105 protein-coding genes, 1 tRNA gene and 1 other RNA gene (1 of these 107 only partly in view) are annotated in these 112,248 nt (G+C 66.6%); 51 read left to right on the forward strand and 56 right to left on the reverse strand.

The genetic code is table 11. The features are described 5' to 3' along the window. Nucleotides 1–950: transaldolase (tal, locus tag RT697_RS01800; RefSeq protein ID WP_313696729.1), on the forward strand; the 950-nt coding region annotated here is incomplete at its 5' end. Nucleotides 951–1,001: 51 nt separating this feature from the next. On the opposite strand, the gene RT697_RS01805 is transcribed toward tal, so the two are convergent. Further along, nucleotides 1,002–1,529 (reverse strand): carboxymuconolactone decarboxylase family protein, encoded by a 528-nt coding sequence (locus RT697_RS01805; RefSeq protein ID WP_313696730.1) that lies wholly within the window; start codon nt 1,527–1,529, stop codon nt 1,002–1,004. Nucleotides 1,530–1,627: 98 nt separating this feature from the next. Between RT697_RS01805 and RT697_RS01810 the strand changes: the two genes are divergently transcribed. From RT697_RS01810 to RT697_RS01825, 4 genes are read left to right on the forward strand one after another with little or no spacing between them, the layout of a single operon-like run. Next, nucleotides 1,628–3,817 carry an ATP-binding protein gene (locus tag RT697_RS01810; RefSeq protein WP_313696731.1) on the forward strand — a complete coding sequence of 730 codons (2,190 nt, stop codon included), beginning with the start codon at nt 1,628–1,630 and terminating at the stop codon, nt 3,815–3,817. A gap of 25 nt (nt 3,818–3,842) precedes the next feature. Then, nucleotides 3,843–4,199, forward strand: a complete 357-nt coding sequence (locus tag RT697_RS01815; protein WP_234015920.1) for a response regulator — start codon at nt 3,843–3,845, stop codon at nt 4,197–4,199. A 10-nt stretch (nt 4,200–4,209) separates the two neighbouring features. Next, nucleotides 4,210–4,842 (forward strand): hypothetical protein, encoded by a 633-nt coding sequence (locus tag RT697_RS01820; protein WP_313696732.1) that lies wholly within the window; start codon nt 4,210–4,212, stop codon nt 4,840–4,842. Between the two features lie 47 nt (nt 4,843–4,889). Beyond that, complete coding sequence (locus RT697_RS01825; RefSeq protein WP_313696733.1) at nt 4,890–5,465, forward strand: biliverdin-producing heme oxygenase; 576 nt, start codon at nt 4,890–4,892, stop codon at nt 5,463–5,465. A gap of 25 nt (nt 5,466–5,490) precedes the next feature. On the opposite strand, the gene RT697_RS01830 is transcribed toward RT697_RS01825, so the two are convergent. From RT697_RS01830 to RT697_RS01885, 12 genes are all read right to left on the reverse strand, one after another. After that, complete coding sequence (locus RT697_RS01830; protein WP_312435541.1) at nt 5,491–6,285, reverse strand: ABC transporter permease; 795 nt, start codon at nt 6,283–6,285, stop codon at nt 5,491–5,493. Nucleotides 6,286–6,288: 3 nt separating this feature from the next. Next, entirely contained in the window at nt 6,289–7,098 is an 810-nt protein-coding gene (locus RT697_RS01835; protein ID WP_313696734.1) for an ABC transporter ATP-binding protein, read from the reverse strand. Further along, entirely contained in the window at nt 7,091–8,131 is a 1,041-nt protein-coding gene (locus RT697_RS01840) for an ABC transporter substrate-binding protein (RefSeq protein WP_313696735.1), read from the reverse strand. The genes RT697_RS01835 and RT697_RS01840 overlap by 8 nt, the downstream gene beginning before the upstream one ends. Next, nucleotides 8,128–9,402: a CoA transferase gene (locus RT697_RS01845; RefSeq protein ID WP_313696736.1), complete on the reverse strand. Its 1,275-nt coding sequence runs from the start codon at nt 9,400–9,402 to the stop codon at nt 8,128–8,130. The genes RT697_RS01840 and RT697_RS01845 overlap by 4 nt, the downstream gene beginning before the upstream one ends. A 67-nt stretch (nt 9,403–9,469) precedes the next feature. Beyond that, nucleotides 9,470–10,078 carry a recombination mediator RecR gene (recR, locus tag RT697_RS01850; RefSeq protein WP_175126029.1) on the reverse strand — a complete coding sequence of 203 codons (609 nt, stop codon included), beginning with the start codon at nt 10,076–10,078 and terminating at the stop codon, nt 9,470–9,472. A gap of 21 nt (nt 10,079–10,099) precedes the next feature. Continuing rightward, the gene (locus RT697_RS01855; RefSeq protein WP_056326789.1) at nt 10,100–10,426 is read right to left on the reverse strand and encodes a YbaB/EbfC family nucleoid-associated protein; all 327 of its coding nucleotides are present in this window, start codon (nt 10,424–10,426) and stop codon (nt 10,100–10,102) included. Between the two features lie 44 nt (nt 10,427–10,470). Then, on the reverse strand, nt 10,471–12,909 hold the full coding sequence (gene dnaX / locus RT697_RS01860) for a DNA polymerase III subunit gamma/tau (protein WP_313696737.1): 2,439 nt from the start codon (nt 12,907–12,909) through the stop codon (nt 10,471–10,473). 150 nt (nt 12,910–13,059) lie between these two features. Continuing rightward, an RNA gene (ffs, locus tag RT697_RS01865) (signal recognition particle sRNA small type) lies at nt 13,060–13,157 on the reverse strand. A 355-nt stretch (nt 13,158–13,512) separates the two neighbouring features. Then, on the reverse strand, nt 13,513–16,971 hold the full coding sequence (locus tag RT697_RS01870) for a UvrD-helicase domain-containing protein (protein ID WP_313696738.1): 3,459 nt from the start codon (nt 16,969–16,971) through the stop codon (nt 13,513–13,515). A gap of 2 nt (nt 16,972–16,973) precedes the next feature. Continuing rightward, nucleotides 16,974–19,643 (reverse strand): PD-(D/E)XK nuclease family protein, encoded by a 2,670-nt coding sequence (locus RT697_RS01875; protein WP_409517391.1) that lies wholly within the window; start codon nt 19,641–19,643, stop codon nt 16,974–16,976. A gap of 122 nt (nt 19,644–19,765) precedes the next feature. Further along, a complete protein-coding gene (locus RT697_RS01880; protein WP_313696740.1) occupies nt 19,766–19,924 on the reverse strand; it encodes a hypothetical protein in 159 nt (52 codons plus the stop codon). Between the two features lie 23 nt (nt 19,925–19,947). Further along, nucleotides 19,948–21,153: an MFS transporter gene (locus RT697_RS01885; protein WP_313696741.1), complete on the reverse strand. Its 1,206-nt coding sequence runs from the start codon at nt 21,151–21,153 to the stop codon at nt 19,948–19,950. Nucleotides 21,154–21,503: 350 nt separating this feature from the next. Between RT697_RS01885 and RT697_RS01890 the strand changes: the two genes are divergently transcribed. Next, nucleotides 21,504–21,578 (forward strand) — tRNA-Arg (locus RT697_RS01890). 311 nt (nt 21,579–21,889) lie between these two features. Further along, on the forward strand, nt 21,890–23,092 hold the full coding sequence (gene pbpG, locus RT697_RS01895; protein ID WP_313696742.1) for a D-alanyl-D-alanine endopeptidase: 1,203 nt from the start codon (nt 21,890–21,892) through the stop codon (nt 23,090–23,092). 81 nt (nt 23,093–23,173) lie between these two features. Here pbpG and RT697_RS01900 read toward each other — a convergent pair whose 3' ends face one another. Beyond that, nucleotides 23,174–23,560, reverse strand: coding sequence for a ribbon-helix-helix domain-containing protein (locus RT697_RS01900; protein WP_175125912.1), 387 nt, complete (start codon nt 23,558–23,560; stop codon nt 23,174–23,176). A gap of 198 nt (nt 23,561–23,758) precedes the next feature. Between RT697_RS01900 and adhP the strand changes: the two genes are divergently transcribed. The 5 genes from adhP to RT697_RS01925 all read left to right on the forward strand — a co-directional run bounded on the left by adhP (nt 23,759) and on the right by RT697_RS01925 (nt 29,584). Beyond that, nucleotides 23,759–24,784, forward strand: coding sequence for an alcohol dehydrogenase AdhP (gene adhP, locus RT697_RS01905; RefSeq protein WP_175125911.1), 1,026 nt, complete (start codon nt 23,759–23,761; stop codon nt 24,782–24,784). Between the two features lie 166 nt (nt 24,785–24,950). Next, on the forward strand, nt 24,951–26,015 hold the full coding sequence (locus RT697_RS01910) for a LacI family DNA-binding transcriptional regulator (RefSeq protein WP_313696743.1): 1,065 nt from the start codon (nt 24,951–24,953) through the stop codon (nt 26,013–26,015). Nucleotides 26,016–26,163: 148 nt separating this feature from the next. Beyond that, nucleotides 26,164–27,069, forward strand: coding sequence for a dihydrodipicolinate synthase family protein (locus RT697_RS01915; protein WP_313696744.1), 906 nt, complete (start codon nt 26,164–26,166; stop codon nt 27,067–27,069). Between the two features lie 84 nt (nt 27,070–27,153). After that, on the forward strand, nt 27,154–28,137 hold the full coding sequence (locus RT697_RS01920) for a tripartite tricarboxylate transporter substrate binding protein (protein ID WP_313696745.1): 984 nt from the start codon (nt 27,154–27,156) through the stop codon (nt 28,135–28,137). A gap of 19 nt (nt 28,138–28,156) precedes the next feature. Next, nucleotides 28,157–29,584, forward strand: coding sequence for an FAD-binding oxidoreductase (locus tag RT697_RS01925; protein ID WP_313696746.1), 1,428 nt, complete (start codon nt 28,157–28,159; stop codon nt 29,582–29,584). Nucleotides 29,585–29,663: 79 nt separating this feature from the next. Here the strand turns inward: RT697_RS01925 and RT697_RS01930 are convergent, their stop codons facing one another. The 4 genes from RT697_RS01930 to RT697_RS01945 all read right to left on the reverse strand — a co-directional run bounded on the left by RT697_RS01930 (nt 29,664) and on the right by RT697_RS01945 (nt 32,838). Beyond that, nucleotides 29,664–30,242 (reverse strand): DJ-1/PfpI family protein, encoded by a 579-nt coding sequence (locus RT697_RS01930; RefSeq protein ID WP_313696747.1) that lies wholly within the window; start codon nt 30,240–30,242, stop codon nt 29,664–29,666. A 155-nt stretch (nt 30,243–30,397) separates the two neighbouring features. Continuing rightward, a complete protein-coding gene (ybaK, locus tag RT697_RS01935; protein WP_313696748.1) occupies nt 30,398–30,886 on the reverse strand; it encodes a Cys-tRNA(Pro) deacylase in 489 nt (162 codons plus the stop codon). Nucleotides 30,887–30,918: 32 nt separating this feature from the next. Continuing rightward, the gene (gene xerD, locus RT697_RS01940) at nt 30,919–31,902 is read right to left on the reverse strand and encodes a site-specific tyrosine recombinase XerD (protein ID WP_313696749.1); all 984 of its coding nucleotides are present in this window, start codon (nt 31,900–31,902) and stop codon (nt 30,919–30,921) included. A 9-nt stretch (nt 31,903–31,911) separates the two neighbouring features. Further along, nucleotides 31,912–32,838 carry a LysR substrate-binding domain-containing protein gene (locus tag RT697_RS01945; RefSeq protein WP_313696750.1) on the reverse strand — a complete coding sequence of 309 codons (927 nt, stop codon included), beginning with the start codon at nt 32,836–32,838 and terminating at the stop codon, nt 31,912–31,914. A 168-nt stretch (nt 32,839–33,006) separates the two neighbouring features. Here RT697_RS01945 and RT697_RS01950 point away from each other — a divergent pair, with 168 nt between their 5' ends. The 3 genes from RT697_RS01950 to RT697_RS01960 all read left to right on the forward strand — a co-directional run bounded on the left by RT697_RS01950 (nt 33,007) and on the right by RT697_RS01960 (nt 37,256). Further along, nucleotides 33,007–34,689 (forward strand): thiamine pyrophosphate-binding protein, encoded by a 1,683-nt coding sequence (locus RT697_RS01950; protein ID WP_313696751.1) that lies wholly within the window; start codon nt 33,007–33,009, stop codon nt 34,687–34,689. A 131-nt stretch (nt 34,690–34,820) separates the two neighbouring features. Continuing rightward, the gene (locus RT697_RS01955) at nt 34,821–36,014 is read left to right on the forward strand and encodes an acyl-CoA dehydrogenase (RefSeq protein WP_313696752.1); all 1,194 of its coding nucleotides are present in this window, start codon (nt 34,821–34,823) and stop codon (nt 36,012–36,014) included. 255 nt (nt 36,015–36,269) lie between these two features. Next, complete coding sequence (locus RT697_RS01960; RefSeq protein WP_313696753.1) at nt 36,270–37,256, forward strand: TRAP transporter substrate-binding protein; 987 nt, start codon at nt 36,270–36,272, stop codon at nt 37,254–37,256. A 13-nt stretch (nt 37,257–37,269) separates the two neighbouring features. On the opposite strand, the gene RT697_RS01965 is transcribed toward RT697_RS01960, so the two are convergent. The 5 genes from RT697_RS01965 to RT697_RS01985 all read right to left on the reverse strand — a co-directional run bounded on the left by RT697_RS01965 (nt 37,270) and on the right by RT697_RS01985 (nt 43,544). After that, nucleotides 37,270–37,713, reverse strand: a complete 444-nt coding sequence (locus RT697_RS01965) for a MaoC family dehydratase (protein WP_313696754.1) — start codon at nt 37,711–37,713, stop codon at nt 37,270–37,272. Between the two features lie 71 nt (nt 37,714–37,784). Further along, on the reverse strand, nt 37,785–39,035 hold the full coding sequence (boxA, locus tag RT697_RS01970) for a benzoyl-CoA 2,3-epoxidase subunit BoxA (RefSeq protein ID WP_313696755.1): 1,251 nt from the start codon (nt 39,033–39,035) through the stop codon (nt 37,785–37,787). Between the two features lie 42 nt (nt 39,036–39,077). Then, the gene (boxB, locus tag RT697_RS01975) at nt 39,078–40,505 is read right to left on the reverse strand and encodes a benzoyl-CoA 2,3-epoxidase subunit BoxB (protein ID WP_313696756.1); all 1,428 of its coding nucleotides are present in this window, start codon (nt 40,503–40,505) and stop codon (nt 39,078–39,080) included. A 113-nt stretch (nt 40,506–40,618) separates the two neighbouring features. Continuing rightward, nucleotides 40,619–42,289, reverse strand: coding sequence for a 2,3-epoxybenzoyl-CoA dihydrolase (gene boxC / locus RT697_RS01980; protein ID WP_313696757.1), 1,671 nt, complete (start codon nt 42,287–42,289; stop codon nt 40,619–40,621). Nucleotides 42,290–42,635: 346 nt separating this feature from the next. Then, on the reverse strand, nt 42,636–43,544 hold the full coding sequence (locus RT697_RS01985; RefSeq protein WP_056570871.1) for a helix-turn-helix transcriptional regulator: 909 nt from the start codon (nt 43,542–43,544) through the stop codon (nt 42,636–42,638). Nucleotides 43,545–43,717: 173 nt separating this feature from the next. Here RT697_RS01985 and RT697_RS01990 point away from each other — a divergent pair, with 173 nt between their 5' ends. From RT697_RS01990 to RT697_RS02025, 8 genes are all read left to right on the forward strand, one after another. Continuing rightward, complete coding sequence (locus RT697_RS01990) at nt 43,718–44,191, forward strand: DUF4863 family protein (RefSeq protein ID WP_313696758.1); 474 nt, start codon at nt 43,718–43,720, stop codon at nt 44,189–44,191. An 80-nt stretch (nt 44,192–44,271) separates the two neighbouring features. Beyond that, nucleotides 44,272–45,831 (forward strand): benzoate-CoA ligase family protein, encoded by a 1,560-nt coding sequence (locus RT697_RS01995; protein ID WP_313696759.1) that lies wholly within the window; start codon nt 44,272–44,274, stop codon nt 45,829–45,831. Next, nucleotides 45,828–46,667, forward strand: coding sequence for an alpha/beta hydrolase (locus tag RT697_RS02000; RefSeq protein ID WP_313696760.1), 840 nt, complete (start codon nt 45,828–45,830; stop codon nt 46,665–46,667). Before RT697_RS01995 ends, RT697_RS02000 begins: the two co-directional genes overlap by 4 nt. A gap of 55 nt (nt 46,668–46,722) precedes the next feature. After that, a complete protein-coding gene (locus RT697_RS02005) occupies nt 46,723–47,883 on the forward strand; it encodes an ABC transporter substrate-binding protein (RefSeq protein WP_105240169.1) in 1,161 nt (386 codons plus the stop codon). 33 nt (nt 47,884–47,916) lie between these two features. Then, the gene (locus RT697_RS02010; RefSeq protein WP_313696761.1) at nt 47,917–48,798 is read left to right on the forward strand and encodes a branched-chain amino acid ABC transporter permease; all 882 of its coding nucleotides are present in this window, start codon (nt 47,917–47,919) and stop codon (nt 48,796–48,798) included. Nucleotides 48,799–48,826: 28 nt separating this feature from the next. Beyond that, a complete protein-coding gene (locus RT697_RS02015) occupies nt 48,827–49,957 on the forward strand; it encodes a branched-chain amino acid ABC transporter permease (protein ID WP_313696762.1) in 1,131 nt (376 codons plus the stop codon). Then, nucleotides 49,950–50,708, forward strand: a complete 759-nt coding sequence (locus tag RT697_RS02020; protein WP_313696763.1) for an ABC transporter ATP-binding protein — start codon at nt 49,950–49,952, stop codon at nt 50,706–50,708. The genes RT697_RS02015 and RT697_RS02020 overlap by 8 nt, the downstream gene beginning before the upstream one ends. Continuing rightward, nucleotides 50,708–51,418, forward strand: a complete 711-nt coding sequence (locus tag RT697_RS02025) for an ABC transporter ATP-binding protein (RefSeq protein WP_175125886.1) — start codon at nt 50,708–50,710, stop codon at nt 51,416–51,418. The genes RT697_RS02020 and RT697_RS02025 overlap by 1 nt, the downstream gene beginning before the upstream one ends. A gap of 55 nt (nt 51,419–51,473) precedes the next feature. Here RT697_RS02025 and RT697_RS02030 read toward each other — a convergent pair whose 3' ends face one another. The 5 genes from RT697_RS02030 to RT697_RS02050 form a co-directional block, all read right to left on the reverse strand. Then, nucleotides 51,474–53,033, reverse strand: coding sequence for an acetolactate synthase large subunit (locus RT697_RS02030; protein ID WP_313696764.1), 1,560 nt, complete (start codon nt 53,031–53,033; stop codon nt 51,474–51,476). A 198-nt stretch (nt 53,034–53,231) separates the two neighbouring features. After that, on the reverse strand, nt 53,232–55,637 hold the full coding sequence (locus RT697_RS02035; protein ID WP_313696765.1) for a TonB-dependent siderophore receptor: 2,406 nt from the start codon (nt 55,635–55,637) through the stop codon (nt 53,232–53,234). A gap of 98 nt (nt 55,638–55,735) precedes the next feature. Beyond that, nucleotides 55,736–56,698: a FecR domain-containing protein gene (locus tag RT697_RS02040; RefSeq protein WP_313696766.1), complete on the reverse strand. Its 963-nt coding sequence runs from the start codon at nt 56,696–56,698 to the stop codon at nt 55,736–55,738. Then, complete coding sequence (locus RT697_RS02045) at nt 56,695–57,213, reverse strand: sigma-70 family RNA polymerase sigma factor (protein WP_313696767.1); 519 nt, start codon at nt 57,211–57,213, stop codon at nt 56,695–56,697. The genes RT697_RS02040 and RT697_RS02045 overlap by 4 nt, the downstream gene beginning before the upstream one ends. 197 nt (nt 57,214–57,410) lie before the next feature. Continuing rightward, nucleotides 57,411–58,433: an amino acid ABC transporter substrate-binding protein gene (locus RT697_RS02050; protein WP_063953202.1), complete on the reverse strand. Its 1,023-nt coding sequence runs from the start codon at nt 58,431–58,433 to the stop codon at nt 57,411–57,413. 356 nt (nt 58,434–58,789) lie between these two features. Between RT697_RS02050 and RT697_RS02055 the strand changes: the two genes are divergently transcribed. From RT697_RS02055 to RT697_RS02070, 4 genes are read left to right on the forward strand one after another with little or no spacing between them, the layout of a single operon-like run. Continuing rightward, nucleotides 58,790–59,809, forward strand: a complete 1,020-nt coding sequence (locus tag RT697_RS02055; protein WP_313696768.1) for a tripartite tricarboxylate transporter substrate binding protein — start codon at nt 58,790–58,792, stop codon at nt 59,807–59,809. Nucleotides 59,810–59,851: 42 nt separating this feature from the next. Then, on the forward strand, nt 59,852–60,532 hold the full coding sequence (locus RT697_RS02060) for a 3-oxoacid CoA-transferase subunit A (RefSeq protein WP_313696769.1): 681 nt from the start codon (nt 59,852–59,854) through the stop codon (nt 60,530–60,532). 26 nt (nt 60,533–60,558) lie between these two features. Beyond that, nucleotides 60,559–61,200, forward strand: a complete 642-nt coding sequence (locus tag RT697_RS02065) for a 3-oxoacid CoA-transferase subunit B (RefSeq protein WP_312434111.1) — start codon at nt 60,559–60,561, stop codon at nt 61,198–61,200. Then, nucleotides 61,200–62,027: an IclR family transcriptional regulator C-terminal domain-containing protein gene (locus RT697_RS02070; RefSeq protein WP_313696770.1), complete on the forward strand. Its 828-nt coding sequence runs from the start codon at nt 61,200–61,202 to the stop codon at nt 62,025–62,027. The genes RT697_RS02065 and RT697_RS02070 overlap by 1 nt, the downstream gene beginning before the upstream one ends. Nucleotides 62,028–62,036: 9 nt before the next feature. Here the strand turns inward: RT697_RS02070 and RT697_RS02075 are convergent, their stop codons facing one another. The 6 genes from RT697_RS02075 to RT697_RS02100 all read right to left on the reverse strand — a co-directional run bounded on the left by RT697_RS02075 (nt 62,037) and on the right by RT697_RS02100 (nt 67,006). Continuing rightward, on the reverse strand, nt 62,037–63,086 hold the full coding sequence (locus tag RT697_RS02075; protein ID WP_313696771.1) for an L-threonylcarbamoyladenylate synthase: 1,050 nt from the start codon (nt 63,084–63,086) through the stop codon (nt 62,037–62,039). Nucleotides 63,087–63,097: 11 nt separating this feature from the next. Continuing rightward, on the reverse strand, nt 63,098–64,288 hold the full coding sequence (locus RT697_RS02080) for a 5-(carboxyamino)imidazole ribonucleotide synthase (RefSeq protein WP_313696772.1): 1,191 nt from the start codon (nt 64,286–64,288) through the stop codon (nt 63,098–63,100). Between the two features lie 5 nt (nt 64,289–64,293). Next, the gene (gene purE, locus RT697_RS02085; protein WP_056570908.1) at nt 64,294–64,815 is read right to left on the reverse strand and encodes a 5-(carboxyamino)imidazole ribonucleotide mutase; all 522 of its coding nucleotides are present in this window, start codon (nt 64,813–64,815) and stop codon (nt 64,294–64,296) included. Nucleotides 64,816–64,918: 103 nt separating this feature from the next. Then, complete coding sequence (locus tag RT697_RS02090) at nt 64,919–65,491, reverse strand: disulfide bond formation protein B (protein ID WP_313696773.1); 573 nt, start codon at nt 65,489–65,491, stop codon at nt 64,919–64,921. 10 nt (nt 65,492–65,501) lie between these two features. Next, entirely contained in the window at nt 65,502–65,660 is a 159-nt protein-coding gene (locus tag RT697_RS02095; RefSeq protein WP_313696774.1) for a DUF5993 family protein, read from the reverse strand. Nucleotides 65,661–66,124: 464 nt separating this feature from the next. After that, entirely contained in the window at nt 66,125–67,006 is an 882-nt protein-coding gene (locus tag RT697_RS02100) for a phosphoribosylaminoimidazolesuccinocarboxamide synthase (protein WP_313696775.1), read from the reverse strand. A 243-nt stretch (nt 67,007–67,249) separates the two neighbouring features. Here RT697_RS02100 and RT697_RS02105 point away from each other — a divergent pair, with 243 nt between their 5' ends. Further along, nucleotides 67,250–67,702, forward strand: a complete 453-nt coding sequence (locus RT697_RS02105; RefSeq protein WP_313696776.1) for a GFA family protein — start codon at nt 67,250–67,252, stop codon at nt 67,700–67,702. A 112-nt stretch (nt 67,703–67,814) separates the two neighbouring features. On the opposite strand, the gene fba is transcribed toward RT697_RS02105, so the two are convergent. Both fba and RT697_RS02115 read right to left on the reverse strand, forming a co-directional pair. Then, nucleotides 67,815–68,879 carry a class II fructose-bisphosphate aldolase gene (gene fba, locus RT697_RS02110; RefSeq protein WP_056570916.1) on the reverse strand — a complete coding sequence of 355 codons (1,065 nt, stop codon included), beginning with the start codon at nt 68,877–68,879 and terminating at the stop codon, nt 67,815–67,817. Nucleotides 68,880–69,095: 216 nt separating this feature from the next. Then, nucleotides 69,096–69,995, reverse strand: coding sequence for an SMP-30/gluconolactonase/LRE family protein (locus tag RT697_RS02115; RefSeq protein ID WP_313696777.1), 900 nt, complete (start codon nt 69,993–69,995; stop codon nt 69,096–69,098). A 272-nt stretch (nt 69,996–70,267) separates the two neighbouring features. Between RT697_RS02115 and RT697_RS02120 the strand changes: the two genes are divergently transcribed. Together RT697_RS02120 and RT697_RS02125 are read left to right on the forward strand one after the other, a co-directional pair. After that, nucleotides 70,268–71,593, forward strand: coding sequence for a dicarboxylate/amino acid:cation symporter (locus RT697_RS02120; RefSeq protein WP_313696778.1), 1,326 nt, complete (start codon nt 70,268–70,270; stop codon nt 71,591–71,593). 137 nt (nt 71,594–71,730) lie between these two features. Further along, nucleotides 71,731–72,117 (forward strand): hypothetical protein, encoded by a 387-nt coding sequence (locus RT697_RS02125; RefSeq protein WP_313696779.1) that lies wholly within the window; start codon nt 71,731–71,733, stop codon nt 72,115–72,117. Nucleotides 72,118–72,145: 28 nt separating this feature from the next. On the opposite strand, the gene RT697_RS02130 is transcribed toward RT697_RS02125, so the two are convergent. The 3 genes from RT697_RS02130 to RT697_RS02140 form a co-directional block, all read right to left on the reverse strand. Further along, complete coding sequence (locus RT697_RS02130; protein ID WP_313696780.1) at nt 72,146–72,580, reverse strand: hypothetical protein; 435 nt, start codon at nt 72,578–72,580, stop codon at nt 72,146–72,148. A 164-nt stretch (nt 72,581–72,744) separates the two neighbouring features. After that, on the reverse strand, nt 72,745–73,287 hold the full coding sequence (locus RT697_RS02135; RefSeq protein ID WP_313696781.1) for an MOSC domain-containing protein: 543 nt from the start codon (nt 73,285–73,287) through the stop codon (nt 72,745–72,747). Beyond that, nucleotides 73,284–74,240 carry a LysR family transcriptional regulator gene (locus RT697_RS02140; RefSeq protein WP_313696782.1) on the reverse strand — a complete coding sequence of 319 codons (957 nt, stop codon included), beginning with the start codon at nt 74,238–74,240 and terminating at the stop codon, nt 73,284–73,286. Before RT697_RS02140 ends, RT697_RS02135 begins: the two co-directional genes overlap by 4 nt. Nucleotides 74,241–74,351: 111 nt before the next feature. On the opposite strand from RT697_RS02140, the gene RT697_RS02145 reads away from it, so the two are divergent. From RT697_RS02145 to RT697_RS02175, 7 genes are all read left to right on the forward strand, one after another. Continuing rightward, nucleotides 74,352–76,187, forward strand: a complete 1,836-nt coding sequence (locus RT697_RS02145) for a gamma-glutamyltransferase family protein (RefSeq protein ID WP_313696783.1) — start codon at nt 74,352–74,354, stop codon at nt 76,185–76,187. 56 nt (nt 76,188–76,243) lie between these two features. After that, nucleotides 76,244–77,218: a tripartite tricarboxylate transporter substrate binding protein gene (locus tag RT697_RS02150; RefSeq protein ID WP_313696784.1), complete on the forward strand. Its 975-nt coding sequence runs from the start codon at nt 76,244–76,246 to the stop codon at nt 77,216–77,218. Beyond that, nucleotides 77,215–77,721 carry a GAF domain-containing protein gene (locus RT697_RS02155; protein WP_313696785.1) on the forward strand — a complete coding sequence of 169 codons (507 nt, stop codon included), beginning with the start codon at nt 77,215–77,217 and terminating at the stop codon, nt 77,719–77,721. Before RT697_RS02150 ends, RT697_RS02155 begins: the two co-directional genes overlap by 4 nt. A 180-nt stretch (nt 77,722–77,901) precedes the next feature. After that, nucleotides 77,902–78,354 carry a GFA family protein gene (locus tag RT697_RS02160; RefSeq protein ID WP_313696786.1) on the forward strand — a complete coding sequence of 151 codons (453 nt, stop codon included), beginning with the start codon at nt 77,902–77,904 and terminating at the stop codon, nt 78,352–78,354. A gap of 36 nt (nt 78,355–78,390) precedes the next feature. Beyond that, complete coding sequence (locus tag RT697_RS02165) at nt 78,391–78,930, forward strand: SRPBCC family protein (protein ID WP_313696787.1); 540 nt, start codon at nt 78,391–78,393, stop codon at nt 78,928–78,930. 534 nt (nt 78,931–79,464) lie between these two features. Beyond that, nucleotides 79,465–79,728, forward strand: coding sequence for a translation initiation factor IF-1 (gene infA, locus RT697_RS02170; RefSeq protein ID WP_056570934.1), 264 nt, complete (start codon nt 79,465–79,467; stop codon nt 79,726–79,728). A gap of 159 nt (nt 79,729–79,887) precedes the next feature. Next, complete coding sequence (locus RT697_RS02175) at nt 79,888–80,175, forward strand: hypothetical protein (RefSeq protein ID WP_312434170.1); 288 nt, start codon at nt 79,888–79,890, stop codon at nt 80,173–80,175. Nucleotides 80,176–80,241: 66 nt separating this feature from the next. Here the strand turns inward: RT697_RS02175 and RT697_RS02180 are convergent, their stop codons facing one another. The 3 genes from RT697_RS02180 to mog form a co-directional block, all read right to left on the reverse strand. Next, entirely contained in the window at nt 80,242–81,108 is an 867-nt protein-coding gene (locus tag RT697_RS02180) for a peptidoglycan DD-metalloendopeptidase family protein (protein WP_313696788.1), read from the reverse strand. 5 nt (nt 81,109–81,113) lie between these two features. Beyond that, complete coding sequence (locus tag RT697_RS02185) at nt 81,114–81,452, reverse strand: hypothetical protein (RefSeq protein ID WP_313696789.1); 339 nt, start codon at nt 81,450–81,452, stop codon at nt 81,114–81,116. Nucleotides 81,453–81,590: 138 nt separating this feature from the next. After that, on the reverse strand, nt 81,591–82,226 hold the full coding sequence (gene mog / locus RT697_RS02190) for a molybdopterin adenylyltransferase (protein ID WP_313696790.1): 636 nt from the start codon (nt 82,224–82,226) through the stop codon (nt 81,591–81,593). A gap of 286 nt (nt 82,227–82,512) precedes the next feature. Here mog and RT697_RS02195 point away from each other — a divergent pair, with 286 nt between their 5' ends. The 4 genes from RT697_RS02195 (at nt 82,513) to RT697_RS02210 (ending at nt 86,082) form a co-directional block, all read left to right on the forward strand. Beyond that, nucleotides 82,513–83,637, forward strand: coding sequence for a D-alanyl-lipoteichoic acid biosynthesis protein DltD (locus RT697_RS02195; protein ID WP_313696791.1), 1,125 nt, complete (start codon nt 82,513–82,515; stop codon nt 83,635–83,637). Beyond that, nucleotides 83,634–83,759, forward strand: a complete 126-nt coding sequence (locus tag RT697_RS02200) for a hypothetical protein (RefSeq protein WP_255357224.1) — start codon at nt 83,634–83,636, stop codon at nt 83,757–83,759. The genes RT697_RS02195 and RT697_RS02200 overlap by 4 nt, the downstream gene beginning before the upstream one ends. 82 nt (nt 83,760–83,841) lie before the next feature. Next, on the forward strand, nt 83,842–85,317 hold the full coding sequence (locus RT697_RS02205) for an inorganic phosphate transporter (RefSeq protein ID WP_313696792.1): 1,476 nt from the start codon (nt 83,842–83,844) through the stop codon (nt 85,315–85,317). Nucleotides 85,318–85,425: 108 nt separating this feature from the next. Further along, nucleotides 85,426–86,082 (forward strand): DsbA family protein, encoded by a 657-nt coding sequence (locus RT697_RS02210; RefSeq protein ID WP_313696793.1) that lies wholly within the window; start codon nt 85,426–85,428, stop codon nt 86,080–86,082. A gap of 72 nt (nt 86,083–86,154) precedes the next feature. On the opposite strand, the gene RT697_RS02215 is transcribed toward RT697_RS02210, so the two are convergent. The 5 genes from RT697_RS02215 to RT697_RS02235 all read right to left on the reverse strand — a co-directional run bounded on the left by RT697_RS02215 (nt 86,155) and on the right by RT697_RS02235 (nt 89,208). Further along, nucleotides 86,155–86,766 carry a glutathione S-transferase family protein gene (locus RT697_RS02215; RefSeq protein WP_313696794.1) on the reverse strand — a complete coding sequence of 204 codons (612 nt, stop codon included), beginning with the start codon at nt 86,764–86,766 and terminating at the stop codon, nt 86,155–86,157. Nucleotides 86,767–86,811: 45 nt separating this feature from the next. Further along, the gene (locus RT697_RS02220; protein WP_313696795.1) at nt 86,812–87,159 is read right to left on the reverse strand and encodes an AzlD domain-containing protein; all 348 of its coding nucleotides are present in this window, start codon (nt 87,157–87,159) and stop codon (nt 86,812–86,814) included. Then, nucleotides 87,156–87,836: an AzlC family ABC transporter permease gene (locus tag RT697_RS02225; protein ID WP_313696854.1), complete on the reverse strand. Its 681-nt coding sequence runs from the start codon at nt 87,834–87,836 to the stop codon at nt 87,156–87,158. Before RT697_RS02225 ends, RT697_RS02220 begins: the two co-directional genes overlap by 4 nt. A 113-nt stretch (nt 87,837–87,949) precedes the next feature. Continuing rightward, nucleotides 87,950–88,264 (reverse strand): chaperone modulator CbpM, encoded by a 315-nt coding sequence (locus tag RT697_RS02230; protein WP_313696796.1) that lies wholly within the window; start codon nt 88,262–88,264, stop codon nt 87,950–87,952. Nucleotides 88,265–88,266: 2 nt separating this feature from the next. After that, a complete protein-coding gene (locus RT697_RS02235; protein ID WP_313696855.1) occupies nt 88,267–89,208 on the reverse strand; it encodes a DnaJ C-terminal domain-containing protein in 942 nt (313 codons plus the stop codon). A gap of 226 nt (nt 89,209–89,434) precedes the next feature. Here RT697_RS02235 and RT697_RS02240 point away from each other — a divergent pair, with 226 nt between their 5' ends. From RT697_RS02240 to fabI, 7 genes are all read left to right on the forward strand, one after another. Further along, the gene (locus RT697_RS02240) at nt 89,435–89,920 is read left to right on the forward strand and encodes a GNAT family N-acetyltransferase (RefSeq protein ID WP_313696797.1); all 486 of its coding nucleotides are present in this window, start codon (nt 89,435–89,437) and stop codon (nt 89,918–89,920) included. Nucleotides 89,921–89,981: 61 nt separating this feature from the next. Next, nucleotides 89,982–90,311, forward strand: a complete 330-nt coding sequence (locus tag RT697_RS02245; RefSeq protein ID WP_312434200.1) for a DHCW motif cupin fold protein — start codon at nt 89,982–89,984, stop codon at nt 90,309–90,311. A 117-nt stretch (nt 90,312–90,428) separates the two neighbouring features. Then, nucleotides 90,429–91,061: a glutathione transferase gene (gene yfcF, locus RT697_RS02250; RefSeq protein WP_313696798.1), complete on the forward strand. Its 633-nt coding sequence runs from the start codon at nt 90,429–90,431 to the stop codon at nt 91,059–91,061. A gap of 242 nt (nt 91,062–91,303) precedes the next feature. Next, on the forward strand, nt 91,304–93,940 hold the full coding sequence (locus RT697_RS02255) for a DUF3141 domain-containing protein (RefSeq protein ID WP_313696799.1): 2,637 nt from the start codon (nt 91,304–91,306) through the stop codon (nt 93,938–93,940). A gap of 5 nt (nt 93,941–93,945) precedes the next feature. Beyond that, on the forward strand, nt 93,946–94,890 hold the full coding sequence (locus RT697_RS02260) for a phosphate acetyltransferase (protein ID WP_291383097.1): 945 nt from the start codon (nt 93,946–93,948) through the stop codon (nt 94,888–94,890). A 69-nt stretch (nt 94,891–94,959) separates the two neighbouring features. After that, nucleotides 94,960–96,144 (forward strand): acetate kinase, encoded by a 1,185-nt coding sequence (locus RT697_RS02265; protein WP_313696800.1) that lies wholly within the window; start codon nt 94,960–94,962, stop codon nt 96,142–96,144. Then, nucleotides 96,141–96,914, forward strand: a complete 774-nt coding sequence (gene fabI / locus RT697_RS02270; protein ID WP_191576012.1) for an enoyl-ACP reductase FabI — start codon at nt 96,141–96,143, stop codon at nt 96,912–96,914. Before RT697_RS02265 ends, fabI begins: the two co-directional genes overlap by 4 nt. A 252-nt stretch (nt 96,915–97,166) precedes the next feature. On the opposite strand, the gene RT697_RS02275 is transcribed toward fabI, so the two are convergent. The 4 genes from RT697_RS02275 to tkt all read right to left on the reverse strand — a co-directional run bounded on the left by RT697_RS02275 (nt 97,167) and on the right by tkt (nt 103,739). Beyond that, nucleotides 97,167–98,855 (reverse strand): SulP family inorganic anion transporter, encoded by a 1,689-nt coding sequence (locus RT697_RS02275; protein ID WP_313696801.1) that lies wholly within the window; start codon nt 98,853–98,855, stop codon nt 97,167–97,169. Nucleotides 98,856–99,387: 532 nt separating this feature from the next. Then, on the reverse strand, nt 99,388–100,584 hold the full coding sequence (locus RT697_RS02280; RefSeq protein WP_313696802.1) for a phosphoglycerate kinase: 1,197 nt from the start codon (nt 100,582–100,584) through the stop codon (nt 99,388–99,390). A gap of 92 nt (nt 100,585–100,676) precedes the next feature. Beyond that, complete coding sequence (gap, locus tag RT697_RS02285; protein ID WP_008162963.1) at nt 100,677–101,687, reverse strand: type I glyceraldehyde-3-phosphate dehydrogenase; 1,011 nt, start codon at nt 101,685–101,687, stop codon at nt 100,677–100,679. A 15-nt stretch (nt 101,688–101,702) separates the two neighbouring features. After that, nucleotides 101,703–103,739, reverse strand: a complete 2,037-nt coding sequence (gene tkt / locus RT697_RS02290; RefSeq protein ID WP_313696803.1) for a transketolase — start codon at nt 103,737–103,739, stop codon at nt 101,703–101,705. Between the two features lie 205 nt (nt 103,740–103,944). Here tkt and RT697_RS02295 point away from each other — a divergent pair, with 205 nt between their 5' ends. Then, nucleotides 103,945–104,676: a 16S rRNA (uracil(1498)-N(3))-methyltransferase gene (locus RT697_RS02295; protein ID WP_313696804.1), complete on the forward strand. Its 732-nt coding sequence runs from the start codon at nt 103,945–103,947 to the stop codon at nt 104,674–104,676. Between the two features lies 1 nt (nt 104,677). On the opposite strand, the gene RT697_RS02300 is transcribed toward RT697_RS02295, so the two are convergent. The 4 genes from RT697_RS02300 to RT697_RS02315 all read right to left on the reverse strand — a co-directional run bounded on the left by RT697_RS02300 (nt 104,678) and on the right by RT697_RS02315 (nt 109,696). Then, nucleotides 104,678–105,145: a barstar family protein gene (locus RT697_RS02300; protein WP_313696805.1), complete on the reverse strand. Its 468-nt coding sequence runs from the start codon at nt 105,143–105,145 to the stop codon at nt 104,678–104,680. Further along, the gene (locus tag RT697_RS02305; protein ID WP_313696806.1) at nt 105,142–106,371 is read right to left on the reverse strand and encodes a patatin-like phospholipase family protein; all 1,230 of its coding nucleotides are present in this window, start codon (nt 106,369–106,371) and stop codon (nt 105,142–105,144) included. Before RT697_RS02305 ends, RT697_RS02300 begins: the two co-directional genes overlap by 4 nt. Beyond that, nucleotides 106,352–108,640, reverse strand: a complete 2,289-nt coding sequence (locus RT697_RS02310; protein WP_313696807.1) for an NADP-dependent malic enzyme — start codon at nt 108,638–108,640, stop codon at nt 106,352–106,354. Before RT697_RS02310 ends, RT697_RS02305 begins: the two co-directional genes overlap by 20 nt. A gap of 132 nt (nt 108,641–108,772) precedes the next feature. Then, entirely contained in the window at nt 108,773–109,696 is a 924-nt protein-coding gene (locus RT697_RS02315; RefSeq protein WP_313696808.1) for an FAD-binding protein, read from the reverse strand. 43 nt (nt 109,697–109,739) lie between these two features. Here RT697_RS02315 and RT697_RS02320 point away from each other — a divergent pair, with 43 nt between their 5' ends. After that, nucleotides 109,740–110,900, forward strand: a complete 1,161-nt coding sequence (locus tag RT697_RS02320) for a pyridoxal phosphate-dependent aminotransferase (RefSeq protein ID WP_313696809.1) — start codon at nt 109,740–109,742, stop codon at nt 110,898–110,900. A gap of 73 nt (nt 110,901–110,973) precedes the next feature. Here RT697_RS02320 and RT697_RS02325 read toward each other — a convergent pair whose 3' ends face one another. Continuing rightward, on the reverse strand, nt 110,974–111,792 hold the full coding sequence (locus RT697_RS02325) for a lytic transglycosylase domain-containing protein (protein WP_313696810.1): 819 nt from the start codon (nt 111,790–111,792) through the stop codon (nt 110,974–110,976). Nucleotides 111,793–111,873: 81 nt separating this feature from the next. Here RT697_RS02325 and ubiD point away from each other — a divergent pair, with 81 nt between their 5' ends. After that, on the forward strand, nt 111,874–112,248 hold the start of the coding sequence (gene ubiD, locus RT697_RS02330) for a 4-hydroxy-3-polyprenylbenzoate decarboxylase (protein WP_313696811.1). The gene runs 1,170 nt beyond the window's last position; only the first 375 of its 1,545 coding nucleotides appear in the window; its start codon is at nt 111,874–111,876; its stop codon lies beyond the right edge, outside the window.

Raw genomic sequence — 112,248 nt, forward strand, 5'->3', positions numbered from 1 at the left:
CCAGCCAACTTGACGCCCTGCGTGACCACACCACCGTCGTCGCCGACACCGGCGATTTCGAAGCCATGAAGGCGTTGCGTCCCACCGACGCGACCACCAACCCGTCCCTGATTCTCAAGGCCGTCCAGCAGGACGCCTACCGCCCGCTGCTGGAAAAGACCGCGCGGGAACACCGCGGCGCCTCCACCGCCGAACTCATGGATCGCCTGCTGGTCGCTTTCGGCCGCGCGATCCTGGACATCGTGCCGGGCCGCGTGTCGACCGAAGTCGACGCCCGCCTGTCGTTCGACACCCGCGCCAACATCGAGCGCGCCCGCGGCCTGATCGCCCTGTACGAGGCCGCCGGCATCCCGCGCGAGCGCGTGCTGATCAAGATTGCCTCCACATGGGAAGGCATCCAGGCCGCCCGCGCCCTGCAGTCCGAAGGCATCCGCTGCAACCTGACCCTGCTGTTCTCGTTGCCCCAGGCGGTCGCCTGCGCCGATGCGCGCGTGCAGCTCATTTCGCCTTTCGTCGGCCGCATCTATGACTGGCACAAGAAATCGGCCGGCGCGAACTGGGTCGAGGACGACAACACGGGCGCGCGCGACCCGGGCGTTCAGTCCGTCACCAATATCTATCGCTACTACAAGCACTTCGATATCCCGACCGAGATCATGGGCGCGAGCTTCCGCAACGTGGGGCAGATCCTTGCGTTGTCCGGCTGCGACCTGCTGACGATCAGCCCGGACCTGCTGAACAAGCTGGCCGCCACCGAAGGCGACGCGCCCGCCCAGCTTCGCGCTGACGATGCGAGCGGCGACATGGCGCACATCGGCGCGGACGAAGTGACGTTCCGCACGCTGCTAAATGACGATGCGATGGCCAGCGAGAAGCTGTCCGAGGGAATCCGCCTGTTTGTGGCCGATGCCATCAAGCTGGATGCGCTGATCGAGGCCCAACGCGGCTGACAGCGCGCGGCGCGCGGCGGTCGCCGCGCGCTGTGTGCATAGCGGTTGCGCCTAGCGGTGATCGTGGGAATGCACCTGCAGCGCTTCCAGAAAGCGCGACACCATGTTGTAGGCCGCCACCGTCGCCGTCAGTTCGACAATCAGCTTTTCCGAGCCCATGGCCGCCCGCGCGGCCTGGAACACCGGCTCGGGCACCTGCACCTGCCGCGTCATGGCGTCGGTGTAGGCCAGCACCGCCCTCTCACGCTCGCTGAACAGATCGGAATCTTCCCAAGCGTCCAGCGCATCGAGCTGCGCCTGGGATACGCCTTCCTTCAGCGCGATGGGCGCATGCTGGTCCGCCTCGTAAGGCGCCCCGTTGATCGCGGCAACCCGCATGATGACAAGCTCGCGCAGATCGCCGGGCAAGGTGCTGAGCTGGCGGATGGAAGTCAGGTAATTCAGCCAGCCGCCGGCCACGGCCGGGCTGTGCAGCAACATCTGATACAGGTGCAGCACGCTGCCGCGTTCGGCGACGATGCGGTCCACCAGGGGCCGTGCTTCGGGATGAGTCAGATCAGCGTAGGGCAAGCGGGCCATGCGAACTCCAGATGGATAGAGGGCAGCAAATGCACACATTCTCACAATATCTTTGACATAATGGCACCACACCTGCGCGTCTACGGTACCTCGCACGAATGAATGCGCCGACAGAATCCTACCCCCAATTCACTCTCGCCAACTGCGACAGCGAACCGATACACATACCGGGCGCCATCCAGCCGCTTGGGGCGTTGCTCGCGTTCGACGCGGACGGCGTGCTGCGTTACGCCAGCGAAAACGCCGCCCAGATTCTGGACACTTGCCTGACGCTGGACCAGCCCTGCGCGCCCGAAGCGCTGCCGCCGGGCCTTGCCTACTGCCTGTCGTCTTGGCTGGGCAACTCCGACCCCATTTTTGATCCGCTCACCATCACGCTGGATCGCGCCACGTATGACGTCATCGGCCATCGCAACACCGACGGGCTGACCATCGTCGAGCTCGAACGCCGGGCTGACGGCGCAGACATTGCCTCGCCAGAGCGCATCTACCGCAGCATCGAGCGCGTGCGCCGGCAGCGCGACATTCCCTCGCTGCTGGACAGCATGGTGCGCGAAGTGCAGCGCGCCACCGGCTTTGACCGGGTGATGGCGTATCGCTTCCATCCCGACGACAGCGGCGAGATCGTGGCCGAACAACGCCGCGCCGACCTGGATGACTGGGTTGGCCGCCGCTACCCCGCCGGCGACATCCCGGCGCAGGCGCGCCGGCTATATACGGTAAACACCCTGCGACTGATCGCCGACGCGACCTACCATCCGGTGCGCGTGCTGAGTTCCCCGTCCCCAGATCCCCGCGCCCTGGACATGAGCTTTTCGGTCCTGCGCAGCGTGTCGCCCATCCATCTGGAATACATGGCGAACATGGGCGTGCGGGCGTCAATGAGCCTGTCGCTGGTGATCGGCGGCCGCTTGTGGGGCATGATCGCCTGTCACCATCACACGCCGCGAGCCGTGCCCTACCCTGCCCGCCTGGCCTGCGAGGCAATGGCGCAGGTGGTTGCCGCCACGGTGTCGGGCATCGAAGCGAATGAGCGGGCCGAGCAGTCCCGCCAGAACGCCGCGCTGGTCAGCAAGCTTGTCGAGCGCGTGTCGGCCTCTGAAAACGTGCATCAGGCGCTGTCGCAGGGCGGAGAAACGCCTGCCTCGCTCGTCCCGAACGATGCCGCGCTGTGCCTCTGGAGCAATAGCGTCACCGTGTTTGGCGGCATTGCGCCGCGCGGCGAGCTTGCCGGCATTCTTCACGCGCTGGACCAGAGCGGGCAGCGGGTGGTGCACTCCACCAACATCGCGCGCGACTATCCCGAGCTGCAGACCGACCTCGTCCCGTACGCGGGCCTGCTCGCCTGCAAGTTCGACCCCATGAACAACGGCTGGCTGATCTGGTTGCGCAAGGAACAGATCGAAACGCTGGTCTGGGGCGGCAAACCGGAAAAGCAGTACGCGGTCGGCGCCCTGGGTCCGCGGCTGACGCCGCGCGGTTCGTTCGAGGCCTGGCGCGAGGTCGTGCGCGGCGTCTGCCTGTCCTGGCTGCCCACCGAGCTTGAGGCCGTGGACAACCTGCGCGACGAGCTATCGCACATATCGACCAGCCGCGCCGCCGACGTGGACCGGGCTCGCACCGCGCTGCTCGCCATGCTGGGCCACGACCTGCGCGACCCGCTACAATCCATCTCCATGGCCGCGACCCTGCTGTCCCGCACCGATACCGGCGCGCGCATGGGCGAGCGCATCCGCTATTCCAGCGGCCGGATGCAGCGCCTGATCTCGCAGGTGCTCGACTTGTCGCGACTGCAGGGCGGCCTGGGACTCGGCATCGAAAAGCGGCTGTGCGATCTGTCGGCGCTGGTGAACGGCCTGATCGAGGAAAAGCGCCAGGCCTACCCCGGCCTGCGCATCGAGCCCGACGTGCCGGATGGCCTGACGCTCATGGCCGATACCGACCGTATCGCGCAGGTGGTGACCAATCTGATGAGCAATGCGCGCCAGCACGGCGCGCCCCGCCAGCCCATCCTGGTAACCGCCGCAACCTCCGGCGACGGCATTACGCTCAGCGTCATCAACCATGGCGGCCCGATCGCCGAAGACGTGCTCGCGCACCTGTTCTCGCCCTTCAAGCCGGAATCGGTGGGCCAGTCGCGCAACCGATCCGGCCTGGGGCTGGGCCTGTACATTGCCGAACAGGTCGTGCGCGACCACGGCGGCAACATTGCGGTCCAATGCCGCGACGGGCTCGTCATTTTCACGGTCACGCTGCCCCGCGCCATGCCCGAAACAACCCCCTCTTGAATCTGGGAGACATAACTTGAACGAAGTGCGCGCCATGCGGGTCCTGCTGGTGGACGACAACGAAATGGGATCGGAACTGCTGGCCGAGTTCCTGGCGCTTTCCAACCTGGAAACGCGGTGCGCCGCCACCGGGGCCGAAGCCCTGGAGCTGGTCAACACGTTCACGCCGGATGCCGTGCTGCTGGACATCCTGCTGCCCGACATGGACGGCTACGAGCTGGCCAAACGCCTGCGCGAACGCGCCAACCCGCCGCGCATCTACGCGCTTAGCGGCCTGGCGCGGCACGAACGACGCGATGCCATCAACGGCATCTTCACCGGATGGATCGAAAAGCCGGCGGACCCCGACGCGCTCCTGGCCATTCTGCACGAGGCCAATTGACGGTTCTTTCATGATGCAATCCGACTCCCTTGGCCTGCTGGCCGCGAAGGGCGTGCAGCTCAAGGTGCTCAGCCAGATCTTTCCCGTGCTGCGCCATGAAGTGCTGGGCCCGCTGTCCAGCGCGTCCCTCGCGGCCGCCATGCTGCGCCAAGCCCCTGAAGGCGCCACCGGCGAAGCCATTCAGCAACGCTGCGAGCGGCTTGCCGGCGATCTTTCCGACATGCTCGATGAGAGCGTGGGCGTGGTGCGCGAGCTGGACGGCTGGCTGGCCGATGGCGGCGCCATGATTTCCAGCGGCGACCTGCTGCACGACTGCCGCAAGCTGATGTTCTCGCATCTGCTGCTGGCGAGCCACGGCATCCGCTGGCCCGAGCAGGTGGCGCACGCCGACGTGCCGCTGTTCAGCACACGTTACCTGGTGTTGGCGTGGCTGTTGTGCCTATTGCCGCTGGTGCCCGAGGGCGCCCAACTTGAACTGGACGCGTCCGAGCCTGGCGTGTGGTGTGCCCGCGTGCCCGAGGGCGAGCCGGCCGCGGACCGGCCGCCGGCTTTTGACCCACAGGAAGTCGAGCTGCTTGCGTCGGCCGCGGGCTGGCGGCTGGAGCATCAGGATCGTTGCTGGTCGCTGCATTTGCCGCAATAAGCCCGCCGGTTTGACCATCCCCTCCAACCCTTCAGGTCACAGGCTCCATGATTTCTCCCGTCCATCAGGTGCTGCGCGAAGGCACCCGCGAACGTCACGAAACGCTGGACCAGGGTCTGGCGCTGGCAGAAGACCATATCGACCGCGGCCACTATCTGGCCTATCTGCGCGCGTTGTTGGGATGGCTGGAACCGTTGGAGCAACGGCTCTGGCAACTGGACTGGCCGGCATCCCTGCGCGCCCCTGAGCGGGCCGGCAAGACCACCTGGCTGCACGAAGACCTGAACGCGGCGGGCGATGCCGCATCAATCGTTCATTGCGAACATCCGCCGCAGGTGGCGGCGCCCGACGCCTATGCACTGGGCGTCGCGTACGTGGTCGAAGGATCGCAGTTGGGCGGCCGATTCCTGGCCAAGCGGCTGCAAACGGTGGCGCCCGACCTGCCCCAGCGCTACTTGCGCGGCTATGGCGAACAGGTGGGACCGTTGTGGAAGGAGTTTCTGCTGCATCTGGACAGCGAGGCCGGCGCGCTGGGCCGCGAGGAGCAGGCGCTGCAAGGCGCCCGCGACGCCTTCGACAGCCTGACCGCCTGGCTGCGCAGCCAGGGCGCGCTGCGGGCCTGAACCCGGCAGCGCGACACAAGGCCGATTACAGCTTTTCGGTTTCGCCCGACTTGGGCTGCCACTTCATCAGGCGCTTCTCGCCGACCCCGACGATGGTGTCCAGGATCAGCGCAAAGGCCGTCAGCACGATGATCCCGGCAAACACGGTGTTCACGTCGAACGTGCCTTCGGCCTGCAGGATCAGGTAGCCCACGCCGCTTGCCGATCCCAGGTATTCGCCGACGACCGCCCCCACGAACGCCAGACCCACCGACGTGTGCAGGCTGGAAAACACCCAGCTTGTCGCCGACGGCAGGTACACATGGCGCAGCAACTGGCGCTTACGCGCACCCAGCATGCGGGCGTTGTCCAGCAAGGTGGGGCTGACTTCGCGCACGCCCTGGTAGACGTTGAAGAACACGATGAAGAACACCAGCGTCACAGCCAGCGCCACCTTGGACCAGATGCCCAGGCCGAACCACATGCCGAAGATGGGCGCCAGGATGACGCGCGGCATCGAGTTGGCCGCCTTGATGTAGGGATCCAGGATTGCGCTGGCGCGCGGCGATAGCCCGAGCCACAACCCGAAGGCCAGACCCGCGATCGTGCCGATGAAAAACGCCAGCACGGTCTCGGTCAGCGTCACAGCCAAGTGGTTGTAGATGTCGGCGTTGGTGACGAACCACGCCCAGATGCGCCCCCACACCTTCAACGGTTCGCCGAAGAAGAAGGCGACTTTCGGATCGCGCGACGCAAAATGCCAGACGGCCAGGATGATGACGAGAAGCAGCAATTGCCAGATGCGCAGGCTGCCGGAACCGGATTTGTTCAGTTTGGGCATGGCTCAGGCTCGCTTCTGTTGGGCATAGCCCTTGAGCACTTCCTCGCGCAGCACGCCCCAGATGGCAGCATGCAGCTCGACGAAACGCGGGTCGATGCGCACTTCGGCTACGTCGCGCGGACGTGGCAGATCGATGGCAAATTCTCCGATGGGATAGGTGCCCGGACCGGCGGACAGCACAATCACGCGGTCGCTCATGGCGATGGCTTCGTCCAGGTCGTGGGTGATGAACAGCACCGCCTTGCGCTTGGCCATCCACAGATCCAGGACCTCGTTCTCCATGAGCTGGCGCGTCTGGATGTCCAGCGCCGAGAACGGTTCGTCCATGAGGATGATGTCGGGGTCGCGGATCAGCGTCTGCGCCAGCATGGCGCGCTTGCGCATGCCGCCCGACATCTGGTGCGGATAGCGGCCCTCGAAACCGCCCAGGCCGACGCGGCGCATCCATTCGCGTCCGCGGTCCAGCGCCTCGGCGCGGGGCACGTTGGCAAATTCCAGACCGGCGATGACGTTGTCCAGCGCGCTGCGCCAGGGAAGCAGCGCCTCGCCCTGGAACATGTAGCCCGCACGTTCGTTGATGCCAACCAGCGGCTGGCCAAAGACCTTCACCTGCCCCGACGACGGCGCCAACAGGCCGGCGCTGACGTTGAGCAACGTGGACTTGCCGCAACCGGTCGGGCCCACCACGGACACGAACTCACCTGGCGCGATGGCCAGGGTCGTGTCGCTGACCGCGGTGTAGCGCTGCGACCGGTCGTCACGCGAGACAAAGGTGCAACTTATGTTTTCCAGCGACAGCGCGGCTTCAGCCATTGGCATACTTCTCGTTGGCGCGGCGCGCGAAATCGTTGGTCCACACCTTCGACGGATCGACCTTCGAGCCGTTGAAGTCAGCCTGGTAGGCGGCAAGCGCCTTGAGCGCGGTGGCCGCGCCGTCTTCGGGGATCATGCCGTCGGGCGACAGGCCTTCCATGCTCTTGCCGAGCGCGGCCTTGTAGATGGCAGGGTCGCCCAGCAGGTAGGTTTCGGGCACGACCTTGGCGATTTCTTCCGGGCCGGCCTTCTGAATCCACTTGTCGGCGCGCACGATTGCGTTGGTCAGCGCCTGGACGGTGTTGGGATTGGCGTCGATGAACGTCTGCGGCGCATACAGGCAGCCGGCGGGCATGTTGCCGCCGAAGATTTCCTGCGTGTCCTTGAGCGTGCGCGTGTCGACGATGATCTGGATTTCGCCGGGCAATTCCAGCATCGAGACCACCGGGTCCGTGTTGGAGATGGCGTCGATCTGGCCGCTGCGCACCGCAGTCACGGCGCCCGCGCCGGCGCCAACGCCGATGAACGAAACGTCGGAGGCCTTCAGGCCATGCTTGGCGAGGAAGAAGCTGACCACCATGTTGGTGGACGAGCCCGGCGCGGTCACGCCGATCTTCTTGCCCTTCAGGTCGGCCGGGCCCTTGTAGCCCGGGATGTTCTTCTTGGAGACGCCCACGCCGATCATCGGCGCGCGGCCTTGCAGCACGAAGGCGCGATAGGCCTGGCCCTTGGAGTGCATGGACAGCGTGTGCTCGAAGGCGCCCGAGACCACGTCGGCGCTGCCGCCCACCACGGCTTGCAGGGCCTTGGAGCCGCCGGCAAAGTCCGCGATGCTGACGTCAAGTCCCTCGTCCTTGAAGTAACCGCGCACCTCGGCGATCGTTAGCGGGAGGTAGTAGATCAGCGGCTTGCCGCCGACTGCGATCTGGACCTTGGTCTTTTCAAGCTTCTGCGCGCGCACGATGGCAGGGGCCATGCTCATGACGCCGGCTGCGCCGGCGATCTTGAGCAGTTCACGGCGGGTGACTGTCATTGCTTTGTCTCCTGGTTGTCGGATATTCCGATAGCGCCGGTCTTCGCCAGCTCGTCGATAGCCGCTGAATCATACCCCAGCGATTTCAGGACTTCCTCGGTATGTTCCCCTAATTCCGGGCCCACCCAGCGCGTCTGGCCGGGCGTCTCCGAGAGTTTGGGCACCACGCCGGGCAGCTTCACGGGACTGCCGTCGGCAAGGCGGTGCTGCTCGATCATGCGGCGCGCGAGGAACTGCGGATCGCTGAACATGTCGGCCACGCTGTAGATCTTGCCGACCGGCACATCGGCGCGTTTCAGGGTTTCGAGCGCCGCTTCGATGCCGCGTCCATCGCACCATTGCTGGATGGCGCCGTCGATCTCTTCAACGCGCCGCGCGCGGCCGTCGTTGCGCACGAGGTCCGGATCTTCGGCCAGGTCGTCGCGGCCGATGGCCCGCATCAGGCGATGAAAGATCGCGTCGCCGTTGCCGGCGATGACGATGTTCTGGCCGTCGCGCGTGGTGTAGGTGTTGGAAGGCACGATGCCGGGCAGCGCGCCGCCCGTGCGCTCGCGCACCACGCCAGCCACATCGTATTCGGGGACCAGGCTTTCCATCATGTTGAAGACGGCTTCGTACAGCGCCACGTCAACCATCTGGCCCTGCCCTGCCTGGCATTCGTCGCCCGACTTGCCGTTCCAGCGGCCGCCGGTGGCGTCGCGATGACGCAGCGCCATCATCGCGCCGATCACGCCGTGCAACGCCGCAATGGAATCGCCGATGGAAATGCCGACCCGCAGCGGCGGACGGTCGGGATGGCCGGACACATAACGCAGGCCGCCCATGGATTCGCCGATGGCGCCAAAGCCCGGCTGATCCTTCATCGGCCCCGTCTGGCCGTAGCCGGACAGGCGGACCATGATGAGCGCGGGGTTGATGGCTCGCAGCTGCTCAAAGCCGAGCCCCCACTTCTCCAGAACGCCCGGGCGGTAGTTCTCGACCACCACATCGGCGTCCAGCGCCAGCTTGCGGGCGATCTCCTGAGCGCGCGGGTCCTTCAGGTTGAGCGCGATGGATTGCTTGTTGCGGGCCTGCACCGTCCACCACAGGGAATTGCCCTCGTGCAGATGGCGCCAGCTGCGGATGGGATCGCCGCCGCCCGTGCCGTCCGGCCCGTGCGGGGTTTCCACCTTGATGACGTCGGCGCCGAATTCGCCGAAGATGCGCGCGGCGAATGGGCCGGCGATAAGCGTGCCGAGTTCCAGGACTTTCAGTCCGGTCAGCGCTGACATGGATTGTCTTCCTCACATTGATTGCCCGGCCGATACGTTGCCGGCGGGCGTTCTGGTACCGCGAGCGTCAGGTGGTCTTGCGCTCCATCAGCGCCCAGGCGATGGTGCCGGCGTCGACGTATTCAAGCTCGCTGCCGGCGGGCACGCCCCGCGCCAGGCGCGTGACACGCAACCCGCGCTCGCCCAAGGCCTCGCCCAGGAAATGCGCGGTGGTCTCGCCTTCGGCGGTGAAGTTGGTGGCCAGGATGACTTCCTGCACCACTCCGTCGGTCGCGCGCTTGATGACGCGCTCGAAATCCAGTTCACGCGGACCGATGCCTTCGAGCGGCGCGACCCGGCCCATGAGCACGTAGTACAGGCCACGGTAACCGTGGCTGGACTCGATCATGTTTTGGTCGGCCGGCGTTTCCACGATGCAAAGCAGCGAGGGATCGCGCTTGACATTGGAGCAGGTGGCGCAGACCTCGTCTTCGGAAAAGCTGTTGCACCGCGCGCAGTGCTTTAGATCCCGCACCGCGCCGGCAAGCGCCCGCCCCAGCAGATCCGCACCCTGCGGATCATGCTGCAACAGGTGGTACGCCATGCGTCTGGCCGATCGCACGCCCACGCCGGGCAGGCGCCGCAGCGCTTCGATCAGCGAGACGAGGGGCTCGGGTTCGGGCAGTAAGGGATCCATTGCAACCTACGGCAGCGGCAATCAGAACGGCAGCTTCATGCCCGGGGGCAGCGGCATGCCGGCGGTGACGGACGCCATCTTTTCCTGGGACGTGGCTTCGGCCTTGCGCAGCGCATCGTTGAACGCGGCGGCAACCAGGTCTTCCAGCATGTCCTTGTCGTCGGCCAGCAGCGACGGGTCGATCTCGACGCGCTTGACGTCGTGGCGGCAGGTCATGGTGACCTTCACCAGGCCGCCGCCCGAGGCGCCTTCGACCTGGATATCAGCCAGCGCGTCCTGCGCCTTCTTCATGTTTTCCTGCATCTGCTGCGCTTGGCGCATCAGGCCGGCGAGTTGTCCTTTCATCATGATGGGAGCTTCCTTGAACGAGGGGAATGAGGTTGGCCGCCGCGTCAGGCGGCGGCCGCTGAATCAACGTGGCGGATCGAGCCGGCAACGACATGGCCGCCGAAGTCCGCCAACAGTGCTTGCACGAAGGGATCCTCGGCGACGGCGTTTTCGGCCGCGAGCTGGCGCGCCGCGCTCTCGGCCTGGGCCACCGCATATGCCGTGGCGTCGCCGGTGACGCCAACTTGCACGTCCAGCCGGATGCCCTGCCCGAAATGTTCGCACAGGACGGTCTGCAGCCGCACGCGGCTTTCGCTTTCGGCCAATGTCTTGACGGCCACGCGCAGGATGATGGCATCGCCCTGCACGCCGGCCCATTCACTTTGGCGCGCGAGTTCCGAGGCCAGACCCGTCACGGGCAGGCGCGCGGCCAGTTCAGGCCAGGAGGCCGAGTCCATGTCTGTGAGGCGAGGCGCACGCGACTGGCGTTTGCGGGCGGGCGCGGGGGCGTCGCGACGGGCTGCGGAGGGAGCAGGCGCGGGCGAAGGCGACGTGGCCAGCGTTTCGAAATCGTCGTCGGGATCGGACGTGAAGCCGCCGTCAGGCATGAACCCGCCTTCGGCTTCGAAGGGGATTTCTTCGTCGACCCAGGACGGCGGACCGTCGGCGTCGTCCATCGCGGGCGCGATCGCTGCCGCAGCCGGCGTCACGGCCAAGGCGGCGGAACCTTGCGCCTTCGGCGGGGTGGCGTCGGGCGCTGGGGTGGCGGGCGTGGCTGCTTCGGGCGTTGCTGCCTCGGGCGTGGCTGCGTCGGACGTTGCTGCGGCAGGCGTCGTCACGCTGGTGGAAGCCGCGGCGGCGTCTGGCGGCAGATCTTCCCACGGCGGAACGTTGTTGCTGTCCGCGGATTGCGGGGCCGGCGTGGCGGACGATTGCGGCTGAGCGGCGGCGGCTTGAGTCGGTTGCGCGGCGGCGACGGTATCGGCCGCGGCAGGCACGGCGGGCGTGTGGCCGGAGACCGGCGCGGGCGCGGTTGCGGGCTCGGATGCAGGCGCGGATGCCGCCGGCGGCGTCGCCGAGGTTTCGTTTGGCGCCGTGCCGGTGACGGCAGCGGGGCTGGACGCGCCGGGGGTGGCTGCCGACGAGTGAGGCGTTACATCCGCGGACGCGTTGCCGGCCGACACATGGGCGGACTCGGCGTGACTCGCCGCTACGCTGGATGCCGCGACAGTCGCCGCATTGGCATCGGGCGACGCCGCGACGGACCGTTCCGTGGCTGAAGGCGCTGCGCTGGCAGGCACAACGGATGCCGTCGCCGCGGCGACGGCCGTAGCACCAGCAGGCGCGGCGATGGCCGCTGCGGGCTCTGCCGTCTGGCGTGCGGGTGCGACGGGTGCTTCCAGCGCGGTCTGCGGGCCGGCGTCGCCATTGAGCGCCAGCATGCGCAAGCACGCCATGATGAAGCCCGCGTATTCGTCGGGCGCCAGCGTCAGTTCGCCGCGGCTGTGCACGGCGACGGAGTAGAACAATTGGACGGCGTCCGGGTGGAGCGCCTGCGCAAGCCGGGCAATGTCGGCGGCCAGCGGGTCTTCGGCGGCGGTGACGCCGGTCACGCGCTGCTCGATCGCCACGCGCGAGAGCAGCACGGCCAGGTCGGCCAGCGCACCGGCGTACGACAGTCCGCGGATGGCGAGTTCGTCGGCCACGGCCAGCACGCCCTTGGCATCGCCCGAAGCCAAGGCATCCAGAAGGCGCACGAGATGGCGTTGGTCGATGGTGCCGAGCATGCCGCGCACGGCGTCCTCGGTCAGATTGCCCGCGCTGTAGGCGATGGCCTGGTCGGTGAGCGACAAGGCGTCGCGCATCGAGCCCGAGGCCGCCTGCCCGATCAGGCGCAAAGCCGGAATTTCAAAGCCCACGTCTTCCTGGCCGAGCACGGCCTGCAGGTGACCGACGATGGAATCGGCCGGCATCTGCTTCAGATTGAATTGCAGGCAGCGTGACAACACCGTCACCGGGATCTTCTGCGGATCGGTGGTGGCCAGGATGAATTTGACGTGCGGCGGCGGCTCTTCCAGCGTCTTGAGCATGGCGTTGAACGCATGCCCGGTCAACATGTGGACTTCGTCGATCATGTAGACCTTGAAGCGTCCCGCGCCCGGCGCATAGACCGCCTGCTCCAGGAGCTGCGTCATTTCCTCGACGCCGCGGTTGGACGCGGCGTCCAGCTCAAGGTAGTCGACGAAGCGGCCCGCATCGATCTCGGTGCACGCGCGGCAGACGCCACAGGGCTTGGACGTGATGCCGGTTTCGCAATTGAGCGATTTGGCCAGGATGCGCGAGAGCGTGGTCTTGCCGACGCCCCGGGTTCCGGTGAACAGCCAGGCGTGATGCAGGCGTTGCGTGTCGAGCGCATGCGTAAGCGCGCGCACCACGTGATCCTGTCCCACCAGGGTATCGAACGATCGCGGCCGCCACTTGCGGGCCAATACCAGATAAGTCATGGCTGGATTGTAGAGCCTGATTGTTGAACCCGTTGATCGGCGGGCTGGAATGCAAAGGGGACGGGCTTATTCCCGTGGAACGAATCCTTGGAAAATAACCCCGTCCCCTGTGAAAGCGATGTAGCAAACGCTACTGCTTTGAAGAATCCGGTTGGCGAGCCTTACTCCGGCACTGACCCTAAACGACTATGGCTGCTTCGTTCCCGACCTGACCAGGTTCACCGTCGAACCATGCGAAGGGGCCCGCCAGTCGAGATTCTAGCAGAGCTGCGCTTCGCGCGCTCGCTAGCCTCTCGACAGGCGGGCCCCTGGGGGCAATATGTGGGCCCCCTCGCCGGCCCTCCCCCCGAGGGGGAGGGGGTGGGGGGCTCGCTTCGCTTGTCCCCCTTCGGCTCGCTTCGCTTTGCCTTGCGTTTTGGGGGCTGCGTTTTTTTGGAGGGGGGTTGCTTCGCTTGCCCGTTTGGCTTGCTTCGCTTTGTGGTCGCTTGCTTCTCTTTGCGGTCGCTTGCTTCTCTTTGGCTTGCTTTGCCTCGACTCGCCTTGCTTTGCCTTGCTTTGCTTTGCCTTGCCTTGCCTTGCTTTGCTTGGTTCCCGCTTTGCGCTTTATTCCATTAAATCTATCCACGCCTTTGCGCGGGGGAAGTACAGGGCGGCCCGGGCGCTGCGGCCGTCCAGCGCCGTGACCTGGGTGCAGTAGCGCTGCAGTTGTTCACCGTGGCGTTGGCGCATTCGGGTGGCGAAGGCGGGTGCCGACTCGCCGGGGTGGGGGCGGCCGGTTTTGTAATCGACGATTAGCCAGCCGTCTTCGGTGCTTAGGGCCAGGTCGATGACCGACACTTTGCCCGCTGCGTCGATGAGGGGCCATTCTCGGCGGGCGCCGGATTGGGATAGGAGCCACAGGCCGCGTTCGTCTGCAAGGGTGGCCTGCAAAGTCTCCAGGACGGCTTCGGCTGCTGCGTCTGCTTGGCTGGCGGGGATGCCTGCTCGTGTCAGTTGACGGCGCATGGCGGGTAGGCGGGGGGTTAACGCTTCAGGGGGCCACGCTTGCACGCCGTCCTGGCCGATGCGGGCCAGCCACGCGTGGGCCAAGGTGCCGATGGCGGCGTCGTAGCCGGCCTCCAGTTGCCAGGCGGGATGTTCGGCGGCTTCGCCCCATGCGCCTCGGGTGGCCGTGGCGAAGCCGGCGCTCATGGTGATGTTCGATTGGCGTCGCAGCTGCGTAAGGCCTGCGTTGTCGATGCGGCGCAGGGGTTCGCCTTGCCATTCTGGGGCGTCGCCCTCTTCTTGCACCGGTTCGCCGTTCAGCGAGGGTGGGATGGGCGGGGTCAGGCAGGGCCACAGGCGGCCTAGGAGGCTGGCTGCGGGTGGGGTCTTGGTCTGGGCGGAGGCCTCGTCGATCGAGACGTGTCCCACCAAGTGCAGGCGTTGGCGGGCTCTTGTGGCGGCGACGTAGAGGAGGCGGTCGATTTCGTAGGAGGCGCGGCGGGCTTCGCGGGCGCCGAGGTAGCGGGAGACGGGGTCTGCTTCGGTTTCGGCACGGGGCTTGACAGGGCCGAACAGGACGCGGCCGCCGCTTTGTTCGAATCGCACCAGAGGGGCCTGGTCGCCGCGCGGCGCGCGGTGCAAGCCATAGAGGATCACGGTTTCGAACTGCAGGCCCTTGGACTTGTGCATGGTCATGATCTCGACCGCGCCTTCGTCTTCGTCGGCGGCGTCGGGGGCCGCGAACAGGCGGGAGATGCCTGCGTCCAGCGCAGCCACATCGATGTTGCCGTGGGGGGCAAGGCGTTCGACGAGTTGGAACAGGCTTTCTGCATCGTTGGCGACGGACAAGCCGGCGTACAGGCCCGGTCCGCCCAACCGGCGCCACAGCGATTCCACCCAGGCCGCAAATGGGATGGCGCCGGATGCGTTGCGCTTGTCCAGCAGGATGGATGCCACCTGGCGCAAGCGCGCGAACTCGTCGGCGCCGAGCACGGTTTGCGCGGACGGCGCTTCGGGTTCGGATGCCGGCGCATCAAAGAGCGACGCTTGTGGGTCTGCCGATGCTGCGGCCATTGCCGTGACGCTGGGTTGCGGGGCAATGCGCAAGGCGCGTTCCAGCAGCACGGGTATCGGCGTGATGTGGTCGTCGCCAAACAGGCGCTGCAGCGATGTGAGCGTCAGGCCGCAATACGGCGCGCGCAGCACGGAGAGCCAGGCGAGGCGGTCGGCGGGATGCGACAGCGCGCGCACGAGTTGGACCAGGTCGGCCACGACCGGACGCAGCGCCAACGGCACGAGGTCGACCGCACGGGAGCGTATGCCTTCCTGCGCCAGCCGGCGCGTGAGGTTGCCGAGGTGGCTGCGGGCGCGCACCAGAATGGCGACGGGGTGCTTGGCGCCCTTGTGCTCGATCAGCGCCTGGCGCACCAGTTCCACTGCGATGTCCTCGGCCTGTTCTTCGGCGGGCGGCGCGCCCTCGCGCGACCAGGCCGGGTGAAAGCGCACGGCGGGGTCGGGCAAGGACGGATGGAAGGCGGTGGACGGGCTGTAGGCGATGGCGCCTGCGGCGGCGTCGCTGCGCCGGGGCAGCAGGTCGACGAACGACTGGTTTACCCAATCCACGATGCCGGCTTGCGAACGGAAGTTGTCCGTGAGGTTCAGGAAGTCTGGCCTGACCTCGCCCACGCCAACGTCGGCCACTTCCAGGAACAGGCCGACCTCTGCCTTGCGGAAGCGGTAGATCGACTGCATCGGGTCGCCCACCAGAAAGAGGCTGCGGCCGTCGCCGGACTGCCAGCCAGCGGTGAGCGTGCGCAGCAGATCCAGTTGCGTCTGGCTGGTGTCCTGGAATTCGTCGATGAGCAGATGGCGGATGGAGGCGTCCAGCTTGAGCAGCAGTTCGCCGGGATCATCGGCGCTGCCCAATGCGGCGGCGGCGCGCTGCGCGATTTCGATGAAATCGACCTCGCCCTTGTCGGCAAAGCGCAGGCGCAACTGCGCGACGGCGAGCGCAAGCGTCATGAGCTGCGCGCCCAGCACCTCCCATTGCGCATCGGTGAAATGCGGCGCAGGGATATCGCGGACGGCGTGCAGGCGGCGCACCCACGCGCCTTGTGCGTCCGCGCCTTCAAGCCAGGCGACGAAAGGTTCCTTGTGCGCGCACTTGGCCGGGAAGCCCAGGTTCTTGTTGACCGTCTTGCGCAAGGAGCCCGTACCTGTCAGCAGCAGATGCGCGACGGCGCGCCAGGCGTCGAGCAGTTCGGCGTCGGGCTGCAGTTCGTCTGTCCAGTCCAGCAATGCGGCCAGCTTGTTTTCGTCTTCGCCGTCCTGCAGGTTAGCGGCGGCAAGGCGCGCCGGGCCGCTCAGCGATTCGCACCAGCCGTAAGGCATGGCGGCGCACAAGGCATCGAGATCTTCGCCAATGGCTTCGGCCAACATGGCCTCCATGGCCTCGCGGTCGGAGCCGTGGCGCAAGAGCGGCAGCCATTGATCGCGCTGGCCCAGCATGTCGGCAATGGCGTCCTTGGCGGCCTGCACGTCGACGTCGAGGTGACGCAGCAGAATGCGCACGGCCTCGTAGTCGTCCGCGAGATCCAGCGTGGCGCGCGCCGCGGCCTCGTAGTGCGAGCGCGCATCGTCTGTGATGTCCGGCATGCCGCCCAGCTCGGACAGCCACGGCATGCTGCGCACCAGCCCCGCGCAGAACGAGTCGATGGTGCGGATGGCAAGACGCGCGGGGTGCTCGAGCAAGTGCCAGCCTTGTTCGGCGTTGCGCTCGAGCGCCGCGCGGGCGAGGTCCCAGCTGCGGCGTTCGTGGGCGGCTGCGGGCGGCGCGTCCAGGCCACGGCGCAGCTTGCTCAGCACGCGCGCGTGCATCTCGGACGCGGCCTTGCGCGTGAACGTGATGGCGACGATTTCTTCGGGCCGGTTCACCGTGGCCAGCAGGGCCAGGATGCGGTCGGTCAGGAGCTCGGTCTTGCCCGACCCCGCGGGCGCCTGGACCAGAAAGGAACGTGCGGGATCGAGCGCCGCCGCGCGAGCGGCGTGGTCATGCGGAAGGCGGTCTTGTTCGGCCATGGTCAGGCGTCCTCGTCGTCCAGATGCAAGCGCAGGAACGGCAAGGCATCGCAGTATTTCAGATCGTCGCGCCGGTACGCGACATTGGCCGCATAGCCGGCGACATATTCGTCGGCGAGCGACTCGATTGCCACGCGCCAGCGTTGTCGGATCTCGGGCCAGGAGAGGCCGTCAAAGAACTTGCTTTCGCTGGCCAGCGTGACGCCCGGCATGCCCAGGTCTTCGTCGGCCAAACCCTGCGCGGCGACCTGCCGCGCGTGGATCTGCGCCAGCACCAGGCCTGCGGCTTCGCCGCCGGCGGCGTCGGCCAGCACGGACGCGTAAAACGGCAACTGCACGTTCACGGGACGGCTGCGCGACCAGTCGGGCTCGGGCTTGGCCGCAGCTACACCGGTTTTGTAGTCGACGATGACGTTGCGGCCATCGGGCAGGCTGTCGATGCGGTCCAGCCGCAGCTTCAGGTTGAGCGCGCCACGCTGCCACTGATGGTTCTTTTCGACCTGCGCGACCGCGAACGGCATGCGCTGCGCTTCGAGGTCGAGCCACGACGCCAGCACGGCCTGGGCACGCTGGCATTCCAGCGCCCGCAAAGCCGGCGCGTATTCCTTGAGTTCTTCGTCAGCGGCCTGCGCCACCGCCTGTTCCAGCAGCGCCGGCAGGCGGCCTGCCGCAAGCTGCTCGTGCAGCGCATCCTGGTCGGGCATCATGCCCCACACGACTTCGAGCGCCTTGTGCAGAAACTGGCCGCGCACGTTCACGGTGGCGGCGTCGGCATAGGGCGCGAGTTCGCGGCCGCCGAGGCGGTGGCGCACGAAAGCCCACAGCGGATTGCGCGCCTGCGTGTCCAGCACATCCAGCCCGCCCCCGCCGCGGTTGCCGGCGGCCAGCGGCGGCCCTTGCGAATCGTCGAGCGATTCCTGCGGCAAGGCGGCCCGCGCTTCGGTCAGGACCGGCGTCCAATCGGTGAGGTCCAGCGCGGCGATCAGCGGCGACGGACGCAATTCGCGCTCGCCATCCATGTGCGCGTGACTGACGATGATGTGGGGCGCGCAGCGACAGAGCGCGGCGTACATGCCTTCGGCCCATTCGCGCTCGCGTTCGGGCGTGGCGCGCGGCGCCCGGGCCTGACGCAGCACGGCCAGCGGCAGCAACGGGTTTGGTTTGGGCGAAGCGGGCAACACGTCGTCCGTCAGACCCAGCAGCCAGACGCCATCCCAAGAGCCGCCTTCGGCTTCCAGCAATCCCAGCACGTCCAATCGCGCGAGCGGATCGCGCTGCGGCTGGAACGATGATGAACGCGCCACGCTTTCCAGCAGGTTGACGGCCGCCAAGCCGCCCAGGCGGCCGGCCGCCGGCGCGAGCGCCGAAAAGCTGCCGAGCGCATCGCCAAGCGCGCCCATGACCTGATAACCCACGCTATCGAGCGGCGCTTCGCCCGGAAATCCCAGGGCCGTCAATGCGGCCTTCATGCGCAGCATCCAGACATCGCACGTGGCCTTGTTACCGCCCTGCGTCCAGATCTCTGTGGCGTGGTTCCACGCCTGCGCCAACGCCGGAATGTCAGCGAGCAGCTTGCGCCACGCTTGCGGGTCAACGTGCAGCTTGCCCTGGCGCCGCCAGCGCGCGTCGATGGCCGCAAGACGCGCACGGTCGCGCACGTCGCCGGCGCAATGCCCAGAAAGGAGCGCGGCGCCCAGCACGTCGACACCACACCCCTTGCCCGGCGCGCATTCGGCCAAGGCGCGCAGCCACGCCAGCGCCGCGCGCGCCATGGGCCATTCGTCGAGCGGACGGCCCACGGCAACGTTGAACGCAAACGCCGCCGCGCCGTCACGCCCCGCCAGCGCCTGGCTCAAAACGCGGCGCGCAAAGGGAGATTCGGCCTCGAGTTGCGGCGAGACGATGGCGTAGCGGCCGGCGGGATTAGCCTTCAGTTGGCTGGCAGCCCAGGCCGCGGCAGCGCGCCATTCGGCGCCCTGATCAGCGGCTTCGAAGCGATGCGCCACCGCTTGCACACGCTGCGTGTCGCGCCATTGCGCAACGTCGGTGCCCTGCGCCTCGAACGCGAGCAACAGGCGCTGGAAGCGTGGAGAGATATCCGTGAAACCGGCAAGCACCAGCTGCCGAGGCGTGGCGAGGCGACCGGCTTCAAGCGCGCGCAACACGCGTGCATAACCCTGGTTAGCGTCTTCGGCGTCGATGCCGGCGAGCGTCTGGCGATAGCGCTCGCGCCATCGTGCGAAGCCGCGGTATTCGTCAGTATCCGCGCCGGACGGCACCTGCAGCGCCCATTCGTCCATGAGCAGGTCGGCGTCCATCGACAGCCGCGCAGCCTGGCTGGCATCCAGCAGGACGCGTTCGGCTTCTTCGATGCGGATCGCTTCGGTCCACACAAGCTGCGTGGCGAAACTGTCGAGCCGATAGGCAGGCACGTCTTCGTCGGATTCGAACGCGAGTTCGTTGGCGGATTCCGCAAGCCAGGCCGACAACGGCAGGATGCGCGGCAGCTCGCTGACCTGCCGCTCTTGCCGCAACAAACCGGCGAGTTCGAGCGTAAGGCGGCGCGACAGGCGATTGTTCACCGTCAGCACGAGCGTATCCGCCGCAGGCAGACCGGCGATGTCCGGCAACGAGAGATCGGAATAGGTAGGCGCTGCGTCCTGCATGGTCATCCAAGGGCGCGCGCGGCAAGCGCCACGCGAAAAAAGAGATGAAAAAGGCGGAGAAAAATCTCCGCCGTAGGATACCGCGAGCCGGCCGGCGAAATGCGCCGGTTGCGGTAAGCCGAGCCCTGTCAAAAACCGCAGAGCGCCGCCAGGTTTTCCCAATGGATCTGCATCTCTGGCGTGGTGTACCCCCAGAATGCAAGCCCCAACACGGCGGCCAGGGCCAGCACGCCCACGGCGCGCCAGCCTTTGCGGCGCGGGGCTTCGGAATGCGAGCTGGGGTTCATGGCAAGGTTCCGGTATGTCGTGATCAGGCCGTGGCCGGCTGAGCCGGCGTCACCGGCTGTTCGCGCACGGGCAGGCACAGCAGCGCGGCGATGACGGCCAGCGCGACGCCCAGCCACCAGACGAGGTCATAGCTGCCGGTCTTGGCGTAGGCGTAGCCGCCCAGCCATACACCGATGAAGCTGCCCAACTGATGGCCTAGGAACACGATGCCCGACAACGTGGCCGCGTAGCGCAGGCCATAGATCTGTCCGATGAGTCCCTGCGTCAACGGCACGGTGCCCAGCCAGAACAGGCCCATCCATGCCGCGAACACATACAGCACCCAAGGCGTCAGCGGCACCGAGAGCAGCAACAGAATGCCGAACGCCCGCATGAAGTACACCACCGCCAGCAGGCGCTTCTTGCTGTACTTGCCGCCAAGCTTGCCGGCGTAGAACGACCCGAGAACGTTGAACAGGCCGATGAGCGCGATCGCGGTGGCGCCATGCCCCGCCGTCAACCCGCCGTCGGTCACATAGGCCGGCAAATGCAAGGTGATGAACGCGGTGTGAAAACCGCAGACGAAGTAGCTCCAGAACAGGAAGTGGAACGACGGATGGCGCACGGCCTGCTTGATGGCGGTGGCCAGCGATTGCTGAGGCCCCGTGTGCGCTTGCGGCCTGCCGCGCAGGAAATACGCGAGCGGTGCGGCACACGCCACGAAGAGCGACAACACCCACAGCGCGCCCGTCCAGTCCAGACCGCTGATTAGCAGTTGCCCGGTCGGGACCACGGCAAACTGCCCCAGCGAACCGCCCGCGCTGGCAATGCCCATCGCCGTGCTGCGATAGGCGGGCGGCACGGAACGCGCCACGACCGGCAGGATCACGGGGAACGTCGTGCCGGCCTGACCCAGACCGACCAGCACGCCGGCCGTCAGATACAGCGTGGCCTCGTCCGTGGCAAAGCGCGTGCCGATGAGGCCCAGCATGTACAGCACCGCGCCCAGGGCGATCGTGCGGCCCGAACCGTAGCGATCGGCCAGCATGCCCATGAAGATACAGGCCACACCCCATACCAGGTTCTGCAGGGCAAAGGCCATGGAGAACACTTCGCGGCTCCAGCCGTGCGTCAGGCCCATGGGCTGCATGAACAGGCCGAAGGTGGCGCGCACCCCCATGGCAAGCAGCACGACCAGGGTGCCCAAGGCAATGGTGCGCGCGGAAATCGTATCGGTTTGGCTAGACATGAAACCCGTGTCTGGTTGTTTTTGGGTTTGCGCCCCCTCCTCGGGGCGGCCCCGCGCGGCGGCGGGACGAAAGCATCATATACAAGTCGGCATGCAGGGCCTTGAATACCCGCGTTGGCGCAACAAGCTTCGCGGCCCGGGCAATTGCGGGTTGCCGGCCGGGCGCCCAATGATTTGGGCCTTGCCGCGCCTGCTGATAGACTTGCGTCCTGCTTCGAAGCCCGCGTCCGCAGTGCTAAACTTCGGCTCGCAAGTTCCGCAGCAATTTCAAGGCTTTAGTGCAAAGCGCGCCCACGCTGGCGCCCGATTGCCCCCGTCAGTGGCGGCTCAATCTTGCGCATTCCGCCTCGCTCGCCGTAGTTAAATGGATATAACCGGCCCCTCCTAAGGGTCAATTGGTGGTTCGATTCCACCCGGCGAGGCCAACCGACGGCCTCGGCTTTCTCCGCCGCCTCCCCCCAAAAAACTCGCACGTTCAGCAAGATGAGGGTTAATCCGGGCTACGCTCTTGCGCGCCGCGCGGTTAGCTTTGCGACTTCCGACATGTGACCAATTGCTGCCGTGTCAATGTGTCACTCTTATTTTTTTGCGTAAACGTCGCAAATCGCCTTGCGTGACACTTGAAATTGCTGTTTAAATTCGACGCGTAAGCCCATAATTCATCTGGACTTTTCCTGATCCGACGAAACGCCGGCTTAAGAAATATTTGTTCACAGACCGACAAGCCTGCTCAACCATGGCCTTTTCCTGGAAACGTGCAATTGCGAAAGCCCTAGCGCCTGCCGCGCTGGCGGTGTGCGCGCTCCTGCCCCCTGCAGCGCAAGCAGCGAAGAACTCCGATCCTTGCAAGACCAACGCCAAATCGGCGGCTTGCAAGGCGCAACAAGCAAAGAAATCTCCGGCGCCCAAGGCGGGCTCGGGCAAGAGCGCCGCCGCCAAGCAGGCAGCGCCGTCCGCCAAGAAGGCGCCTCCGAAATCCTCATCGGCCAAGAAGGCCCCGCCCAAGGGCGGCAAGCAGGTCGCCGCGAAAGGCACGCCGTCCAAGAAGGCCGGCGCCTCGGGCAAGAGCGGCAAGGGTGGCAAGGCGGACAAGGCCGCTCGCGGCCGCCGCGTGGCAGCCGCTGCGGCTGCCAGCGCCGCGATGCCGCCGCCCGCAGCTTCGGCGCGCGCTGAAGCTGCCGCGCTACGGTCCAGCACTGCCTATGTGCAAGACCTGGAAACCTCCACGGTCATCTTCGCCAAGAACGAAAACGTCGTGCGCCCCATCGCTTCCATTTCGAAGCTGATGACCGCCGTCGTCGTGGTGGACGCCAACCTGCCAATGGACGAAATGCTCGAGATCACCGACGAGGACGTCGACGAACTCAAACACACCACGTCGCGGCTGCGCGTGGGCACCAAGCTATCGCGCGGCGACATGCTGCATCTGGCGCTGATGTCTTCCGAGAACCGCGCCGCCAACGCGCTGGGCCGCCACTATCCCGGCGGCCTGCGGGCCTTCGTGGCCGCCATGAACGCCAAGGCGCAGTCGCTGGGCATGACCAACACGCGTTTCATCGAGCCCACCGGCCTGTCCAGCAACAACGTGTCGTCGCCGCATGACCTCGCGCGCCTGTTGCGCGCGGCGTCGCAGCGTCCGCTGATCCACCGCTACTCCACCGACACGGAGTACGAGGTTGAGATCAACAACCGCACGCAGACCTTCCGCAACACCAACCTGCTGGTGCGCAAGCCCGACTGGGACATCAAGGTGTCCAAGACCGGCTACATCAACGAGGCGGGCGAATGCCTGGTGATGCTGGCGCGCATCAACGGCCGCGATCTGGCGATCGTGCTGCTGGATTCGCAGGGCAAGCTGTCGCGCATCGGCGATGCCGTGCGCATCCGCCGCATCGTGCAGAGCGAAGTGGCGATGGCGTCGATTGGCGCTGGCGGCTGATGACTGGCTGATCGTTGCACGCGGTAAAGATGAAGGGCCCGATTGCATCGGGCCCTTTTTTCATGGATTCGCCAGCCGGCTTCACGCCGCGCGGCGCTTGGCGGGGACGGGCTGGGCATCGCACAGCGACGGCGGCAGCCCTTCCAGGACGGCTTGCGCATTCAGCGATTGGATCGGCACGCGGGCATCCCGCGGAATCCGCCCTTCGGCCTGCAGAAGTTGGTACCGCAAGCAGCACACGCGCAGGAACGAGGTGAAGTTGGCGGCCTCGCCGCGGTACTCGACCAGTTCGTCGTACAGGCGTTCGATCAGTTGCGTGACCCGCATGCCGTCGCGGCCGGCGATCTCTTCCAGCACCTGCCAGAACAGGTGTTCGAGCCGCAGGCTGGTCGCCACGCCATGCAGGCGCAAGGAACGGGTTTCGCAGGCGTAGGAGTGTTCGGTGGCGCGGATGAAGATTTCACACATGGACGGCTCCTGGGCATCGGCGACACGCTACCGGGACCGGCGCGCCTGCGAACGACTGTACGACGACTTCCTCGCCCGGGGCAATACGGCCCCGAACCGGTGACGAGTTGTACCTTCCCACGCTGCTTGATGTACATCATGGTTTTAGCCGCCCTAGCGGCCGAGCATAGTGAAACTGATCAGACTTCGGAGGTAGTGATGAACAAGACCATGAAGGCCGCAGTAGCACGCGCGTTTGGCCAACCGCTGGTAATCGAAGAAGTCGCCGTGCCGCGCCCGGGTCCGGGCGAACTCCTGGTAAAGATCGAAGCCTGCGGCGTCTGTCACACGGACCTGCACGCCGTCGAAGGCGACTGGCCCGTCAAACCCAATCCTCCCTTCATTCCCGGCCACGAGGGCGTCGGCTACGTCGTGGCTGCTGGCGCCGGCGTCACGCACGTCAAGGAAGGCGATCGCGTCGGCATCCCCTGGCTGTATTCCGCGTGCGGACATTGCGAGCACTGCCTGGGCGGCTGGGAAACGCTGTGCGAATCGCAGCAGAACACGGGCTACTCCGTCAACGGCGGCTTCGCCGAATACGCGCTGGCGGCAGCCGATTACGTGGGCCTTTTGCCCAAGAGCGTCGGCTTCGTCGATGTGGCGCCGGTACTGTGCGCGGGCGTCACCGTGTACAAGGGCCTGAAGATGACGGACACCCGGCCTGGCAACTGGGTGGTCATTTCGGGCATCGGCGGCTTGGGTCACATGGCGGTGCAGTACGCAAAGGCGATGGGGCTGAACGTGGCTGCGGTGGATATCGACGACGCCAAGCTGGACTTCGCGCGCCGCCTGGGCGCCGAAGTCACCGTCAATGCGCTGACCACGGATCCGGCCGCGTATCTGAAACGGGAGATCGGCGGCGCGCATGGCGCGTTGATTACCGCAGTGTCGCCCAAGGCTTTCGAGCAGGCGCTGGGCATGGTGCGCCGGGGCGGCACGATTTCGCTGAACGGACTGCCGCCGGGCGACTTTCCGCTGTCGATCTTCGACATGGTGCTTAACGGCGTGACCGTGCGCGGGTCGATCGTGGGATCCCGGCTGGATCTGCAGGAGTCGCTGCAGTTCGCCGAAGAAGGCAAGGTGCATGCCACGGTCGCCACCGAAAGCCTGGACAACATCAACAGCGTGTTCGACCGCATGAAGCAGGGCCAGATCGAAGGGCGCATCGTGCTCGACTTTGCCTGATATCGGGGGGCGTTAGAAAGTTAGTTTGCTTGGAGCGGTGTCTGACACCCGGCGGAAATCGCCGTCAGCTTGCGGTGGCATCTCAACGGGTGTCAGACACCTAGGTCTGCTTTTTCATGGCGGCGGCTCGGTACAATCCGGCCTACCCTGATCCCAGCGAGGCCGCATGTCCCCTCCTCCCACTGAGCGTCGCAGCAAGCCTGCCACCAGCCGCGCGCCTCGGCGGGGGTCCGGCCGGGTGACCATTGCCGACGTCGCGCGCGTGGCTGGCATGTCGATGCACACCGTGTCGCGGGTGCTGAACGCCCCCGAGAATGTGCCCGAGCGCACGGTCAAGCTGATTCACGACGCGATCGCCCAGACGGGTTATGTCCAGGATCTGGTTGCCGGGGGCCTGGCCAGCGGCCGCAGCCGCCTGGTGGCGGTGACGGTGCCCACGCTGGGCAGCCCTGTGTTTCTTGAGGCGCTGCAGGCCCTTAGCCTGCATCTGAGCCGGCATGGCTATCAGATGATGCTGACCGAAAGCGGCTACGACCCCGCGCAGGAAGCGTCCGCGCTGCAGGCGATCCTGGGCCGCAGGCCCGACGGCGTGGTAATGATGCGCACGGTGCTGACCCCGACTGGCCGCACGCAGCTGCGCGCGGCCCGCATTCCCGTCGTGGAGGCCTGGGATTTGAGCGACGATCCCGTCGACATGCTGATCGGTTTTTCGCACGAAGCCGCCGGTGGCTGCGTGGCGCAGTTCCTGGCCGAGATGGGACGCAGGCGGCCTGCGGCCGTCATCGGCGACGATCCGCGCGCTGGACGCCGGCTGCAGGGCTTTACGGCGGCGGCTCGCGAGTTGGGCTTGATTGGCCCCGAGTCGGATACGCCACATGTGTTGATTCCTGCGCCCGCCACCATGGGCGCGGGCCGAAGCGGCCTGGCAGAATTGCTGACGCGGCAACCAGAGGCCGATGCCGTGGTGTGCAGCACCGACATGATTGCGATGGGCGTCTTGCTGGAAGCCGCGGCGCTGGGCAGGCGGGTGCCGGAGGATCTGGCCGTCGTCGGATTCGGCGATCAGGCTTTCGCCGCAGCCACCACCCCGCCGCTGACGACCGTGCGCATCGACGGCTCGCTGATCGGCGAGCAGGCTGCGCGCGCCATCATCGACCGCCTGGATGGACAGGCCAATGAAGGGTTGCGGGTCGATGTGGGATTCACATTGATGCGGCGTCAGAGCGCCTGACGCGCCACCTCTTCCCCAGCATTCCCCCCACCGAAGATCCACCCTGGCGTCTCATGCGCCCTCGGGAATCTCCCTATCGCAAATATTAGCGCTAATAAAATATTAGCGCTAATATTTGCCGATACTCACACCAAGATCAGGAGACAACATGCTTGACCAAGCCCGTGGCGTGTACATCGTTGCGCAGACGCCCTTTCAGGAAAACGGCGCCATCGACCTGGAAAGCGTCGACTCGCTGACCGACTTCTATTTTTCGCACGGCGCCAACGGGCTGACCGTGCTGGGCGTTGCCGGCGAGTCCAACAAGCTCACGCCTGCGGAATCGCTGGCCGTCGCATCCCGATTCATCGCGCGGGCCAAGGACAAACCGGTCGTGGTGGGCGTCAGCAACAGCAGCGTGGCGCAAATGGCCGAGCTGACCGCACAGGTGATGGACGCGGGCGCTGCGGGCGTCATGATCGCGCCGCCGGGCGGGTTGCGCACCGAACAAGAGGTGTTGTCCTACTTCGAGGCCGTGTTCGACCGGATCGGCAACGTGCCGACGGTGCTGCAGGACTTTCCGTTTTCGACGGGCACCTGGATGTCGGTGCCGGTGATCGGCCAGTTGATCGAGCGGCATCCGCAGATCCAGGCGGTCAAGGAAGAGGATCTGCCCAGCATCACCAAGATCACCAAGCTGCGCGCCCTGCCCGGCCGCCGCGTTGCCATTCTGACGGGCAACAACGCGATGTTCCTGCCGCTGGAAATGGGCCGCGGCATCGACGGGCCGATGGCCGGGTTCTCGCATCCCGAGATGCTGTCGCAGGTGTATGCGCTGTACACGGCGGGCCATGTCGATGAAGCCCACGCCGTGTTTGATCGTTACCTGCCCTTGCTGAGCTACGAGAACCAGAGCCAGTGGGGCGTCGCGGTCCGCAAGGAGATCATGAAGCGTCGTGGCGCGATCAAGCATGCGGGCATGCGCCGGCCGGGTCCGAAGCTGGACGCGACCGACCACGCCGAAATCGATCTGCTGCTTGAACGCTTGAAGCGCACGCTTGCCGAGGCGGGTTGACCGAATTTCCTGAACGCCGTTTCCGCGGCGTTTCGGGATGCACTGCAGTATCCGAACATCAAAAACCATAAGCAAGGAGACAACATGTTCAAGAGCACCAAGCAGGGCATTGCCTACGCGTGCGCGGGTCTGGTCGCGCTGGCGGCGTCGGCGGGCGCGAGCGCGGCGGATAACTGGCCGACCAAACCCATCCGCATGGTCATTCCGTTCTCGGCGGGCGGCAATACCGACGTCGTGGCCCGGCTGATTGCGCCGCACATCGAGAAAGCGGTGGGTCAGCCCGTCGTGGTGGAAAACCGTCCGGGCGCGGCGGGCAACATCGCCGCGGACTTCGTGGCGCGCGCCGATGCCGACGGCTACACGCTGTTGATGGGCACGGTGGGAACGCAGGCCATCAACTACGCCATCTACAAGGACATCCGGTTCAAGCCGGCGGATTTTGCGCCGGTCACGCTGGTCGCATCGGTTCCCAACGTGCTCGCCGTGACGGCCAGCCTGCCCGTGAAGTCGGTGCAGGAACTGATCGCGTACGGCAAGAAGAATCCGGGCAAGCTGAGCTTTGCCTCCAGCGGCGCGGGCAGCTCGATCCACCTGTCGGGCGAAATGTTCAAGAGCCGCACGGGTGTCGACATGGTGCACGTGCCGTACAAGGGCAGCGCCGCGGCCGTGACGGATCTGGTCGGCGGACAAGTGCATCTGATGTTCGACAACCTGCCGACCTCGCTGCCCTTCATCAAGAACGGCACGCTGCGCGCACTGGCGGTGACCAGCGCCGAACGCAGCACCAATCTGCCCGACGTGCCCACCATGGCCGAGGCCGGTGTGCCCAATTTCGAGGCGGGCTCGTGGTTTGGCGTGCTGGCCCCGGCAGGCACGCCGGCGCCCATCGTGAACCGGATCGATCAGGCCATCGAGAAGGCCATGGCCGACCCCGATATGCAGAAGCGCGTGATCGAGCTGGGCGCGGTGCCTACCGTCAAGGGTCCGGCGGAATTCAACGCCTTCATCGGCACCGAGATCGAAAAATGGAAAGCCGTGGTGCAAGCCGCGGGCGCTTCCAACAACTGACCCGACGAAAGAGCCGGCCATGCCTGACGATGACATCAAAGCCTCTTTGCGCGCCGCCTTTCAGGGGCGCGTGCTGGACGACGCCGACGCCCTGGCGCCGCACCTGACCGACTACCGCAAACGGTGGACGGGCCGCACCCTGGCGCTTGCGCAGCCCGACAGCACCGAGGACGTGGCCAAGCTGGTGCATTGGTGCCGCGAGCGCCGCGTCGCCATCTATCCGCAAGGGGGCAATACGGGCCTGGTCGGCGGCAGCGTACCGGACGGCGACGGACACAGCATCGTGCTGTCGCTGGCCCGCATGAACGCCATCCTGGACGTGGACCGCTACAACAACACGTTGACCGCGCAAGCGGGCGCCGTGCTGGCCAACGTGCAGGAGGCCGCCGCGCAGGCGGATCGGCTGTTTCCGTTGAGCCTGGGCGCGGAAGGAAGCTGCACGCTGGGCGGCAACCTGGCCACCAACGCCGGCGGCATCCAGGTGCTGCGCTATGGCAACGCGCGCGACCTGTGCCTGGGCCTGGAAGTGGTGACGCCCGACGGGCAGATCTGGAATGGACTGCGCGGGCTGCGCAAGGACAACACCGGGTACGACCTGAAGCAGCTTTTCATTGGCGCGGAGGGCACGCTGGGCATCATCACGGCGGCCACCGTCAAGCTGTATCCGCGCCCCGCCGCGCAGATGACGGCGTTCGCCGCCGTGCCGGATCCGCAGAGCGCCGTGCAACTGCTGTCCCTGGCGCAGTCGTATCTGTCGGCCAGCCTGACGGCCTTTGAACTGATCAGCGGTCCGGCGGTGGAACTGGTGCTGCAGCACACGCCCGGCGCGCGCAGCCCCGTGCCTGCCAAGGCGCCGTATTACGTGCTGCTGGAATCCAGCGACGCCGAAAGCGCGGCCCATGCCACCGAGCGATTCGAGGCGTTGATGGAGGCGGCCTTTGAGGCCGACATCGTCACCGATGCCGCCATTGCGTCGACCCTGGCGCAGTCGGCCTCATTCTGGCAAATCCGGCATCATCTGCCCGAAGCGCAGTCCATCGACGGCGAGAACATCAAGCATGACATCTCGCTGCCGATCTCGCGCATCGGCGAATTCATCGACGCCGCGCAGACGGCCGTGCATGGCGTTCTGCCCAACGCCCGCATCTTCGTGTTCGGTCATGTGGGCGACGGCAACCTGCACTACAACGTGTCGACGCCGCCAGGGGCGGACGCATCGGCCTACCAGGCGATGCGCAATTCGGAGAAGGCGATTTCAGGCGCGGTGTACGACGTAGTGGCGCGCATGAACGGATCGATCTCCGCCGAGCATGGCGTGGGACAGCTGCGGGTGGGTTCCATTGGCCGGTACAAGCCGGCCAACGAAATGGCGATGATGGCGAGCATCAAGCGCCTATTCGATCCGCTGGGGTTGTTCAACCCGGGGCGGGTAATCGCCGCGGATTGAGCGTCGCGCGCGCAGGGTGCTCACCGGTGTGGCAGTGGGCTCCTGGCGCGCGTGGGACGCTTGCTGCAGACGCTTGGGGTCAGGGCGTGATCTTGGTGCCCAGCACTGCCAGAAACTGCGCCATCCACGCCGGGTGCGCCGGCCATGCCGGCGCCGACACCAGGTTGCCATCCGTGTAGGCCTGGTCGACGGCGATCTCGGCGTAGGTGCCGCCGGCCAACCGGACTTCGGGCGCGCACGCGGGATACGCCGAGCAGGTCCGGCCCTTCAGCACGCCGGCCGCGGCCAGGATCTGCGCGCCGTGGCAGACGGCGGCGATGGGCTTGTTGGCCTTGTCGAAATGCCGCACGATCTCCAGCACCTTTTCGTTCAGGCGCAGGTACTCGGGCGCGCGTCCGCCGGGGATCACCAGGCCGTCGTAGGACGAGGGCTCGACGCGATCGAAGTCGTAGTTCAGCGTGAAGTTGTGGCCGCGCTTTTCGGTGTAGGTCTGCGCGCCTTCGAAATCATGGATCGACGTGGCCACCGTGTCGCCCGCCTTCTTGTCCGGGCAGACCGCATGCACCGTGTGTCCGACGGTCAGCAGCGTCTGGAACGGCACCATGGTTTCGTAGTCTTCGGCGTAGTCGCCGACCAGCATCAACAGTCGTTTGCTCATGATTGTCTCCGTGGGATGAGGGTGGCGTCCGGTTGCTTGCCCGCGGATCGGGCTCCGGTTCTTGGTGTTCTTGTCCCATTGTGCCCGCCGAGCCGGCGGGCGAGGTGGTAGCGGGATACCACGGCAATATCACCGTGATACCACCGGGAGACCCCCTACTCCAGCGCCACCGACACCGGCTTCGCGCCCAGCAGGTCCACCAGCACCTTCGGATCGATGCCCACCAGATAGCCGCGCCGTCCGCCGTTGATATAGACCACCGGATATTCCAGCACGTCGGCTTCCACCCACACCGGCATCTTCTTGCGCGTGCCGAACGGCGACGTGCCGCCCACTTGATAGCCGGAGTGGCGCTGCGCGACCTCGGGCTTGCAGGGCTCGACCTTTTTCAGGCCGGCCTGGCGCGCCAGGTTCTTGGTGGAGACTTCGCGGTCGCCGTGCATGACCACGATCAGCGGCTTGGCCGATTCATCTTCCATCACCAGCGTCTTCACGACGGCGTGCGGATCCAGGCCAAGCTGGCGCGCGGCTTCGCCGGCGCCGCCGTGATCGACGTAGTCATACGTGTGTTCGGAATAGGCCACCTTGTGCTGCTTGAGGAACTGGGTGGCGGGCGTTTCGGAAACGTGGCGGGCTTTGCTCATTTTTGTGCCGGTGGGTGGGAAGACGGCGGCGGTCAGCCGCGTGGATGATGGGCCGCGTGCAGCGCCTTCAGGCGTTCGCGCGCCACATGGGTGTAGATCTGCGTGGTGGAAATGTCCGCGTGGCCGAGCAGCATCTGCACCACGCGCAGGTCCGCGCCGTGGTTCAGCAGATGCGTGGCGAAGGCGTGGCGCAGCACATGCGGCGACAGGGGCGCGTTGACGCCCGCGAGCACGGCGTACTTCTTGACCAGTTGCCAGAAGGCCTGCCGCGACATTGCCTCGGCGCGGCTGGTGATGAAAAGCGCATCGCTGACGCGGCCTGCCGCCAATTCGGGGCGGGCCGTCGCCAGGTACTGCGAGATCCAGTGCGCGGCTTCGGCGCCCAGCGGCACGAGGCGGTCCTTGCCGCCCTTGCCCAGCACCACCCGCACCACGCCTTCGTTCAGGCTGACGTCCAGCGCGCGCACGCCGACCAGCTCGGACACGCGCAGGCCGGTGGCGTACAGGGTTTCGAGCATGGCGCGGTCGCGCAGGCCGCGCGGCTGACCGACGTCGGGCGCGCGCAGCAGCGCATCCACCTGTTGCTCGGACAGTGTCTTGGGCATGCGCGGCGGCTGCTTGGCGGCAACCAGCGTCAGGCAGGGATCGCGCTCGGCCCGGTGTTCGCGCAGCGCCCAGGCGTAGAAGCGGCGTAGCGCAGCCAGCCGGCGGTTGGCCGTGGTGGCGCGGGTTTCTTCGTGACGGAAGGCAAACCAGGCCTCGATGTCGGCCTTTTCCGCGTCGCTGATCGGCTTGGCCGCGCCAACGGGCAGCGTCTGCGCGCGGGCGGGTTCGCCGTGCCGGTCGGCCAGTTCCCGGGCATAGGCCTCGGGGTCTTCGAGCCAGCGGGCAAAACCCGTCAGGTCGCGCCGGTAGGCGGCCAGGGTGTTGGCGGACAGGCCGTCTTCAAGCCATACGGCGTCGATGAAGGCGTCGATATCGGCCTGGGAGGCAAGCGGCTGGCGGGCGGTGGACATGACGGGATTCTACGGCGCGGCGCGCCCAGGCAGGCGCTCGCCCACGCCCGCGGCGGCGGACTTGAGCCACGTTTCAAACGCCTTGAGCGCGTCGGACCGTTCGCTACGTTGCGGATAACCGAAGTAGTACCCCTGGCTGACCGCCAGCGACTGCGGCACCGGCATGGCAAGCGCGCCCTGGTCCAGCGCAGGCTGCGCCAGAAAGCGCGGCATCAGCCCGACGCCCAGCCCGGCCTGCACCGCCGCCATCACCATGGTGAACAGCTCGTAGCGCGGGCCGCCGGCCGCTTGCGGACCATACAGATAGCCATTGGCCGTGTACCACTGGCGCCAGGCGTCCGGCCGCGAGGCCAGATGCAGATGCGTCATGCCGGTCAGGGCGCCGCCGCCCTGCTCCGCCACGCGCGCCGCCAATTCGGGTGCGCAGACCGGCACCAGTTCGCGTTCGGGAAACAGCAGCCCGCCTTGCGTGCCGGGCCAGAGCCCGTCCCCGTGATACAGCGCGCCGTCGAACGGCTGGTCCTTGAACTGGAACGGCAGCGTGCGCACGGACAGGCTGACGGTGATGTCGCCGTGCTCGCGCTGGAAGCCGGCCAGACGCGGGATCAGCCAGGTGGTGGCCAGCGTGGGCACGACGGCGATGTGGATGCTGCGCCCCATGCCCGTCCGGCTGACTAGACCGAAGGTGTCTTTCTCGATCTGGTCCAGATGGTGACGGATTCGGCCCGCGTATTCGGCGCCGTGATCGGTCAGCACGATCCGGCGGCGCACCCGCGTGAACAGTTGCACGCCCAGCCGTGCCTCCAGACTGGCCACCTGCCGGTAGACGGCGCTGTGTGTCAGCGACAGCTCTTCGGCGGCGCGCGAAAAGCTGCCCAGCCGCGCCGACGCCTCGAACGCCTGCAGGGCGCTTAGATTGGGAATGCCGTTTCTCATGTAGCCAATGCCGCCGGAAGTCCGGCCCGCCGCCGCGCGCCCGCATGCTGCGGCGCACCAGCCGGGACGTGCCGGAGGATCAACAGAATGTGCAATTTTATCAATTGCGTTGTGCGCTCAGGGAACATATGCTCGGGAGTTCTACCCTAGGCTAACCACGACACCACCATGCCCCAGCAAGATTCCCGCCTTGGCGGTCACATTCTGGTCGACCAACTGGTCGCTCAGGGCGTCAAACATGTCTTTTGTGTCCCCGGCGAAAGCTATCTGGCGGTGCTGGACGGCCTGCACGATGCCGACATCAAGGTCACGGTATGCCGCCAGGAAGGCGGCGCGGCCATGATGGCCGACGCGCACGGCAAGCTGACGGGCGAGCCCGGCATCTGCATGGTGACGCGCGGACCGGGCGCCTCCAATGCGCTGGCCGGCGTGCATATTTCCAAGCAGGACTCATCGCCGATGATCCTGTTCGTGGGCCAGATCGAGCGCGGCATGCGCGAGCGCGAAGCCTTCCAGGAAATGGACTACCGCGCCGTGTTCGGCACGCAGGCCAAGTGGGTGACCGAGATCGATCAGGTCGAACGCATTCCCGAACTGATCTCGCGCGCCTTCCACATCGCCACCTCGGGCCGCCCTGGTCCGGTCGTGATTGCGTTGCCGGAAGACATGCTGGTCGAAGCCGCCAAGGTGGCCGACGCGCCGCGCTATGAAGTGATTGAATCCGCCCCCACCGCCGGCCAGTTGGCCGACCTGGAAAAGCTGCTGGCCGACGCCAAGAACCCCGTCGCCATCCTGGGCGGCACACGCTGGGACGCGCGCGCCGTGCAGGAATTCGCCGACTTCGCGCAGCGCCATGCGCTGCCGACCGCCGTGTCGTTCCGCCGTCAGATGCTGTTCCCGGCCGACCACCCGTGCTTCATCGGCGACGTGGGCCTGGGCATCAATCCGGCCCTGCTCAAGCGCGTGGCCGATGCCGATTTGATCCTGCTCGTGGGCGGCCGCATGTCGGAAAACCCCAGCCAAGCCTACACGCTGCTGGACATTCCGGTGCCCAAGCAAAAGTTGGTGCACGTGCATCCCGATGCCGCCGAGCTGGGCCGCGTGTACCGCCCCACCCTCGCCATCAACACGTCGCCGTCCGCCTTTGCCGCGTCGCTGGCGGACCTGAAGGCGCCGGCTGCGCCGGTCTGGGCCGACGGCGCCAAGGCCATGCGCGAGTCCTACCTGAAGTGGAGCGATCCCGAAACCGTCACCACGCCCGGCGCGCTGCAACTGGGCCAGGTCATGGCTTACCTGGAAAAGACGTTGCCCGCCGACGCCATCATGACCAACGGCGCGGGCAATTACGCCACCTGGCTGCATCGCTTCCATCGCTTCACGCGCTTTGGCACGCAGTTGGCCCCCACGTCCGGATCCATGGGTTACGGCCTGCCGGCGGCCGTGGGCGCCAAGCGCGTCTGGCCCGACAAGACCGTCGTGTGCTTTGCGGGCGACGGCTGCTTCCTGATGCACGGCCAGGAATTCGCCACGGCGGTGCAGTACGACCTGCCCATCGTCGTGATCCTGGTGGACAACGGCATGTACGGCACGATCCGCATGCACCAGGAAAAGCACTATCCGGGCCGCATTTCCGCGACCCAGTTGAAGAACCCCGATTTCGCCGACTACGCGCGCGCCTTTGGCGGCCACGGCGAACGCGTGGAGACCACCGAACAGTTCGGTCCGGCCTTTGAACGGGCATTGGCCAGCGGCAAGCCGGCGATCCTGCACTGCTTCATCGACCCGGAAACCATCAGCCCGTCCACGACCCTCGAGAAGATCCGCGAGGCGGCGCTGAAGGCCCAACACTGAACCCTGCACGGGCGATAAGACCGGCGGTGCGCCCAGGCGCACCGCGGTGCAAACCCCAACTTGCCGCCCGAATTATTTTAAGTTTAAACTTTCCAGATTCCGATCACGGAAATCCATAGCGGAGACCCAGCATGTCCTCGAACCCCTCATTCCACTGGCAAGATCCTCTGTTGCTGGACCAGCAACTGACCGACGAAGAGCGTATGGTGCGCGACGCCGCCTACGCCTACTCGCAGGACAAGCTGGCTCCCCGCGTGCTCAACGCCTTCCGCAACGAGAAGACCGATCCCGAGATCTTCTCCGAAATGGGTGAACTGGGCCTGCTGGGCGCCACGATTCCCGTTGAATACGGCGGCGCCGGCCTGAACTACGTCAGCTACGGCCTGATCGCCCGTGAAGTCGAACGCGTCGACTCCGGCTACCGCTCGATGATGAGCGTGCAGTCCTCGCTGGTGATGGTGCCGATCAACGAATTCGGCAGCGAAGAACAAAAGCAGAAATACCTCCCCAAGCTGGCGCGCGGCGAGTGGATCGGCTGCTTCGGCCTGACCGAACCCAACCACGGCTCCGACCCCAACGGCATGGAAACCCGCGCCGTCAAGACGGCCGACGGCTACAAGGTCAGCGGCAACAAGATGTGGATCACCAACTCGCCCATCGCGGACGTGTTCGTGGTGTGGGCCAAGTGCGTCGGCGGCGACTTCGACGGCAAGATCCGCGGCTTCATCCTTGAAAAGGGCATGAAGGGCCTGTCGGCCCCCGCCATCCACGGCAAGGTCGGCCTGCGCGCGTCGATCACCGGCGAAATCGTCATGGACGAAGTGGAAGTGTCCGCCGACCAGATGATGCCCGGCGTGTCCGGCCTGAAGGGTCCGTTCACTTGCCTGAACTCCGCCCGCTACGGCATCGCCTGGGGCGCCGTCGGCGCCGCCGAGGCTTGCTGGCACACCGCCCGCCAGTACACGCTGGACCGCAAGCAATTCGGCCGCCCCCTGGCCGCCAACCAGCTGATCCAGAAGAAGCTGGCCGACATGCAGACCGAAATCACGCTGGCGCTGCAAGGCTGCCTGCGCCTGGGCCGCATGAAGGACGAAGGCACCGCCGCCGTCGAGATCACCTCGATCATGAAGCGCAATTCGTGCGGCAAGGCGCTGGACATCGCCCGCCTGGCGCGCGACATGCTCGGCGGCAACGGCATCTCCGACGAGTTCGGCGTCGCCCGCCACCTGGTGAACCTGGAAGTCGTCAACACGTACGAAGGCACCCACGACGTGCACGCCCTGATCCTGGGCCGCGCACAGACGGGGATTCAGGCGTTCTATTGATCGCCTGCCTGATGTAGCGAAGGAGGCCGCCCGTGAGGCGGCCTTTTTTTTGGCGAGTTGCTGCAACGCCAGGTGTCTGACACCCTCTGAGCCGCAGCTACAAACTGACGGTCACCTCCCCAGGGTGTCAGACACCGACCGAATGCAGTAAGCCATACGCCCGATCCCGCCCCGCCTGCGCATTGCCGAAAGCCCGACTAGGCGCGCGGTTGTACACCTCGTACGCTTTACGGATTCCCCCCACAGGAGTCGCGCATGCATCGCATCATCCCCCTGCGCCTGACGGCAGCCATCGCCATGGCCTTCGTCGCCCACGGCGCTCAGGCCGCCACGACGCTGACCATGACCACCGAATACCCGGCCACCTCCATGCCGGGTCAAGGCGTGTCCACGTTTGCCGAACTGGTGCGCGCCAAGTCGGCGGGCAACGTCGTCATCGACACGAGTTTCGACGCCGCCAAAGGCATCAAGTCGGGCGACATGATCGACGCGGTGCAGACGCGCAAAGTGGACGCAGGCGACGCCTTCGCCGGCGCGCTTGCCACGAAGTATCCGCTGTTTGGCGTGTCGTCCCTGCCCTTCCTGGCGGACTCGCTGTCCAAGGCGCGCAACCTCAACAAGGCCGCCCGTCCGGCATACGAGAAGCTGCTGGCTGCGCACGGCCAGAAGCTGCTTTACACCACGCCGTGGCCGGCGTCGGGCATCTGGTCAAAGCAGAAGGTGGACAGCGTGGCGGCGTTGAAACGCCTGACCATCCGTACCTACGATGCGACGTCGCAGGACGTCATGCAGCGCGCCGGCGCAAAGGCGGAGACCATCTCGTTTGCGGACGCCATGCCGCGCATCGCGTCGGGCGAGGTCAATGCGGTGCTGTCCTCCGGCGACGGCGGCGCGGGCCGCAAGCTGTGGGAATACCTGCCCCACTTCGCCGAGATCAACTACGCCATGCCGATCTCGGTGGCGACGATGAATCTGAAGGCCTACGAGGCGCTGGATGCGCGTTCACGCAAGGCGATCGACCAGGCAGCCGCGCAGACCGAAGCCGAGCAATGGAAGCGCATCGAGGGCCGCCTGCAGCAGAACTACGCGAACATGCGCAAGAACGGGGTCGCTATCAACACCGCCGTGCCGCCCGCGGTGCGCAAGGCGTTGCAGGACGCCTCAAAGGAATCGATCAACGCCTGGAAGGCGGCGGCCGGTCCGGAAGGGGCCGCCATTCTCAAGCAGGCGGGCAAGCGGTAGACGAAAGCCGCGGCTAGTTGTTGCCGGACAGATCGAACAGGCTGGTCGCGTCCATTTCCAGCACGCTTTCGTCGTGCTGGTTCACGACCGTCCACGCCCAGTTGATGATGCCCAGATCCGGGCGCGAGGACGAGTGGCGCGCGCCTTGCACGCGGGCGTGCAGGTGCAGGGTGTCGCCGGGGCGCACCGGCGTGCGCCAGCGGACTTCGCCCAGGCCGGGCGAACCGAAGGATTCGGAATCATGCAAGGCAGCGTCGACCGCCATGCGCATGGCCAGCGCGCAGGTGTGCCAGCCGCTGGCGATGAGGCCGCCCCAACGGCCTTCCGCGGCGCGTTGCGGATCGGTGTGGAACCACTGGGGATCGAATTGGCGGGCAAACGCCAGGATCTCCGCTTCCGTCACGGTGAGCGGCCCGCCCTTGATCACCATGCCGTCCTTGAATTCCGCGAACTTCATGTTGTTTTTCCCCGTGCAAACGAAATCGGCGCGCCCGGGCGCGCCGATCGTCACGCATCTGTTGTTGTGGATCAGTACGTCTCGAAGTGCAGCCGGCCTTCACGGCGCAGCGCTTCATGCAGGATAGACCAATCCTCGCCCGACTGCACCACCACTTCCCGCAGCGCGTCCAGCACGCCGACCTCCATGCCCTTCAGACCGCAGACGTAGATGCAGGTGTTGCGGTCGGCCAGCAATTCGCGTACCTGCGCGGCGCGCTCGCGGATCAGATCCTGCACGTAGCGCTTGGGCTGGCCGGCTTCGCGCGACAGCGCCAGGTTGATGTCGATGAAGTCCCGCGGCAGCTTCATCAACGGACCGAAGTAAGGCAGTTCTCGTTCGGTGCGCGCGCCGAAGAAAAGCATCAGCTTGCCGATGTCCGCCGTGCCGATCAGCCGGCGGCTGCGCTCGGTCATGGCGCGCATCGGCGCAGAACCCGTACCCGTGCAGATCATGATGAGATTGGCCTTCGGATGATTCGGCATCAGGAAGGTGTGGCCGAACGGGCCGATCACCTGCACGGTGTCGTTCTTGGCGAGATCGCAAAGATAGTTGGAGCACACGCCGTGCGCGGCCTCACCACCGTGATCCTGCGTGACGCGCTTTACCGTCAGCGACAGGTTGTTGTACCCGGCCCTTTCGCCGTCGCGCGGGCTGGCCAGCGAATACTGGCGCGCGTGATGCGGGCGGCCCAGCCCATCCACGCCCGGCGGCAGGATACCGATCGACTGCCCTTCCAGCACCGGAAACGGATGCTCGCCGAAGTCCAGCACGATGTGGTGGATATCGCTTTCCGTGTCGGCGCCGGTGACGCGGTAGTTGCCCACCACCGTCGCGGTGATTGGCGCCTTGTGCGTGTACAGATTCACGTACGGATGCGCGGCCGACCACGGAGGGATGGCCGCGCCGGGCGTCACCAGCATCGCCGGCGGCGTTGCCGGTTCAGCCTGCGGATCCGCGGCGGCCTGCTGCGCGGCATCATCCGCACCAACGGCATCCAGCGGCAACGACTTTTCCTGCGGCAGCTCTTCCCAGCCGAACTGGTCCTGCACGGAATAGGCTTCGGCGCGCACCACGAGCCGCCAGTTGTCGATCGAACCCGTCGGGCACGGCGGCACGCACGCCATGCAGCCGTTGCAGATTTCCGGATCCACCACGTAGTTGTTCGAATCGTGCGTGATCGCATCGACCGGACAGGTCTCTTCGCAGGTATTGCAGCGAATGCAGATCTCGGGATCGATCAGATGCTGCTTCAGGACTTCCACCGGTAATGGGGCGTTCATCGCCGTCCTCCCATACGCGCGGGCGCGCGGCCCGCGCGGCCTTCAGTTGAAACGCACGTACTCGAAATTCACCGGCTGGCGGTTGACGCCCATGACGGGCGGCGCGATCCAGTTGGCAAACTTGCCCGGTTCCGTGACCCGGCCCATCAGCGACGCGACGAACGCGCGATCTTCCGGCGTGGGCAGCCACTTTTGCTGGTTGGCCTGCCATTGCGATTCGGACACGATCTCGCCCTCGGGCGACATGCGGATGCCGGCCAGCGTGCCGATCTGGCGGTTGAACGCCTTGTGCGGCACCTGCAGGCGGAACGCCAGGCCGCTCTTTTCGATGACCTTGTTCCAGCGGCCGATGCCGGCCACCGAGTCACGGATGAAGTCATCGCGCAGGACTTCGTTCAGCGCGTTGAGCATCGGCACCTCGATCTCCGTCAGCTTGCCGTTGCTGACGTTGAGCACGCGGTAGGTGTCGTTCTTGAGTTGATGGTCGTCGTTGCGCTTGGTCTCTTCGTAGCGGCCCTTCAAGCCCGAACCGTAAAAGATGGCGGCGTTGGACGACTGGTCCGCACCGAACAGGTCGATGGTGACGCTGTAGTGGAAGTTCAGGTAGCGCTGGATGGTGGGCAGGTCGATCACGCCGGCCGCGCGCACGGCTTGCGGATCGTCGGTCTTCAGTTCCTTCATCACTTCGCACGTGCGCTGGATGACGCGCGAGATGCCGGATTCGCCGACGAACATGTGATGCGCTTCCTCAGTCAGCATGAACTTGGTCGTGCGGGCCAGGGGATCGAAGCTGGACTCCGCCAGCGCGCACAACTGGAACTTGCCGTCGCGATCGGTGAAGTACGTGAACATGTAGAACGCCAGCCAGTCGGGCGTCTTTTCATTGAAGGCGCCCAGGATGCGCGGATTGTCGGAATCACCCGAGCTGCGCTGCAACAGCGCGTCGGCTTCCTCGCGGCCGTCGCGACCGAAGTAGCGGTGCAGCAGGTACACCATTGCCCACAGGTGCCGCCCTTCTTCGACGTTGATCTGGAACAGGTTGCGCAGGTCGTACTGCGACGGCGCGGTCAGGCCCAGGTGGCGCTGCTGCTCGATCGACGCGGGTTCCGTGTCGCCCTGCGTGACGATGATGCGGCGCAGGTTGGCGCGGTGTTCGCCTGGAACGTCCTGCCACACGTCGCGGCCGATGTTTTCGCCGAAATGGATCTTGCGCTGGCCGTCCTGCGGCGCCAGAAAGATGCCCCAGCGGTAGTCCGGCATGCGCACGTGATTGAAGTGCGCCCAGCCGTCGGGTTCGACGCTGACGGCCGTGCGCAGATAGACGTCGAAGCCGTGCGAGCCATCGGGACCCATGTCCTGCCACCACTGCAGGTAGTTGGGCTGCCAGTGTTCCAGCGCGCGCTGCAACGTGCGGTCGCCGGACAGGTTGACGTTGTTGGGAATCTTGTCGGTGTAGTTGATGCCGGACATTGTCTCTCTCCTGATTCTTGGAATGGGGCCGCCTGCTTCGCGGCGCTTGGGTCTCAGGGCCCGCGGGCAGGCGCGCGTGGCGCCATGCCGCCCGATGGCCGAACGCTTGCCGCTTAGACGCGGTTCCAGTCGAATGCCGCCTGCTCGCCCTTGCCGTACAGCTTGAGCGCGCCCTTGTCGCCCGCCGCGTTGGGGCGGTTGAAGATCCAGTTCTGCCAGGCCGTCAGCCGGCCGAAGATGCGGGTTTCCATGGTTTCCTGCCCGCCGAAGCGCAGGTTGGCTTCCAGGCCTGTCAGCGCATCGGGCGACAATGCGCGGCGCTCTTCCAGCGCCAGCCGCACTTCGTCGTCCCAGTCGATGCTGTCGGGGGCATAGGTGATGAGGCCCAGTTCCAGCGCGCCGGTGGCCGTCAGGCTGCGGCCCGCCTGCGCGCGCACGGCTTCCAGCGGCTGTGTCTCGCCGTAAAAACGCCGCTGCAGGCGGCTCTGGCCGTTCACCATGGGGTACGCGCCGAAATTGCGCTCGCCGACCACGATCTGCGGCGGGGCGGCGTCGATGTCCTCGCCATCCTCCACGTCCAGCATGTAGCTGCGGTCGGCGGCCAGCGCCAGTTCAAGCAGCGTGCCGGCAAAGCACGAACCCGGTTCGATCAGCGCGAACAGGCTGCGCGACGTCACGTCCAGCCGCGCCAGCGTGCGGCGCAGCATGCCGGCGGTTTCGCGCACGAACCAGTGGTCCGCGTGCTGTTCCAGCGCGGCATCGGCCGCCAGCACGGCCTCGGCGTCGCCTTCGGTTTTCAGGATCCAGGTGCCGATGTCCAGTTCATTCGTGCGCATCGAGAGGATGGCGTCGTCGAGTTCGCGCGCCATCTGCAGCGGCCACCAGGCGGCGCCCGCGGCGAAGATGTCCTGCAGTTCCGTTTCGACGGGACCTTGCGGCGCGCGTACCGTCCAGATCGCCTGACGTTTTTCGCGGTCGAACTGCACGTCGACGTAGCGATAGGACAGGCTGGTCTCGGTCTCGGTGCGGTCCAGCGGCGTCAGCGATACCCCCTGCTCTCCTGCGGGACGGTCGCTGTCCTGCGCCAGCGCCAACGCGCGGGCGCGGACTTCTTCCTCGAAGCGTGCGGGCTTGACCACGTCGTCCACCAGCCGCCAGTCCTTGGCGCGCTGCCCGCGCACACCCTCGACCAGCGTGCAGAAGATGTCGGCATGATCGTGCCGCACGCGGCGCTTGTCGGTGACGCGGGTCAGTCCGCCCGTGCCGGGCAGCACCCCCAGCAGCGGCACTTCGGGCAGAGCCACGGAGGACGAGCGGTCGTCGATCAGCAGGATCTCGTCGCAGGCCAGGGCCAGTTCGTAGCCGCCGCCCGCGCACGCGCCGTTCAGGGCGGCGATGAACTTCAGTCCGCCGTGGCGGCTGGAGTCTTCGATGCCGTTACGGGTTTCGTTGGTGAACTTGCAGAAGTTCACCTTCCAGGCATGGGTGGACAAACCGAGCATGAAGATGTTGGCGCCGGAACAGAAGATCCGGTCCTTCATGCTGGTGACGACGACGGTGCGCACTTCCGGGTGTTCGAAACGGATGCGCTGCAGAGCGTCGTGCAGTTCGATGTCGACGCCCAGGTCGTACGAATTGAGCTTGAGCTTGTAGCCGGGGCGCAGGCCGCCGTCTTCGGCGACATCCATGGCCAGTGTCGCGACCGGACCGTCGAAGGCCAGGCGCCAATGCCGGTACTGGGCGGGATCGGTTCGAAAGTCGACCCGGCTGATGGGGCTGCTCATAGTGTGTCTCCTCATACGCCCTGTGCTCGGACAGGAAAAATACTGCACTACATGAATTATTATGCAGATTAGTGCAGGCGATTTGGAGCGTCAAGCGGAATATGCAGGAAAGTGCAGGTGCTTGGGTTCGGGGAGTGCGTTTGGTTGAAGCCTTGTCGGGGGCGGACTGGCTTGCTTGGGCCGGTGTCAGACACCCGATGAAGAGGGTCGCCGGTTCGTGACGGCGGTTAAGTGGGTGTCAGACACCTGGGCATGCCGCTACTCGCAGGTGTCTGACACCCTGCAGAAGGGCCCGTCGCATTGATGAGGCGCCACATGGGTGTCAGACACCCGGCCAATCGAACCGCTACAGCGGCAGCCCGCAAGCCTTGCGCACCTGGGTCCGCAGGCCGGCAAAGCTTTCCGGCACTTCCAGATTGCTGGTCACCCACGTCAGATCCGCCTTGGCGTAAAACGCCTCGCGTCCGGCCAGGATGCGCTTCAAGTCAGCCATGGCTTCGTTGTTGCCCGACATGGGGCGGAAGTCGCCCTGCGCCATGACGCGGCCCATGTGCTCTTCGGGTGTGGCGCGCAGCCAGACCGTATAGCAATGGGTCAGCAGCAGATTCAGCGTCGCGGGTTCGGATACCAGGCCGCCCGGCGTGGCCAGCACCATTTCCGGGTAGATCTGCACCGCCTCTTCAAGCGCGCGCCGTTCGTAACGGCGATAGGCATTCGGGCCGTAGAGGTTGTGGATTTCCAGGATGCCGCAGCCCGCCACGCGCTCGATCTCGCGGTTCAGTTCCACGAATGGGTAGCCCAGGTCGTCGGCCAGCATCTGGCCCAGCGTCGACTTGCCCGCGCCGCGCAGGCCGATCAGCGCCACGCGCTGCGTGCGGTTCGGGCGCTGCGCCCCCGCGCCCACGCCAAACAGCTGCGACAGCGCCTCGCGCGCGCGCTGCAGATCGGATTCGGTGCGCCCGCTGAGCAATTCCCGGATCAGCAGCCAGTCGGGCGATTCCGTGGTGACGTCGCCCACCAGCTCGGCCAGCGCGCAGTTGAAGGCGCGGGCAATCTGCAGCAGCACCAGGATCGACGCATTGCCGACGCCATGCTCCAGATTCGCCAAGTGACGTTCGGACACGCCGGTCGCCTGGGACAGCCCCTTGCGCGTCATGCCGCGGATGGCGCGCAGACGGCGCACCCGCTCGCCCAAGGCGATCAGAAACGGCTCGCGCCGGGGTTCGATGGGCGCCGTGTCTAGCGCTTGATTCATGGTTCGACTGACTCCGCAAAAACCCTGATTACCGCTCTTTTATGCACTATAGTGCTTGACCCACATCAACGGAAGCACTATTTTTCCATCCAACGAGTCCACAGCCGATCCGGTGCAAAAAAACAGCAGCCCAACAGGACTGCCGAGCGCCGACAGTGTAAAGGAGCCGCCTGGTGAGTACGCCTGACCAATTCCATGCCCTGATGCGCGACGTGACGCGTCTGACGGCCGGCCAGCCGCTGGATGCGGCGCTGCAGGCCCGGCTTAACGACGCGGCCGGTCCGGACAGCGCGCTGTTCCAGGACATCTTTGCGACCTGTAGGCAGGGCGTGGCCGACGGCTGGATGTGCAACCGCGAAGGCGGCGGCATCAAGTATGGCCGCGTCATCAAGCCCGCCGAGGACCTGGGCGGCTGCTCGGTCGACGTCGTCGACATGATCGATCTGGCCGGCCCGCACCACGCCCATCCCAATGGCGAGATCGACATGATCATGCCGCTCACCGAAGACGCCCGTTTCGACGGCCACGGCGCCGGCTGGCTGGTCTACGGCCCGGGGTCGGCGCACCGCCCCACCGTCACGCAGGGCCGCGCCCTGGTGCTGTATCTGCTGCCAGGCGGGGCCATCGAATTCACGCGCCCCGGCTGACAGCCGGTCCGGACACCCGCCCTGCCGCCAACAACAACCACAGGCACGGCGTCCGCCCACCAGGACATCAGGAGACAACCGTGAACACCTGCCCCGCCGAACTGAATTTCGCCAGCCACCTTGCCGCGCTGAACGCGCCGCGCGCCGCCAAGCTGGCTTACATCGACGACACCCGCCAGCTGACGTATGGCGAACTGGCCGAGCGCGTGGCCCGCATGGCGGGCGCGCTGCGCAATCTGGGGCTGCGCCGCGAGGAACGGATCCTGCTGCTGATGCAGGACACAGCCGACTGGCCGGTGGTGTTTCTGGGCGCGCTGCACGCCGGCGTGGTGCCGGTAGCCGTGAACACGCTGCTCACCGCCGACGACTACGCCTACATCGTTGCGCACAGCCGCGTGCGGGCCGTTTTCGTGTCGGGCGCACTGCTGCCGGTGCTGCAATCGGCGCTGGCTCAGGCGCCGGCCGACATCGAACATCTGGTCGTATCGCAGCCCGGCGCCAGCCTGCCCGACGGCGCCCAGGAATTCGAATCGCTGCTGGCGGCCGCCCCGATCGCGCCCGCCGCCCGGACGCTGTCCGACGAGATCGCGTTCTGGCTGTATTCATCCGGGTCCACGGGCAAGCCCAAGGGCGTGGTGCACACCCACGGCAACCTCTGGCACACGGCCGAGCTCTATGCCAAACCCGTGCTCGGCATCCGTGAAGACGACGTGGCGTTCTCGGCCGCGAAACTGTTCTTTGCGTACGGCCTGGGCAACGGACTGACGTTTCCGCTGTCGGTGGGCGCCACCGTCGTGCTGATGGCCGAGCGCCCCACGCCGCAGGCGGTGTTCCAGCGCCTGGTCCGGCATCGTCCCACCGTGTTCTATGGCGTGCCGACGCTGTACGCCAGCATGCTGGCCTCGCCCGACCTGCCCGCCCGCGAACAGGTGGCCATGCGCGTCTGCACGTCCGCCGGCGAGGCCCTGCCGCGCGACATCGGCGAGCGCTTCACGCGCCACTTCGGCTGTGAAATCCTGGACGGCATCGGCTCGACCGAGATGCTGCACATCTTCATTTCGAACCGCGCGGGCCAGTTACGCTACGGCACCACGGGCAAGCCCGTGCCGGGCTACGAGGTCCAACTGCGCGACGACAACGGCGCGCCGGTTGCCCCGGGCGCCATCGGCGATCTCTACATCAAGGGCCCCAGCGCCGCGCTGATGTACTGGAACAACCGCGACAAGACGCGCCAGTGCTTTTTGGGCGACTGGCTGAAAAGCGGCGACAAGTATGTCTGCGACCCCGACGGCTACTACACCTACGCCGGCCGCAGCGACGACATGATCAAGGTCAGCGGCCAGTACGTGTCGCCGGTGGAGGTCGAGAACATCCTGATCCAGCACGAGGCGGTGCTGGAAGCCGCGGTGATCGGCGTGCCGGACCACGACGGCCTGGTCAAGACGAAGGCCTACGTGGTGCTGCGCGCCGGCTTCGAACCCGACGCGCAGACCGGCGCCGCCTTGCAGCATTACGTGAAGCAGCATCTGGCGCCGTTCAAGTACCCGCGCCAGATCGACTTCCTGGAAGAATTGCCCAAGACCGCCACCGGCAAGATCCAGCGGTTCCGCCTGCGCGCGCTGGAAGAGGCCGCGCTATGACTGCCGCCACCCACGCCGCCGCCACCGAGGCCGCCACGGTCTTTGCCAACATTCACGCGCGCGGCCGCGACATGCGGCTGGAATGCGCATGGATCGCGCCGGAACGCGTTGATGCCCCACTTATCGTGTTTTTGCACGAGGGACTGGGATCGGTGTCGATGTGGAAGGACTTTCCGCAGCGTGTCTGCGACGCGGCCGGGTGCCGAGGCCTCGTGTACTCGCGCTATGGATACGGCCAGTCGACCGCGCGGCCGTTGCGTGAAGCGTGGCCCGTGGACTTCATGCACCGCGAAGCACACGAAGTCCTGCCCGCCCTGCTTGAAGTCCTGGGCGTGAACGCGCACCACAGCAAACCGGTGCTGTTCGGCCATAGCGACGGCGGGTCGATCGCGTTGCTGTACGCCGCGCGGTATCCGGATGCGGTCGCCGGCGTGGTGGCCGCGGCGCCGCACATCTTCGTCGAGGACGTCTCGGTGGCCAGCATCGCGCAGGCGCGCCAGACCTATCTGGATTCCGATCTGCGCGCGCGGCTGGGCCGCCATCACCAGGATGTCGACTCGGCATTCTGGGGCTGGAACGACATCTGGCTGAAGCCCGAATTCCGCGCATGGAACATCGAAGACGACTTGAACCGTATCACCTGTCCCGTGCTTGCCATCCAGGGCATGGACGACGAATACGGCACGCTAGAGCAGGTGCGCGGCATCCGCCGACGCGCGCCGCAGACCGAATTGCTGGAGATACCGGATTGCGGGCATTCGCCGCACCGGGATCAACCCGCCACCGTTGTCCAGGCCGTCGCACGCTTTGTGGGCGCGCTGGAAAAACCCGGTTGACCCAGGCCCAGCTACCGGCCCAGGCGTCCGCCCATAACAAGCACGGAGACAAACCATGAACCACGTCCTGACCCGGGCTGCGCTGGCCGCCGCCCTGACGATCGCCGCAAGCGGCGCGCATGCCGACGACAAGCTCAAGGTCGGCTTCATGCTGCCCTACAGCGGCACCTTCGCCGCGCTGGGCAACGCCATCGAGAACGGCTTCAAGCTGTATGTCGCCGAGCAAGGCGGCAAGCTGGGCGGGCGCGAGATCGAATACTTCAAGGTGGACGACGAATCGAACCCGGCCAAGGCCGCTGAGAACGCCAATCGCCTCATCAAGCGCGACCAGGTGGACGTGCTGATCGGCACGGTGCATTCGGGCGTGGCGATGGCGCTGGCCAAGGCGGCCAAGGACGCCGACACCACGCTGATCGTGACCAACGCGGGAGCCAACGCGATCACCGGTCCGCTGTGCGGCCCCGGCATCTTCCGCACCTCGTTCACCAACTGGCAACCCGCCTACGCGATGGGACCCGTAGCGTATGCCAAGGGCCACAAGACCGCCGTGACCATCACGTGGAAATACGCGGCGGGCGACGAGGCCATCGGCGGCTTCAAGGAAGGCTTCGAGAAGGCCGGCGGCAAGGTCGTGCGCGAGCTGAGCCTGCCGTTTCCCAACGTGGAGTTCCAGTCCCTACTGACGGAAATCGCCGCGCTCAAGCCCGACATGGTGTTCACCTTCTTTGCCGGCGGCGGGGCCGTGAAGTTCGTGCAGGACTATCACGCGGCCGGCCTGGACAAAACCATTCCGCTGTACGGCTCGGGCTTTTTGACGGACGGCACGCTGCAAGCCCAGGGGGCGTCCGCGCAGGGGCTGCTGACCACCCTGCACTACGCCGACGGCCTGAACACGCCACGCGACAACGCGTTCCGCGCCGATTATTCCAAGGCGTACAAGATGCAGCCGGACGTTTACGCGGTGCAGGGCTATGACGCCGCGCAGCTCATGCAATCGGGCCTCTCGGCCGTGAAGGGAGATTTCTCGAAGAAGGAAGCCTTCCGCAGCGCCATGCGCACGGCGACCGTGGACAGCCCGCGCGGCTCGTTCACGCTGTCCAAGGCCGGCAATCCGGTGCAGGACATCTACCTGCGCCGCGTCGACGGCCTGGAGAACAAGGTCGTCGAGGTCGCGGTGCAGAAGCTGGCCGACCCCGCGCGCGGCTGCAAGCTGTAACGCTCCGCCACGCGTCCGCCACAGGGAGGCCCCATGGACATCAGCATCCTGCTCATCCAGAGCCTGAACGCATTCCAGTACGGCTTGCTGCTGTTTCTGGTGGCCAGCGGACTCACGCTGATCTTCGGGATCATGGGCATCATCAATCTGGCCCACGGCAGTTTCTACATGATCGGCGCGTACATGGCGTTCGCGCTGGGGCCGGTGGTGGACCGCTGGCTGGGCGGCGGATTTCTCGCGACGCTGGCGGTCTGCGTGCTGGCCGCCGGCGTGCTGGGCTACCTGCTGGAAGCCGCGTTCTTCAGCTACCTGTACAAGCGCAACCATCTGCAGCAGGTGCTGATGACCTACGGCCTGATCCTCGTGTTCGAGGAACTGCGCAGCATTCTCGTGGGCAACGACGTGCACGGCGTGCCGCTGCCGTCGTGGCTGCAGGGCAGCATTGCGTTGGGCGACGTGATGACCTATCCCGTCTACCGGCTGTTCATCTCGGCCGTGGGCATTGCGGTGGCGTTGCTGCTGTACTGGGTCATCTCGCGCACGCGGCTGGGCATGATGCTGCGCGCCGGCGCCAGCAACCGCGAGATGATCAGCTCGCTGGGCATCGACATCAACAAGCTCTACCGCGTGGTGTTCGCGGCCGGCGTGGCGTTGGCGGCGCTGGCCGGCAGCATCGCGGCGCCCGTGTCGTCGGTCTATCCCGGCATGGGCAATGGCGTGCTGATCATCTGTTTCGTGGTGGTGGTGATCGGCGGCATCGGGTCGATCCGCGGCGCCTTCCTGGCCGCGATGCTGGTGGGCTTTGCCGAGACCTTCGGACAGGTGCTGTTCCCGTCCGCGGCGGGTGTGCTGGTCTACCTGCTGATGGCCTTCATTCTGCTGTGCAAGCCCGAAGGGCTGTTCAAACAGGGCTAGGTCCTGTCGACATCAAAAGGACCCTCGCATGCGAACGCCTCTGCTAAACCGAATTCTGCCCTTCGCGGCGCTGCTGGCGCTGGCCGCCTTTTCGTTCAGCGGCAGCGACTACTACACCGGCCTCGCGGTGAAGGTCATGATTTACGCGATCTTCGCGCTCAGCCTGCAACTGCTGGTCGGCGGCGCCGGGCTGGTCAGCCTGGGACACGCCGCGTTCTTCGGCATCGGCGCCTACGTGGCGGCGCTGTTGTCGCCCGAGTCCGAAGCGGCCGGCCTGTGGTGGCTGCTGCCGGCCGCCCTGCTCGCCGCGGCCGCGTATGCGCTGGTCACTGGCGCGCTCGCGCTGCGCACGCGCGGCGTGTATTTCATCATGGTCACGCTGGCCTTTTCGCAAATGGCCTATTACGTCTTTCACGACACCAAGATTGGCGGCGGCAGCGACGGCATCTATCTGTACTTCCGGCCCGAGCTTTCGCTGGGCGGCTGGATGCCGTTCGATTTAAGCAATGGCAGCACGTTCTACTTTTTCGTCCTGGCGTGCCTGGCGCTAGCGTGGGGCTTTCTTGCGCTGCTGCGGCGCTCGCCGTTTGGCGCGGCGTTGGCCGGCATCCGCATCAACGAACAGCGCATGCGCGCGGCGGGCTATTCGACCTATCCGTACAAGCTGGCCGCGTACGTCGTCGGCGCCACGCTGGCAGGGCTGGCGGGCTTTCTGTTTGCGTTGAAGGACGGGTTCGTCACGCCCGAACTGCTGGCGTGGGAACAGTCCGGGCTGGTGCTGCTGATGGTGATTCTGGGCGGCATGGGCAGCCTGGGCGGCGCGGTGCTGGGGACCGTGACGATGGTGCTGCTGCAGGAGCTGTTCCAATCGCAGGATCTGTTTGGCGACTACGCGCGTCACTGGCATCTGCCGCTGGGCATCGCGATCATCGCGCTGGTGGCCCTGCTGCCGAACGGGCTTGCGGGATTGCCGGCGCAATGGCGCGAACGCCGGCAGGCGCGTGTAGCGGACGGCGGAAAGATCGCAGGCAAGGACGACCGAGTCGACACCCGAAGCGACGCCAGCAAAGTCGCAGGCCGGGACGCCATCCCGTCGTCACGCGCAACATCCAAGACGCCTGCCCCCCGCCTGCCGATTCAGGGAGAGCGCCATGTCTGATGTCCTGCTTGCCGCAACCGCGGTCACGCGCCGTTTCGGCGGTCTCACGGCGGTCAACGGCGTGTCGCTCGCATTGCAGCGCGGCCAGGTGCACGCCGTCATCGGCACCAATGGGGCGGGCAAGTCCACGCTCATCAACATCCTGTCGGGCGAACTGGCGGCCAGCAGCGGACAGGTCACGCTGGCGGGCCGCGACATCACCGCGTGGCCGCAACCCGAGCGCGCACGCGCGGGGCTGGGCCGCAGCTATCAACGTTCCACGGTCTTTCCCGAACTCAGCGTGTTTGAGAACTGCCGGCTCGCCGCGCAGGCCAGCCGGCAGCGGTTCTGGCACTGGTGGCGCGATGCCGCCAGTTGCCGGCTCAGCGCCGACCTGGCCGGCGACGCACTGGACCGCACGGGCCTGGCCGCCGACGCCCACCAACCCGCCGGTCTGCTCGCCCACGGCCGCAAGCGCCAGCTCGAGATCGCGATGTGCCTGGCGGGCGAACCGCAGGTACTGCTGCTGGATGAACCGCTGGCGGGCATGGGTCCCGAGGAAACCGACCGCATCCTGGACCTGCTGCAGACGCTGAAGGCCGGCCACGCGATCCTGCTGGTCGAGCACGACATGGACGCCGTGTTCCGCATCGCCGAAACCATCACCGTGATGGTCAACGGCAGCGCAATCGCCAGCGGCGCGCCCGCGCAGATCCGCGCCAATCCCGAGGTGCGCACCGCCTACCTGGGCGAAGACGAAGGAGCGCATTGATGCACACGCTGATCGAAGCCGGCGGCCTGCACGTGTACTACGGCGCCAGCCATGTGCTGCGCGGTGTGGACATGCACATCGCGCCAGGAGAATCCGTGGGTCTGGTGGGCCGCAACGGCATGGGCAAGACCACGCTCATCCGCAGCCTGATGGGCCACGTGAAAAGCGCGCAGGGCAACGTGCGGGTGCGGGGCAGCGACTGCACGCACGCGCAGCCGCACGCGATCGCGCGCATGGGCGTGGCCTACGTGCCCGAGGGGCGCGGCATCTTTCCCAACCTGAACGTGCGCGAGAACCTGCAGGTGGCGGCACGCCCCGGCAAGCGCGCCGGCCAGGACTGGACGTACGCGCGCGTGCTGGATACGTTTCCGCGCCTGCGCGAGCGCCTGGGCCATGGCGGCCAGCAACTGTCGGGCGGCGAGCAGCAGATGCTGGCCATCGGCCGCGCGTTGATGACGAATCCCGACCTCTTGATCCTGGACGAAGCCACCGAAGGCCTTGCGCCGCTGATCGTGGCCGAGATCTGGCGGATCATCCGCGACATCCGCGCGACCGGCATGTCCACGCTGATCGTGGACCGCAACTACCGCGCGGTGCTGGAGCACACGGACCGGTGCCTGGTCATGGAGAAGGGTTTGATTGTGCAGGATGGCGACAGCGCGTCGCTTGCCCGCCAGCCCGAGCAGTTGACGCGCTATCTGGGGGTGTAGCGGCGAGGCGCTTTCGGAAGATGCCCGAAAAGCGCCCGCGCCGCGGCGGCAATCGTCAGATCACCGCTTCGATCAGGAAGGGGCCGCGGCGCTTCAAGCCTTCGGCCAGCGCGCGCGCAAAGCCTTCGACCGTATCCACGCTGACGGCTTCCACGCCCATGCCGCGCGCCAGATGGGTCCATTCCAGGTGCGGATCCTGCAGGTCCAGCATGCGGCGCGCATTGCGGCCCGGCTCCTGCACGCCCACGTTCTTCATCTCGCCGTGCAGCGTGGCGTAGGAACGGTTGGCCAGGATGATGGTCAGGCAATCCAGGTTCTCGCGCGCCTGCGTCCACAAGGCCTGCAACGTGTACATGCCGCTGCCGTCCGCCTGCAGGGTCACGACCTTGCGGTCGGGGCAAGCGACCGCCGCGCCGGTCGCCATCGGCAGGCCGATGCCGATGGCGCCGCCGGTCAGCATCAGCCAGTCGTGCGGCGCGCTGTTGACGCTGTAGAGCGGGAATTCCCGGCCCTGCGTGATGGACTCGTCGCACACGATGGCCTGCTCGGGCAGGTGGTGCGCGACCAGGACGTTGACCGCGGCACTGGTCAGCTTGCCGGAGGCAGGCACTTCGTAGCTAGGCGCGGGCGCGAGCAGCCGCGGCGCGTCGGCGGCGATGCCCAGTTCGTCGGCCAGCCATTCCAGCGCGTGCGGCAGGTCCTGGTCGGCCGTGGCCAGCACGATCTGGTTGCTGTCCTGCGGGGCCAGCAGGCTGGGCTTGCCGGGGTAGGCAAAAAAGCCGACCGGCGACTTTGCGCCCACCAGCACCAGATGCTTCACATCCTTCAGCTTGGCCACGGCCATGTCGATCGGATACGGCAGGCGGTCCACCGGGGTGCGCGCACCGCCGCGCTCGATGCGGCGGTTCGACGTTTCCGACACCAGTCGCACGCCCGTGGCCCGCGCGATGCGGCCGGCGGCGTTCAGGGCGCGCTCGCGCAGCGCGGCGCCGCCCAGCATCAGCACGGTGACTTCGCCCGAACGGATGGCGGCGGCTGCGGCGCGCACGGCCTCGGGCGTGGTCTGCGCCAGCGGCTCGTCCTTGGCCACGATGGGCGCGGGCGCGTTGTCGGGCAGTTCGGTCCAGGCCGTGTCGGCCGGCAGGATCAGGGTGGCGATGTTGCCCGGCGAACGGCGCGCCACGGCCACGGCCTCGGCGGCGTCCGCGGACAGGGCCGACGCCGTCATCGTGCGCTTGACCCAGTGCGACATCGGCCGCGCCACGCCTTCGACGTCGCTGGTCAGCGGCGCGTCGTACTGGACGTGATAGGTGGCGTGGTCGCCCACGATGTTGACCATGGGGGTGCGGGCGCGCTTGGCGTTGTGCAGGTTCGCCAGGCCATTGCCCAGGCCCGGGCCCAGGTGCAGCAGCGTCGCGGCCGGCTTGTCGGCCATGCGCGCGTAGCCGTCGGCCGCGCCCGTCACCACGCCTTCGAACAGGCCCAGCACGCAGCGCATCTTGGGCTTGCGATCCAGCGCCGCCACAAAGTGCATCTCGGATGTGCCCGGGTTTGCAAAGCAAACGTCCACATCATTGGCAAGCAAGGTGTCGCAGAGGCTGTCGGCGCCGTTCATCGTTGTTTCCCTGGTAGTTATCAATGGCAGGCGGGTGGCAAGGCCACCCGCGCAACGGACATCATAGGGAGCCTGGCGGATTCGCGATAGTGCCATTTCGGCTTGCGCGCATGGAACCATTCCGGGCGGGTTCCGTTTGGCGGAACAAACCAGGGCGGCGTCCGGGGAGCGGACGGCCGCGCCGGGTTCGGGGCGCCGTCAGAACGTGGCGCGCAGCGCGAGGCGGAAGGTGCGGGGCTGGCCGAAGTAATTGAAGTAGTCGGTGTTGCCCACCGACTGGTAATAATTCCGGTCGAAGAGGTTGTCCACATTGAACTGCACCGCCAGATTCTTGTTGACGTCGTAGACCGCGTGCAGGCCGACCAGCGTGTAGGCGCCCTGCGAAATCCTGTAGTCGACTCCGCCCGTCGTGCCGGTGTTGAAGATGCCGCTCTGCGCATAGACCGAGCCGCCCACGCGCAGCTTGTTCCATTGGTCCGGCAGGCGGTAATCGGTGGACACCTTCAGCAGGTGACGCGGAAAGGTGCTGGCAAACGTCTGGCCGGCAAGCGGACCCTGCGCGTATTTGGACTGCGTGTAGGTGTAGCCCAGGCTGACGTTCCAGGTCGGCGTGATGGCGCCGTTGATCTCGAAGTCCACGCCACGGTTGCGCACCTTCTCGGCAGCGCGGAAGCAGGAAAGAACGCCCGGCGGGCACAGGTCCATGTCGTAGATCCGGTCGGCCCGGCCCTTCTGGTCCGTCTGGAACAGCGCCAGCGCGGCGTTCACCTTGCGGTCCATGAACTCGCCCTTCAAGCCGATCTCGTAGTTCTGCCCCGTCATCGGCGGCAGCACGCTGCCGTCGACGCCAATGTTCTCCTGCGGCTTGAAGATTTCGGTATAGCTGGCATAGGCCGACAGGTTTTTGTTCAAGTCCTGCACTACGCCGGCATACGGCGTAACCTTGCCGCGCTGCTCATAGCGGCTTCCCGTGCGCATGGTGGTCTGCGCAAAGCGGTCGAATTCGAACCAGCTCATGCGCGCGCCCACGAGGAAGGTCGTACTGTCGGTCAGGCTGAAGCGGCCGGCGGTGTAGATGCCCTGCTGCTTCTGCGTGATGTTGTACTGCCACATGTCCACGTCCAGTCCGGTCGGCGCGGGCGGATTGAACGCGCCCAGATCGTTCATGTCGACCACGTAGCGATAGCTGGCGTCTCGCCCTCCGTGATAGTCGAAGTCGTCCTTGCGCGTGGAGGCGCCCACCACCAGTTCATGCTGGCGGCCCAGCAATTGGAACGGGCCGGACGCGTAAGCGTCCACGCCCCACTGCGTATCGTTGAAATGGAAGAGGCGCGGGTTCAGTGTGAAAAGGTCGCCGGTGGTGCGCTGGGTGTAGTTGCCCAGGAAGTCCGACTTGGCGGACAGCCAGTTCCCGGCCACGGTGAGCTTCCAGCCGTTGTCGAATTCGTGCCTGATGTCGGCGAACAGGTTGGTGTTGCGCTTGTTCACGTAGTTCCAGTCGCCGACCAGGGCGGTCTTGCGCGACATCGGGTAGAACGAACCGTCGGCCCGCGTCGGCAGTCCGGACCAGTCATAGCCCTGGTTGCGGTCCTTCTGGTAGGTCATGCCCGCCGTCACCGTGGTGGCGGGCGTGATGTCGGCCTCCAGGATGCCGTAGAAGAGCGTGTTTTCCTTGCCCGCATGTTGCTGGAAGTCGCCCGAGTTGGTGTAGGCCATCACGGTGCGTCCACGCAGCGTCTTGGCGTCGTTCAGGGGTGAGGACACGTCGAGCATGGTGCGGTAGTCGTCCCACGATCCCGCCGACAGCGTCATGACACCCGTCGTCTCGTAGCCGGGCCGCTTGCGCACCAGGTTGATGGCGGCGGCCGGGTTGCCGGCCCCTTCCAGCAGGCCTGTGGCGCCGCGCACAACCTCGACCCGGTCATAGATCTCGGTGGTCGGCTTGTTGATGGCGTCGAACGAATACGGGTTGGTGATGTTGACCGGCACGCCGTCGATCTGCAGGTTGTCGATCTGTTGGCCACGCGCCTGGTAGGTCGAGCGCTCTGAACCGCTCTGAATCACCGAAATGCCGGTGGTCGCCTGCAGCACATCGTCCAGGTTCCGCATGGACTGGTCGTCCATGCGCTGGCGCGTCACCACCGTGACCGATTGCGGCGTCTCGCGCTGCGACAGATTCAGGCGCGTGGCGCTGTTCGTCACCTGCACGACGTAGGTGTCACTGGTGTCCACGGGTGGCAAATTGCCGGACACCGTGACCGGTGCGAGCGTGGTGGTCTCGGGCGGCGCACGCCGCAGGGTCAGCGTGCCGTCCGCTGCCTGCGTGGACTCGAGTCCGCTGCCCGCCAGGGCGGCGCGCAGCGCCGCGTCCGTGGTGTAGACGCCCCGCACGGCCGGGGCATTCAGGCCGCGCACGAGCTGCGAGTCGTAGGACACCACAGTCCGGGTCAGCCGCGCAATCTCGGTCAGCGTGGCGTCCAGGCTGCCGGCGGGCAGGTCGAACGCGATGGGCGCCCGCGGCTGGGCGTGGGCCGGCTGGCCCAGGCTGGATGCCGCCAGGACCACGGCAAGGCTAAGGACGTGGGGAACAGGCAAAACGCGCATGAGGGTCTCCGATACGTTGCGCACAGTGATATGTGGGTATGTGCCGCGAGATCGGAAAAGTGACAGTGCTCGTGCGAAAAAAAGTGAAAAAAGGCGGTTCAGGCCGATCGGACGTCGATCACGGTGAGCCAGCGCGTGTAGCGGCCGACGGTGATCGGCAACGTATGCTCCAACGCGCTCAGCGCGCGGTCGGTGTCGTCCAGCGGATAGAGACCGGACACCGCCAGGCGGGCAGCCTGCGGGCTGACGCGCAATACGCCCGTGCGGTAGCTGGCCAGCGCGGCCGCGATCTCGCCCAGCGGCTGGTCGCGCGCCTTCAGCCATCCCTCGCGCCACGCGGCGGCGTCGTCCATCGGTTGCGGACGGTCCGCCCAGCCCTCGCCGAAGCGCGCGCCTTGCCCCATCGCCAGCGTCAAGGGCGCAGACTCGCGCGGCAAGACCTCGATACTGCTTTGCAACGCCACGGCCAGGCTGGCCTCTTCTTCCAGCCGCACCATGCAGCCCGCGCCCGCGCTGCGAACCAGCCCGTGCGCAGTATGCACCGCAAACATCGCGGAAAGACCCGTGCGCGGCTGCACCACCAGCGCCCCTTCCAGCAATCGAACGTTGCGCGCGTCCGCCGTGAAATCCAGGTCGACACGGCTGCGCGCGTCCAGGGTCAGCAGGCTGCCGTCCGGCAGCGTGTAGGTCCGGCGTTCGCCCGTAGCCGTGCCCAGATCGGCCGTCAGATTGCCCAGCGGCGTGATGCGGTTGGCCACCCAGCCGCCTGCCGCAGCGGCGCCCGCCAGGGCGGCCGCGTTCAGCAGCACGCGTCTGCGGGCCGGACGCACCAGCGTGCGCCGCAGCGCGTGGTGCTCGTTCTTCATGACCGATTCCAGCCGCCCCACCGACTGGCTCAGCCCTTGCTGCAGCCGCGCCCAGGCAAGTTCATGGGCCGGATCGGCCGCTCGCCAGGCGGCACAGGCGGCGTGATCGGCATCGGTCGCGTCGCCCGAGGTCAGCTTGACCCAGAAGCCGATCGCCCGGTCCCCGGCCTCGGCCACGGTTTGCTCGCGGCTCATGGCGCGTCCGTCAGCGCGTAGCAGCGCTGCAGCGCCTGCGCGATGTACTGGCGCACCATGCTGACCGACACGCCCAGCGCGGCGGCGATCTCCTTGTGCGTCAGGCCATCGAGCTGGCTGTACAGGAACGCGGCGCGCGCCTTCGCCGACAGGCCGTCGAGCATCTGGTCCACCTGCTGCAGCGTCTGCAGGATCGCCAGCTGTTCCTGCGGCGACGGCGCAAACTGCTCGCCCTGATGGAACAGGCTTTCCAGCCACGCGGCTTCCAGCTCGCGGCGGCGCCACAGTTTCCAGACGAGGCGTTTGGCGATGGTGATGATGAGCGCGCGCGGCTCTCGCACGGAGGCGAGCCGCGGCGTCTGGATGAGCTGCACGAACGTGTCGCCCGCGACGTCTTCGGCGTCTTCCAGGTTGCGCAACCGCGTGTAGAGGCGGCCCAGCAGCCATGGCCTGTCTTCGGTGTAGATCCGGGCCAGCAGAGGATGGTCCGAGGTAAGCATGGAAGGCGGAAGCATGGCGCGGCGGGCGGGATCTGCAAATGGGAATCGCTCGCATTCTAACGCAGACGTTCCAGGGCGTCCTTTTCCGCGGCGCTCATCGTCCATGTGCGGTCGCGTCCAAGAAGCGGCAAGGCCTCCCGAAGGAGGCTTGCGCAGGTCGGACGGCCGGTTAAAACGGACTGCCTTGTCCGTCCGCTACGGCTGTTGCCGGATCAGCGGATCGGCCACGGATACATCGCGCCGCCCTGGTTCCACAGCGCGTTCGTGCCGCGTTGCAGGCCCAGCTTGCTGTCCTTGCCCACGTTGCGCTCGAACACCTCGCTGTAGTTGCCCACGGCCTTGATGGCGTTGTAGGCCCACTTTTCATCCAGCCCCATGTTCTTGCCGGCGCCCGGCGTCACGCCCAGGATGCGCAGCACGTTGGGATTCTTGCTCTTGAGCATTTCGTCCACGTTCTTCTGCGTGATGCCGTATTCCTCGGCCTCCAGCAGCGCGAACAGCGTCCAGCGCACGATGCCCAGCCAGTTTTCGTCGCCCTGGCGCACCATGGGGCCCAGCGGCTCCTTCGAGAAGCGCTCCGGCAGGATCTCGTAGTCGTTTGGATTGGCGACCTGCGTGGCGCGCACGGCGGCCAGTTGCGAGGCGTCATCGGTGAAGGCATCGCAGCGGCCGGATTCAAAGGCGCGCACGACTTCCGTCACCTTGTCGATCACGACCGGCTTGAACTCGATGTTGTTGGCGCGGAACCAGTCGGCCAGGTTCAGTTCGGTGGTGGTGCCCGGCTGCACGCAGACCGTGGCGCCGTTCAATTCCTTGGCGCTCTTGACGCCCAGCTTCTTGCTCACCAGGATGCCCTGGCCGTCGTAGAAACTAGCCGCCACCGCGGACAGGCCCAGCGACGTGTCGCGCGTCTGGGTCAGCGTCACGGTGCGCAGCAGCACGTCGACCTCGCCCGATTGCAGCGCGGTGAAGCGTTGCTGGGTGGACAGCGCGGTGCCCTTGAACTTGGAGGCATCGCCAAACACCGCCGCCGCCACCGCGCGACAGATGTCCACGTCCATGCCTTCCCATTCGCCCTTGCTGTTCGTCGCGGAGAATCCGGAGACGCCATCCGTCAGGCCGCATTGCACGAATCCCTTCTTTTTCACCGCGTCCAGCGTGGGACCGGCCATCGCCGCCTGGGACGCGCAGGCCAGGGCAATCGCGCCGGCCGCAACCATCAATTTCCGCTTCATGTTCTGCTTCTCCTGAGATAGATGACCGCCCTGGGCTCGTAGCCGGGGACAGTTGAAACCAGGTCCTGCCTTACTGGACCGGCCGCCAGATTAAGGCATGTCCACAGCGTGAACAACGCGCGAATCGCTAGTGAAAACCCGTAAAAAGGATGCACTGGTGACCACAGACCCCGTGTCCGGTGATCGAACTTTATTGCCGCCGCCATGCGCCGTCGCGCCCATCCCTGCATGCCATACTTTTTTCGCGTCTTTGTCCGATAGTCAGCAAAGCCGCAGCCCCTTAAAAAAGCCGTCGCGTCACACAAAAGCCCAGACGCGCAGCGGCAATCGGCCGATTCATGGAGGAGACAAAATCCATGGCACATGCATGCAAGTCGCAGCCCCATCACCCGGCGGCCACTGACCGCCGCCGCGTTCTGAAAAACGTCATGTTCGCCGCGCTGGCGGCCGCCGGCTTGGCCGCCGGTCCCGCGCACGGGGCCGACAACTGGCCCAGCAAGCCGATCAAGATCATCGTGCCGTACACGCCGGGCGGGTCCACCGACATCGTGACGCGCATCGTGATGGAAAAACTGGGACCGCGGCTGAACCAGACCATCGTCGTCGAGAACCGGCCCGGCGCGAACAGCAGCCTGGGCTCGGCGCTGGCCGCCAAGGCCGAGCCTGACGGCTACACGTTCCTGTCGATGCTGCCGGCCTACATCATCAACTTCCACCTGTACAAGCTGGGTTACACGCCCGCGGACCTGACGCCTGTTGTGCAGATGGCGGACCTGCCGCTGTTCCTGTTCGTGGCGAACGAGCTTCCCGTCAAGAGCGTCGCGGAGCTGGTGGCGTATGCCCGCAAGAACCCGGACAAGCTCACCTACGCGTCCAGCGGCAACGGATCCAGCGCCCACCTGACCGGCGCCGACTTCGCGCTGCAGAACAAGATCACGATGACGCACGTGGCGTACAAGGGCAGCGCGCCGATACTGACCGACATCCTGGGCAACCGCGTGAGCATGGTGTTCGATCCCGTCCTCGTGCCGATGCAGTACGTCAAGCAGAATCGCCTGAAGGCGCTGGCGTTCACGGGCAAGGAGCGCTGGCCCACGGAGCCGGACATTCCCACGATGGAAGAAGCCGGCATGCCGGGCTTTGTCACCGGCTCATGGGCCGGCCTGATGGCGCCGGCCAATACGCCCAAGCCGATCATCGAACGCATGGCGCGCGAGATCAGCGAGATCGTCAAGGAGCCGGACGTGCGGCAGAAGTTCGTGGATGCTGGCTTTCTGCCGGTGGGCGGCACGCCGGCGGAGTTTGCCGAATTGATGAAGAAGGACTCGGCGCGCTACGCCGAGATCATCAAGCAGGCCAACATCACCGTGAACTGAACAGGGCCGGGCGCCGTAGCGCCCGCCTCATCGGAGCCCTCCATGATCGACAAGTTCATCGACACGCCCGACGCTGCCGTTGCGGACGTGCACGACGGCGCCATCGTGCTCATCAGCGGGTTCGGCGGCGCCGGCATGCCCACCGAACTGATCCACGCCCTGATCGACCAGGGCGCGCGCGAACTCACGGTGGTCAGCAACAACGCCGGCAATCGCGAGACGGGCCTCGCCGCGCTGGTCAAGGCCGGACGCGTGCGCAAGGTGATCTGCTCGTTCCCGAAGGCCTCGCACTCGTGGGTCTTCGACGAGCTCTACCGGCAAGGCCGCATCGAACTCGAATGCGTGCCGCAAGGCACCATCGCCGAACGCTTGCGAGCGGCCGGCGCCGGACTGGGCGGCTTTTTCACGCCCACCGCCTACGGCACCGAACTTGCCCGCGGCAAGGAGACCCGCATCATCAATGGTCGCGGCCACGTGTTCGAGGAACCGTTGCATGGCGACTTTGCGCTGGTCAAGGCCGACCGCGGCGACCGCTGGGGCAACCTGACCTACAACATGAGCGCGCGCAACTTCGGACCCATCATGTGCATGGCCGCCAAGACCACCATCGTGCAGGTGCGCGCCAAGGCCGAGTTGGGCGAGCTGCCGCCCGAAGCCGTGGTGACGCCGGGCATCTTCGTCAAGCGCGTGACCGAAGTCCCCAACGCCGCCTTTTCCAGTTAACGCCATCTGCGCGTGCAGGAGCCCGCATGTTTCATCCCTTGACCCGCGAAGCCATGGCCCGCCGCCTGGCTTTGGACATTCCCGACGGCAGCTACGTGAACCTGGGCATCGGCATGCCGGTGCTGGTGGCCGCCCATTTGCCCGAAGGCCGCGAGATCGTGCTGCACAGCGAGAACGGCATCCTCGGCATGGGTCCGCCCCCGGCCGAGGCCGACATCAACCTGGATCTCATCAACGCGGGCAAGCAGCCCGTAACGCTGCTGACGGGCGGCTCGTACTTCCATCACGCGGACTCGTTCGCGATGATGCGCGGCGGCCATCTGGACATCTGCGTCATGGGCGGCATGCAAGTCGCGGCCAACGGAGACCTCGCGAACTGGTCGCTGAACAAGCCCGGCGAAGCGCCGGCCGTCGGCGGCGCGATGGACCTGGCCGTGGGCGCGCGCAGCGTGTTCATCATGATGGAGCACAACAGCAAGAACGGCGATCCCAAGATCGTCGAGCGCTGCACCTATCCGCTGACCGGCGCCGGCGTGGTGGACCGCATCTACACCGACCTCGCGGTCATCGACGTCACGCCGGACGGCCTGGTGGTCCGGGATATGATCGACGGCATGACGCTGACCGAACTGCAGACGCGCACCGGCGCCCCCCTGCGGGCAGGCTGATGCTGCCCAACCTTCCTCCACCCGGCTACGCCGCGCCGCCCGCCGCCGAAGACCACCCCGACCAATTGCGCGGGGACCCGGACTACATGCTGACGCTGGCGCGCGGCCTGCACGTCATTCGCGCGTTCGGCACGCGCCGCCATCCGCAGACCGCCGCCGAACTGAGCCGGCGCGCGGGTCTTCCGCGCGCGGTCGTGCAGCGCTGCCTGCACACGTTGATCCTCTTGGGCATGGCCGAACAGCACGGGCGGCTCTACGTGCTGACGCCGCGCATTCTGGGGCTGGGCTATGCGTACTTTTCGTCGACGCCGTTCGTCTCGCTGGCGCAGCCCGTGCTGGAAGAATTGAGCGCGACCGTGAACGAGACCTGCGCGCTTGCCATCATGGAAGGCCACGAGATGCTGTACCTCGCGCGGTCCGAGGTGAACCGTCTGCTCGCCACGTCGATGGGGTTGGGCAGCCGCCTGCCCGCGTATTGCACGTCGATCGGGCGCGTGCTGCTGGCGGAGCTGCCGGAGCCCGCGCTGGCGCGGTATTTCGCGGCGACCGACCTGCAGCCCTATACCGAATTCACGCTGACCACCGAGGTGAAACTGCGCGCGGAACTGGCGCGCATCCGCGAGCAGGGCTATGCGGTGGTCGACCAGGAACTGGAATTGAATGTGCGCGCGATCTCGGTCGCGGTGCGCTCGGCCAGCGGCAAGGCCTGTGGGGCCGTGAACGTCAGCGTGAAGGCGGCGCGCGTGCCGCTCAGCCGTCTGCAGGACGACTTCCTGCCGCCCTTGCGGCAGGCCGTGGAACGGATCGGGGAATTCCTGGCCGCGTGAGCCGCCAGGTTACAGGCCGGTGGTGTCCAGCGTGAAGGCCGCGGCGGCGCGGCCGATGCGGTCGTTGACCGCGTGCCAGTCATCGGTGGCGGGGGGCGCCTGCACGATGATGCGCGCATACCCCTGGCCGTCCAGATCGCGCAGCAGGCCATACAGCGCCTGCGCATAGCGCGCCGGGTCCGCGGATACCGGCTGCCACTGCACGCGGGGATCGGCTGCGGCAGGTTGCGGGCCGTAGGCCACCAGCACCACGCGGCCTTCGGGCAGATTGCGTCCCGCCAGCACATCGTTCATGCGGGCCTCGCTGGCCAATTCCAGCGGCGTGCGCGGCGCGTAATGCGCCTTCAATGTGCCGGACGCGCGCGGCGCGGCGGCGTCGGGCGCAAAGACCTGCACACCCAGCACGGCCTCGATCTGCGCGGCGCTGATGTGGCCGGGCCGCAGCAGCACGGGGCCCGCGCCGCGATCCAGGCGCGACAGGTCGAGAATGGTGGATTCGATACCCACTTCCGACGCGCCGCCTTCCAGCACGGGCATGCCGGCCGCGACTTCGTCCAGGAACTCGTTGCGCACGTGTTCGGCGCGGGTGGGCGACACCTGGCCAAACTTGTTGGCCGACGGCGCCGCCACCCCGCCCTGCCCGTTCGGCTTGCCGGCCGCAAACGCCGCCAGCAGCGCCTGCGCCACCGGATGCGACGGACAACGGATGCCGATGCTGTCCTGCCCGCCGCTCACCGTGTCGACGATATGCGGCGCGCGTTTCAGGATCAAGGTCAGCGGACCGGGCCAGAATGCGTCGATGAGCAGTTGCGCCTCGGGCGGCACGTGCGCCGCCCAATACGCCACGTCGCCCTGCGGCGCGATATGCACGATGACGGGATGGTTCGACGGCCGGCCCTTGGCCGCGTAGATCTTGGCGACGGCCTGCGGGTTTTCAGCGTCCGCGCCCAAACCGTAGACGGTCTCGGTCGGAAAGGCGGCCAGTTCGCCGTCCAGCATGCGCTGGGCGGCGTGGGCGATTTCCGCGGCGCTGGCGGAGGCGGACTGGGATGAAGACATCGGCGTGTCGCTTACTCGGGCGCCTGCATGCCCAGCACGGCGGCCACGCGGGCGGCGTCGTCACGGGCCTGCTGCAAGGTGGCCGCCACGATGGTGATGTGACCCATCTTGCGGCCGCGGCGCGCCTCGCGCTTGCCGTACAGGTGCAGCTTGGCCGACGGCACGGCCAGCGCGGCCGCCCAATCGGGTTCGCGTTGCGCATCGCCCGTGGCATCGGCATACCAGATGTCGCCCAGGATGTTCAGCATGACGGCGGGCGCCAGCAGATCGGTGCCGCCCAGCGGCAGGCCGGCCATGGCGCGCGCCTGCTGCTCGAACTGGCTGGTGACGCAGGCGTCGATCGTGTAATGGCCGCTGTTGTGCGGACGCGGCGCGATCTCGTTGACGATCAGGCTGCCGTCCTTGAGCACGAAGAATTCCACGCACAGCACGCCGTGGTAGCCCAGGCCCTGCGCGATGGCCTGGGCGGCTTCGGTGGCGCGGGCCTGGCGTTCGGCGTGGGCGGCGTCCTGCTGCACGGGCGCCGCGGTGGACACGGCCAGGATGCCGTCGACATGCACGTTGCGCGCCACGGGAAACACCATGCTTGTGCCGTCGAAACCGCGCGCGAGCACGACCGAGATCTCGTAATCCAGCGGCATCAGCGCTTCCAGCACGCAGGCCACGCCGCCGAATTCGGCGAAGGCGGCAATCGCTTCCTGGCGCGTGTTGATGCGGGCCTGGCCCTTGCCGTCGTAACCCAGGCGCGCGACCTTGAGGATGCCGGGGAACAGCGCGTCGGATGCGGCGTTCAGATCGGCTTCGCTGCGGATCGCAGCGTGCGGCGCGACCGGGATGCCTTGCGCGGCGATGAAGGTCTTCTCGGCGATGCGATCCTGCACGATGGCCACGGCGTCGCCCGCCGGGCTGACGCGGCACTGGGTCGCCAGCGCGCGCAGGCTGTCCGCGGGGACGTTCTCGAATTCGGTGGTGACGGCCTGGCACGTCTGCGCCAAACGAGCCAGACCCGCCTCGTCGTCATAGGCGGCCTGGATGTGCAGGTCGGCGACCATGCCGGCCGGACATTCCGCGGCCGGGTCCAGCACCGCGACCTTGTAGCCCAGGCTTTGCGCGGCGTGACAGAACATGCGGCCCAGTTGGCCGCCGCCCAGCATGCCCAGCCAGCCGCCGGGCGCGATCAGGAAAGGAGTCGATTGAGTCATTCGCATCAGGCCTCGGGCGGAACCTTCATGTCGCGCGCGGCCTGCGTCTGGCGGGCGCGGAACGCCACCAGCTTTGCGTGCAGACCGGCATCGGTGCCCGCCAACGTGGCGATCACGTGCAGCGCGGCATTGGCGGCGCCGGCTTCGCCGATGGCGAAGGTGGCCACCGGCACGCCCTTGGGCATCTGCACGATGGAGAGCAGCGAGTCTTCGCCGCGCAGGTATTTGGAGGGGACCGGCACGCCGAACACCGGCACTTCGGTCAGGGCGGCCATCATGCCCGGCAGGTGCGCCGCGCCGCCGGCGCCGGCGATGATGCCGCGCAGGCCGCGCTGGTGCGCCGCGGCGCCGTATTCGGCCATGTCCTGCGGCATGCGGTGCGCGGAGATGACGCGCGCCTCGTAGGCCACGCCGAAATCCTCCAGCATCGTCACCGCGTGCTTCATGACCTCCCAATCGCTGGAAGATCCCATAATCACGCCCACCACGGGGGAGGCTTGCGCCGCTGCGGAAGTCTGGTCTGTCATAACCGGTGTCTAGTAGTTGAGACACGGCGCACGCGCCGCGAAATGTCGGGGGACCGCGGGACCTGCCCGCGAAACCCGCTATTTTACCCGGCGCCGAAGACCGCTATGGCAACGTGGCGCTTTTCAGCCAAAGGTAGCTGACCGGATCGTCCGGGCAAGGGCCGAAACCGCATTGCAGCGTGGTGCTGCCGGCGTTGGCCAGGGCGACGATGAAAAACAGGGCCATGACCACCATGCCCAGCATCGAGACGGGCCTTTTGAGCATGCTGTCGCCCCACTTGCGGTCCACGCACAGCATGACGACGCAGAACACGATGATTGCGATGAAGGCAACGAAGGCCCAGGTATAGAAGTGCACGCCAAGAAAGGGGGTGCCGTAGCCCGCGTCGCCCGGGGCGATGTGCAGCAGGACCTGCCGTCCCGCAGCCAGCATGCCGCCCAGCGCGCCGGCAATGCTCATCGCATAGTGCATCGGCGACGGGCCCAATCGCATGTTCAGGAGGAAACCGATCCCGGCAAGAATCAGCGCGACGCGCTGCAGCAGGCACAGCGGACATGGCAGTTCGTCGTAGGCGAATTGCCAGGCGAAGGCCATGCAGAGAATTGCAGTGACCCCGAGCAGCGCCAGGGCATTGAGGATGCGCGAGCCGCGCGCCGGATTGCTGGAAAAGATCATCGCCGCCGCTTCACAGGGACAGCGCCAGCGGACTGGTCATGTGGTATTTGCACCAGGCGGCTAAGATGGCCAATGTCAGCAGCCAGAACGTCACGCACGGACGGCGCCGGCCCACGAGACCAAACCAAACTGCCAGCGTCCCAGTCACAAAGGGCAGCATCATCACCATGCGGCGCTCCTTTTCTCGGAAATCCCGTATCAAGCAGCGGACGAGTATAGCGTAACAATCCGAAATAATTTCGCGTCAAAAATGGGGGTTTGCCCGGGAGTTGGGTTGGCGCAGGGTTGGGCGGTGTCTGACACCCTTTGGCAGCGGCTCAGACTCGGCCGGTGTCTGACACCCTTTGGCTGTCGTCTCAGCTTGAAGCGCGTCTCACCAGGGTGTCAGACACCTGCGTCAGCGCACACACCTGCGTCAGCGCTGTCAGAGACCGGGTTGAGGCTTCCAAGGTGTCAGACACCTCGTTGAGGCTGTGGCGGCGGTGCGGCCGGTGTCTGACACCCTTGGGCCGCCGGCTCAAGATAAAGATCCTCTCACGCAAGGGTGTCAGACACCGGGTGGAGGCGCCGGTTAAGAACACGCGACGAAAAAAAACCCGCTCGGCGGGAGCGGGTTTTTCAGTGCTGGGCCGATCAGGCAATCAGGCGGTCCAGGGCTTCGCGGTACTTTGCAGCCGTCTTTTCCAGCACTTCCTGCGGCAGGCGCGGCGCGGGCGGGGTCTTGTCCCACGTTTGCGTTTCGAGCCAGTCGCGCACGAACTGCTTGTCGAACGACGGGGGGCTGATGCCGACGCGGTAGCCGTCGGCGGGCCAGAAGCGCGACGAATCGGGCGTCAGCACTTCGTCCATCAAGTGCAAGGTGCCGTTGTCGTCCAGGCCGAATTCGAACTTGGTGTCGGCGATGATGATGCCCTTGGTGGCCGCGAAGCTGGCGGCCTCGGCGTAGAGCTTGAGCGTGACGTCGCGGATGCGCTCGGCCATTTCCTGGCCGACTTCCTTGACCACGTGCGCGAAGTCCACGTTCTCGTCGTGCATGCCGAACTCGGCCTTGGCGGCGGGCGTGAAGATGGGCTCGGGCAGCTTGCTGGCCTGTTGCAGGCCGGCCGGCAGCTTGATGCCGCACACGGCGCCGGTTGCCTGGTAGTCCTTCCAGCCCGAACCGATCAGGTAGCCGCGGGCCACCGCTTCCACCAGGATGGGCTTCAGACGCTTGACCACCACGGCGCGGCCGCGCACCTGGTCCACTTCGTCGGGGGCGACCACATCTTCGGGCTTCACGCCGGTCGAGTGGTTGGGCAGGATGTGCGACAGCTTCTGCAGCCAGAATTCGGTCAGTTCGGTCAGCACCTGTCCCTTGCCGGGAATGGGGTCGTCAAGGATCACGTCGAATGCGGAAATGCGATCCGACGCGACGATCAGCAACTTGTCGTCGCCGACGGCGTACATATCGCGCACCTTGCCGCGTCCCAGCAGCGGCAGGGACTTGATGCTGGATTCATGCAAAGCAGAAGTCACGGGAATGGCCTATGGCAAAAATGAACATTCCCGCCGCGGGCGGGCGCCAGGGCGGGAAGGGAAACGAAATCGGACACTGGGCGGAAGCGGCGCCGGACGGCGGCTCCCGCAAAGCGCATAGATTACTGCAAATAAGTTCGCCTTGCCGCCGGTCGGGGCGCGGAGTAGGCTTCCTTTCCCATCCATGATTCGCGCCGGCCGCCCCAGGCGTCACGGCGCAACACCGTCCGGAGACAAAGCCGTATGCAGGATGCTTCCCCCAAACGCATGCCCCACGCCGACGCGCAGGTCCACATGACTGGCGGCTGCCAGTGCGGCGCCATCCGCTACGCCCTCACCGACGAGCCCATCACTGCCGCCACCTGTCATTGCCGGGACTGCCAGTATTCCAGCGGCGGCGCGCCGGCCCACGCCCTGATCTTCCCGGCAGGAACCGTCACGCTGCTGCGCGGCCAGCCCAAGGAACACCGCTACCAGGGCGATTCCGGCCACACCGTCATGCGCAGCTTCTGTGCGTCCTGTGGCACGCCGCTGTTCGGCGGCTCGGAAGGCATGGGCTATGAAGTCGTGCGCGCGGGATCGCTGGACGACCCTGAAGCGTTTCATTCCAAGGTGAGCCTGTGGACGGACTCGGCGCCGTCGTGGCACCACGTCGACCGGACGGTGCCGAGCTTCGCGAAGAATTCGCCGGCGTAACGCGTTTTCATCACCGACCGCACAAACAGAAAGAGCCGGCCCTCGGGGACCGGCTCTTTCACTTACCGGGGCCGCCCTCGCGTGAAGGCGGCGCAGGCGGAGACCTTACTGCTTACTGCACAACCTGCGACAGCTTGCCCGACGCGTATTGCGCGGCGATCTCGGTCAGCGGCAGCGCCTTGATCTTGCTGGCGTTGCCGGCGGTGCCGAATTCCGTGTAGCGAGCGACACAGATGGCCTTGGCGGCGGCGCGGGCGGGCTTGAGGTATTCGCGCGGGTCGAACTTCTCGGGGTTCTCGGCAAAGAAGCGGCGGATCGCGCCGGTCATGGCCAGACGGATATCGGTGTCGATATTGATCTTGCGCACGCCGTACTTGATGGCTTCCTGGATTTCCTCGACGGGCACGCCGTAGGTTTCCTTCATGTTGCCGCCGAATTCACGGATCTCGGCCAGCAGTTCCTGCGGCACGCTGGAGCTGCCGTGCATCACCAGGTGGGTGTTGGGCAGGCGGGCGTGGATTTCCTTGATGCGGGAGATCGACAGGATGTCGCCGGTGGGCTTGCGCGTGAACTTGTAGGCGCCATGGCTGGTGCCGATGGCAATCGCCAGGGCGTCCAGTTGCGTGCGGCGCACGAAGTCGGCGGCTTGTTCCGGATCGGTCAGGAGCTGATCCATGGTCAGCTTGCCGTCGGCGCCGTGGCCGTCTTCCTTGTCGCCTTCCATGGTTTCCAGGGAACCCAGGCAGCCGAGTTCGCCTTCGACGGTCACGCCCAGCTTGTGCGCGATGTCGACGACCTTCTTGGTGACTTCGACGTTGTAGTCGTAGTCAGCGATGGTCTTGCCGTCTTCTTTCAGCGAGCCGTCCATCATGACGCTGGAGAAGCCCAGGTCGATGGCGCCTTGGCAGATCTTGGGCGATTGGCCGTGGTCCTGGTGCATGACCACGGGAATGTGCGGGTAGGACTCAACGGCGGCCTGGATCAGGTACTTCAGGAAGCCTTCGCCCGCGTACTTGCGCGCGCCGGCCGAGGCCTGCATGATCACCGGGCTGTCGGTCTCCGCCGCGGCTTCCATGATGGCCTGGACCTGTTCCAGGTTGTTGACGTTGAAAGCCGGAATGCCGTAGCCGTGCTCGGCGGCGTGGTCGAGCAACTGGCGCATGGAGACTAGGGCCATGAGTGGTCCTCCTTAGGTACTGTCTATTGAGAGATGGTTGAAGCCTTGCTGAATGGCGTGATTTTACGGGGGAATCGAAGAAAGGTCTTGCAACGGCCGGTATCCTAACCATTCAGGTGAAACCGGACGCCGTAGGCCGGCTGATATCCGCCCCGCGCCCCCGTCCATGCGGACCACGGCCGCGGCGCCCTCCCTCTGTTTTCCCCCGCTTGTGGCCTAGGGCCTGCCCGCGTGCGGCACGTCGACCCGGGTGGTCAGGATGCGGGCCTGCGGTTTGGCGCGCCGGTTGGCTTCGACGAAATCCGGCGCGGCGGCCATGAACAGCGTCTTGCCGTCCGGGCCGCCCAGCGCGGCCGCGAAGATGCCGAACTCGCCGGTATCGATCTGCTCAAGAATCCTTCCGCCGCGCTCGACACGCACGATGCGCTTGCCGATGGCGTCGCCCACCCAGAGTGCGCCCTCCTCGTCCAGCGCGCCGCCGTCAGGGGCGATGTGGGACGCCGCGATCAAGGCGGTCAGGTCGTCAGTGTCCGGCAGCTCGCCGAAGTTGGCCCAGTCGCGGCGCGGACCCAGGACGCCGTTGGGTTCGATGTCGAATTCGGAAATCCGGTTGGCAAAGGTTTCGTTGACGATCAAGGTCTTGCCGTCGGGCGTGATGAACGAGCCGTTGGGAAAGCACAGGCCGTCCGCCACCACCTGCGCCACGCCGTCCGGGTCCACGCGCACCAGCGTCGTCGTGCGGACGGGTTCGCCCGCCATGATGTCGAACCCGAAATTGCCCACGTAGGCGCGGCCCTGCGCGTCCACCACCATGTCGTTGATATGGCCGCCGGTCAGCGCGGACAGGTCGGCGTGGACCGACAGCGTGCCGTCCGCCTCGCGTCGCAGCACCTTGCGGTCTTTCATGGACGAGATCAGCAGACGCCCGTCGGGCAGCCAGCCCAGCCCCGACGGTTGCTGCGGGACCAGACAGACACGGTCCACCGCCCCCTGGAGCGTCACGGTAATGACCTGCCCGGTATAGAAGTCCGAGGCCCACAGGCGGCCTTCATGCCAGCGCAGCCCTTCCAGATAGGTGTAACCGGAAGCCAGTACGGACAATTCGCGATTTGGCATTGCTTTGTCTCCTTTGTCGCCCCGCGCGGGGCTGGTTCCCAGGTGGCGCCCGGCCTTCCTGATGAGGCCGGAAGGGGCATTCTGGCACGGCCGATCCGTCCCCGAACTGACAACTAGCTGTCAGGTTCACGGCGTTAACATCGCGCCCCAAGGGTTAACCCCAGCAACACCCGGACCCTTGGCATGTCCGTCACCGGACCGCCCGCCCCCCGCCTCATGCCGGCGGATCCGGCCCCTGGCCAAGCGGCGGCTCCCCGTATTCCGTTTTGAACATGAACACTAAGAAGCTGACGCGTTATATCGGCATCGCCATGGTGCTGGGCATCGTGGTGGGCTATGTCTGCAACAAGTTCGCGCAAACCCCGGAAGAGGCGAAGCAGATCGCCTCGTATTTCAGCCTGGTCACGGACATCTTCCTGCGCATGATCAAGATGATCATTGCGCCGCTCGTGTTCGCCACGCTGGTGACCGGCCTGGCCAGCATGAGCGACGCCAGCGCGGTGGGCCGCATCGGCATGCGCGCCATGATCTGGTTCATCGCCGCCTCGGCGATTTCTCTGCTGCTGGGCCTGGCGCTGGTCAACATCTTCCAGCCCGGCGCACACATGAACCTGGCGATCCCGGACGTGGGCGTGACTTCGGGCCTGAAGACGGGCGATTTCACGCTGAAGGCGTTCATCGCGCACGTGTTCCCCAAGAGCATCGCCGAAGCGATGGCCAACAACGAGATCCTGCAAATTCTGGTGTTCTCGCTGTTCTTCGGCGCGGCGCTGTCGTTCATCCGCGGCAAGGGCCACAACACGATCTACAACATGATCGACGAACTGGCCAAGATCATGTTCCGCGTGACCGACTATGTGATGCGCTTTGCGCCGCTGGGGGTGTTCGCCGCCATGGCCGCCGCCATCACCACGGAAGGCCTGGGCGTGCTGGTCAGCTACGGCAAGCTGATTGGCGAGTTCTATCTCGGTCTGGCGCTGCTGTGGGCCATTCTGTTCGGCGTCGGCTACCTGTTCCTGGGCAAGTCCACGTTCCGCCTGGGCGGCCTCATCAAGGAACCGACCCTGCTGGCTTTCTCGACCGCGAGCAGCGAATCGGCCTATCCCAAGACGATCGAGGCGCTGGCGCGTTTCGGCGTGTCCAAGCGCATCTCGGGGTTCGTGCTGCCGCTGGGCTATTCGTTCAACCTGGACGGCTCGATGATGTATCAGTCGTTCGCGGTGCTGTTCATCGCGCAGGCCTACAACATCGAGATGAGCTTCACGCAGCAACTGACGCTGCTGCTGGTGCTGATGGTGACCAGCAAGGGCATGGCCGGCGTGGCGCGCGCGTCGCTGGTCGTGGTGGCCGCGACGCTGCCGATGTTCCATCTGCCGGAAGCCGGCCTGCTGCTCATCATGGGCATCGACCAGTTCTTCGACATGGGCCGCACCGCCACGAACGTGGTCGGCAACAGCCTGGCCACGGCCGTGATCGCCAAGCTGGAAGGCAAGGAAGCAGGCAGCGAAGAAGGCAGCGAAGAGGACAACGAAAATACCGCGTCCGCGCAGACCCCGGACGAGGCGCGGCCCGGCCGGACCGCCAGTCAGAACGCATAAGCAAAGCGGGCCGCAATGGCCCGTTTTTCATGGGTGGCGCCCGCTTGACCGGCGCGGGCGGCCGGGCGCAACATAAAGGCCCATTTCGACCACGTACCGGCGCGGCGCGCATGGGCGCCGCGTCTGGCCCGCACACCATGAATCTTCTGTCTTCCCGGGCGGCCGCAGCCGCCGCGCTTGCCGCTGGCCTGTTTGCCGCCGTTCCCGCCGCGCATGGCTGGACCCGCATCTCTTGCGACCTTGCCGGCACCGTGGCCACGTTTCCCACCACCTTCCGCCAGTTCCGTACCGACGGCACGGAACTGACGCAGGTGCTGTTCAAGCTGAAGGTGAAGGCCGCCGACATACCGGACGGCGAGCGGGCGGACACCGACTGCGCCGAGTTCGTGAACAAGGACGTCGACGTGGTGCTGGAAAATGTGGCGGCGCGCAACATCCTGCGCGGCAAGCCGCTGAAGGTGCGCTACAAGTACGACGAATCGCTGGGGCAGACGCTGGCGACCAAATACGAACTGGCGCGCTGAGCCTGCCCGCTTGCGCGGAATGATCGTCTTAGTCGTTCACGGAACACGAGACGGGTGCGCCGTCTTCGAATTCCACGTCGTAGGTATGCACCGGATCCCAGGGCAGCGTGAACCACAGTTCGTAGCCGTCGCCGTCTTCGTCGAACAGCCACAGCGCGCGCAGCACGGCTTTTTCGGCCATGGCTTCGGCGGTTTCTTCGGCCAGGAGCTGGTCATCTTCGATGCCGAGCTTTTTGTAGTGCTCGTACGAATAGTTGTCGAGGAGGAACTCGGCCGCGGCGAGAATCTGTTCGTCCAGGTTGTCGAGGATGCCCTTGACCACCTTGGAGGCGCCGGCAAGGGGTTCTTCGCCGTCGGTCTGGATCATGACGTGGATGGGGGGCCGGCCCTCTCCGGCGGGGACGTTTTCCGCCGCCCACAGATCGGGTTCTTCGAGGTCCTGGGTGAAATTGAATCGTGCCATCGGGGGCTCCGTAAATTGAAACGGCAAGCCGGAAAAGGCAGCGGCTTGCCCCAGGCTGTGAGGCCTTTCAGCCATTTAACCAGATGCCGGCTCCTGCGTCTGTGGCGGGAAGCGACGTTTTTGCGCCTAGGACATGCGCAGGTCTTGCCAGACCGGCGTGGTCGCTAGACCCGTTCCAGGGGCAAATGCGGCGGCGGGGGCAGTTCGACCCGGATCGGGTCACCGGCGCAAACCGTGCCGCCGGCCACCACAATGCCCATGACGCCCGCCCGGCGCATGAGGCTGCCGTCGGGATGGCGGCCCAGCACCGCGGCGGTCAGGCCTTTCTGATACTTGTCCAGTTGTGAGCACGGATTGCGCAGGCCGGTGATCTCCACGATCGCGTCCGCGCCTATCCGGAGCCGCGCGCCGCGCGGCAGGCTCAGCAGGTCGATGCCGCGGGTGGTGATGTTTTCGCCCATCGTGCCCGCGGCCACGTTGAAGCCGGCTGCCTGCAGCTCATCGTGCAGTTCGCCGTGAATCAGGTGCACCTGGCGCAGATTCGGTTGCGTCGGATCGGCCCGGACGCGGGACCGGTGCTTCACGGTGACGCCCTGGTGCGCATCGCCCTCGACGCCCAGCCGGGCAAGCAGCCGGATGGACGGCGTCACGGGTTTGGTGAAGGTATGAGACGCGCTGAGCGCCACGGCGGACACGATAGGGGTCATGGGTTTTGCGAAGGCGCGGCCGCATTGGCGCACAGGTCCAGCAGAATATCCGAAAACTGCGATTCCGCCGTCAATGCCTGTTCCCGCTTTCGCCGGATCAGGTTGATCGGCGGCAGCTCCCAGCCGAAATCCCACGGCACCATGCCCAGCCTGCCGCGCTGGCACAGTTCGCGCGCGATGTCCTCGGGCACCACCGAGATCGACGATTCGTTCAGCGACAGGATGCCCTCGATCACGTCAGTGGAATAGGCCTCCAGCACCGGCGACGGCGGCTGCAGCCCGGCCCGGATGAAATGCTCCACGATCAATTGCCGCGTCGGCGTGTTGGCCGCCGGCAGCACCCAGTCCAGGGCTGCCACGGCGGCCCAGTCCGGCTCGCGCCGCGCCAGCCGCTGGGCCAGCCGGCCGTGCGCGATGAGCCGGGGCCGCTGACGATAGAGCACGCGATGCATCAGGTCCTCGTGCATCACCGTGGACGTGGCGCGGCTGATGATGCAGTCCAGTTCGTGCTGGCGCAGCATCGGCACCAGGTGATCGGTCGTGGCGCGGTGCAGGCTCAGCGTCACGCCGTGGCGCTGATGCAGGCGGCTGATGGCGGCGGTCAGCAAGGCGCTGGACACGTACGGCACCACGCCCACGTGCAGATGCGCCGACCGCCCGGCGTGCAGCGCCTCGACCTCGCGCTCCCACAGATCCAGGTCGCTGAGCATGTGCCGCGCGCGCACCAGGGCCAGATTGCCCAGCGCGGTGGGCTGCAGGCCGCTGCCGGTGCGCAGGAACAGCGGCGCGCCGAAGATGTCCTCCATTTCAGCCAGCGCCTTGGTCACCGCCGGCTGGCTGATGCCGGTCTGCGCGGCGACCCGGGTCAGCGATTTATGACGGTCGATGTTGACCAGCAGCGTCAGATGGCGGTGCTTGAGACGATTGGCAAGACGAACGGTATCCGGGCTCATGGCGGCTTTTCCAATAACCATTTGGTTATGCAATTATGCCCACAAAGATAAAACCAGTTATTTCAGAAACCTATACTGCATGCATCCTTTCCAGCCATGCGGAACCCCTCGATGAATCCGTCCTTCACCACCCGACCTGAAATACGCGGCACGTTCGGCGTGGTGTCGTCCACGCACTGGCTGGCGTCGCAAGTGGCGATGAGCGTGCTGGAACGCGGCGGCAATGCCTACGACGCCGCCGTGGCCGGCGGTTTCGTCCTGCAGATCGTCGAGCCGCACCTGAACGGGCCCGGCGGCGAAGTCCCCATCCTGTTCTGGAGCGAGCGCGAACAACGCATGCGCGCGCTGTGCGGACAGGGCCCGGCGCCCGCGCTGGCGACGCCGGCGTATTTCCGCGGCATGGGACTGGACCTCGTGCCGGGGATCGGCCTGCTGCCCGCGACGGTCCCCGGCGCGTTCGGCGCCTGGCTGACCCTGCTGCGCGACTACGGCACGTGGGAACTGGCCGACGTGCTGCAACCGGCCATCGGCTATGCGCGCGACGGCTTTCCGCTGGTGCCGCGGATCTCGCAGGCGATTCTGGCGGTGCAGGCGCTGTTCCGCGATGAATGGAAGAGCTCGGGCGACGTCTGGCTGCCAGGTGGCCGTGTGCCCGCCCCCGAGGCGCTGTTCCGCACGCCCGCCATCGCGGCCACCTACACCCGCATCCTGGACGAAGCGCACGCCGCCAGCACCGACCGGCGCGGCCGCATCGACGCGGCGCTGGCCGTCTGGTATCGCGGTTTCGTGGCCGACGCGATCGACAGCTTCTATACGAACGAGGCCGTGCTCGACACCACGGGCCAGCGCAACCCCGGGCTGCTGCGCAAATCGGATCTGGCCGACTGGCGCGCCACCTATGACGAACCGTTGACCACGCAATATGGCCGGTACACCGTGGCCAAATGCGGCGTGTGGTCGCAGGGGCCGGTACATCTGCAACAGCTCGCGCTGCTGCGCCATCTGGACGTCGGCAAACTGGACCCGTCGTCGCCGCAGTTCGTGCATCGCGTCGCCGAGGCCGCCAAGCTGGCGTTCGCCGACCGCACCGCCTGGTATGGCGATCCCGACCACGTGCAGGTGCCGCTTGCGGCCCTGCTCAGCGACGACTATGCGCGAGCGCGCGCCGCCGGCATCGGCGAGCGCGCCTCGACCACACTGCAGCCCGGCAGCCCCGGCGGACTGGCGCCGCGCCTGCCCGATCTGGACGCGGCCCTGCGCACGCTGGCCGCGTCGGACACGCGCTACGGCGTGGGCGAACCGACCTTCGCCGCGCTGCCGCCCGTCTCGGAGTGGGCGACGCGCGAACTCTTCGTGGGCGACACCTGCCAGATCGACGTCATCGACCGCGACGGCAACATGGTGGCCGCCACGCCGTCGGGCGGCTGGCTGTCATCCAGCCCCGTCGTGCCCGAGTTGGGTTTTTCGCTGACGACGCGCCTGCAGATGACCTGGCTGGACGACGGCGTGCCGGGCCAGTTGCAGCCGGGCAAGCGTCCGTGCACCACCCTGTCGCCCGGCCTGGCGCTGCGCGACGGGCTGCCGTACATGGCGTTCGGCACGCCCGGCGGCGACCAGCAGGACCAATGGACCGTCGCGTTCTTTTTGCGTCATGCCATGGGCATGAACCTGCAGGCGGCCATCGACGCGCCGTCCTGGCACATTGATCACTTTCCCGGCTCGTTCTGGCCGCGTTCGCAGACGCTGAACCGCCTGACGGTGGAATCGCGCATGCCCGCCGCCACGCTGGACGCGCTGCGCGCCGCGGGCCACGACGTCAAGGTCGGCCCGGACTGGTCCGAAGGCCGCATCAGCGCCTGCACGCGCGAGCCGGCCGCAGGCGGACGAATGCTGCTGCGCGCGGCGGCCAATCCCCGCGGAATGCAGGGATACGCCGTCGGCCGCTAATCGCTTTCCATACGACCGGCTCTCAGAAGCCGGACACAACGCAAGGGGTAAACACCATGACAATGCACTTCAAACGACTGCTGCGCACGTTCGCGCTGGGACTGGCGATGGCCGCACCCGCGCTCTCGCACGCGGCCTGGCCCGAGAAACCCATCACGCTGGTCGTGCCATGGGCGGCGGGCGGCTCCACCGACATCCTGGCGCGCGTGCTGTCCGAAGGCCTGACGCAATCGCTGGGCCAGCCCGTCATCGTCGAGAACCGTTCGGGCGCATCGGGCAACATCGGCACCGCCTTCGTCGCGCGCGCCAAGCCGGACGGCTACACGCTGCTGGTGGGCTCGATGAGCACGCACACGATGAATCAGGCGCTGTACTCCAACATGCCGTTCGACGGCGTGAAGGACTTCACGCCCATCGCTGAATTGGCCCTGGTGACCAACACGATGGTCGTGCATCCGTCGGTGCCGGCATCGAACCTGAAGGAATTCATCGCGTATGCGAAGGCCAATCCCGACACCGTGGCGTACGCCTCGGCGGGTCAGGGCTCGACCAACCACCTGAGCGCGGTGCTCTTCGAGAAGGCCGCCGGCGTGAAAATGATGCACATCCCCTATCGCGGCGGCGCGCCCGCGGTGCTGGACACGGTGGCGGGCCGCACGCAGGTGCTGTTCAGCGCGGGCACGCAAACGCTGCCGCACGTGCAGTCGGGCAAGCTCAAGCTGCTGGCCGTCACCGAGGAACAACGCTCGCCGCTGCTGCCCGACGTGCCCACCGTGGCCGAAACGCTGCCCGGGTACGAGCTGGCGGTCTGGTATGGCGCTTTCGGTCCGGCCGGCATGCCGCCTGAACTGGCCGCCAGGCTGAACCGCGAGATCAATGTGATTCTCAAGCGGCCCGACGTCATCAAGAAAATGGGCGACATGGGCGTGCTGCTGACCGAAACCACGCCGGAGCAGTTCGGCCAGATCCTGGCGCGCGATGCCGACAAGTACGGCAAGCTGATCAAAGAATTGGGAATCACGGCGGAATGACGGACGCATCCTCCAGCCCGGCGCTGGCCGGCGTGCAGGCCATCGCCCGCGCCTACGCGGACGGCCAGCCGGCCGCCGCCTTCCAGGCGATCGACGACTACGCGCGTCTGCACTTGGCGCATGCGCTGTGCACCGTCAATCGCTACGACGCCGACGCCATGCGCGTGGTGCGCCTGTACAGCTCGAATCCGCAGGCCTACCCGCCGGGCGGCAGCAAGGACAAGACCGGCACCGCATGGGGCCAACACGTATTGGTGGAACAGCAGGTGTTCGTGGGCGAGGGAGAGGCGGCCATCCGCGAGTTCTTCAACGACCACGATGCGATCCGCAGTTTGGGACTGCAATCGGTCATCAACGTGCCGGTGGCGTATGACGGCGTGTGCCTGGGCACCGTCAACTTCCTGATGCCGCGCCCGGCGGTGTCGGACGACGACATCCACGCCGCGCGCGTGGCGGCTCTGCTGGCGCTGCCCGCATTCCAGGCGCTGCAACGGGCGGCCTGACGGCGAAGGCGCAGATGCCGTGAACATCACGGTATCTGCCGCCGACGCTCGCCGCCGACGCCCGCCGCGGGATCGCCCGCCGCGCGGGAACGATCTGAAAGACATCTGTCACAAATGGCGAAGTCGCGGCCCGGCGCCGCGGGTATATTGGGCTTATTCCCCAATTGCCTGGCGCTCATCATGATCAAAGGTTCCTGCCTGTGCGGCCGCGTTGCCTACGAGATCAACGGTCCGCTCACCGACGCCCTCAACTGCCATTGCGTGATGTGCCGCAAGACGCACGGCGCGGCCTTCCGCAGCCGCGCGACAGTCCAGTCGAAGGATTTCGCCTGGACGCAGGGCGAAGACCACGTGACCTGGTATGCCTCGTCGCCCGGCAATTACCGGGGATTCTGCGAGGCTTGCGGCACGCCGCTGCTCAGCCGCTTTGACCAGACGCCGGACGTCTACGGCCTGCCGCTGGGCGCGCTGGACGACGATCCGGGCGTCAAGCCCGAGGCGCATTACCACGTCGCCAGCAAGGCGCCCTGGTACGACATCACGGACGCGCTGCCCCAGCACCCCGGCGCCATGGACGAAGCCCCGGAGCACGAGCCGCAGGTGCCGCCCCTGACCTTTTCACATGGAAGATGAACTTACGTCCGGCTCCGGACTTCACAGGAGACTGATATGAGCGACTACGGCGTCGTACTGGACCCCACCACCCTGCAATTCACGCGCAGGCTGCCCGCGAGCGTGCAGGAGGTGTGGGCCTGGCTGACGGAATCCGACAAGCGCGGCCAGTGGCTGGCCTCTGGCGACATGGACCTGATGGTAGGCGGCGGCGTCACCTTGCGCTTCCTGCATGCCGACCTGTCATCCGTGCGCGAACCGACGCCCGAGGCCTACAAGCCCTACGAGGAAGGCCTGACCACGCAGGGCCTGATCACCCGGTGCGAGCCCCCGCACGTTCTCAGTTACACCTGGGGCGGCTCGGCCGGCGCCCCGTCCGAGGTGACGTTCGACGTGTCCCCGAAGGACGACGGCGCCCTGCTGGTGCTCACGCACCGCAAGCTCGCCACGCGGGACGATATGGTGGACGTGGCCGGGGGTTGGCACACGCACCTGAACGTGCTGGCCGCGCGCCTGGCCGGACGCGATCCGGGCCCCTTCTGGTCGGCCAATGCCGCCTGGGAAGCCGAATACCAGCGCCGCATCCCGCGCCGATAGAGTCGTTCAAGCGCAACTATCGCGGCCGAATCGGGCATAAAAGCTGGCTAAAGCGCCAGCTTTGCAGTAACATAAGTCCGTGATTTTTCCGCAAAAACCGGACTTCGGTCATCCTGCGTGCCAACCTGTAGCGCCCTCGAGAGGGCGCTACTGAATGAACGTCAGCGACGCGAACGAGATCCGGTTTTTTATTGGGGCCGCCCCTGTTGGGCGTACCCCGTCACTGCCCAGCACGCCGCTGCAGTCCCCGTGGCGCCCAGCGTTGCCGCAGACTCGGCAACCCCGCTTCATCCGGCAAGGTGCCCGCAGCACCGCCGCCGCGACCACAGCGCGCACCGCGCGCACTTGCCTCAGGGCGCGAGTATCCGCCATTTCAGACATCCGCCCGGATGCCGTGGCCCATACCCACGCTTGCCCGAACGTTTTTTTGCGTTCAAACCGCTGGACCGGTTTATCCGAGTCCGACGCGCTTGCCGCCTTGCGCGGCGCGTCATGCCGCAGGCATGGCTGCGCGTTTTGATCAAGGAGTAGAAGATGGCTAAAGAAGAACTCATCGAATTGGATGGCATCGTTGACGAAGTGCTGCCCGATAGCCGCTACCGCGTCAAACTGGACAACGGCATCGAAGTCGGCGCCTACGCGTCGGGCCGTATCCGCAAGCACCGCATCCGCATCCTCGCGGGCGATCGCGTCACCCTGGAAATGTCCCCGTACGACCTGACCAAGGGCCGTATCAACTTCCGCCACAAGGACGAGCGCGCCCCGACGATGCAGCGTCCCCAGCACCACCGCCGCTAAGCCGGCCGCCCGGGCCGGCTTCTTGCCGGCGCCCGGCTCCCTCTTTTCGCGAATCCTTAAGCCGGATTCGCGCGCTGCCGTAATGCGTGGATCGCCTGTTCATGAAAGAATGGCGCTCCTTGCCTGGCGCAACGCCAGGCCGGATACGCACGAAGCACGATGGACCTGAAAGAAGAATTGCAAGCCGCCGCAGACCAGCTTGCCCTGTCGCGAAGACGATTCGTAAAGGGCGAGGAAGGCCTGCGCCTGCTGCGCCAGTCGCGCGAGGCGTTCATCAACAGCCTGCGCAACACCGGCCTGACCTACTCCGAAGCCAAGACCAAGTACGACAACTGCCTGGATGACCAGGAAGCCGGTCAGCGCAACGTGCAGCAGCAGATGGAATACGCCGAGCGCATGCACCAGTACGTGCTCAAGCGCATCGCGCTCGAGGCCGAGCAGGCCTGAGCGCGGCCTGCGGTCCCGTCAGAGCCAGCACACGTCAGAGTTTGAGCGCGTCAAAGTTTGAACGCGTCAGGGCTTGAACGCCCCGATGAAGATCGCCGGATCGATCCGTGCATCGTTCAGGCTGACGTTCCAGTGCAGATGCGGACCCGTCGCCCGGCCGGTCGCGCCCACCTTGCCCACCACGCCGCCGCGCGGCACCTCGTCGCCGACCTTCACCGAGATCGCCGACATGTGGCAGAACATGCTGATGAAACCCTGGCCATGGTCCAGGAACACCGTCTTGCCGTTGAAGAAATAATCTCCCACCAGCACCACCACCCCGGCCGCCGGCGCCTTGATGGGCGTTCCGGCCGGCACGGCGAAATCCAGTCCCGAATGGGGATTGCGTTCCTGACCGTTGAAGAAGCGGCGCAATCCGAACGGACTGGACAGGCGTCCGCCGCTGACCGGACGGTCCAGGATCACGTTGCTGGGCGTGACGCCGGCCCGAAAGCCGCGGTAGGCCTCGATCTGCTCGGCCAGTTCGCGCTCGATGCGCTTGAGGTCGTCCGGATTCGGGTCCACCTGGCGCTGGTTCTTGAGCGTGATGTGCTGCGCCACGTAGTCCTTGGCGCCGACCGTGAAGGTCATCTCACGCGTGCCGCCGGCGTCCTTGACCTGCACCTGTTCCTGGCCCGGCTTCACGCTGAGCGGAATGCCGACCACGGCGATCCACTGCTTGCCTGCCTCCCGAACCACCAGCACGGGGCGGTTCAGGTACGTGACCTGGGGCGTCGCCGCGCCGTCGCCCAGATTCAGCACGGCCACGCCGCCCGGCACCCGGGCGTCGAGCTTGCGGCTGATGTAACTGCCCTGCTGCGCCCGCGCGGGCCAGGCCAGGCACAGGGCGGCCGCGGCCAGCCCGGCGCGCAGGACGTCGCGGCGTTCCGCCATGGCGCTTACAGGCACAGATTGGCCGGTTCGATGATGGTCTGGTCGCGGCGGGCGATGCGCGTCGACAGGCGCGCCTCGGTCTTGCCCTTCCAGTGCGTGGTCGTCAGGACGGCCTCCACACCCAGGCTGCCGTGCAGGACGAGTTCGTACCCGTTGCGCACCGGCTTCTGTTCGAAGTTGAGCTCCAGCCCCTTCCAGGCGTCCGCCACACATTGCGTGTAGTCCTGGGCGGTGCGCTGCGTGGAGCCGTAGAACACGGGCTCGCGGTCGCGGACGTCTTTGACATTGGCGCAGGCCGTCAGGGCAGCCAGGGCGGTAAGGGACAGGATGGTACGAACCTTCATGACGATGAAAACTCTCGGTCAGCAGGGGTTGATCGGGGCGGCCAACTATACCGCACGGCCTACGCGGGCCTTGGTCCGGCTATGGCTTATCAGGGCAGCTTGCCGCGGCCTGATGCCACGACAGGCAGCGCCTGCACATTACGCCTGTGCGGGCCGCCGGGCGGACTTGGGACGGAAGGCGGCGATGACCTCGGGGCGCGTCTCGGCGTACGGACCGCCGATGAGGTCGATGCAATACGGAACGGCGGCGAAGATGCCCGGCACCAGCACGGCGCCGTCGTCGCCCTTGAGGCCTTCCAGCGTCTCGCGGATGGACTTGGGCTGACCAGGCAGGTTCACGATCAGGGCGGCATGGCCGTCGTCGGTTTCGCGGATGACGGCCACCTGTCGCGACAGGATGGCCGTGGGCACGAAACGCAGGCTGATCTGGCGCATCTGCTCGCCAAAGCCCGGCATTTCCTTGGTGCCGACCGCCAGCGTCGCCTCGGGCGTGATGTCGCGCCGCGCGGGGCCGGTGCCGCCGGTCGTCAGGACGAGATCGCAACCGCAGCTGTCGACCAGTTCGATCAGGGTTTCGTAGATGCGGGCGGGCTCGTCGGGAATCAGCCGTTCCACCGCCTGCCACGGGGACGCCAGCGCCCCGTCCAGCCACTCGCGCAACGCGGGCAGTCCCTGATCCTGATAGGCGCCAGCGGAGGCGCGGTCGGAAACGGACACCAGGCCCACGATGAGTTCGTCGGGGTGGCTGCGGGCGATTCGGGAATTGTCGGTCATGGCGTGGTGGGAAATCCGGCGGTGAAGCGCCGCGGCGGCGGCAGGCGGCGCGGCAAACCAGGAGACCCGAACGGCCGCGCGACATCGATGCTATCGCATTCTGCTGGGCGGCATGCGGCGGGCACGGGCGGGGTGCGAGCGGGGGCGGCCGGGTCCAAGTGTCGCAAAAAGGGGAATCCGCGTGCCGTCCAGGGTTTCCCGCGCTTGTTCGCGTCATGGGCGCTGGATAACATCCGCTAACAATCCCGCCCCATTGTCGAGGCGAGGCGGATCTTTCAGGTTTCCCATGTTCAAACGCACTCTTCGGCAGCACGCGCTTGCCGCGGCGCTGGCCCTGTCCGCCGCGGCCGTGGCCGGCTGGGCGGCCCTGCATACGCTGGCCCTGAAGACCGAACCGGTGCCCGCGGCCGCACCCGGCATCTACATCCCCAACCTCGGCAATACGCTGGACGAGCAGACGCGCAACCTGTCGCGGCTCAGCCAGGCGCTGCGCACCGGCGACCGTCTGGTGATTCTGGGGTCGTCCGAGCTCACCAGCAACGACCTGCGCTTCGTGCCCTACCGCTTCCTGGCCGACGAGCTGCAGATGCCCGTCCTCGCGTATGGCCATTCCGGCTTCCAGTCGCTGGGCATGCAGTTCGTGCTGGCGGCGCTGGCCGACGATCTGTCGCCGGCCTCGCGCGTGGTCGTGATGCTGTCGCCCGGCTGGTTCGACGGCGAGGGCGGCCTGGGGCCGGACGAGTTCAAGGAGCACGCCAATCCGCTGCTGCCCCGCCTGCTGCGCCAACCGGATGGCCGCGCCGAAGTCTTGCGGTGGCTGGACGCCAAGGGCGACGCCGGCGTGTACTGGTCGATGGCGGGCGAGCAGGCATACGTGTTCCGTCAGCGGCTGGCCAGCATGTGGGCGCCGGCGTACGCCGCCCCCGTTCCCGAACGGGAACGCGAAGGCCCCGCGGCGGCGGCGCGCGTGGTGGACTGGGACGCCCTGGCCGGTGAGGCGCAGGCCGCCGAGCAGGCGCTCATGACGGACAACCGCTACGCGGTGCGTGACGAATTCTTCAACAAGTACCTGCGCAGCATCCCCGAGGGCGGCAAGACTGCCTACCAGCCTCAGCCGCTGACCGGCCGCGACGAATTGCGCGAACTCGACGCCCTGATGGCGCTGCTGCACCAGCGCCGGGTCAATGCGCTGTTCGTCATGCAGCCGCTGCACCCAATGGTCTTCAACGACCTGGACCGGTTCGACCCGATCCAGCAGCAGGTCGCCGGATTGTGCCAGCGCTACGCGATGACCTGCATGGACATGTATGACGCGCCCTTCGAGGTCGGCACGCTGCGCGACGTGCAGCATCTGGGCGAGCTGGGATGGCTGCGCGTGAACCAGAAGATCGCCGAGGTATTTCGCCCATGAAAAGAACGCTTTGGCTCTGCCTGCTGTATCTGGGAATCCTGGCCGTGATGGTGATCCAAGCCGATACGTCCGCCAATCTAGGTAAACCGATGGAGATCGAATTCCAGTATTCGAAGTTCTAAGATTGGGGGCCGCTTCATTCAGGGACAGGTCATAAATCTGCAATAATCGGGGCATTCTCGCCGGAACCTCGCCCCCTCCCCCATGTTCGACCTCTTCCACGGCCTAGACCTTTGGGTTGGCCTCAGTCTCGTGCTGGCCCTGACATTCGTCCTGGCCTTCGAATTCATCAACGGCTTTCATGACACGGCGAACGCCGTGGCAACGGTCATCTACACCAAGGCCATGCCGCCGCATCTGGCGGTGGTCCTGTCCGGCATCTTCAACTTCCTGGGCGTGTTGCTGGGCGGCGTGGGCGTCGCCTACGCCATCGTCCATCTGCTGCCCGTCGAACTGCTGATCAATGTGGATACCGGCCGCGGCCTGGCAATGGTCTTCGCCATGCTGGCGGCCGCCATCGCATGGAACCTCGGCACGTGGTACTTCGGCATTCCGGCCTCCAGCTCGCACACGCTGATCGGCTCGATCCTGGGCGTGGGCCTGGCCAATGCGCTGATCACCGACCTGCCGCTGGGCCAAGGCGTTAACTGGGGCAAGGCCATCGACATCGGCCTGTCGCTGGTGGCATCGCCCATCGCCGGGTTCGCGGTGGCCGGGCTGCTGCTGCTGGCGCTCAAGCGCTGGCTGCCGCTGTCCAAGATGCACAAGACGCCCGAACAGCGCCGCGCCATCGACAACAAGAAGCACCCGCCGTTCTGGAACCGCCTGGTGCTGGTGCTGTCGGCCATGGGCGTGAGCTTCGTGCACGGCTCGAACGACGGCCAGAAGGGCATCGGCCTCATCATGCTGGTGCTGATCGGCATCGTGCCGGCCAACTTCGTGCTGGACACCCACAGCACCACTTACCAGATCGAACGCACCCGCGACGCCGCCAATCACCTGATGGTGTTCTACCAGCGCAACGAAGCGCTGCTGGGCGATTTCCTGGCGCTGCGCCGCGTCGACATCCAGGAAGACCTGCCCGCCAACTTCCGCTGCGATCCCACTCTGACCGTGCCCACCATCATGGCGCTGCAAAAGGATCTGCACGGGGTTTCCAACTACGCCGACCTGTCCGCGCAAAAACGCATCGACGTGCGCCGCTACCTGCTGTGCCTGGACGACACCGCCAAGAAGGTCGCGCGCCTTGAAGGCCTGCCCGCCCGCGAGGCCGCCGACCTGCAACGGCTGCGCGCGGACCTGACGGCCACCACCGAGTACGCGCCCTTCTGGGTGATCGTGGCCGTCGCGCTGGCGCTGGGCGCCGGCACCATGGTCGGCTGGCGCCGCGTGGTCCTGACCGTCGGCGAAAAGATCGGCAAGCAGGGCATGACCTACGCGCAGGGCATGTCGGCGCAGCTGACCGCCGTGGGCGCCATTGGTCTTGCCAACGTCTTCAGCCTGCCCGTGTCCACGACACACGTGCTGTCATCCGGCGTCGCGGGCACCATGATCGCCAACAAGACCGGGCTGCAGGGAAACACGGTGCGCAACATCCTGCTGGCCTGGGTGCTGACGCTGCCCGCGTCGATGCTGTTGGCCGCCGGATTGTTCTGGATCGGTGTGCAGATCGCCGGCTGATGGCGAGCTGACGGATTCGGCCGTGCAGGCAATCTGCACGGCCGCTGCAACACTCTGCATATCGCGCCGGTCTATGCGCCCGCGCACGGCGCCGTCTACGATGGCGCCATGACTACCGCATCCCCCACCCTGCATTACATCTTCGATCCGCTTTGCGGCTGGTGCTACGGCGCCGCGCCGCTGGTGGAAGCCGCCCGCGCCATTGCCGGCCTGAACATCGAGCCGCATGGCGGCGGCATGATGACGGGCGGCAACCGCCAGCCGGTCACCGACGCCCTGCGCCGCTATGTCATGCCGCACGACGAGCGCATCGCCGGCCTGACGGGCCAGCCGTTCGGCGCCGACTATTTCGATGGCCTGTTGCGCGACAGCGGCGCCGTGTTCGATTCCGAGCCGCCCACCACCGCCATCCTGGCCGCCCAAACACTGGCGGGCCGCGGGCTGGACCTGCTGCACCGGATGCAGCGCGCGCATTACGTGGAAGGCCGGCGCATTGCCGATCCCGCCGTGCTGCGCGCGCTGGCCGTGGAGATCGGCCTGGCCGCCGAGGCCTTCGACGATGCCTGCGAACAGGCACAGGGCGCCGAGACCGCTGCGCACATTGCCGCCAGCCGCCGGCTGCTGGCCAAGGTCGGAGGCACGGGCTTTCCGACGCTGGCGCTGGAACGCAACGGCGCTTTTACGCTGCTGGAACCCAGCCGGTATCTCGGCCGTCCGGAGCAATGGCGCGACGATCTGGCGGCGCGCATCCAGGGCGGCGCCTGACGCCGCGGGTCACCTGGCACCGCCCAGTCCCGGCGCCGGACTGCCCGGCCCGGGACCTGGGGCGCGTAGGGATCAGGACTCTTCGATGTCGCCGTCTCGCTGCAGGGCGCGGTGCATCGCCGGGCGCTCGCCCAGCCGCTCGACGTACGCATTGAAGACCGGACTTTCAGGCACGATCTTCATCCGCATCATGTACTGCAGCGAGCCGCCCAGCACGATGTCCACGGCCGAGAACCTGTCACCCAGGAAATACGTCCGCGCCTGCAGCACCCGGGTCAACACCTCTTCGACCTCGTCCGCCGACCCCCACCCCAGCGCAGCCTGATGCGGCGTCTTGAACGCCCGCTCGACCATCGCGGGCTCGAACACGCCCGTGGAATACGCCAGCCACGTCAGATAGGGACCGCGCTGCGGGTCGCCCACCACCGGTCCCAGCCCCGCCTGCGGAAACAGGTCGGTCAGGTACACCGCGATGGCGGGCGTTTCGAACACGGGCACCCCGTCATGCACCAGCGCCGGCACCTTGCGATGCGGATGGATGTCGATGTAATCGGCAGGCATGTGCCCCGTGCTGTCATGGCCGCGGATCGACACCATCTCGGTGTCGTAGGGCACGCCCAGTTCCTCGAGCAGCCACAGTATCCGGAACGACCGCGAACGCGGCGCGTGGTAGAGCGTAAGCATGGTCGGTCTCCTTTGGGGGATCGGACCATTTTGCCCTGCGGGCCGCTACGCCGCCAAGGCCAGCAATATCCCGTATCCGCCCATGCCGAGCAGTACGGCCACGCCCGTATTGCTGACCAGGCGCGCCGCCACGCCCGTGACGACAAGCCCGCCCACGTACGGCGCAATGCGGGCGGCCTCATCGGCCGCGCCCAGCAGATCCGGCACGATCACGGCGGCCGCGATGCCGGCCAGCAGCGACGGCCCCAGCGCCGACAGCGCCGATCCCTCGCGGGACAGGTGCCGCAGCAGGCGGCTGCGCTCGGACAGCATGAAGGGCAGCGCGCGCGTGAGGTAGGTGATGACCGCCATCGCAATGACGGCGCCCCAGAATTCCAATCCGCTGGCGTTCATGCCGGCCTCCTTGCGCGATAGGCCACGCAGCCGATGACCGCGCCCGCCAGGATGGCAAGGCTGGTGTATCCCAGCGCGGCCACCAGTCCGGCGCCGATGACGGCGGCCAGGATGGGCAGCCCCATGCCGCGCCCGGCGCTCTGGCACACCAGCGCCATGAACAGCGCCGGCAGCGCAAAGCGCATGACCTGGGACAGCATCGGGTAGTGCCGCTCAAGACCGTCGCCGGCGTACACGCCCACGGCGGTGCCAGCGATCCACGTCAGCCAGGCGCCCAGGCCCAGCGCGATCATCCAGCCCTGGCGCCGGGCGGGTTCCACACCCTGCAGCCGGTTGAAGGCGGTGGCGAAGACTTCGTCGGTCAACAGGAATGCGACCTTGAGGCGATCGCGCAGCGCCGCAGGCAGAAAGCGCGACAGCAGCGGGCCATAGAGCAGATGCCGCGCGTTGAGCAGCGAGCACAGCGCCACCACCCAAAGCCACGGCGTGCCGGCCTTGATGGAGGCCAGCAGCAGGAACTGGCTGGCGCCCGCGTAGACCAGCACGGAGATCAGGATGACCTGCAGCGGCGCGAGTCCGGCCGCGATGCCCGCGATGCCGAACGTCACGGCCACCGGAAAGTAGCCGATCATGACCGGCAGGCAGGATTTCAGACCATCGATGCGCGCGCTGCCCATCGGGGCGCGCGCGGCGGCGGGGGGAGTCTCCAAGGCGCTCATCGCTTTTACTTGTTGCGGCGGGCGCCCATTTTACTCAGCGCGCCGTCCGATTCAGGACGCGCGCCGCGGCATCAAGGCGTCGCCCCCAACGCCCGCAGTTGCGACTTCAGGCGGCGAACCTCCTGGCTCAGATCCAGGATGAGCGCGACAGCGTCAAGGCCCGCGCCGAAGTCATGCTCCAGGCGCCGCGCGTGCAAGGCGCGTTGCAGGTCCACGCTGTAGAAACGCCACTCCGCCGGGCCGCTGCCACTGGCATTGACGATGCCGACTTCGACCAGGCGGGCCACCCATTCCACTTCCGCGCCGCAGGCGCGCGCCAGGTCGTCTGTGTTGAGCGGCTGCGACTTGCCGACGACGGTGGCGCTGGTGATCACTATCTTCTTCATGCTCAGACCCCGAGGTTGCGGCGCGGGTTGAAGGGCAGATCCTGCTGCAGCTTGCGGTAGGCGGCCTTGGCGGCTTCGCTGTCCGCGGGCGGCAGCACCAGATCCAGGACCAGGTACAGATCACCCGGTGGATCACCGGGGATGCCGCGGCCGCGCAACCGCAGCTTGCGGCCGTTGCCGGAACCGGCGGGCACGGACACTTCAACCGTGCCGCCGGGCGTGGGCGCCTGGACGCTTGCGCCCAGCGCGGCTTCCCACGGGGCAACCGGCAAGGTCATGTACAGATCGCGCCCCTCGGCGCGGTAGCGCGGATGCGGCTTGAAGCGCACTTCCAGATAGAGATCGCCGCTTTCGCCGCCGCCGTATCCGGGCATGCCTTGTCCGGCCAGCCGGATGTACTGGCCTTCACGCACGCCGGCCGGAATCTTGACGCTGAGGGTGCGGCTCTGCATGTGCGGCCGTCCCTGGTCGTCCATCTGCATGGACCGCAGGCTGATGTCGCGCGTCGCGCCCTTGATCGCGTCTTCGAGGTCGACTTCGATCGCCGCGTGATGGTCTTCGCCGCGCGCGCGGAACTCCTGCTGGCGCGCACCGTGCCTGCCGCCCCGGCCGCCAAAGAGTGACGAAAAGAACTCGCTGAATTGCGCCTCGTCGCCGGACGCCGCGCCCCGGTGAAATTCGAAGCCTTCGTCCCAGCCGGGCGGCGGTTGGAAGCCGCCCTCGGGCGAGACACCCGCCGCCAGATTGTCATAGGCCTGGCGCTTTTCGGCGTCGCGCAGCACGTCGTACGCTTCGTTGACGTCGCGCATGCGGGTTTCGGCGTCGCTTTCCTTGCTGACGTCAGGGTGATATTTGCGGGCGAGCTTGCGGTAAGCCTTGCGGATATCGTCGTCGGATGCGCCCTGCTCCACCCCGAGAATGCTGTAGTAGTCCTTGAACTCCATGTTCCAGCTCACGTAGAGGGTTGAGGCCGCGTCCGGCACAGTCGGATCCGGCCTTGAATAGCCAGAAGATAGGGGTTATGGACCGATTTTTCAATGCGCCGCGCGTGGCGCGCCCGCGCGCATAATGTCCGGTTTGCGCGCGTGAGGCCGTTTATCCGGCTGGCCCGCGCCCCTTGTTTTGACCGCAAACCGCCGCGGGCCGGACGGCCTGCCGAAGGAACCGATCGTGCTGCAAATCATCGACGTCGACTTCAACGACCCGGAACATGGCCGCCAGGTGCTCGCCATGCTGAACGAATACGCCAGCGGGCCGATGGGCGGCAACACGCCCCTGCCGGCTCATGCGCAGGCAAATCTGATTGCCGAGCTGGCCCGCCGTCCCACCGCGCATGCGCTGCTCGCCCGCGTCGGCGGCCAGGCGGCGGGCGTCGCGATCTACCTGGAAGGCTTCTCCACCTTTGCCTGCCGCCCCCCGCTCAACCTGCACGATCTGGCCGTCGCCCCGGCATTCCAGGGCCAGGGTGTGGGCAAGCAGCTTCTTGCCGCACTGGAGGACCGGGCGCGCCGGATGGGATGCTGCAAGATCACGCTGGAGGTGCTGGAAGGCAATGCCGTCGCCCAAGGTCTATACCGCAAGCTCGGGTTCGAGGGCTATGCGCTGGACGATGCAACCGGCCGCGCCATGTTCTGGCAGAAGAAACTGGCCGCCTGATTGGCGTAGTATGTGTTTTTCGCCTCGATTTCGGGGCCGGACCGATCCCGCAGGAACCACCATGAAGATGAGCAACATCCCCTTCGGCACCACCGACTGGTCCGAAGTGGAACGCACCGAACACGCCGGCGACACCGGCATGGCGTACTGGCGGACCCGCCAATTCGGCGACCTGCGCGTGCGCATGGTGGAATACACGGCCGGTTATCTGGCCGACCACTGGTGCACCAAGGGCCACATCCTGTTCTGTCTCGAAGGCGAACTGCACACCGAACTGGAAGACGGCCGCCAGTTCGTGCTGACCCCGGGCATGAGCTACCAGGTGGCCGATCAGGCCGAACCGCACCGCTCGTCCACGCAGACCGGCGCCAAGCTGTTTATCGTGGACTGATCCTTGAGGACTGACGCGCCCGCGCGACACGTCCGTAATGCACTTGCGTTACGCTTTGCAAACCAGACGCCGCGCGCGGCCTGACCATTCGTTACCCCGCCTGACCGGAGACAAGCTTTGGGCGCCCCGATTACGCTTTACGTCGATTCCCTGTTTCTCAGCCCGTACGCCATGTCGGTATACGTGGCGCTGACCGAAAAGCAACTGCCTTTCGAAGTGCGCCCCATCGACCTGGGCGCCGGCGAACAGCGCATGCAGCCGTTCCAGTGCCGCGCGCTCACCTCGCGGGTGCCGGCGCTGACGCATGCGGACTTCAACCTCACTGAATCCAGCGTCATCGCCGAATACCTGGACGAAGCGTTCCCCCCGCCCGAACACACCGCCCTGTATCCGTCCGCCCTGCAGGAACGCGCCCGCGCCCGCCAATTGCAGGCCTGGCTGCGCAGCGATCTGGGCGCCCTGCGCCAGGAACGCCCGACGGAAACCGTGTTCTACGGCGAAGCCGGCCAGCCGCTGTCCGACGACGCCCATGCGGCCGCCGCCAAATTGATCCGCGTGGCCAGCTATCTGGTCGGCGTCGGCCAGACGACGCTGTTCGACGCATGGTGCATCGCCGACATCGATTTGGCGGTCATGCTCAAGCGCCTGTCGAACGACGACCTGCCCGACACGCTGCGCGCCTACGCCGACGTCCAATGGCAGCGCCCTGCCGTCCAGAAATGGCTGGAACACAACGCCGCCGCGCGCTGAGCATCATGCCGGCCCACGCGCCGTTGCCGATCTGCTGTCCCCCCTGTGACGGCGGTCATGCCGAAGCGGTCTGCCCCGCGCCCGTCTGAATCGGGCTGACCGGCCCCTTTGACCTCCCGCAAACGCGCCGATGTTGCACCGCACCATCGGTTGCGGTGTAATGGGGAGGTCAATTTCGCCGGTTCCACTGGGGACCGGCTCGGCGGCCATCTGTCGCCGGCAGCTCATTACAGGAGATCGCCATGGCCGGATCCGGCTCCGATCACACGCTCGCCCCGTCCATCAACCCGTGGACGGCCGCCTACGAATACGCCGTGGACGCCTGGCAACGCGGCGTGCTTTACGCGGACGTGATGCGCCAGCGCGGCAACCAGTATCACGAACACATGGCCAAGCGCGCGCCCAACGTGCTCAGCATGGAATTCGAACTGGTGTTGGATGGCCGCGAGCTGCCCCGCCCGGTCAACTATGGCCTGTTGCGGATCAAGCCGCCGGCCGGCGTGGAAACGGACCCGATCAAGCGTCCCTTCCTGGTGGTGGATCCGCGAGCGGGCCACGGTCCGGGCATCGGCGGTTTCAAGCCCGAAAGCGAAATCGGCGTGGCCATACGCGCGGGGCATCCCTGCTACTTTGCGACCTTCCTGCCGCAGCCCATGCCCACCCAGACCGTCGAAGACGTGATGATGGCCGAGGCGCGCTTCCTGGAAGAAATCATTGCGCTGCACCCGGACGCCGAGGGCAAGCCCGTGGTCGTCGCCAATTGCCAGGCGGGCTGGCAGATCATGATGACTGCGGCGGTGCGTCCCGAACTGTTCGGGCCGATCATCGTGGCAGGCGCGCCGCTGTCGTACTGGGCGGGCTGGCGCAACATGAATCCCATGCGCTACGCGGGTGGCCTGCTCGGCGGAAGCTGGCTCACGGCCATGACCAGCGACCTGGGCAACGGCAAGTTCGACGGCGCCTGGCTGGTGCAGAACTTCGAGAACCTCAATCCCGCCAACACGCTGTGGTCCAAGCAGTACAACCTGTACGCGAAGGTCGACACTGAAGCCGATCGCTACCTGAGCTTCGAGAAATGGTGGGGCGGCCATGTCTTCCTGAACGGGCCCGAGATCCAGTACATCGTCGACAACCTGTTCGTCGGCAACCGCCTGGCCACCGCCGGCCTGGTGACGTCCGACGGCATCCGCATCGACCTGCGCAACATCCGCTCGCCCATCGTGGTGTTCTGCTCCAAGGGCGACAACATCACCCCGCCCCCGCAGGCGCTGGGCTGGATTCCCGACCTGTACCAGAACGAGGCCGAAGTCCTGGCCCACGGCCAGACCATCGTCTACGCCATCCACGAAAGCATCGGCCACCTGGGCATCTTCGTGTCCGGCAGCGTGGCCCGCAAGGAACACCAGGAATTCACCTCCAACATCGACATGATCGATGTGCTCCCGCCCGGCATCTACCAGGCCGAGATCGCCGACAAGACGCCGGACACGCCCAACGCCGACCTGGCCTTCGGCAACTACGTGCTGTCCTTCGAACAGCGCAAGCTGGACGACGTTCGCGCCATCGTCGACCGCAAGGAAGAAGACGACCAGCGCTTTGCCGCGGTGGCCCGTATCTCGGACATCAATCTGGGCATGTACCGCAGTTTCGTCCAGCCGTGGCTGCGCGCCATGGTGACGCCGCAATCGGCCGAGTGGATGCAGCGCATGCACCCGCTGCGCCTGCCCTACGAACTGATCTCCGACCGCAATCCGCTCATTGCGCCCATCGCCAAGGTGGCCGAACAGGTGCGCGAGAATCGCCAGCAGGCCGCGCCCACCAATCCCTTCGTGGTGGCGCAGGAGATGTTCTCGAACTGGATCGAGACCAGCCTGAACATCTTCCAGGAACTGCGCGATTCAGCCGACGAGCGCACCTTCATGAGCGTCTACGGCTCGCCCGTGGTGCAGGATCTGGCCGGCCTGGGTGCAAAGTCCGGCCCGCCGCGCACGCACCCTGGCGTATCGCCGGAGCATCGCCGCTTCATGGAAGACCGCGCCGCGAAACTGCGTTCGATGCTGCAGGAAGGCGGATTGCGCGTCGCGGCCATCCGGATGCTGTTGTACGTATCGGGCGCCGAGGGCGGCCTGGACGAGCGCAGCTTCGCGCTGATCCGCAAGATGCGCGCCGAGGCCGACAACGCGCTGACGCTGGAGGCGTTCAAGGACGTCATCCGCGACCAGGCCTTGATGATGACGCTGGATTCGGACGCTGCAATTCAGGCCATGCCGCATCTGCTGGAAGATTCGACGGCTGCGGAAATCCGCGCCAGCCTGATCGCCATGAAGGGAGTCCTGGAAGCCGCCGAGCCGCTGAGCGACGCGGCGCGCGAAAGCCTGGACGAAATGGAGCGCATCTTTCAAGCCGCCGAACGCCGCGCGCAGCGGCGCGAACAGGGTCAGCCGCCTGCGGCGTCGCGTGGCGCTGCCGCCGCCAAGTCGGCCTATCCGGTGCAAGACCTGGTCGACTTGGCTGCCCAGGTGCCCGCCAAGACCGCCCGGCCGCATCCTGACGCGGCGGGTAAGGCCGTGAACGAGGCGGAGCCGCCCAAGAAGGCGCAGCAGTCCGCGTCGAAGGTTGCGTCGAACGCCGCGACCAAGGCCACGTCGAAAACGGCATCGAAGTCCGCCGCAAAGCCGGCTGCCAAAACGGCCGCCAAAACGGCTGACAAGTCGGCTGACAAGTCGGCAAAGCCTGCCGCCAATGGCGCCGCCAAGGCAGCGCCCAAGACCGCATCGAAGTCCGCCCCCAAGTCCGCTTCAAAGTCCGCCGCGGACGCGACCCCGGCCAAGGCGCCCGCCAAGCGCGCAGCCGCCGCCCGTCAACCCGCCAAAGCCTGAGACCCATGAGCCTCCCGACGTCCACCCACTACGACAAACTCATCGCGCGCGCGCAAACACTGGAGGCGGCGCCCTGCGCGATCGCCCATCCGTGCGATGAACCGTCTCTGTCCGCCGCGCTCGAAGCGCGCGATCTGGGCCTGCTGCGGCCCATTCTGGTCGGTCCCGAAGGCAAGATCCGCGACACGGCCGAGCAGTTCAAGCTGAACCTGGGCGACGCCCGCATCGTCGATGCGCCGCACAGCCATGCGGCCGCGGAAACCGCCGTGGCGCTGGTGCGCAGCGGCGAGGCGTCGCTGCTGATGAAAGGCAGCCTGCACACCGACGAACTGATGCACGAAGTCGTGGCGCGCACGACGGGCCTGCGCAGCGGCCGGCGCATCAGCCATGTGTTCATCATGGAAGTGCCGACCTACGCCGAGCCGCTGTTCATCACCGACGCTGCCATCAACATCTTTCCTGATCTGGAAACCAAGGCCGACATCATCCGCAACGTGATCGACCTGCATCTGGGATTGGGGCTGGGCGAACCGCGTGTGGCCATCCTGTCGGCGGTCGAACAGGTCACCCCCAGCATCCCCAGCACCATCGAAGCGGCCGCCCTGTGCAAGATGGCCGACCGCGGCCAGATCGCGGGCGGCGTGCTCGACGGCCCGCTGGCGCTGGACAACGCGATCAGCCCCGATGCCGCGCGCATCAAGGGCATCCGCTCGCCGGTGGCCGGCGTGGCGCAGGTGCTGGTGGTGCCTGATCTGGAAGCCGGCAACATGCTGGCCAAGAACCTGACCTTTCTTGCCAACGCCGAGGCCGCCGGCATCGTGCTGGGCGCGCGCGTGCCGATCATCCTGACCAGCCGCGCCGACAGCCCCCGTTCGCGCCTGGCGTCGTGCGCGGTGGCGGCGATCTACGCCAACCACCTTGCCCAGCAGCAGGCCAGACCGCTGGCCTGAAAACTCCCAGCCCCGGCCCGCCCCCCGCGGGCCGCCGCGCGACTTGTCTCAACGTGGAAGCACACCGCCATGAGCGACACCATCCTCGTCATCAACGCCGGCAGTTCCAGCATCAAGTTCTACCTGTACGACATCGACGACAAGCATGAACTGGCGCCCCGGCTGGGCGGCCAGCTCGAAGGCATCGGCACCACCCATCCGCGCCTGCGGGTGCGCGACGCGGCAGGCGAGACGCTGCTCGAGCGCGACATCGCGCCCAGCCATGCACCGGACGTGCCCAACGCGCAGGAGGTCGTCGGCACGTGGCTGAGCGGCCACCTGGGCGGCGCGCCGCTGGCCGTGGGGCATCGCGTGGTCCACGGCGGGCCGGACCTGTCCGAGCCGGTGCTGATCGACGACGACATCCTGGCCCGGCTTCAAACGTTCACGCCGCTCGCGCCGCTGCACCAGCCCAACAACCTGGCGCCGATCCGCGTCATTCGCGAACGGCGGCCGTGGATTCCACAGGTCGCCTGCTTTGACACGGCGTTTCATCGCAGCCATTCCGACGTCGCCGATCGCTATGCGCTGCCCGAGCGCCTGTATCTGGAAGGCGTGCGCCGCTACGGCTTTCACGGGCTGTCCTACGAGTACATCGCCCAGCGCCTGAAGCAGACGCTGCCCGACCTCGCGATGGGCAAGATCGTCGTCGCCCACCTCGGCTCGGGCGTGTCGGCCTGCGTGATGCACCAGGGCAAGAGCGTGGACAGCACCATGGGCTTCACCGCGCTGGAAGGCCTGCCGATGGGCACGCGCCCCGGCCGCCTGGACCCCGGCGTGGTGCTGTGGATGATGGAACAGGGCATGAGCCACGACGAGATCGAGCACATGCTGTACCACGACTGCGGCATGAAGGGCCTGTCGGGCATCAGCAACGACATGCGCGAACTGCTGGCCAGCAATTCGCCGTCGGCCAAGCTGGCACTGAAGTATTTCGCGTGGCGCGTGGCCGAAGGCATGATCGGCCTGGGTTGCGCGACGAACGGCATCGACGGCATCGTCTTCACGGCCGGCGTCGGCGAGAACTCGGCCGAGATCCGTCAGGCGATCAGCGAGCACTGGGGCTGGCTGGGCATCAAGCTGGACCCCGAACGCAACGCCCGCCACGGGCCGCGCATCTCCAGCGACGACAGCCGCATTGGCGTGTACGTGGTTCGCACGAACGAAGAGCTGGTCATTGCGCAGCACACGCTCGCGCTCGTGAGGCAGCGATGAGCGCGCATCTGCCGCTGGCCGGCAAGCGCGGGCTGGTGACCGGCATCGCCAACGCCGACTCCATCGCGTGGGGATGCGCCAAGGCGTTTCGTGCCATGGGCGCCGAACTGGCGGTGACCTACCTGAACGACAAGGCCCTGCCGCACGTGGCGCCGCTGGCGCAGCAGGTTCAAGCGCCATTGCTGATGCCCATGAACCTGCTGAACGACGGCGAGCTGGAAGCCGTCTTCAGCCGCATCACGGACGAATGGGGCGAGCTGGATTTCGTGCTGCATTCGGTGGCCTTCGCGCCGCGCGACGATCTGCACGGGCGCGTCACGGACTGCTCGCGCGCAGGCTTCCTGCAGGCGATGGACGTGTCGTGCTGGTCCTTCATCCGCATGGCCAAGCTGGCCGAGCCGCTGATGCGCAATGGCGGCGCCCTCTTCTGCATGAGCTATTACGGCTCGCAGATGGTGGTCGAGCACTACAACATGATGGGGCCGGTCAAGGCCGCACTGGAATCCGCCACACGCTATCTGGCGGCCGAGCTGGGTCCGCAGGGCATCCGCGTGCATGCGATCTCGCCAGGTCCGCTGAAGACGCGCGCCGCGTCCGGCATCGCGGAGTTCGATACGATGCTGGACCGCGCCCAGGCGAAGGCGCCGGCGCGCAGCCTGGTGTCGATTGACGACGTGGGCGAAGCGACTGCTTGGCTGGCCACGGATGCGGCGCGGCTGATGACGGGGCAGACGCTGTACATCGACGGCGGGTATCACATCATCGATTGAGGCGGGGCGCCGGCCTCTGCGGGAACAACGGAGTGCATCGTTGTCGGGCTGTTTGCCTGCGCTGGGTGTCTGACACCCTGCAGGCGGCGTCGAAATGCATAGGGCACTTATCCAGGGTGTCAGACACCCGGGGTACGATGTATTGCAGGGTGTCGCGCCGTCTGCTTGCGCTGGGTGTCTGACACCCTGCATGCGGCGTCGAAGGGCATAGGGCAATTTTCCAGGGTGTCAGACACCCCGGTCATTTGAAGGTCAGGCCAGCGTCGCCGGCCCGCCCTGGCGCCAGCGCTCGATGGCGTCGACCGCCTGCTCAGGGCTGCCGAAGATTCTGTCCGGCCCGATCTTCTTGACCAGTCCCGAACGCTGCAGCGCCTCGCGGAACTTGCCGTGGCCGCCAGCCACCAGCAGCGTGATACCGCGCTCGTCCAGATTGCGCTTCAGCTCATACAGCGCCTCGACCGCGTCGGCGTCGGCCTGCGTCATGGCTTCGGCATCCAGCACGAACCAACGCACGTCGCCCGCCTGCTCGATGATCTCGCGGGCGCGACGGCGGAAGGCGTCGGCGTTGAAGAACCACACCGAGGATTCGAACAGCCAGATCACCGCGCCGGGGACCGGCTTGGCTTCCGGATTCAGATGCAGCTTGCCGAGCACGGTCTCGCCGGGCAGACGGCCCAGCAGCGCATCGCGGGGATTGCCGGACACGTACATGGCGTAGAGCAGCGTCGCGCCCACCGAGACGGCCACGCCCTGCAACACGCCGAACCCCACTACGCCCACGGCCGCCAACACGCCGAAGGCGAGTTCGATCCGGGAGATGCGCGCCAACCGCTTGAAGGCCTGCCAATCGAACAGGCTGGCCGCAGCCAGCAGCAGGATGGCCGACAGCGCAAACTGCGGCAGCCAATACAGCGGCGCGCTCAGCAGGCCCACCACCACGGCCAGCGCCGCCGCGGCGCTGATGCTGACCAGCGGCGACGAGCCCCCGGCCACCAGCCCGACCGCCGTGCGCGAGTCGGCGCCCGTCACGACATACCCCTGGAACAGCCCGGCCGCCACGTTGGCCGCGCCGAAGCCGACCAGCTCGCGATTGGGATCCACGTGTTCGCCCGTGCGCGCCGCAAAGCTGCGCGCGGTCACGATGCCGCTGGAAAAGCTGACGACCAGGACGCCCGCCGCGCCCAGCAGGATGCCGTCCACACCTTCCAGGCTGACCGGCAGGTTGAACGACGGCAGCCCGGCCGGCACGTCGCCCACGACCGCGATGCCCAGCGCCGGAAAATTGAACAGCCAGGACAGCACGCAGGTCGCCACGACCAGCAGGATGGGGCCGGGCCACGAGGGCCGCACGCGCTTGACCACCACGAGGAAGATGCAGGAAGCCAGGCCCAGGAACAACGTCGGCAGTCGGATCTCGGACAGGCGGTGCGACAGTTCCATGAATGGGTGAATGAGGCCGCTGTTGCGCAGTCCCACGCCGGTCAGGCCGCTGAGTTGAGACATGGCCAGCGTGATCGCCACGCCGGCCATATAGCCGATCAGCACCGGCCGCGACAGCAGGTTGGCCAGCACGCCCAGGCGCAGGACACGCGCGATAAGGCAGCCCACGCCCACGGTCAGCGCAATGCTGGTGGCCCCGAGCAGGCGCGCTTCGGGCGTGGTCAGCGCCATGCCGGTCAGCGTGGCGGCAATCAGGGTGCAGGTGGCGGTGTCGGGACCGACGATGAGGGTACGCGACGAGCCGAAGAATGCGTAGGCCAGCATGCCCGCGATGGCAGCCCACAGGCCGGCGACGGGCGGCACGCCCATCATGGCAGAATACGCCAGCCCGACCGGCAGGGCCACGGCGGCGACGCTCAGCCCCGCGGTAACGTCACGCCGCGCCGATTCACGGGTGATGCCCTGGAAGTTGGCCAGGCCAGGAATAAAGCGGAGATTCATGGTGCAGCGGGACAAATCGCAAGTGAATTCCCGCGAGCGGCGGGCGAACGCCCAAGCCTACACCAACCCCAAGCCGCGCGGCGCGCGACGGATCAAGGCGGCGGCTGCGGGTGGCTGGCGTCTGCGCTGTTGGCCCGGTGTCAGACACCCATGCATCACCCGTCCGAGCTTGGCGGGCAGCGCGTAAGGGTGTCAGACACCTGGAGAGTGCGTCTGCGCTGGTGGCCCGGTGTCAGACACCCATGCAGCACCCGCTCGACCTTGGCGGCCAGCGCATAAGGGTGTCAGACACCTGGAGAGTGCGTTTGCGCTGGTGGCCCGGTGTCAGACACTCATGCAGCACCCGTTCGTCCTTGGCGGCCAGCGCATAAGGGTGTCAGATACCTGGAGAGTGGAGACGGTCCAAGGTGTCTGACACCCATAGGCACATCCAGGGCATGCCCTCGGTGCCGCCCGGGTGTCTGACACCTGGTGAAAACGTCAGACACCCGCCGCACGCCGCCCCTTCACAGGGCGGCGTTTACGGCCGGAATCACTCCGCCGCGCGGGCTTCCAGCACGGCCACGGCGGGCAGGGTCTTGCCTTCCAGGAATTCCAGGAATGCGCCGCCGCCCGTCGAGATGTAGCCGACCTGCTCGCCGATCTTGTACTTGGCGATGGCGGCCAGCGTGTCGCCGCCGCCGGCGATCGAGAAGCCTTCGGAGTCGGCAATCGCGCGCGCCACCACTTCGGTGCCGTTGGCGAATTGATCAAATTCGAACACGCCCACCGGGCCGTTCCAGACGATCGTGCCCGCCTGCTTCAGGATGCCGGCCAGTTGTTCGGCGGTCTTGGGGCCGATGTCCAGAATCATGTCGTCGTCGGCCACGTCGGAGGCCGCCTTGACGGTGGCCTCGGCGTCGGCGCCGAACGACTTGGCGCACACCACATCAACGGGAATCGGCACGGCCGCGCCGCGTTTTTTCATGATGTCGATCACGGCGCGGGCCTGATCGACCTGGTCGGGTTCCGCCAGCGACTTGCCGATGGACAGGCCGGCGGCCAGCATGAACGTGTTGGCGATGCCGCCACCCACCACCAGCTGATCGACCTTGTCGGCCAGCGATTGCAGGATGGACAGCTTGGTCGACACCTTCGAGCCGCCCACGATGGCGACCAGCGGGCGCTTGGGCTCGTGCAGCGCACGGCCCAGGGCGTCGAGTTCGGCTTCCAGCAGCGGGCCGGCGCAGGCCACGGTGGCAAAGCGCGCGATGCCGTGCGTGGTGGCTTCGGCGCGGTGGGCGGTGCCGAAGGCGTCGTTGACGTAGACGTCGCACAGCGCGGCCATCTTCTTGGCCAGCGCCTCGTCATCCTTCTTTTCGCCGACGTTGACGCGGCAGTTTTCCAGTAGCACGACCTGGCCGTGATCGACCTGCACGCCATCGACCCAGTCACGCACCAGCTGCACGGGCATGCCCAGCAGCTCGGACAGGCGCTGGCCGACCTTGGCGAGCGAATCGGCGTCGGTCAGCACGCCTTCCTTCGGACGGCCCAGGTGGGACGTGACCATCACGGCGGCGCCGGCGTCCAGCGCCAGGCGGATGCCGGGCACCGAGGCGCGGATGCGGGTGTCTTCGCTGATGCGGCCGGCGTCATCGAACGGGACGTTCAGGTCGGCGCGGATGAACACACGCTTGCCGGACAGCGCGCCGGCCTTGGCCAGCGCGGACAAAGTTTTGACCTTGGACATATTTGGATTCCTTCGGTAGGCGAACAAAGGGGACGAACCCATTTTCCGCAACGGCGGAAAACAAATCCGTCCCCTCTGGACTGGCGGTGTGCTTACTTGGCCGACATCAGCGCGACGGTGGTGTCGAGCATGCGGTTCGAGAAGCCCCACTCGTTGTCGTACCAGGACGAGACCTTGACCAGGCGGCCCGAGACCTTGGTCAGCGACGCGTCAACGGTGCTGGAGGCCGGGTTGTGGTTGTAGTCGACCGAGACCAGGGGTTCGGTGTTGTAGTCCAGGATGCCCTTCAGTTCGCCTTCCGAGGCGGCCTTCAGGATGCTGTTCACTTCTTCGGCGGTCGTGTCGCGGCTGGCCACGAACGACAGGTCGACCAGCGACACGTTGATGGTCGGGACGCGGATGGCGTAGCCGTCCAGCTTGCCGTTCAGTTCCGGCAGGACCAGGCCCACGGCGGCGGCGGCGCCGGTCTTCGTGGGGATCATGCTCATCGTGGCCGAACGCGCGCGGCGCAGGTCTTCGTGGTAGACGTCGGTCAGGACCTGGTCGTTCGTGTAGGCGTGAACGGTGGTCATCAGGCCGTTTTCGAGGCCCAGCTTGTCGTTCAGCGGCTTGACCAGCGGGGCCAGGCAGTTGGTCGTGCACGACGCGTTGGAGATGACGGTGTCGGTCGACTTCAGCACGCCGTGGTTGACGCCGTAGACGATGGTGGCGTCGACATCCTTGCCACCCGGGGCCGAGATGATGACCTTTTTAGCGCCGCCCTTGATGTGCGCGCCGGCCTTTTCCTTGGTGGTGAAGAAGCCCGTGCATTCCAGCACGACGTCGACCTTCAGCTCGCCCCACGGCAGTTCGGCCGGGTTGCGGTTGGCCAGCACGCGGATCTTGTCGCCGTTGACGACCATGAACTCGCCGTCGACTTCAACGGTGCCCGGGAACTTGCCGTGGGCAGTGTCGTAGCGCGTCAGGTGCGCGTTCGTCTTGGGATCGCCCAGATCGTTGATGGCGACGATTTCGATATCGTGCTTCTTGCCACCTTCGTAGTGGGCACGCAGGATGTTGCGGCCGATGCGACCGTAACCGTTGATGGCGACGCGAATGGTCATGACTAAGCTCCTTTTTTACAAAACTTGCTTGACGGTCTCGGCCACCTTGTCGGCGGTCAGCCCGAAGAACTTGAACAGTGCGCCGGCCGGTGCGGATTCGCCGTAGCAGTCGATGCCGACCACGGCGCCCTCCAGGCCCACGTACTTATGCCAGAAGGCGGTGACGCCGGCTTCGACAGCCACGCGCGGCAGACCCTTGGGCAGCACGGATTGCTTCCAGGCGGCGTCCTGCTTGTCGAAGACGTCGGTGCTGGGCATGGACACCACGCGCACGGCGATGCCTTCCTTGGCCAGCTGCGCCTGGGCGTCCAGGGCGATGGCGACTTCGGAGCCGGTGGCGATGATGACGGCGCGGGCGCCTTCGGCATCGCGCAGCACATAGCCGCCGCGGGCGATGGCATCCACGGTGGCCGCGTCGCGCTGCACGAACGGCAGGTTCTGGCGCGACAGCAACAGGGCCGTGGGGCCGCCGTCATGCACATCCATGCCGATGCTGGTGGGGCGCGTCACGGCCGCGTTCCAGGCGACGGCGGTCTCGGCCGTATCGCAAGGACGCCACAGCGACAGGTTGGGGATGAGGCGCAGGCTGGCCGCGTGTTCGATCGACTGGTGGGTCGGGCCGTCTTCGCCCAGGCCGATGGAGTCGTGCGTGAACACGTGGACGACGCGCTGCTTCATCAGCGCGGCCATGCGGATGGCGTTGCGCGAGTAGTCGGAGAACGTCAGGAACGTGCCGCCGAACGGCAGGTAGCCGCCGTGCAGCGCGATGCCGTTCATGATGGCGGCCATGCCGAATTCGCGCACGCCGTAGTTGATGTGGCGGCCGAGCTGGATGCCCTTGTCGCCGGCGCGGACGGCGGCAACGCCCTTCCAGTCGGTGAAGTTGGAGCCGGTCAGGTCGGCCGAGCCGCCCAGCATTTCCGGCAGCAGCGGCGCCAGCGCGGCGATCGCGAATTGCGAGGCCTTGCGGGTGGCGACGGTTTCGCCCTTTTCGAGCGTGGCATTCAGGAAGGCCGTGAACTGTTCGGCGTAGCCGGCGGGCATTTCGCCCTTCATGCGGCGCGTGAATTCGGCGGCCTCGGCGGGGAATTCGGCGGCGTAGGCGTCGAAGCGCTTCTGCCATTCGGCCTGGGCTTCGGCGCCCTGCTTGCGGCCGTCCCAGCCGTCGTACACGTCTTGCGGAATCTGGAAGGGTTCCGACGACCAGCCCAGCGCGGTGCGCGTGGCGGCGATCTCGTCCTTGCCCAGCGGCGCGCCGTGCACGTTGTGCGTGCCGGCCATGTTGGGCGAACCCTTGCCGATCACGGTGCGGCAGACGATCAGCGTGGGCTTGTCCGACTGCGAACGCGCGGCCTTGATGGCGGCGTCGACGGCGGCGACGTCATGGCCGTCCACGCCGCGGACGACGTTCCAGCCGTAACCTTCGAAGCGCTTGGCGGTGTCGTCTGCGAACCAGTGTTCCACATGGCCGTCGATGGAGATGCCGTTGTCGTCGTACAGCACAACCAGCTTGCTCAGCTTGAGCGTGCCGGCCAGCGAGCACACTTCGTGCGAGATGCCTTCCATCAGGCAGCCGTCGCCGGTGAACGCGTAGGTGTGGTGATCGACGAGGGTGTGGCCCGGCTTGTTGAATTCGGCGGCGAGCAGCGCTTCGGCCAGCGCCATGCCCACGGCATTGCCCAGGCCCTGGCCCAGCGGGCCGGTGGTCGTTTCCACGCCCGGGGTGATGCCCACTTCGGGGTGGCCCGGCGTCTTGGAATGCAGCTGGCGGAAATTCTTGATTTCTTCGATCGGCAGGTCGTAGCCCGTCAGGTGCAACAGGGCGTAGATCAGCATCGAACCGTGGCCGTTGGACAGCACGAAGCGGTCGCGGTTGGCCCAGGCGGGATCTTTGGGATTGTGGCGCAGGTTGCCGGCCCACAAGGCTTGGGCGATTTCCGCCATGCCCATGGGAGCACCCGGATGCCCGGAGTTCGCTTGTTGCACGGCATCCATCGCGAGGGCGCGGATGGCATCCGCCAAGGCAAGTTTAGGGGCGGTCGGATTGCTCATTCGGAAGGCTCTTTGAAACCGGCGCGCCTACAGAGGAAATAGGGCCGGTTGAGTAGGTTGCGAAGCAGGAGATTTTAGCATCAGGGGATTTCCCGTAGGCCATCGGCCGGATGCCCTATGTAATCGCGGGTTTCCAGAGGAATCTGCGGGGAGTGGTAGGCTACGCGAACTTGTCAGTCCCCTCACATTTCGAAGCCTGCTCCCCATGCCCGCCCCCCGTTTCTACTGCGACGCCCCGCTGGCCGCCGGCGCCCGCATTGCCCTGCCCGACGCTCTGGCCCATCACGCCCTGCGCGTGCTGCGCCTGCGCGCTGGCGAAGCCGTCACGCTGTTCAACGGCCAGGGCGGCGAATACCCGGCGGTGCTGGAAGTCGAGGGCAAGGCCGGCTTTGCCCAACTGGGCGACTTCAATCCCCGCGAGGCCGAACTGGGCGGGCGCATCACGCTGGCCCAGGGACTGCCGTCGGGCGACAAGATGGATTGGGTGGTGGAAAAAGCCGTGGAACTGGGCGCGGCCCGGGTCAGCCCCATCGCCGCGCAGCGCAGCGTATTGCAGTTGTCGGGCGCCCGGCTGGAAAAGCGCGTCGCGCACTGGCAGCGCATCGCGCAATCGGCAGCCGAACAATGCGGCCGCAACCGGTTGATGACCGTCGACGCGCCGCTGACGCTGGAAGACTGGCTGGCCGAGCCCGCCGACGGCCTGCGCGTGCTCTGCCACCCCGAGGCCGAGCAAGACCTGGCCGGCATGTTGCAAGGCGCATCGGATCAGACGGGCATCACCCTGCTGGTCGGGCCGGAAGGCGGCTGGTCGGACAAGGAATTGGAAGCGGCCCGCAAGGCGGGTGTGCAGGCCGTACGCTTTGGCCCCCGGGTGCTGCGCACCGAGACGGCCGGCTTGGCGCTGCTGTCGGCGATCAGCGCCCTGCGCGGGTGGTAGGTCAGTCGTTTTCGCCGTAGGGCGCGGCGGCCACGCCGGGTTCGGGTTCGGGATGCGCGCCAGCGTGTTCGATCACATAGGCAAACACGCGGCCGTTTTCGTGCGCGAAATCCGCGGCATCGGAGCACACGGTTTCGATGCGGCCGGCGTCCTCTTCAAGCGCCGGATCCCCGGAATGCAGGCGGTACAGCCACAACACCACGCCGGATTTGTGATCGAGCACCGTGTCGCACAGGCAGTCGTATAGCGCGTCCAGGTTGCCGCCAAAGTATTCGGGGAAATCCACCGCCTTGACGATGGCGCGCAATACGGCCGAGCGGCTGCGGCACGGGTCGCAATTGGCAACAAACAAGGACAGGCCAAGTTCGTGTGCGGCGTCCACCACGGCCTTCTTGTCGAGCCCGTCGTGAGCCAGCGCTCCGCCGCGCATCAGCTGCCGCTGCAAAGAAGATTGGCCATTGCGCGTCATGCCTGTGCCTCCCTGAAAAAGGCGATCACTTCGTCGTTACGTCGCATCGTATCGGCATAACCCAGTTCTATCAATCGCTTGGTGTAGCCGGCTTCGAACAGGAGGTATGACATCAGCGCCCCGCCCCCCGGACGGTTTGGATCGGACGATACACCGAGTACGCGGAAAAGCGCACGCGCTTGTGCGGGCATATCGTGCAAATGTTCGAGCGCCATCAAATCCAGCGACTGGCTGGGGGTGATGGTCAGCACTTCGATGCGGCGCACGGTGGGCGGCGCGCCGTTCGGATCGGCGTGGTCCCTCAGGTAGTTGATGCGCTCCAGGCGCTCGACATCCGCCGACAAGCCATCCAGGAAGATGCTCGACAGCGCATGCCCGCCCACCTGCGCCAGCGACGGATACGGCGGCGAGGCCTCGCGGTTTTCGGGATGGGTGTCGTCGCGATAGCCCGTGCCGATCACCATGACGCGGTGCGCGCCCAGGTGGATCGCCGGGCTGATGGGAGCAAGCTGGCGCATCGAGCCGTCACCGCACCATTCGCCCTTGCCGTGCACCTGCACCTGGCGCGCCGGAAAGACGAAGGGAATGGCCGACGACGCCATCAGGTGCTCGATGCCGATGGGCGTGGGAATGGCCAGCCGCAAATAGCGGTGCCACGGTTCGATGGGGGTGTGCGCCTGGTAGAACGTCAGGTGCTCGCCGCTGGTGTAGCCGGACGCGGTGATGGCCAGCGCGGACAGCGAACCGCTCTCCAGGTTGGAACGCAGATTGCTGAAGTCCAGCACGCGCTCCAGCAGCCCCTGCATCGGCGAATTGTCCAGCAGCGAGTGCGGGCGCTTGCGCGTCAGGCCGGAATACATCCAGCCCAGCGACAAGAGGCCCAGCCACCGCACGCCGGTGCGGATCAGGCCGGGCGCGTCGGCCCGGTAGATCATGTCGGTGTTCAGCGACGACCAGAGGCGGCGGATGCGCCGCACGCCCAGATGCGGGCGGTCTGCGCGGCAGGCCAGCGCGGCGGCGTTGATGGCGCCGGCGGACGTGCCGCAGATGATGTCGAAGGGGTTCTGGAATCGGGAATGCCAGTCCGGGTCCAGCAGCTCCATGATGGCGCTGAGCACCCCGACCTGGTAGGCGGCGCGCGCGCCGCCGCCCGTCAGGACCAGGCCGGTGGGCGTGCGTGGGCACGCCCTGCCGGCCGGCGTCACTTCAACGTGGCGTATTGACATCGACCACCGTCATCGCGGTCATGTTGACGATGCGGCGCACGGTGGAGCTGGAGGTCAGGATGTGCACGGGGGCATTGGCGCCCAGCAGGAACGGCCCCACCGCGACGTTGCCGCCCGCCGCCGTCTTGAGCAGGTTGTAGGCGATGTTGCCCGAGTCCACGTTCGGGCACACCAGCAGGTTGGCTTCGCCTTTCAGCGTGGAGGACGGCAGGATCCGCATGCGCAGGGCCTCGTCCAACGCGCAGTCGCCGTGCATTTCGCCGTCGATCTCCAATTCCGGATCCATCTGGCGCACGAGTTCCAGCGCGCGGCGCATCTTGGCGCCCGATGCCGAGCTGCCCGAGCCGAAATTGCTGCGCGACATCAGCGCGGCCTTGGGCGCCAGATACATGCGGCGCATCTCGCGCGCGGCGGCCACGGTGAATTCCGCGATCTGCTCGGCCGTGGGCTCGTCGTTCACGTGCGTGTCCACCAGGACCACCGTGCGCTCGTTGAGCAGCAGGATGTTCATGGCAGCGTACACGTTGTGGCCCGGGCGGCGGCCGATCACTTCATCCACGAAGCGCAGGTGGTCGTGATACGCGCCGACGGAGCCGCAGACCATGCCGTCGGCATCGCCCAGGTGCACCATCATCGCGCCGATCAGCGTCATGCGGCGGCGCATTTCCACGCGCGCCATTTCCTTGGTGATGCCGCGGCGGCACATGCGTTCCCAGTAGGTCGTCCAATACTGATGGAAGCGCTCGTCGTATTCGGGGTTGGTGACTTCGACGTCTTCGCCCAGACGCAGGCGCAGGCCCAGCTTTTCGATGCGGGTCAGCAGCACCGACGGGCGGCCGACCAGGATCGGGCGGGCCAGGCCTTCGTCCACCACCACCTGCACGGCGCGCAGCACGCGTTCGTCTTCGCCTTCCGCAAACACGATGCGCGCCGGACCGCCTTCACGCACGATGCGCTTGGCCGCCGAGAACAGCGGCTTCATGAACGCGCCCGAGTGGTACACGAACTGCTGCAGCTGTTCTTCGTAGGCTTCCAGATCCGCCAGCGGACGCGTCGCCACGCCGCCTTCCATCGCGGCCTTGGCCACGGCCGGCGCAATGCGTACGATGAGGCGCGGATCGAAGGGCTTGGGGATCAGATATTCGGGGCCGAACGAGATGTCGAACGTGCCGTAAGCCGCGGCCACGACTTCGTTCTGCTCTTCCTCGGCCAGATCGGCGATGGCGTGCACCGCGGCCATTTCCATTTCACGCGTGATGGTCGTGGCGCCCACGTCCAGCGCGCCGCGGAAGATGTACGGGAAGCACAGCACGTTGTTGACCTGGTTCGGGTAATCCGAACGGCCCGTGGCCATGACAACGTCGTCGCGCACGCCGTGCGCCACTTCCGGCAGGATTTCCGGCGTGGGGTTGGCCAGCGCCAGGATCAGCGGACGCGAGCCCATGGCGGCGACCATCTCGGGTTTCAACACGCCGCCGGCCGACAGGCCCAGGAACACGTCGGCGCCGGGAATCACCTCGGCCAGCTTGCGGGCATCCGTCTTTTGCGCGAAACGCGCCTTGTCCGGATCCATCAGCGTGGTGCGGCCTTCATAGACCACGCCCTCGATGTCGGTCACCCAGATGTTTTCCAGCGGCAGGCCCAAATCGACCATCAGGTCCAGGCAGGCCAGCGCCGCGGCGCCGGCGCCGGACGTGACCACCTTCACCTTCTTGATGTCCTTGCCCACGACCTTCAGGCCGTTGATGAAGGCGGCCGACACACAGATCGCCGTGCCGTGCTGGTCGTCGTGGAAGACGGGAATCTTCATGCGCTCGCGCAGCTTGCGCTCGACGGTGAAGCACTCCGGCGCCTTGATGTCTTCAAGGTTGATGCCGCCGAAGGTGGCCTCCAGGCCGGCGATGATCTCGACCAGCTTATCCGGATCGGTTTCGTTGATTTCGATGTCGAAGACATCCAGGCCGGCGAACTTCTTGAACAGAACCGCCTTGCCTTCCATGACCGGCTTGGAGGCGAGCGCGCCGATGTTGCCCAGGCCCAGCACCGCGGTGCCGTTGGTGATGACGCCCACCAGGTTGCCGCGGGCCGTGTAGCGGAACACGTTGGCCGGATCCGCCACGATTTCCTCACAGGCCGCCGCCACGCCGGGCGAGTACGCCAGCGCCAGATCGCGCTGGTTGGTCAGCTGCTTGGTCGGCGTGACCGAGATTTTGCCGGGGCGCCCGTGCTCGTGATATTCAAGGGCGGCTTTGCGAAGGTTGGCATCCATAGGGCGGCTACTGGCTAGAGTGTGTGACACGAAAGAGGGAGGAATTCTATTCCCATGACGGGCCGTGCGATACGCGGGCCATGCTCTTTCTTGAGGTCGAGCGCCGGAATCTTACAGCAAGCTGAACGTTAGTCAGACTTCAGGCCACAGGAGTTCCGGGAAGCAGCCGTCGGGGTCGAACTGGGTTTTGACCCGCCCGTCCAGTCGCACGGTCGCCAGTCCCGGCGCGGCCGGCGCGGGTCGATGTTCGGGTTGCGACGCCGGCCCGTCGGCTGCCGGGGCTTCGTCGCCCGGCGGCACATCGGCCAGCACCGCACCTTGCAGCCACGCGAGCGTCCCGCCGTGTCCCAGCAGCACTTGCGCAAGGTTCACTGTTGCCGGCGCCACGGGCTTGAGCGCGTCCAGCCGGTAGCGGCCCAGCCAGTGGTAGCCATCATTGGTGGCGAACGCATCGCCGCCGGAGGCGAGCTGGAAGAGCGCGGGCACGAGGCGCTGCACGGTGGCCGAGCGCAGTGGCTGGACATCGTTCTCGCCGAACGCGCCCAGCGTTTCCTCGACGCCATCGGCCAGCAGCACATCGGCCGACATGAGACCGGACGCCGCGCAGCGCCCCGCCGGCCACGATGCCGGCGCCGCCACCCATTGGGCCAGCGTCATGTCGCCGGGCAGCCCGGCAAACTGCCGCAGCCCCGCGCCGGCCAACTCGGCCAAGGTCACGCCCGGCTGCGCGCGCCACCGAGGCGCATCGCCGTCCAGGCGGGTCAGATCGGTCAATAACACGGGATCCACCCGCAGCCGGGGCCGACCCGAGGGCGCGAACGGCCCGGTTGCCCCTTCCAGTTCCAGCGTCACGCGATATTCGGCGCACAGCTTGCGCGCCTGAACCACGTCGGCCTCGCGGGCGGGCGTGAGGACGGCGCACGTGCCGTCCGCCCCGCCCTCGCCCAGATCGCGGACCTGACCCTGGCACACCAGCGCAAGGCGTTGCACGAAGGCCGCCCACGGCGTCTGGACGGGTCGCCGGCCCATGAGAAAGGCGCGCCGGGATGGCTGCATGACTACAATTCCTTTTTTGCTAGATGACGCTTTCGAGATTCCGATGCCCCGCCTTGCTACCCGCACTCACGATTTCCTGACGTTCCAGGTGATGGAACTGTTCAAGCAGGCGCAGGCGTTGCAGGCGGCCGGAAGAGACATTATCAGCCTGGGCATCGGCGAACCGGACTTTACCGCGCCCCCTCAGGTGGTGGAAGCGCTGGACCGCGCCGCGCGCGCCGGCCTTAGCGGCTACAGCCCGGGCGCCGGAATCGCCCCGCTGCGCGAGGCTATCGCGCAGTTCTACCGCGACCAGTTCGGCGCCGCCATCGACCCGCGCCGCGTCATCGTCACGGCGGGCGCCTCGGGCGCCCTGACGCTGGCCTGCGCGGCGCTGGTGAACACCGGCGGCGAAGTGCTGATGCCCGATCCGTCGTATCCGGCGAACAGCAATTTCGTGCTGGCCGCGGGCGGCGTGCCGCGCCTCATCCCCAGCACGGCGGCAAAACGCTTCCAGTTGTCGGCCGACGACGTCGCGCGCCACTGGACGCCCGCCACGCAGGGCGTGATGGTGGCTTCGCCCAGCAACCCCACCGGCACCTCCATCGCGCACGACGAGCTGGCAGAGCTTCTGGCGCAGGTGCGCGCCCGCGACGGCTTTGCCATCGTCGACGAAATCTACCTGGGGCTGTCCTACGACGGCCAGCCGCTCTCAGCGCTGACGCTGGACGACGACGTCATCGTCATCAACAGCTTCTCGAAGTACTTCCACATGACGGGCTGGCGCCTGGGCTGGATGATCGTGCCCGACGACATGGTCGCGCCGGTCGAAAAGATTGCCTCCAGTCTGGCGATCTGCGCGCCCACATTGGCCCAGCACGCCGCGCTGGCCTGCTTCACCCCCGCCGCGCTGAAGACCTTCGAACACCGCCGCGAGGCCTTCAAGCAGCGCCGCGATTATCTGCTGCCGGAATTCGAGCGTCTGGGCATCGACGTGCCGGTCAAGCCGGACGGCGCCTTCTATATCTATGCCGACATCAGCAGCCTGGGCATGGACAGCGCCGCGTTCTCGCAGCGCCTGTTGCTGGAAGCCGGGGTCGCCGCCGTGCCGGGTCTGGACTTCGGCCCCGCGCATGCCGCCCACACGATGCGGTTTTCGTATGCCACGGGCCTGGATCGCCTGGAAGAGGCGGTCGCCCGGATGGGCGTGCTGCTGCAACGCTGATCCAAACTGCACCGCCGACCCAATGAAAAAGGCGCGCCGCAAAGGGCGCGCCTTGTCGCTGGCGGACCGGAACTCAGTCGCGCGCCAGCGCGATGCCCGACGCCAGCGCCAGGCGCCGGCGTTCCGCCTGCACCTTCGCGCCGTAGCCGTTGTCGTCCGGACCGGTGGACCCGACGTAACACGCCAGGCCGCCGTCCACGGAACCGCGGCGGTTGATGCAGTCGCGCAGGATCGTGGCGCCGACGCCGATGTTGGCGACCGGGTCCAGCGGATTCTTGCCGACCGCGTCGAACTTGTCCTGGTGCACGCTGGTCATGACCTGCATCAGGCCCTGGGCGCCCACGTGGCTTTCGGCCAGCGGGTTGTAACGCGATTCGATGGCGATCACGGCCAGGACCAGCAAGGGATCAAGCTGCTTTTCGCGGCTGACCTTGTACACGGTGTTCAGCAGCGGACCGGTCGCGTCATAGGCAACCTTGTACTTGCGCGAGATATAGTTGCGCAGTGCTTCGGCCTGCGGTCCGGTGGCCGCCGAAGCGGTCTTCTTGGGCGTAGGCGGCGCGACACGAGCCGGCCCCAGCATGCCGGTGGCGTTGCTGGCGGGTGCGGTGGGTACGGCCATGGCAATTGCCGACGATGTGTCGGCACCCAGTTCGGAGCCGGCTTCGGACTCGGAGCTGGCCTGCATGGATGAAGGCGCGAGGGCGGTCAACAAGGCTTTGTGCACTTGCAATGCCTGGTCGCGCAAACCAGGCAGGGCGAATCCCATGCTTACCGTCACAATGACCGCGATGCCCAGATAGACAGAGCAAATGCGCAGGGATTCGGCAAGATATTGGTGCACTCCTTGGGCCATGTTCCTGAACAGGCTGGCCACTGACGCATCGGGCATAAAACCTCCTGCGTAAAAAAGAGGGAGTCAATGTTAACCTCTCTTTGAATCCGAAATGTAACCAAATCGCTGGGATCTGTAGTGAAATACCGCGACCTTAGAGACTTCATCGCCCAACTTGAACGAATGGGCGAACTCAAACGCATAGCCGCGCCGGTATCGACGCAGCTTGAAATGACGGAGATTTCCGACCGCGTGCTGCGGGCCGAAGGCCCAGCCCTGCTGTTCGAAAACGCCCGCCACAACGGCCAGCCCGCGCAGATGCCGGTGCTGGCCAATCTGTTCGGCACGCCCGCCCGCGTGGCCCGCGGAATGGGCGCCGACGACGTCAGCGCGCTGCGCGACATCGGCGAACTGCTGGCCTCGCTGCGCGAGCCCGAGGCGCCCAAGGGCCTGCGCGACGCGCTGGCCAAGGTGTCGATGCTGAAATCCGCGCTGTGGGACATGAGCCCCAAG

The sequence above is a fragment of the Achromobacter sp. genome (genome assembly GCF_032113835.1).
Classification (GTDB): Bacteria; Pseudomonadota; Gammaproteobacteria; order Burkholderiales; family Burkholderiaceae_B; genus Achromobacter.

Excerpts from the sequence above, each read along its gene's own strand:
- RT697_RS02055 (WP_313696768.1), top strand. The coding sequence starts at position 58,790 with ATGGCACATGCATGCAAGTCGCAGCCCCATCACCCGGCGGCCACTGAC.
- gap (WP_008162963.1), bottom strand. The coding sequence starts at position 101,687 with ATGACCATTCGCGTCGCCATCAACGGTTACGGTCGCATCGGCCGCAAC.
- RT697_RS02000 (WP_313696760.1), top strand. The coding sequence starts at position 45,828 with ATGACTGCCGCCACCCACGCCGCCGCCACCGAGGCCGCCACGGTCTTT.
- RT697_RS02215 (WP_313696794.1), bottom strand. The coding sequence starts at position 86,766 with ATGCTTACGCTCTACCACGCGCCGCGTTCGCGGTCGTTCCGGATACTG.
- RT697_RS02065 (WP_312434111.1), top strand. The coding sequence starts at position 60,559 with ATGTTTCATCCCTTGACCCGCGAAGCCATGGCCCGCCGCCTGGCTTTG.
- RT697_RS02260 (WP_291383097.1), top strand. The coding sequence starts at position 93,946 with ATGAGCCTCCCGACGTCCACCCACTACGACAAACTCATCGCGCGCGCG.
- adhP (WP_175125911.1), top strand. The coding sequence starts at position 23,759 with ATGAACAAGACCATGAAGGCCGCAGTAGCACGCGCGTTTGGCCAACCG.
- RT697_RS02015 (WP_313696762.1), top strand. The coding sequence starts at position 48,827 with ATGCGAACGCCTCTGCTAAACCGAATTCTGCCCTTCGCGGCGCTGCTG.
- RT697_RS01925 (WP_313696746.1), top strand. The coding sequence starts at position 28,157 with ATGCCTGACGATGACATCAAAGCCTCTTTGCGCGCCGCCTTTCAGGGG.
- RT697_RS01870 (WP_313696738.1), bottom strand. The coding sequence starts at position 16,971 with ATGGCCGAACAAGACCGCCTTCCGCATGACCACGCCGCTCGCGCGGCG.
- ybaK (WP_313696748.1), bottom strand. The coding sequence starts at position 30,886 with ATGAGCAAAGCCCGCCACGTTTCCGAAACGCCCGCCACCCAGTTCCTC.
- RT697_RS01910 (WP_313696743.1), top strand. The coding sequence starts at position 24,951 with ATGTCCCCTCCTCCCACTGAGCGTCGCAGCAAGCCTGCCACCAGCCGC.
- RT697_RS02225 (WP_313696854.1), bottom strand. The coding sequence starts at position 87,836 with ATGGGCAGCGCGCGCATCGATGGTCTGAAATCCTGCCTGCCGGTCATG.
- RT697_RS02080 (WP_313696772.1), bottom strand. The coding sequence starts at position 64,288 with ATGACTCAATCGACTCCTTTCCTGATCGCGCCCGGCGGCTGGCTGGGC.
- RT697_RS02145 (WP_313696783.1), top strand. The coding sequence starts at position 74,352 with ATGAATCCGTCCTTCACCACCCGACCTGAAATACGCGGCACGTTCGGC.
- RT697_RS02235 (WP_313696855.1), bottom strand. The coding sequence starts at position 89,208 with ATGGAGTTCAAGGACTACTACAGCATTCTCGGGGTGGAGCAGGGCGCA.
- RT697_RS02275 (WP_313696801.1), bottom strand. The coding sequence starts at position 98,855 with ATGAATCTCCGCTTTATTCCTGGCCTGGCCAACTTCCAGGGCATCACC.
- RT697_RS01930 (WP_313696747.1), bottom strand. The coding sequence starts at position 30,242 with ATGAGCAAACGACTGTTGATGCTGGTCGGCGACTACGCCGAAGACTAC.
- RT697_RS01950 (WP_313696751.1), top strand. The coding sequence starts at position 33,007 with ATGCCCCAGCAAGATTCCCGCCTTGGCGGTCACATTCTGGTCGACCAA.
- RT697_RS02150 (WP_313696784.1), top strand. The coding sequence starts at position 76,244 with ATGACAATGCACTTCAAACGACTGCTGCGCACGTTCGCGCTGGGACTG.
- purE (WP_056570908.1), bottom strand. The coding sequence starts at position 64,815 with ATGACAGACCAGACTTCCGCAGCGGCGCAAGCCTCCCCCGTGGTGGGC.
- RT697_RS02075 (WP_313696771.1), bottom strand. The coding sequence starts at position 63,086 with ATGTCTTCATCCCAGTCCGCCTCCGCCAGCGCCGCGGAAATCGCCCAC.
- RT697_RS02220 (WP_313696795.1), bottom strand. The coding sequence starts at position 87,159 with ATGAACGCCAGCGGATTGGAATTCTGGGGCGCCGTCATTGCGATGGCG.
- RT697_RS01945 (WP_313696750.1), bottom strand. The coding sequence starts at position 32,838 with ATGAGAAACGGCATTCCCAATCTAAGCGCCCTGCAGGCGTTCGAGGCG.
- RT697_RS02310 (WP_313696807.1), bottom strand. The coding sequence starts at position 108,640 with ATGGATGCCAACCTTCGCAAAGCCGCCCTTGAATATCACGAGCACGGG.
- boxA (WP_313696755.1), bottom strand. The coding sequence starts at position 39,035 with ATGAACGCCCCATTACCGGTGGAAGTCCTGAAGCAGCATCTGATCGAT.
- RT697_RS02155 (WP_313696785.1), top strand. The coding sequence starts at position 77,215 with ATGACGGACGCATCCTCCAGCCCGGCGCTGGCCGGCGTGCAGGCCATC.
- RT697_RS01880 (WP_313696740.1), bottom strand. The coding sequence starts at position 19,924 with ATGAACCCCAGCTCGCATTCCGAAGCCCCGCGCCGCAAAGGCTGGCGC.
- RT697_RS02130 (WP_313696780.1), bottom strand. The coding sequence starts at position 72,580 with ATGGCACGATTCAATTTCACCCAGGACCTCGAAGAACCCGATCTGTGG.
- RT697_RS02060 (WP_313696769.1), top strand. The coding sequence starts at position 59,852 with ATGATCGACAAGTTCATCGACACGCCCGACGCTGCCGTTGCGGACGTG.
- RT697_RS02010 (WP_313696761.1), top strand. The coding sequence starts at position 47,917 with ATGGACATCAGCATCCTGCTCATCCAGAGCCTGAACGCATTCCAGTAC.
- RT697_RS02160 (WP_313696786.1), top strand. The coding sequence starts at position 77,902 with ATGATCAAAGGTTCCTGCCTGTGCGGCCGCGTTGCCTACGAGATCAAC.
- RT697_RS02175 (WP_312434170.1), top strand. The coding sequence starts at position 79,888 with ATGGACCTGAAAGAAGAATTGCAAGCCGCCGCAGACCAGCTTGCCCTG.
- RT697_RS02210 (WP_313696793.1), top strand. The coding sequence starts at position 85,426 with ATGACTACCGCATCCCCCACCCTGCATTACATCTTCGATCCGCTTTGC.
- infA (WP_056570934.1), top strand. The coding sequence starts at position 79,465 with ATGGCTAAAGAAGAACTCATCGAATTGGATGGCATCGTTGACGAAGTG.
- RT697_RS01875 (WP_409517391.1), bottom strand. The coding sequence starts at position 19,643 with ATGACCATGCAGGACGCAGCGCCTACCTATTCCGATCTCTCGTTGCCG.
- RT697_RS02185 (WP_313696789.1), bottom strand. The coding sequence starts at position 81,452 with ATGAAGGTTCGTACCATCCTGTCCCTTACCGCCCTGGCTGCCCTGACG.
- RT697_RS02030 (WP_313696764.1), bottom strand. The coding sequence starts at position 53,033 with ATGAACGGCGCCGACAGCCTCTGCGACACCTTGCTTGCCAATGATGTG.
- RT697_RS02165 (WP_313696787.1), top strand. The coding sequence starts at position 78,391 with ATGAGCGACTACGGCGTCGTACTGGACCCCACCACCCTGCAATTCACG.
- RT697_RS02045 (WP_313696767.1), bottom strand. The coding sequence starts at position 57,213 with ATGCTTCCGCCTTCCATGCTTACCTCGGACCATCCTCTGCTGGCCCGG.
- boxC (WP_313696757.1), bottom strand. The coding sequence starts at position 42,289 with ATGAGCAGCCCCATCAGCCGGGTCGACTTTCGAACCGATCCCGCCCAG.
- RT697_RS02205 (WP_313696792.1), top strand. The coding sequence starts at position 83,842 with ATGTTCGACCTCTTCCACGGCCTAGACCTTTGGGTTGGCCTCAGTCTC.
- RT697_RS02095 (WP_313696774.1), bottom strand. The coding sequence starts at position 65,660 with ATGGTGATGATGCTGCCCTTTGTGACTGGGACGCTGGCAGTTTGGTTT.
- fba (WP_056570916.1), bottom strand. The coding sequence starts at position 68,879 with ATGGCCCTAGTCTCCATGCGCCAGTTGCTCGACCACGCCGCCGAGCAC.
- RT697_RS02035 (WP_313696765.1), bottom strand. The coding sequence starts at position 55,637 with ATGCGCGTTTTGCCTGTTCCCCACGTCCTTAGCCTTGCCGTGGTCCTG.
- RT697_RS02090 (WP_313696773.1), bottom strand. The coding sequence starts at position 65,491 with ATGATCTTTTCCAGCAATCCGGCGCGCGGCTCGCGCATCCTCAATGCC.
- RT697_RS01830 (WP_312435541.1), bottom strand. The coding sequence starts at position 6,285 with ATGCCCAAACTGAACAAATCCGGTTCCGGCAGCCTGCGCATCTGGCAA.
- RT697_RS01805 (WP_313696730.1), bottom strand. The coding sequence starts at position 1,529 with ATGGCCCGCTTGCCCTACGCTGATCTGACTCATCCCGAAGCACGGCCC.
- RT697_RS02140 (WP_313696782.1), bottom strand. The coding sequence starts at position 74,240 with ATGAGCCCGGATACCGTTCGTCTTGCCAATCGTCTCAAGCACCGCCAT.
- RT697_RS02115 (WP_313696777.1), bottom strand. The coding sequence starts at position 69,995 with ATGCCAAATCGCGAATTGTCCGTACTGGCTTCCGGTTACACCTATCTG.
- RT697_RS01965 (WP_313696754.1), bottom strand. The coding sequence starts at position 37,713 with ATGAAGTTCGCGGAATTCAAGGACGGCATGGTGATCAAGGGCGGGCCG.
- RT697_RS02300 (WP_313696805.1), bottom strand. The coding sequence starts at position 105,145 with ATGACGCGCAATGGCCAATCTTCTTTGCAGCGGCAGCTGATGCGCGGC.
- RT697_RS02020 (WP_313696763.1), top strand. The coding sequence starts at position 49,950 with ATGTCTGATGTCCTGCTTGCCGCAACCGCGGTCACGCGCCGTTTCGGC.
- RT697_RS02325 (WP_313696810.1), bottom strand. The coding sequence starts at position 111,792 with ATGCCCGATGCGTCAGTGGCCAGCCTGTTCAGGAACATGGCCCAAGGA.
- RT697_RS02005 (WP_105240169.1), top strand. The coding sequence starts at position 46,723 with ATGAACCACGTCCTGACCCGGGCTGCGCTGGCCGCCGCCCTGACGATC.
- pbpG (WP_313696742.1), top strand. The coding sequence starts at position 21,890 with ATGGCCTTTTCCTGGAAACGTGCAATTGCGAAAGCCCTAGCGCCTGCC.
- RT697_RS02305 (WP_313696806.1), bottom strand. The coding sequence starts at position 106,371 with ATGTCAATACGCCACGTTGAAGTGACGCCGGCCGGCAGGGCGTGCCCA.
- RT697_RS02180 (WP_313696788.1), bottom strand. The coding sequence starts at position 81,108 with ATGGCGGAACGCCGCGACGTCCTGCGCGCCGGGCTGGCCGCGGCCGCC.
- RT697_RS02125 (WP_313696779.1), top strand. The coding sequence starts at position 71,731 with ATGAATCTTCTGTCTTCCCGGGCGGCCGCAGCCGCCGCGCTTGCCGCT.
- boxB (WP_313696756.1), bottom strand. The coding sequence starts at position 40,505 with ATGTCCGGCATCAACTACACCGACAAGATTCCCAACAACGTCAACCTG.
- RT697_RS02320 (WP_313696809.1), top strand. The coding sequence starts at position 109,740 with ATGCCCCGCCTTGCTACCCGCACTCACGATTTCCTGACGTTCCAGGTG.
- RT697_RS02280 (WP_313696802.1), bottom strand. The coding sequence starts at position 100,584 with ATGTCCAAGGTCAAAACTTTGTCCGCGCTGGCCAAGGCCGGCGCGCTG.
- RT697_RS02050 (WP_063953202.1), bottom strand. The coding sequence starts at position 58,433 with ATGAAGCGGAAATTGATGGTTGCGGCCGGCGCGATTGCCCTGGCCTGC.
- RT697_RS01915 (WP_313696744.1), top strand. The coding sequence starts at position 26,164 with ATGCTTGACCAAGCCCGTGGCGTGTACATCGTTGCGCAGACGCCCTTT.
- RT697_RS02120 (WP_313696778.1), top strand. The coding sequence starts at position 70,268 with ATGAACACTAAGAAGCTGACGCGTTATATCGGCATCGCCATGGTGCTG.
- RT697_RS01960 (WP_313696753.1), top strand. The coding sequence starts at position 36,270 with ATGCATCGCATCATCCCCCTGCGCCTGACGGCAGCCATCGCCATGGCC.
- RT697_RS01845 (WP_313696736.1), bottom strand. The coding sequence starts at position 9,402 with ATGTCAGCGCTGACCGGACTGAAAGTCCTGGAACTCGGCACGCTTATC.
- RT697_RS02105 (WP_313696776.1), top strand. The coding sequence starts at position 67,250 with ATGCAGGATGCTTCCCCCAAACGCATGCCCCACGCCGACGCGCAGGTC.
- RT697_RS02040 (WP_313696766.1), bottom strand. The coding sequence starts at position 56,698 with ATGAGCCGCGAGCAAACCGTGGCCGAGGCCGGGGACCGGGCGATCGGC.
- dnaX (WP_313696737.1), bottom strand. The coding sequence starts at position 12,909 with ATGACTTATCTGGTATTGGCCCGCAAGTGGCGGCCGCGATCGTTCGAT.
- RT697_RS01825 (WP_313696733.1), top strand. The coding sequence starts at position 4,890 with ATGATTTCTCCCGTCCATCAGGTGCTGCGCGAAGGCACCCGCGAACGT.
- RT697_RS01885 (WP_313696741.1), bottom strand. The coding sequence starts at position 21,153 with ATGTCTAGCCAAACCGATACGATTTCCGCGCGCACCATTGCCTTGGGC.
- RT697_RS01810 (WP_313696731.1), top strand. The coding sequence starts at position 1,628 with ATGAATGCGCCGACAGAATCCTACCCCCAATTCACTCTCGCCAACTGC.
- RT697_RS02245 (WP_312434200.1), top strand. The coding sequence starts at position 89,982 with ATGAAGATGAGCAACATCCCCTTCGGCACCACCGACTGGTCCGAAGTG.
- RT697_RS01840 (WP_313696735.1), bottom strand. The coding sequence starts at position 8,131 with ATGACAGTCACCCGCCGTGAACTGCTCAAGATCGCCGGCGCAGCCGGC.
- xerD (WP_313696749.1), bottom strand. The coding sequence starts at position 31,902 with ATGTCCACCGCCCGCCAGCCGCTTGCCTCCCAGGCCGATATCGACGCC.
- RT697_RS02295 (WP_313696804.1), top strand. The coding sequence starts at position 103,945 with ATGCCCGCCCCCCGTTTCTACTGCGACGCCCCGCTGGCCGCCGGCGCC.
- RT697_RS02025 (WP_175125886.1), top strand. The coding sequence starts at position 50,708 with ATGCACACGCTGATCGAAGCCGGCGGCCTGCACGTGTACTACGGCGCC.
- RT697_RS02255 (WP_313696799.1), top strand. The coding sequence starts at position 91,304 with ATGGCCGGATCCGGCTCCGATCACACGCTCGCCCCGTCCATCAACCCG.
- fabI (WP_191576012.1), top strand. The coding sequence starts at position 96,141 with ATGAGCGCGCATCTGCCGCTGGCCGGCAAGCGCGGGCTGGTGACCGGC.
- RT697_RS02070 (WP_313696770.1), top strand. The coding sequence starts at position 61,200 with ATGCTGCCCAACCTTCCTCCACCCGGCTACGCCGCGCCGCCCGCCGCC.
- RT697_RS02195 (WP_313696791.1), top strand. The coding sequence starts at position 82,513 with ATGTTCAAACGCACTCTTCGGCAGCACGCGCTTGCCGCGGCGCTGGCC.
- RT697_RS01955 (WP_313696752.1), top strand. The coding sequence starts at position 34,821 with ATGTCCTCGAACCCCTCATTCCACTGGCAAGATCCTCTGTTGCTGGAC.
- RT697_RS02135 (WP_313696781.1), bottom strand. The coding sequence starts at position 73,287 with ATGACCCCTATCGTGTCCGCCGTGGCGCTCAGCGCGTCTCATACCTTC.
- RT697_RS02200 (WP_255357224.1), top strand. The coding sequence starts at position 83,634 with ATGAAAAGAACGCTTTGGCTCTGCCTGCTGTATCTGGGAATCCTGGCC.
- RT697_RS01820 (WP_313696732.1), top strand. The coding sequence starts at position 4,210 with ATGATGCAATCCGACTCCCTTGGCCTGCTGGCCGCGAAGGGCGTGCAG.
- RT697_RS01855 (WP_056326789.1), bottom strand. The coding sequence starts at position 10,426 with ATGATGAAAGGACAACTCGCCGGCCTGATGCGCCAAGCGCAGCAGATG.
- recR (WP_175126029.1), bottom strand. The coding sequence starts at position 10,078 with ATGGATCCCTTACTGCCCGAACCCGAGCCCCTCGTCTCGCTGATCGAA.
- tkt (WP_313696803.1), bottom strand. The coding sequence starts at position 103,739 with ATGAGCAATCCGACCGCCCCTAAACTTGCCTTGGCGGATGCCATCCGC.
- RT697_RS02315 (WP_313696808.1), bottom strand. The coding sequence starts at position 109,696 with ATGCAGCCATCCCGGCGCGCCTTTCTCATGGGCCGGCGACCCGTCCAG.
- mog (WP_313696790.1), bottom strand. The coding sequence starts at position 82,226 with ATGACCGACAATTCCCGAATCGCCCGCAGCCACCCCGACGAACTCATC.
- RT697_RS01985 (WP_056570871.1), bottom strand. The coding sequence starts at position 43,544 with ATGAATCAAGCGCTAGACACGGCGCCCATCGAACCCCGGCGCGAGCCG.
- RT697_RS02265 (WP_313696800.1), top strand. The coding sequence starts at position 94,960 with ATGAGCGACACCATCCTCGTCATCAACGCCGGCAGTTCCAGCATCAAG.
- RT697_RS01900 (WP_175125912.1), bottom strand. The coding sequence starts at position 23,560 with ATGTGTGAAATCTTCATCCGCGCCACCGAACACTCCTACGCCTGCGAA.
- RT697_RS01920 (WP_313696745.1), top strand. The coding sequence starts at position 27,154 with ATGTTCAAGAGCACCAAGCAGGGCATTGCCTACGCGTGCGCGGGTCTG.
- RT697_RS02230 (WP_313696796.1), bottom strand. The coding sequence starts at position 88,264 with ATGAAGAAGATAGTGATCACCAGCGCCACCGTCGTCGGCAAGTCGCAG.
- RT697_RS01835 (WP_313696734.1), bottom strand. The coding sequence starts at position 7,098 with ATGGCTGAAGCCGCGCTGTCGCTGGAAAACATAAGTTGCACCTTTGTC.